This window comes from Mycetohabitans sp. B2, assembly GCF_021733735.1.
Taxonomy (GTDB): Bacteria; Pseudomonadota; Gammaproteobacteria; order Burkholderiales; family Burkholderiaceae; genus Mycetohabitans; species Mycetohabitans rhizoxinica.
The window spans coordinates 1-115,343 of the sequence record NZ_JAHKSP010000082.1 but is presented as its reverse complement, the minus strand read 5'-3'; the positions used below and the strand labels follow the sequence as shown (position 1 = coordinate 115,343).

The following is a 115,343-nucleotide window of genomic DNA, read 5'->3' as shown; positions in this document are numbered from 1 at the left end:
GCACAGAGCCAGGACCGGCGGGTTGCCCAGGCGGCGAGCATTGCGCTGCGCGTCGCGGAGCGACGCCTGCCGATCCTGATTCTCGGGGAAAGCGGCTGCGGCAAAGAAGTCTTCGCACGCGCGATTCATGAGTCGGGCATCCGATGCCAGCAACCCTTCGTGGCGGTCAACTGCGGTGCGCTGCCGGAGTCGCTGATCGAAAGTGAGTTGTTTGGGTATGCGGCCGGCGCGTTCACGGGCGCACGCAGCAAAGGCACGCGCGGCAAGATCGCGCTCGCGCATGGCGGCACGCTGTTCCTAGACGAGATCGGCGACATGCCGCTGTTGCTGCAAACACGGCTGCTGCGTGTACTGGCCGACGGCGAGGTATTACCGTTGGGCGCCGAGACGGCGACCCGCGTCGACGTGAACGTGATTTGCGCGACACACCGCGACCTGGGCGCAATGGTCGCGCAAGGCACGTTCCGCGAGGATCTGTACTACCGCCTCAGCGGTGCGGTACTACGGCTGCCGCCGCTTCGCGAACGTATCGACATTCGGGCGCTGATACAGGCCGTTTTTGACGACGAAGCGCGTGCCGTGCCGCATAGACTGGTGCTTGACGCCGCGGTGCTCGAACGCCTGTGCCATCATCCGTGGCCCGGCAATGTGCGGCAACTGCGCCACGCACTGCGCTACGCATGCGCCGTGGCCGACACAAACCGGGTCGAATGGCGCCATCTGCCGGCCGAAATTGCAGCCGAGCTGGGCTCACCGGCGACGCCACCGGTGGCGCTCGAATCGCTGACCGACGAGCGCGAACGTATCGTCGCTGCGCTGACGCGGAACCAGTGGCGCCCCATTCCGGCGGCGCAGGCACTCGGCATATCGCGCGCGACGCTGTACCGACGCATCGCTAAGCTGGGCATCGTCCCACCCCACCGGCTGCCGGCCGCATAGTGCCACATAGACCGTGCGGTATCCTGTCATTTAGCCGGGCGTCTGCCTCGCGCGCCTCGCCGGGCGACTGGCATGCTTGTGCTGAGTCGCCGCCGCGCGCTGACAGGCTTTGCCAGGTACGGCGTCAACCTAGTGCTATGCGTCGTCGCATTGCGCAGCCTGGGTACGACTTGCGCCGACGCCTATTTCTTGGTGGCACCGCTGTTTGGTTGCACCGCTACTCGGCGCCGTATTGTCGCTCACGCTTTGGCCCGCAATGCCCGCTCTTCGCATGGACATGATTTCGACTGGGACGGACCGGCGTTGCATAGCCATCCTCTCCGCCGCAAGCCGATTACGCACGTCCATCGGCGCTTTCGAACATCCATCATCGGCATCACCATCGATCACGGGGCTCCACACAAGCTTTGTGCGCATAAAGTTTTGCACTGCTGCAGCATGAGCGCTCGCGCGCGAGTGAAAAGGGCCCCCATTGGACTGTGGTATAACACTTTGCGGTTACGGGTACGCCTCACGCCATTAACGCGTCGTCGAGTCGTCGTAGCCATTTTTACCACATGTTGCTCATGAATCAATTATCGTCAAGGGAAGCCGACACGGCACAGCGCACCCGGATTATTTTCCACATCACCGAGTTCAACGACGGCGGCATTGAAAGTGCAATAATCCAGTGGTTACGCGTCTTCGATCGCAAGCATTTCGATGTGACGCTATCAGTCATGTTCACGTCAGCTGCGCTGGAACACCGCTTTCGCGCGTCGATCCCGGCCGACGTGCGCATCGAGACGCTGGTCGATCGCGGATGGCTGGATTTTTTCCAAACACGACGACATCTGCACAAGCGCAGCAAGCTCGAACGCGTCGCGCGCGACATCTTCAATACGGTTGTCGTGCGCCGTTATGTGTCGCAGCGCATCGCCCATCTTGCGCGCGAGCATCATTTGATCGTCGATTTCGATATGTCGCTGCGCCGCATTGCAGGGCGATATGGCGTCGGATGGCTCGGAGTCAATCACTTCAGCTTCAATGCGCGACTTGGTGGCCGGCTCCGCAAGATCCGGCGCTTGCTGAAACAATATCAAGCCTACGACCGGATTGCGGCGCTGAACGAGCAAATGGCCGACGAAGCACGGGCAATGTTCGGCTCGCGGCTACCTCCGCTGCTGCTGCTGCCCAATGCGATCGATATCGCGGCGATCCGCGAACGCGCGTCCCATCAGGCCGGCAGCGCGTCAATACCTGACGAGCCCTATATCGTCTCGGTAGCCCGCCTCGATGAAATTTATAAGGACCATCGTACGCTGTTGCGCGCGTACCAACGTCTGGTGACGGCACACGCCGTACGCGAGCATTTGGTGATCGTGGGCGACGGGGCGTTTCGCGCCGAACTCGAGCAATTGGCGCGCGAGCTGAGCATCAGCGAGCGCGTACACTTCACCGGTCAATTGAACAACCCGCATCCAGTGATCGCTGGCGCGACGCTCCAGGTCCTGAGTTCACGCTCCGAAGGCATGCCGATGGTGCTGCTCGAAGGCCTCGCGCTGGGTAGGCCGATTATCGCGACCGACTGCCCGACCGGGCCCAGCGAGATCCTCGATGGCGGCCGTGCGGGTATCCTCGTTCCGGTCGGGGACGTGGACGCGATGGTGGACGCGATGCGCACGGTGCTAACCGACCCTGCGCTGCGCGCTGGGCTCACCGAACGCGCTCGCCAACGAGCACAGCATTACGGCATCGACGCAAGCAACGCGAGGCTGAAGGCGTACGTCGACACGATCCTCGCATCCAGACGCGCCGTGCCGACTGCCGGAGCAGCCTGACTAGCGTCGAACAGCCGTCTTCGTATCAATCGCGCTATTGATTCGTTCGCGGCCAGTTTTGTCCGGCGTATGCTATAGGTGTCACGCTAGCTTGCAAGATACCCATGGGGATATGCCGCAGTTACAAGGGCTACACGATATTGCCCAGCGCAGAGCCGCTGGGCAATGGTCTGTATGCCGCCAATCTCGACCTCGAAGGCCAGCAGCATGGCGCACAGGCGCACGTGGAGCACTTCGAGGCACTCGACTATTTTTTCGAGGCCGAACAGGCTACCGCGTACGCATTGCGCTGGGGAAAATTGTGGATTGATACACAGCACCGGCTCAAAGCGGCATAAGGTGACGTTCAGCCATAGCGGTGCCACGAGCCGGCTCGCACGACGGCGGATCGAAGGCCGACCTAACGCTACCGGCGATCGAGTGCCACCTTGGCGTCACCGACGAGCGCGAGACACGTAGGCCGGCTGCACTGCGTCGGGCGGGAGCATTGGCGGCAATGCAAACGCGGCCGGCTACAGGATATTCGCCATCGCTGCTGTTGATCGAAACGCACGCCTGTTGGCCGGGCAAACTCACACGATTACTTCGGTGCGTCCCACGGGTTCACGAGGGGCACGCCGGTTTCAGCAAGTGACGATGTTGTCGGCAAGCATGCTAAACGCAGAGCAACCCGTCATCGCACGATCTACGTAAACGACTCCTACAAATAGCGGTCAAGCACAGCCGATCCGCATGCCAGCCGGGATAGGCCATGAGCCGACGCAGGTATCAGATAGCGACTGAATACCTTATAAAAGTCCGATGACGTGACCGGAGTGACCGGCGGCCCAGCGCACCTTCACGCCACCGGCAAGTCGGGCCACTCTCGCGACACGGGCTTGGCTACTGGCGATCCAATACCGGCGGCCGCCAGTTCAAGCGGTGCATCACCGTATTCGGACCATAGATCCGCATGACCATCCTGAAACGGCCAGTCGGCGATACGAGCCAGTTCGCTGTGGCGGGGCGCGCCGGCGCGGTCGGCTGCACGGTGATGTCAATCGAGCCATCTCGGTTGCGCACTAGATGGTCGCGGTTGGTCAGCACGACATGGCGGTTGCGCCACCCCGGCCTACGCGCGTCGCCGCCGGTGCCGTCGTCATCCAACGGCTCCGCGACGAGCGTCCAGCCGCCGGCCGAGACGGGTAATGGGTTGCGCGTGAAATGCATCACGTAGCCGTTCCTTCCCGATAGCGGGCGGTTGTCACGGTCCACATCGGCGACCGGCATCAGCACATCCTCCATCAGGCCCGCGCCGGGCACCACCGTGCCGACGATCGACACCGGCACCGCAATCAACGGAATGATGGACGCCCGCCAGGTCTGCAGGAACACAATCACCACGATCACGACCAGCGCGATCGCCTCGAGCAGCGTGTGTACGACCGCGTTGATGCTGGCGCGCACGAACTGCGTCGGGTCATAGACGATGCGATATTCGACCCCCGGCGGCATATCGGCCTTGAGTTCGGCCATCGTTCTGCGCACCTGCTCGGAGATCGCCAGCGAATTCGCCCCCGGCGACTGGTTGATTGCGATCGCAACCGCGGGCTTGTTGTCAAGCAATGCACGCAGCCCGTACTCGGAGGCACCCAGCTCCACACGCGCCACGTCTCGCAGGTGCGTCACACCGCCATCAGGCGATGGTCTTTAGCACGATGTCGCCGAACTGCTCTTCAGTCTGCAGCCGACCCTGCGCGTTGACCGACAGCTGCAACGGCGCGCCGGGCAACGACGGCGAGGCGCCAACCACGCCGGCGGCGACCTGCACGTTCTGCTCGCGAATCGCGTTGATCACGTCGCTCGCGGCCATGCCGCGCTGCGCGACCTTTTGCGGATCGAGCCACACACGCATCGAATAGTCGCCCGAACCCCACAATTGCACCTGGCCGACGCCCTGGATCCGCTCCAGCCGGTCCTTGACATTGATCAGCGCGTAGTTGCGCAAATACGTCATGTCGTAGCGGTCGTTCGGCGAGATTAGGTGCACGACCATCGTCAACGTCGGCGAACTCTTGACCGTGGTCACCCCGAGCCGCTGCACATCCTCGGGCAATCGTGGCAACGCTTGCGATACTCGATTCTGCACGAGCTGCTGTGCCTTATCCGGATCGGTGCCGAGCTTGAAAGTCACGGTCGTGGCCATGTTGCCGTCACTATTGGCCTGCGACTGCATGTACAGCATGTTCTCGACACCGTTGATCTGCTCCTCCAGCGGCGAGGCCACCGTCTCGGCAATCACCTTCGGGTTCGCGCCCGGATACTGCGCATGCACGATCACCGACGGCGGTACGACCTCCGGATACTCGGAAATGGGCAGCTGGAACAGTGCAATCACGCCGGCCAGCAACACCAACACCGACAGCACCCCGGCGAAGATCGGCCGGTCGATAAAGAACTTTGAAATATTCACGCTGATTTCCTTTTACATCAGCCCATCATCTGCACGGCATTGACCTTCACTGGCTCGCCAGGACGCACCCGCTGCAGTCCGTTCACGACGATGCGCTCGCCGGGCTTGAGCCCCTTGGTAATCACGCGCAAGCCGTCTTGCGGCCGTCCCTGAAGTGCACGGCGACGATCGTGCCGGACACGAGCGGACGGATGTCCACCTTTTCGATGGCCTCGAGACGGCCCGAGTACGACTGCCAGTCGGTGATCGTCCTGGCCACCACCGGTGCAACGTCAACCTCCGGCGCGCTGGGCGCGTTAGCGGCCCTGGCTTGCAAAGCCGGATTGTCACGCAGCGCCATCACGACGCCCAGGTCGCCGATGACGGCCAGCGCTGCGAACGCAAGCAGCAGATGCCGGTGGCGCGGGTTGCGGATCATTATCATTTCGAGCTTCCTCTGTTGACTTTGTGCAATGGGTCGAGTTGCTTGAGGGCATCGTCCGGCACACAGGCCAGCCGATGCCGGAAAAACGCCACGGCCTCGGTCAAGGCCGGCGGGTGCGTCGCCAGCGCCGTGTGCGATACGCTTGCAAAGCGAGTGACCTGGGTCGGCACGCCGACATTGATCAGTTCGCCGGCATATTTCTCGGCTTCCACGTGAAGCACATCATGCTCGGCGCTGGCGATGAGCACCGGTGGCAATCGATGCAGGCGGCGCGATTCGAGTGGAGCCGCATACGGATGCAGTCGCTGTAACGCATGCGGCAGATAAGCGCGGTAGCATTGCGCGCACTCACTAACATCCACATCGGAGATCACGCGCCGCGCATCGGCCACGCGCGTCATGCTTGGATCGAGCAACGGCGCCAGCAATACTTGCGCGGCAATCGATACGCCGCCGCGATCGCGGGCCATCGCACATAGGCACGTCGCGAGGTTGCCGCCCGCATCATGCCCAGCCACGCCGAGGCGGTGCCTGTCCGCACCGAATTCGTGCGCGCGCTCGGCGATCCAGCACGCGGCGTGGTACGCATCCTCCAGCGCAGCCGGGAACGGGTACGCGGGTGCTAACGAATAGTCGACCGACACGACCAGCGCAGGTACGCGCGCGAGCACCACCGCGGTCGCATCGGCGTCATCGAGCGATCCGCGCGTAAACAGGCCACCATGGAAATACAGCACCACCGGCACCAAGCGCGGCGATTGACGCGCCGCGGCCCGCGCTCGCGCTGCGCGCCGTGACGGCTCGACGCTATCGGCCTGATTGCCGGCGTCTATCGACGCCTGCACAGGCCGGTAGATGCGCAACGCGATCTCGCGCGCATGGCCGGTAATTTTGATTTCGTAGGGTGTATCGCCCCAATCGCACTGGCGCATCCTGCGCCTCTCTGGTCAATTGCAGTGATGCGAATTCTCGTGGCGACGCAGTGCCAGATAAATGCCTATAATCCGGCAACACAATTCAGCGCAACCGAACAATCGGTTTGGCTTCGCGCCGACGCTGCAAAGCTAACCACGGTGAGCGAAATGGACCGTCTACAAGCCATGCAAGTGTTTACTCGGGTCGTCGAAAGCAACAGCTTTTCGCGCGCCGCCGACACGCTGGACATGCCCCGCGCGTCGGTCACAACGATCATTCAGAATCTCGAAGCGTTTCTTGGCGTGCGACTGCTGCAACGTACGACACGGCGATTGAATCTGACACCGGACGGCGCCGCGTACTACGAAAGATGTGTGCGCATTCTTGCCGATATCGCCGAGACGGAACAATTGTTTCATGAAGGCGCGCGCAATCCGCGCGGCAAGTTGCGCGTGGACATGCCGAGCTCGATCGGCAGGTTGGTGGTACTGCCACGGCTGTGTGAATTCCATACTCGCTACCCGGGCATTGAATTGATGGTCGGGCTTGGCGACAAGCCAGTGGACTTGATCCAGGAAGGCATCGACGCGGTGATCCGCGTCGGCACACTGCAGGACTCAACGCTCGTCGCGCGCCGGGTCGGTGTGTTCCAGGGCGTGACTTGCGCCAGCCCCGAGTACTTGAAACGACACGGCGAGCCGCGCACGCTGGAAGAGTTAGAGAACCATTACGCGGTCAACTACTTCTCAAGCCGCACCGGCCGGATCATCGGCTGGGATTTTCTCGTCGATGGCAAGCCAGTGACCGTGAAGATGAAGGGCGCGGTCGCGGTTAATGATGCGGATGTCTATCTGAACTGCGGCATCAACGGCTTCGGCATGATCCAGCCGGCTCGGTTCATGGCACTGCCATATCTTCAGTCGGGGCAGTTAAAGGAAGTGCTCCCGCAGTGGAAGACTCAGCCGATGCCGATCTCCGTGGTTTACCCGCATAACCGGCACTTGTCGCCGAAGGTGCGGGTGTTCGTCGATTGGATAGCCGAAATGTTTGAGCGTTGCCCGCTACTATCCGGCCAGGAGGACGCGGAGAAGCGTTGCGCGCCAACGGTGGCCACGGTGGGCGCGCAACCGGCGCATCGGGCCGAGATCGGAGAGAACGAGGGCGAGTTGGTACTATAGCCCTACCATCGCGGCAGCCCGCCGCGATGGCCGTCGCAGCATACAACGACGGCACGTTGCCCGCACTGAACCGAAACAGTTATCCCGACGTCGGGCGGGTCGGGCGCGCGATTGCGATGCGTTGCGCACAGTCGGGTGACACGCGACTCACACGCCATAGCATACCGAACACGCAACCAGCGGAGTAACGGATCAGCACGATGCCCGATACATCATCGAACCCGCTCGATGCGTTCTCATTGCTTGACGATTGGGCCCTGAGCACGCCGCCCTGGGTGCCGTATCGACCGACGGTGGCCCCTTCGATCGCATCGCCGGACCCGGGATGGGCATCGTAGTGGTCGTGCTGTCGTGCATGGCAAATCGCCGTGCCGTGGTGAGTTGCCATGTCGTCGTGGGATGCCGTGCGGTCGTGAGCCTCCGTGGCGTTGCGTCGTCGTGGGACCTTGACCCTCCCATCATGGGAAGGCTAATACTGCATCCATCTTGTATCGTGCCCGACATGATGAAAGCTTCTCCGACCTACACGACATCGCTGGACTACACGACATCGCTGGATATCGAAGGCATGACATGTGCCTCCTGCGTGACGCGTGTCGAGCGCGCACTCGGCAAGGTGCCGGGGGTATCCCATGTGACCGTCAATCTGGCGACCGAGCGGGCATCAGTCACGGCTGGGCCCAATGTGGCGGTTCCAACACTCGTCGCCGCCGTCAAGAAGGCTGGTTATGACGCACACCCAACGCCCGAGACGCCCGTTGCGGCTCCACACGAGAACGCAGCGCAGCCGCTAGCGGCGGTGATCGCTTCCGCGTTGCTGACACTGCCCTTGCTGGCGCCCATGATCAACATGCTGGCGGGCGGTGCGCCGTCCGGCGAGCCGATCTCGGACATGCAGGCAGCCAGTGGCCACGGAGCGCCGAGCGTGCCGATCCTGCTGCAAGCCGTGCTGGCGACCGTGATCCAGTTCGTGCTCGGCGCGCGCTTCTACCGATCCGGTTATAAGGCCGTGCGAGCGCTGTCCGGCAACATGGACCTGCTTGTCGCGCTCGGCACATCGGCCGCTTATGGGTTGTCTCTCTACCAATGGGCGACCCATCCCCATGGCGGAGCCCCCCTCTATTTCGAGGCATCCGCCGTCGTCATCACGCTGGTGCTGTTCGGCAAGTGGCTCGAAACCCGCGCCAAGCGACAGACCACCGCCGCGATCCGCGCGCTGAACGCGCTGCGGCCCGATACGGCCCGCGTGCGCAGCGACGGCACCGAACGTGAGCTACCCCTGTCCGACGTACGCGTCGGCATGCAAGTGATCGTGCGTCCCGGCGAGCGATTCCCGGTCGATGGCCGCATCGTCGGCGGCCGCACGCACGCGAACGAAGCCATGTTGAGCGGTGAGAGCCTTCCCGTGGCGAAAGACGAAGGCGACACGGTGCACGCCGGCTCGCTGAACGGCGAAGGCGCGGTCGTGATTGAGACAACGGGGATCGGCGCGCAAACGATGCTGGCGCAGATTATCCAGTTGGTCGAAACCGCGCAGGCCGCCAAGGCGCCGATCCAGCGACTGGTGGATCGAGTCAGCGCCGTGTTCGTGCCGGCCATCATCGCGATTGCACTGGTCACGCTGTGCGGCTGGTTGCTCGCCGGCGCACCGGTCCAGCACGCGATCCTGAACGCAGTCGCCGTATTGGTGATCGCCTGCCCTTGTTCGCTCGGGCTTGCGACGCCAACCGCCATCCTTGCCGGCACCGGCGTCGCAGCACGACATGGCATGCTGATCAAGGACGCCGAGACGCTGGAGCTTGCCCATCGAGTTAACGTCATCGCGCTCGATAAGACCGGCACGTTGACCGACGGCAAGCCCGTGGTCGTGGCCTTCGATGCATTAGAGGGCACAGACGAGGACGCGCTGTCGATTGCCGCCGGCGTGCAGCAGCACAGCGAACATCCGCTGGCGCGCGCAATCGTTGCCCTGGCGCAGCAGCGGCAGGTGGCTACTGCCGAGGCGCGCGATACCCGCGCCATCGCGGGCCGCGGCATCCAGGCAACGATCGGCGACGCGATCTTTGGTATCGGCAGCACGCGATGGCTGCGCGAGCTTCGCATCACGCCCGACGCGGCGCTGCAGGCGCGTTCGGACGCGTTGCAGCAGGTCGGCAACACCGTATCGTGGCTGGTGCGCGTGGCGCCATCGCCTGCCCCACTGGCATTGATCGCGTTCGGCGACACGGTCAGGCCATCGGCCCAAGCGGCGCTCGCCCGGCTCGCCGCATCGGGCATGCGCACCCTGCTAATGACGGGCGACAACGGTGGCAGCGCAGCGGCGCTCGCCTCGGCGGTTGGCATCGCCGAAGTGCACGCAGACATGTCGCCACAGGACAAGGCCGCGATGATCGCGCGATTGCGCGAACAAGGCAATGTGGTGGCGATGGTCGGCGACGGTGTCAACGATGCGCCGGCACTGGCCACCGCCGACCTGGGCATCGCGATCGGCAGTGGCACGGACGTCGCGATGCACGCCGCCGGCATCACGCTGATGCGTGACGATCCCGCACTGGTGGCCGACGCACTGGACCTGTCGCGACGCACATATCGCAAGATCTGGCAGAATCTATTCTGGGCTTTCGTCTACAACGTCGTCGGCGTGCCATTGGCCGCGCTCGGGTGGCTCAATCCGATGATCGCGGGCGCGGCGATGGCACTGTCCAGCGTAAGCGTGGTGGGCAACGCGTTACTGCTGCGGCGCTGGCGCGGCAGCGCCGCACGGGCGCGCCGGCCCATGTAAAATCATTGGCATGCTCAACACTCCATCCCGCACGCTCGCTGCCCTCGCGGCACAGGCCGGTCCGCCGGTGGCCGATGTCACGCAGGCGTTGCAGCTCGCGCAGGCGTACTGCCAGGAGCGCGGCGAATCGCTGACGCCGCTGCGCCAGAAAGTCCTGTCGTTGCTGCTGCAATCCGGCCGCGCCACCAAGGCCTACACGCTGCTTGACGAAATGCGCAAGATTCATCCGGGCGCCGCGCCGCCGACTGTCTATCGCGCGCTCGATTTCCTGCAGTCCGTGGGGTTGGTGCATCGGATTGAGTCGATCAACGCGTTCGCGGTATGCCATGACCTGACGCACTGTCGACACGGCATCCTGATTGTCTGCCAGTCCTGCGGCGCAGTCGCGGAAATCGATGCGCCGGGCGTTCATCACGCATTGGTGGACAAGATTGAATCCACCGGCTTCACGCTCGCCCGAGGAGAACTCGAACTCAAGGGCTTGTGCGCGGAGTGCACGGAAAAGGCTGTGTAGCGTAAAGCGGCTTTGGGACCAAGGATCGGGCCGTCAACCGGCCGCTCGTTGCCTGATAGAACTTTCCACGGTTCAACAGTGAATCGCAGATGGCGCGCCGGGCTACGCGTGCGTTCCGCGTAGTCGGGCATCGGGCGGGTGCAAAGCGTTAGGCCACACGACTTTGTCAACTCGTGTGGCCACGCGGTGCGTTTGTTGGGGTACCGAATAACGCATCACGCCATCTAACGCGATTCAGTATTCAGTATTACTACGCTTTGACGATCCGGCGTCCTACCTTATCGCAGCATCGCGCAAAAGCCTCGATAAATGACTTCAGGAGGGTGCTCGAATCCGGAAGCGCCGGCCTGAGATGCGAAGCATGACCAACGTCTAACCCCGCTCCCGCCAGCTGGCGGGACTTGCGGTACGACGCCAACGGCCTTAGCCGTAAGATCCGATCAAGCGCCATTGCAATGGCATAACTCCTCGTACGTTACCGCACCAACGCCGGGCTTAACCCTCGTATGACGGGCCCCAAGCTCAACGGGCCGGCACCACCCCGAAGACCGCCGGCCTACGTGGAACGGCACCGCGTCGCGACCACTATTGGTGCCCCCGAGGCTGCGCAAGGAAACGCTGCAATACGCCGGCCGAATACGCGCTCGCCACCTCAGCGAGAAACGTCGAGAACGACACCGCGGCGTGTGCATCAGCGGCGTCCGAGATCGTGCGGACCACCGCACAGCGCACGTCGTACTCGTGGCAAACTTGCGCCAGCGCGGCCCCTTCCATCTCAACCGCCAACGCATCCGGCGCGGCCGCCAGCACGGCTTCGCGTGCGGCATGGTCGGCGATGAACCGGTCGCCACTGACCACGAGCCCCCGGTGCACACGCGGTACGTCGTCGATCACACCACGGTAGCGCTGGACGAGTTCCATGGCGTGGGCGCGCACAAACGAGGCCGCGGCCACTGCGAGCGCGTTCGACAAGCTGTCGTCGGTGCCAAAGCGGGACACGCCAAGCAACGGCACTTCGAATCGCGGAAACAGCGGCGATGCGTCCAGGTCATGCTGCATCAGCGCATCCGCGATGACGATATCGCCCACCCGCACCTGCCGCGCGACACCACCCGCGACCCCGGTAAAAATAATAGCGTCAACACCAAATTGGTGGATCAGCGCGGTTGCGGTGGTCGCCGCGGCCACCTTGCCCACGCGCGCCAGCGTCATCACGCACGGCATGCCGCGCAGCGTGCCGAGCGCGTATTCGCGACGACCAAGCGTCACCGTACGCCAGTCCGGTGCGGCACGCATTTCGTCGATTAGGGGGGCGATTTCCTCCGGCAACGCGGCCATGATGCCGAGCGGACGAACGTTCGATTCTTGTACTGTATTCATAGGTCGGAAGGGACGTTGCTTGCACCGGCCAATCCGGGCACGGCCGCCCGTGGGACGAGTCGGACTCCGGCGATGCCGGGCCCGCTAGCATAGCAGGCTCCCGGCCGGACGCGACAGGTACGCGCTACATCGCCACGCCGACAGCGCAGCGGGGCATCAGTTGCGGTACACTCGCGTCCCAGCCGTTCCCGGAAAAAAGCCTGTTGCATGAACCAGCCAAACTACGCCAGCGCAACCATCGACGAGTTGCAACAGCACCTGGCCAGCGTGATTTTGCCGTTGTGGACCAGCTGGGGCTTCAATGACACTCTAGGCCTGCCCTATGACGTGATTGCGCCGCCGGGACAGCCCGCGTTGCCGCCCACGCGCTACCGGGCAATGGCATGTGCGCGCCAGCTCTACGTGTTCAGCGCAGCTGGCTGGCACGATCACGCAGACCGCCTATTCGAATCGCTGCGCAGCCGGTTCATGGATGCGACACATGGCGGCTGGCACTACAGCATCGATGCACAAGGCGCGCCGCAGGAGACGCAAAAAGATCTGTACACGCATGCGTTCATCGTGTTCGGTTGCGCGGAATATTTCCGGCACCGGGGCAACCGAGAGGCACTGGATCTACTCGAAGCGACGCTGCACGTGATTGAGACGCGCTTCGCGACCGACGCCGGCCTGTACAACGCGGTGCTGTCCGCCGACTTTCGAACAATCGTCACCGGCCCGCGGCAGAACCCGATCATGCACTTAGCCGAAGCCTACTTATCCGCCCGTGACGTGCAGCGCGACGCGTGGTTTTCCGATGCGCTGCAGCGTATCGCGGAACAAATGATCGCGACATTCGTGCATCGCCCGACCGGCTGCATCGCGGAGTTGCCGATCGGCTGCGACGCCGTGCGCATCGAACCCGGACACCAGTTCGAATGGTTCTATCTCGCGTCGAGTGCGCCGGATGTCTTTGGATGCAGCGACCTGCCCAATTGGCTCGGCTCGGCCTATGTGTTCTCGCTTCGGCACGGTGTGTCGCCTGTCACCGGCGGGGTGTGTGCTGCGCTGGACGAGCATGGCCATGTAACCGAGCCAAACGAGCGGTTGTGGGCGCAAACCGAATTCGCCCGCGCGCTGGCCACATCGCAAGCGCTGCGCAGCACCAGCGACGTACAAGATGCGCATGTGCCACTGAAGACGCAGCTCGGCCGTTTCAAGCAGCGCTTCTTGCGCGACTACGGCTGGATAGAATTGATTGCTCAGGACGGCGCCGTGGTGCGCGCGGACATGCCATCAACGACGCCCTACCACATGGCGACGATGTACCATGCGGTTGCCCGCTTGCAAGAGGGGCCGTGACGCCAGTTCATTCGCTATCCTTTGCCGAACGGGGCCCCCAGCGATGGTGTGCTTCCATGCGCACCTTATCGATCGGTCTACCGCCTGCTTGAAGCGACAACATTGTGAACATGACGAGCGAGGTCACTGACAAGCTTGTCAATACACCACTCGATGGCCGTGCCTCGTCGCCGCAGCGGCCATTCGATTATTGCTTCACAAACAAATTTTCGGCAAACGGCCACCTGTCGTCCGTCCAACTCGCCACGCGAGCAAATCCGGTCGTCTCTCCCACCCACCTACAGCCACTGGCCACCAAACAGTACATTCACCGCCGGCACCTGCGTGTTGCGCGTCCGTCTCGCTGTGCCAGTCGATAGGCGCATGGCGAGCCGCCCGCTCAACGATCGCCCGTAGATTTAGTCGCTCGCTCAAGGCTGGCGCCGCTTAATCGAACAGTGTGGCGATCTGCTCGGGTGGCCGTCCGATCACAGCCCGAGAATCGCGAACAACGATCGGGCGTTGCAACAATACCGGATGCTCGGAAACAGCCTTGAGAAGCGCGTCCTCAGAAAGTGAGGTATCGCCCAGTCCAAGTTCAGCGAAGGCCGACTCGTTGTCCCGGATCATTTTGCGCACCGGTACACCCAACAATGCATGCAGCTGTTTCAATTCGTCGAGTGTAGGAGGAGTTTTCAAATATTCGACCGTCCGGACCTCCTCGCGCCCTGCCAACTCGTCGATCAGCAAGGCGTAGGCAGCGCGTGATTTTGAACAACGGGGGTGATGGTAAATCGTAATCATGGGTACCTCGGTCGCAATATGAGGAGAGAATGAAGGGCATCATTGTGCCGCGTGGCACTGTGGCGTGCAGGCACGCTCGTAAAGCATCGTGCTATTGCCAATACTTATCCGCTACGCCAGCAGTAACATACAATTTCGATAAAAAATCTAGATTGTTATAATTAAACAAAAAGAAACAATCACGGAGACTTGTGGCGTTGAACCAATCGATGACGCGTGGGAGGTGGCCGGTCTATAGTAAAGCGATAATACTGTATCAAGTTCCTGCTACATCAAATCCCTGACTAATAGCGACAGCGATGAGCTGCCAACCGTTACGGAGCTATGGAGGCGTCGAATCAACGGAGGAAGCAAACCTTTATGCGCATAAAGTCTGCGCGCGGGAAAGTACTGCGGCAGCCGTCAGCCATTTCGTCTGCTTTTGTGACCAGCACAGACCTTCGGCGTTGCACGCTAGTACACCTCCCACTCAAAGCGCCTCGCCAAAACGTTAACTTAGCTGCGCTGCGCCACAATATACGCCTAAGTTCCGCCGAACATGCCTATGATTCACGCAGGCGACACTGGCCTAACCGTGGCGTGGCCCTCTCTGCGGCACCTCCTGCATACTGGAAATAACGTTCGAACAAGGCTTACGAGGTCTTCGTCGCGGCGAAGAGAGAATTATCAAGCATCGAGTCTGAAATCCTTGCCGCTAGGCTGTCACCTCACATCCTCCAAGCGGCACAACGTTCACTGTCGATGAGAAGCTGTTGATAGAAGACTAGGCTGATTTGCAGACCGCGCGACTCCGGCCCATTGGCTTTCGTATAGCGCAACCATCGGAAACCACGCGACACCGTTCGTAAAACACTCAGACAAACCGTTGCCGATGTCACTGTTACTCGCACCCTGCCGCTAGATGCGGTTACGTCAGCGCCGTACTCTGTATCGACCACCACGGAAGCAGCACACGCTTTCACCCGTGCGCCGCCGAGGCCCCCGTCCTAATTTATGCGCATAAAGTCTCAGCTGAGTGACATACTCCGAATGGGCTATGGATTTTCAATCGTAATTTCCGATATACTTCTTAAAGTTTATCTAAGGGAGTAACGAGTGGCAGCCGAAATCATTGCGGTTACTCAGCAGAAGGGGGGCGTCGGCAAGAGCACGATCGCAATGCATCTTGGCGCAGCGTTCCACGAAAGAAAAAAGAAAGTCTTGGTCGTCGACGCGGACGGACAAAATACATTGGTCCACTGGTCCAGCGCCGCCAGTGAAGAGTCAAGCATTCCGTTCCCAATTGTGAATTTGGCAGAGGCAGGGGGCCAGATTCATAGAGAAATCAAGAAATTCGTCAACGACTACGATCTCATCATTGTGGATTGCCCGCCGTCGATTACAGAGAAGGTCTCCGGCGTCGTACTACTGGCGGCTAGCATTGCGGTTGTGCCAACGTCGTCGTCGCCGGCCGACTATTGGTCGAGCGTTGGTCTGGTTAAGCTAATCCAGCAAGCGCAGACAATGAACGAAGATTTGAAAGCTGTCTTTCTCCTCAACAAGACCGAAGAGAAACGAATGCTGACACGCGAATTGAAGCGCGCGCTTGAGGAGCTAGGTCTCCCACTTCTGAAAACCCAGATCCCTACCCGCGAGTGCTACAAGCAGGCGATGGCGTTGGGACAGACCGTTCTACAAATGTCGGACCGTGGCGCCAAGCTGGCAAGCGCCGAGATCCGAGCCTGCGCCGATGAGATCGCGGCGCTATTGCAGTGACTTTATGCGCATAAAGGAGCCGTATGAAATCCTCTCAACTCGCCCGAGGCTTCCAGGCACGGCCGGATACGACGACCAGCGAAAAACGAACAGCACTGGAGCGTCTCAACGCGATTGACACGTGGGTCAAGCAACCAGGTAGCCCTGATACGTCCGAACCGGTCGCGATCGCTAAAAAGAACGGGGCGCCCGATCCGTCCGGAGCCGTCACCCCAAACACTAACGAATCGGCGGCGTATCGGGCTTGGCGCACCGCAAATGGATACACGCCGGGACAGGTCATTGAGCTTCCGCTAAAAGCCATCAAACCCAGTCCCTTCAATCCGCGCCATTTCTACCTGAAGTCATCGATTGCCGAACTTGCCGTGAATCTTGCCAAGCAAGGGCAGCAGCAAGCTATTCACGTCATTCCGGATCATCAAAACCCCGGCACCTTCTTTGTCAGCGACGGTGGTCGCCGCGTGCGAGCACTGAAAGAAGCCAACAAGGAAAATGTCAGGGCAATCGTCGTAGACTTGCCCATTGGCATCGAGAGTTATAAGCTCGGCTATGATTTGAACGTCCAGCGGGACTCGCAAACAGTCTTCGACAACGCAATCGTATGGCGGCGCTTTCTCGATGAGCAGCACTTCCAAAGTCAACGCGAACTTGCCGAACACCTCGGCATTGATGAGTCGACGGTTGCCGTCGCATTAGGCATCGCAAAACTCCCGGAAGCCGTCATGCAGGAAATGGTGGCTAGACCGGATCGGTTTGGCTCCAACATGGCGTACCAAGTTGCCCGATATCATTCCGCAAAGGGTACGGATGCCACGCTTCGGTTGATTAACAAGATCGTCGCCGACGACCTCAGTACCCGGCAAGTCGCCGATATCGTCAAGGGCAGAGCAGTGTCTAGCGACGCATCTAAGCCGCTGCGCCGGCAGCGCTACGCGCAACGGCTGGAGATCAAAGTCGGCGGGGCGACGCTTGGCGACCTAAAGTCGTATGGTGACGATCGCCTCGAGTTGAAGCTGAAGGGACTGGCACGGGAAAAGCGTGACGAATTGTTAGCGCAAATCGAAGCGCTATTGATGCCGAAAACCTCGGATATCGACGGCCGCGGCGCCAACACCGCTGACGCGTAATATCCCGCACGCGCCATCGGCAACGTCTCGCAAGCCGATCATGCCACGGCGCGTGCATGGTTCAACGTGAACGCGAGCAGGTCACCATCCGTCGGCTCGCCCCACGTTTTCAACGCCAGCCAATCAAAAAAGGCCGTCTCGGCGATCTTCGATGCAATGCCACGCTTACGCCATTCGTCCCGCAGGTGAGCGCCCAGACCCGGCAACGCTTCGTCCTCGAATGATTTCCGGGCGAAATCCCGCCCGGCGTCATCCTGCTCGTCATAAAGCTCACGCGCCTGTTTACGACGATACGCAGCATATTCTGCCATTAGCCGGGCCCTTGGATCCTCCTTCCCAGCAACCTTCTTGTCTTGCAACGCTGGAATTTCCTCGACCGGCGGCGCGTAGCCCTTCTTCAGTGCGTCCTTGAATAGCGCCGCAGCACTGCGCACCGCAGGCAGCGTCGTACTGCGCATCCGTTGCTCGGTCATTTGCAACGCGGCGCGAATGCGGTTCTCTTCACTGTCGGCGTACAACGTCTGCGCCTCTTTCAACGGAATCCCAAGCTTGACCATGCGATCGACCAGCGTGCTGTCAAACACGTTTGGATGTTCATCGAGCGCTAGCATCGGTTGTTTACGCTCCGCTACCCGAAACTGGATTTCCGATACACGCCGCCCTTCACGATGCTCGATCAATTCGACATTGATATTGGTTACCGCATTCACTTCCGCGATGGCGGGCCGCAGATAATCGCGCTTGAAATACTTGTATTCACGCTTGGCTTCATCGCCAGCCTCCGAGTCCGGTGTTCCGGATAGGATGGGACGCCACCACTGCCACGGCTCACGCATCGTAAGATGACTCGGATTGGTCAAATAGCGTACGCAAATCTCATACAGCGCCAGCCCGGCACTGCTACGCAGTTGGCTTTGGAATTGCAGGCTCAAGCGGGCATACTGGACCGGGTCGAGAAGCTTCTTCTTGATCTTCGGCGCGAACGAAAACTCAACCCATACGCGCCGGGTAGTTGCATCCTCGAGAATTTCGGCGTCCGCGATCAACGTTGAGATGCCCCACTTACGCCCCGGTTTCTGGCTCGATGTCCCGGTGCTCCATTCGACCTGCACTGATACCATCCGACGTAAATGTTCCTTGACCAGCGCCGTGTCATTAGAATCGAACGCAGAATTCGCGACGATATCTGAAAGCAACGCCCGATAGGTGTCGCCCGACTCATCGGCCTGTTGCGCGACAGCCAACAGCACATTGAACAGCTTGCGAGTCAGCAAGGTAATCTTGCCGCTCTTGGGCTGAATCGCAATGGCTTCGACGGCCTTACGCAACTCCGAGGAATTCGGGCTGACGACATCGGTCTTCTTCTTTGCAACGCGGGTGGCCATGTGTCAGGTCCGGACAGTGGTTGCTTGAAGAATACCCGCTATGGTGAGAGCCGTCTACATCCATCGTCTCACCCCTGATGGGTGAGGTGTCGCGAAAATACCTACCTCACCGCGATATGCCCCCGAAGATTCTCACCTTTAAAGACCGGACTGACACGGTGGGCACCCCTTGTAGTCGGGGCTGCAGGCGTATGCCTAACCGCCACCCCCGCTACGAACCCTAAAAATTGAGTCCTGAAAAGCCTCACCTTTAACCTGTCGCGAAATTCATACGCTGGCTGAGATGGGTTGCATGTCCTTGTCCTTAAAGCAATTTTTATTACGATCGCAGATAAGCCAGGGTTGATTGCAGGCCTTTCCTGAAAACTCTCACCATTGCGCGGCGATCTCCGCCCGGCTGACGTGGGATGAGCAGAACAACGCACTCTTATTGTGCGTCAGGGGCTCCCGAAAACGCTCACCTTTGTTGAAGGCAAAGCCACCACAGTCCTGCATTGGCCATATAACACGCCAAAAACGCTTGTCACAGCCCTCGAAAAGGGGGTACTGATCCGTTAAAACTGCATGCGACTTCAGGACCACGCACTATGAGTCCCGAAAAATCTCACCCTTCGCACGACGCATTGAGCAGCGTCAAGTCCGGCCGCGACGCCCCTCCTTCTGCCCCGAGGCCCCGAAAAAGCTCACCTTCGTAGCATAACGGCGATAATTCTGCTCTCAGAATTCCTTATAAATCAACAACTTTACGGAAAGTGACTGCTCACACTGCATAATGAAACGGCCAAATGGCATCGTATGCTCACGCCAGCTAATCCCGTAAAATCTCACCTTGTTGCCTGGCAAAACCCAATGAACGGCCTATCTCACCTGCAATCTGGCTCCCGAAAAGGCTCACCTAACGGTGCCACCACGCTCAATTGAGCGAAATATTCACGCTGAAAGTCCCGCTCAATGCGCCTCCATGCCACCCAGAGGCGAGCCATCGTGTGCAAGGGGAAAACCATCGCTCCCGAAAACCCTCACCTTTGCAGCGCCACGATACGCAGCGCGCCGTTCACCTTATGTCTACTCCCGTATTGACTCACCTTAGTAAACGCTCGAGTCCCGAAAAACTTCACCATGCACAATAATTGAGCAATGGAAGACAGCTTCGCGCGCCGAACACCACCTCCCGAAAAAGCTCACCATATTGTCTGCCAGCCCAATATCCCAGCACGTCAACGCTTTACTGGCTGGGGGTCCGCGTGGGTATCCTCCCGAAAAAACTCACCTACAGCCATCAGGGCCGCACGATCCGCCCCCGAATCCGCTCACGATGTTTCCCGTCACTTCTCACCAGACTCCCCGAACCCCATCACCGTGGCATCCCGGGAGGTCTCACCTAAGCTCCCGAAAACTCTCACCTTGGTGTCCGGAAAGCCATGCTGGACAAGGGTTTGAGCCGGCGTTAACGTTTTTAAAGATACTTCTACGTGTTCTTGTTAACTGACTCTAGCAACCCGCGAGACCCTGAAAAAAACAGTCTTGGGTACAACGTGTGGCGATGACTGTTTGCACCGGTACTACCAAGAAAGTAGCAAATGCTACATCTCCTCTCTTTGGCTGGTCAGAACCTCGGGGATACACAACGGGATCAATGAGCTTGACTAATGATACTGGCCGTGCTCGTGAAACATTAAGTAAAGTTCCTCAGGATGCGCCAAGTAGTTGGAAGCTAAAGTTATTTCTGACAGCTTCGATTAATGTTTCACGCCGATCCTAGAACCGTTGACCCAAAATATCGTGATCGAGCCTCATGACAGGAAGGGCAACGCTCAGTGAACAAATTAGTAGCAAAAATTACGTAATTTGTTATGCTTGATACAATTGATCATACTGGGCTGCTCCGATGAATGACGAAGACAAGCAGTTAATACGGGACGAGCTGGAGAACCTGAAAGCGCAAGGCACTCGGCGTCGCGAATTGTCGCTGCATGCGTGCAAACGTCTGTTTTTCGACCACGCGGTCCGTCCAACACTGGCCAACGTCCGAGAATTGACCGGTGTCGGTAGCGCCAGTGATATTCCGAAAGATATCGAGTTTTTCTGGGAACGAGTACGCGACATGTCGAAGGTGCGGATCGACGCCGGTGTACTCCCACCAGCGCTGCACAGCACCGCCGGCGAACTGCTTCGCGGTCTTTACGATGCCGCACTTGCCACAGCACGGGACGAGCTCGCGCAAGAACGGATTGGGATGCAACAAACTATCGCCGCAGCAGAGCAAAAAGTCCGGGATGCGCAACTGTTGTATGAGCATGCCCGTGCCGAATTGCAACGGCACCATGACGCATGGACTGGTGCAGCGCTCAAAGAAGGAGAATCGGCCGAGCGGCTGGCGACCGAACGGGCCATGGCTAAGCGTGCACACGAACAAGTCGTCGTGTTGGAAGGCCGGTTGGCGGATAGCGAGGCAGAGATTTCAACGTTACGCGACAAAGTCGAGTCGCTACAGACTGAGTTGAAGGCTCGCACTGAACACTACGCGGCCGAGATCAAGGACGCCATCGCAAACGCCGAGCGCCGAGTCAAGCCGTTGCTGGTCGAACTGGACGCACTACGTTCAGCCGCGTCTTCGTACCAAGCCGGCTTGCGCGAGCAAAGTCGTAAGGAATTCGAGCATGTCCAGCAACTAGCGGCAATCAAGGCGCGTGCCGACACGCTGCAAAACCAGCTGGATACAAAATCAGACGAAGTTGACCGGTTAAGTCGGCAAATAGAGCAATTCCGCGTGCAAGCCGGCGTACCGTCGGCACTTGGCAAATTGGTTGCCGACCTGGCGCTGGCTGGCCGTCTCACCCCTGAGGAAATTGCGTCGATTGGTACCGCTGTTGACGGTTACGTCGCATTGCCATCGACATGTGCGGCATGCGGCGATGCGGAGCTTGAACTGTATGAGCACGATGGACGCTTCGAATTGCAATGTCCAGCGTGCGAGCGCACCTCCGGCGAAGCCCCTTCTCGGCTGTCCGCCTATAACCGATTTGCGGCTGCAGTCTCGCCATCGCTATCAGGCTAAACGTGGAACAAGCGGCTTGCAACACTGCCAGCCTGACGGCTTGCGACACAGCTAGGCCGGAGCGATGCGTTGCCGCAAGGCGTCACACTGCACTCAAAGGTGAGGTTTTTCGGGAGCTATCCTTCGGTGCGCTGTGGGCGGCCGTGCGCGCACCTGGGCAAGCCGTAAAAGGGCATTGCAGCGCCGGATAACTTATGAGGCGAGCGTTTTCGGAAGATAAGGTGAGATTTTACGGGACATCGATGAGGGAGCTTTAGCTGAAAACGACGGTGAGGATCTTCGGGGGCTAAAAGGTGAGCTTTTACAGGATCAGCTCGAGAGCCGACACGGGGAGCTGTAGCCTGCTGTGCTGCTGCGCCATTCGGTTTGTTCGCCGAACGTGCTCGACAACGTATTCTCGTTCGACTGTGTGTCGGGTCTGAGCACGTCGCCTCTGCATCTGCGCTTGCGGTTGACGATTCCTTGTCATCGCGCTGTTGCCTACATAAACAAAGGTGAAGGTTTTCGGGACCTATAGCAAAGCCCAGGTAATTCGTTTCACGTCGCGGATATCTTCTTCTCTGCGGTAATCAGCAAAACGAGAGGGGATTGGCAAATAGCCGCTAGCTAGAGCCCATCCCTTCAACACGTCGGTGTTCACACATCGACAACCCTTGGAGTGTTGCGTAACAACCGGCTGTTCAGTACCGGAATCTATCTGCATTACTAGAAAATGGCCTCTGCCGTGCGTGGCGAGGTTGGGCAAATCGTGCTTATGCGCACGATTTGCCCGGAGAAAAACAGCAACATGGACGTTAATAGCGGCGCAAATAGCACAATCCCATGCAAAAATCGGAGATATGCCAACGATTACTGGCCTCAAGTTTATATCGAATAGCTAATTTTTGAAGAGATGGAGCAGTCGGCGCGAATGCGGCTTCTACCGCTAAGGTGAGAATTTACGGGAGAAGGGGAGGCTTTATCGGCGAGCCATGATCATGGCTCGCCGACGTAAATGGAGCCCACGTTGCCGTCGTTATGGGTGTATGCTGACTAACAGCGCCGTGGCTTCACCCTTGCCTGCGTTGCGAATGGCGCGCGCTCTGTCCGCCGGGCAGCCTCGGGATGTCGTGGGCCGGTGGCCTGTATCGGGTCCACATCATGGCTTGCCGATGCAAACAGGCAAACCAGGTTGACGCCGAGTGCATTGGTCAAGTGCCGGGCCAACGCGATCGTGAGATTGGCTTTATTGCATTTGATGTCGGACAGCATCGACTTCGATATCCCCCGCGCGGGACAACTCCTCGAGCGTCATTTTGCGTTCGTTGCGCAATCGCTGAATGTGGGCGCTGACACAAGGAGGCGTGACACCATCGTCGCTCCGCGCGCTTGCCGACCGTTTGCGCGGGATGGTATGGCGTACTGGCGAGCGTGGGCCGGAACTTGTCGCGGATGCCTCGGTGGAGTAAATTGTTCCCTATATCGAACACGAATTCGATATTTGAATCAGTTCAGCAAGCCAGAATGCCTGGATACGAGCAGGCTACGCGCTGCGGCTTGCATCGGCATCACGCGTTATCCCACCTCAGGAGTGTTCATGAACGACGCATATCTCTCGCACGTGCGCACTGTGCTGGAGCAGATCCGCGCAGATGGATTTTATAAGTCGGAGCGCGTGATTGCCTCGCCACAATCATCGAGCATTGCGCTGGCGGACGGTGCTCAGGTGTTGAACTTCTGTGCGAACAATTATCTGGGCCTCGCCGATGACCCACGGATCGTGAAGTCGGCGAAAGATGGATTGGACCGGGATGGGTTCGGCATGGCGTCGGTACGTTTCATTTGTGGGACCCAATCGGTTCACAAACAACTCGAAGCGGCCCTGGCTTCGTTCCTGCATACCGACGATGCCATTCTTTACTCCAGTTGCTTCGACGCAAACGGCGGATTGTTCGAGACGCTGTTAACGGAGGACGACGCGGTCATCAGTGACGAACTAAACCATGCGAGCATCATCGACGGCATACGGTTATGCAAGGCCAAGCGCTTTCGGTATCGGAACAACAACATTGACGACCTGCAAGCGCAGTTGCAGGCCGCCGACGCGGCTGGTGCGCGGTTCAAGCTGATTGCGACCGATGGCGTATTCTCCATGGATGGGATCATCGCGGACTTGAAGGCGATCTGCGATATGGCGGACCGTTACGGCGCGCTGGTCATGGTCGATGACTCACACGCTGTGGGCTTCATTGGGGAGCACGGACGGGGCACGCCCGAACACTGTGGTGTGCAGGACCGGGTGGACATCGTCACCGGGACGCTCGGCAAGGCGCTGGGCGGTGCATCCGGCGGATACGTCGCGGCCCGTGCGCCAATCGTCGAGTTGTTGCGACAACGCTCGCGGCCCTACTTGTTCTCCAATACGCTCGCGCCCAGCATCGCCTATGCCTCGCTCACCGTGCTGGAATTGCTGCGCAGCGACGAAGGGGCGGCATTACGCCGGCGCGTTCGCGAGAACGGCGCCCAGTTCCGCCGCGCAATGAGTTCGCTGGACTTTACGTTGATTCCGGGTGAGCACCCCATCATCCCGGTCATGCTGGGCGATGCGCAACTCGCCGGTCGGATGGCCGAGGCATTGCTGGCTCAAGGGGTATATGTAACCGGGTTTTCGTATCCGGTGGTGCCGAAAGGGCGGGCGAGGATTCGTACCCAGATGAGCGCCGCGCACACGCCGGAGCAGATCGAGGCGGCTGTCGATGCGTTCGAGCGCGTTGGCCGAGCACTAAATGTCATTTGAGGAACGCCCATGCGTGCGCTGGCGAAGCTGGAAGCGGGACCAGGCCTGACATTGACCAGAGTGAAAAAACCGGAGATCGGGCATAACGACGTGTTGATCCGCATCGGCAAGACAGCGATCTGCGGCACCGACCTTCATATCTGGAAGTGGGACGAGTGGGCGAGCAAAACCATCCCGGTTCCGATGCACGTCGGTCATGAATACGTCGGCGAAATCGTCGCCATCGGGCAAGAAGTGCGAGGATTTAAGGTGGGCGACCGGGTCTCCGGTGAGGGCCATATCACTTGCGGTTTCTGCCGGAACTGCCGCGCCGGTCGGCGTCACCTGTGTCGTAATACGATCGGGGTCGGCGTAAACCGCGCAGGTGCGTTTGCCGACTATCTGGCGATTCCGGCTTTTAATGCCTTCAAGATACCGGATGACATCGATGACGAGTTAGCCGCGATCTTCGATCCGTTTGGCAATGCGGTGCATACGGCGTTGACTTTTAACCTTGTCGGTGAGGACGTGCTGATTACCGGTGCAGGGCCGATCGGCGCCATGGCCGCAGCAATCGCCCGTCATGTCGGTGCCCGCAATATCGTGATCACGGACGTCAATGAGTACCGGCTTGAGCTTGCCATGAAGATGGGCGCAAGCCGTGCTGTCAACGTGTCGCACGAATCATTGACGCAGGTTATGCGCGAACTTGGCATGACCGAAGGGTTTGACGTCGGACTTGAGATGTCGGGCGCGCCGAGCGCGTTCGTATCGATGCTGGAGCATATGAATCACGGTGGCAAGATCGCCCTGCTTGGCATCCCGCCGGCACGCACCGCGATCGATTGGAACCATGTGATTTTCAAAGGACTGGAGATTAAGGGGATATACGGACGCGAAATGTTCGAGACCTGGTACAAGATGGTCGCGATGCTGCAAAGCGGGCTGGACCTGTCACCGATCATTACGCACCGCTTTCCCGTGGAGGAATACCGCAGTGGTTTTGATGCGATGTTGTCCGGACACAGCGGCAAGGTTATCCTAGATTGGACAGCGTCGTCGATGCTGCGGGGCGTGTGAATCGATGTCTCGCTGGATGCGGTAAAGTGCGCGTTTCCCGGCTCTGGCCTGCCTTTGGAGAAAGCATGCCTATTCGAACGATGCTTCAGCATCGTGACGCGCGCGTGCACGTCAGCCTAATGGTATTGTACATAGCGATATCCGGGTTCGGGGTGCCGCGTGCCCACGCCGGCTGGTGTGACCATGGTGTATGGGTCGATGCGATGCTGGGCTCGTACCATATTGATCCCGATCCGTCGAAGCACTTCGAGCCGTTCAATCCGGGGATCGGCGTTGAGTGTTACTTCTCGCCACAGTGGGGTGCGACGGCAGGGTACTTCCGCAATTCGATTCGGCGTCCGTCGTTCTACGGCGGCGCCATATGGGCGCCGGAGTGTGTCCATTGGGGATGGTTCCGGGTTGCCGCGATGGGTGGCGTGATTTCCGGGTACAACTACGGCCGTTGGGGAATGGGACATAATCGGACCGTCGGGCCGGTTCTCGCCCCCGTGCTCATGACGAATTACAAGCGTGTTGGCACGAATTTCATCCTGATCCCGCCGATACCGTCGGAGAAGCTGCCGTTCACCGTGGGGTTTCAAGTAAAGATCCGTGTCGATTGAACCTTGAATGGACTCGAGTAGGGGCAGCCGCTCGCGAATTTGAAAACTTGCGAGTCCAGGCCGGTAGCAACTGCACGTTCAGGTGAGCTTTTTCGGGAGTGCTACCGGTACGATCGATGCCGCCCGGACGCTTGGGTTGGCGAGAAGGCGACAGCCATCGTCCCGCGTTGTCCCCAACGCCCGCTTTTTGCGTCAACTCGGTGGATAGGGGCGTAGGCACTGATCGACATCATGCGTTGGCGCGACCCGCCTGCTTCGTACGACTGACCGAAATTAAGGTCTTTGGAACGAAGGAATGCACATCGCCACGCCGCTGCAGCGCGACGCGATGAACTCGGTGGCGCTTGAGTAAACAGGGCGGGTCTGCTGCGTTATGGTCGGGTGGCAGCCGGATACTGGTAATGGGGCCTGCGGTGTACAGACTTTCAAACCGCGTGGAAGCGCCACGGCCGGTCGCGCGCCGGCTCGGCCGGCTCGGTTGTGGCACTGGTATTACCGATTCATATAGTCAATCACGAATGTTTGATTTCCGCGCACGCGGTGCCTCTCATAGACTGCTCTTAACCTTTTGAATATGCAGGGGTTGTTGTGAACATCGAATCGGACACCGCGTCGTCCCATCCTCGGTTGTTACGGCACTACATCGATGGTGAGTTCGTGGCGGGCGATGTCACGTTCCAGGACTTGAGCCCGGTCGACGGCTCGCAGGTTGCGTTGGTCTGCGAGGCTGATGCACAAGCCGTGGATCGCGCGGTGCGGGCGGCACGAGCAGCCCAACTGGCCGGTTGGCGCGACACGACGCCGGCGCAGCGGGCGGACTGGCTGTACCGGATTGCCCAAGGCATTGAAGCGCACTTTGACGCATTCGTTGCCACGGAAGTGGCGGACACCGGCCGTCCGGTTGCCCAAGCGCGGACGCTGGACGTGGCGCGAGGCATCGCCAATTTCCGCATATTTGCCGACTTGGTGCGTACCGCAAACAGCGAGTTTTTCGAGACCCATACGTCGGACGGCGGCGAGTTGATCAATTATGTGACGCGCAAGCCGCTCGGCGTGGTGGGCATCATTTCGCCATGGAATCTGCCGCTGCTGCTGCTGACGTGGAAGGTTGCGCCCGCGCTCGCGATGGGCAATTGCGTGGTGGCCAAACCGTCGGAGGAAACGCCCGGCTCGGCGACACTGCTGGCCGAGGTGATCCATGAAGTTGGCTTGCCACGCGGGGTATTCAACCTGATCCATGGTCACGGGCCCAACGCGGCGGGCGAGTTCCTGACCCGTCATTCGGACATCAGCGCGATCACGTTTACCGGCGAGTCGCGCACCGGCAGCACTATCATGAAGACGGTTGCCGATGGCGTGAAGGACATTTCGTTTGAGCTGGGCGGCAAGAATGCGGCGGTCGTGTTCGCCGACGCCGATTTCGACGCCGCGGTTGACGGCGTGGCCAAATCAAGCTTCACGAACGCAGGGCAGGTTTGCTTATGCAGCGAACGGGTGTACGTCGAGCGGCCAATCTTCGAGCGCTTCGTGGCCGCGCTGAAGCAAAAGGCACAGGCGCTGCGCGTGGGCGCACCAGAAGATCCGGCCACCACGATGGGACCGTTGATTTCACAACACCATCGCGACAAGGTGCTGTCGTATTTCCGGTTGGCCGTCGAGGAAGGTGCCAACGTGGTAACCGGCGGCGATGTCCCGCATTTCGGTGATGCCCGGGATCGTGGCGCATTCGTGAACCCGACCATCTGGACGGGCCTGCCGGACACCGCGCGCTGCGTGACCGAGGAGATCTTCGGGCCGGTTTGCCATGTGGCGCCGTTCGACAGCGAGGACGAGGTGATCAGCCGCGTCAACCATAGCGCCTACGGTCTGGCGGCAAGCATCTGGACTACGCACCTGACCCGGGGCCACCGTGTCGCGCGCCAGATCGAGACCGGCATTGTGTGGGTCAACGCGTGGTTCGTGCGTGATCTGCGCACGCCATTTGGCGGCGCCAAGCTGTCGGGCATCGGTCGCGAAGGCGGTCGACATTCGCTCGACTTCTACTCTGAACTTACCAATATTTGCGTGAAGATCGGATAAACGCACGAAATACGGAAAACCTCATGACTGAATCGACTTCCCAGGGCCGCGTTGTGCCAGGCAAGGCCACGCCGCGTGGCCGATTTCCGCACCTGCAGCGTGCCGGTGACTTCTTGTTCGTATCGGGCACCAGCGCCCGCCGTCCCGACAATACGATCGTCGGCGCGTCGGTTGATGCGCTCGGTACGGTGAACTTGGACATCCGGGCACAGACCCGGGCGGTGATCGAGAATATTCGCGACATCCTGTGCGCCGAGGGGGCCAACCTCTCGAATCTGGTCGACATCTCGGCGTTCCTGGTCAACATGAATGACTTTGGTGGATACAACGAGGTTTATGGCGAGTTTTTTGACGAGACCGGGCCGACCCGCACGACCGTAGCCGTCCATCAGCTACCCCACCCGCACCTGCTGATCGAGATCAAGGCTGTCGCGTATGCGCCGCGCCAGCGCTGAGCGCGGGACGCCAAGCATGGGGTGCGGGGCGTCCGGCACGTCGGTTGTGCCGGCGTGAGGCGGCGGTACTGTGCATCGATAGAGGAAACCAACATGCTGGGATATGGGAAGCCGTTCAACTTCCAACGCTGGATCGACGAACACATGCACTTGCTGCAGCCGCCGGTGGGCAACCAGCAAGTCTGGCAGGACAGCGACCTGATTGTGACGGTCGTGGGCGGTCCAAATCATCGGACCGATTACCACGATGATCCGCTCGAGGAGTTCTTTTACCAGTTGCGCGGCAACGCGTACCTGTACCTGTGGATCGACGGTCGCAAGGAGCGTGTGGAACTGAAAGAAGGCGACATATTCCTGTTGCCGCCGCATGTGCGGCATTCACCGCAGCGGCCTGAGGCCGGCAGCGCGTGCTTGGTGATCGAGCGGCAGCGGCCGCCGGGACTACTCGATGGGTTCGAATGGTACTGCGACGCTTGCCACCACCGGGTGCATCGGGTCGAGGTTCAGCTTAAGAGCATCGTGACCGACCTGCCGCCGTTGTTCGACGCATTTTATGGCTCCGAGGACAAGCGGCGATGTCCGCAGTGCGGCCAATTGCATGCGGGTAAAGCTGCTTAATTAACCGGACCTGACTGGATTGCCACACCGACTTGCAATGAAACTTCGAATCGACATGCATTCTCATTTCTTCCCGCGTATCACGCGGGAAGAGGCGGCGCGCTTGGACGCCGCGCATGCCCCCTGGCTGAATATCGACGCAGATGGCCAGCATGGCATGATCATGACGGGAGACCAGTCATTTCGACCGGTGTACCGTGCGCTGTGGGATCCGCGCACGCGTATTGCTGAGATGGACGAACGCGGCATCGACATCCAGATGATGTGTGCGACGCCGGTGATGTTCGGCTATCGCTACGACGCCACGGCGGCCGACGAATGGGCGCGACGGATGAACGATCTCGCGCTGGAAATGTGCGCGTATGCACCGGACAGATTGATGGCGCTGGCGCAGGTGCCGTTGCAGGACGTCGAGCTAGCGTGCCGCGAGGCGACGCGCGCGTTCCATTGCGGACACCGCGGTGTGCAGATCGGCAATCACCTCGGCTCGCGCGACCTGGACGACGAGCAACTGGTCACGTTTCTTACACACTGCGCAAACGATGGGATTCCGGTGCTGGTTCATCCGTGGGACATGATGACCGATGGCCGGATGAAGAAATGGATGCTGCCGTGGCTTGTCGCCATGCCGGCGGAGACGCAGTTGAGCATGGTGTCGTTGATTCTGTCCGGTGCCTTCGAGCGTATCCCGGCCTCGTTGAAGCTTTGCTTCGCGCACGGCGGCGGCAGCTTTGCGTTCTTGCTCGGTCGCGTGCAGAACGCGTGGGAAAACCGGGATATCGTCCGGGAAAATTGCCCACACCCGCCGCTGTCGTACTTGAATCGGTTTCACGTGGACAGCGCGGTCTTCGATCCACGTGCGCTGAAAATGCTGGTCGATACCATGGGGGAGGATCGGGTGTTACTCGGCTCCGACTACCCGTTCCCGCTCGGAGAGCAGTTGATCGGCGAACTGGTCGCGACGCACCCGGAACTAAGCGATGATGCGAAAAGCAAGATCCTTGGTCAAAACGCGTTGCGCTTTTTTGGTTTGTCGGAGCCGGCCACCGTATAGGTGAGATTGTTCGGGATCCCGCTGAGTCGTCGATCTCGGCGAGTCGCATGCGTTAGGCTGCCTGATCGGGACGATTGAGTATTGGCTCGACGCGGCGGGCGGCGGGCGGCGGCGCGGCGACTCGTGTGTCCGACGGGTTCTCGATAAGCGCGGTGGCAGCCTTACTCGCCGGTATTGTTGTTCGGAATCGTGACGCGGCGCTTTCGGGTGACCACCACCGGCCGGGAGGCGGTGTCTGTCGGTGCACCCGCGCGCGGGCGCACCGACATGCGGGACGTTGGCCCCCCGCGAGCGGGTCCGGCGCCGCGGCCCGATGTCGACGACCGGGCGGCACGGCTGTCGGGCGTGTCGTGCTGGACCGTCGAAATCGCTTTCTTATAGATGACCTGCATGCCGCCAGGAGTACGAAGCATCACGACATATTGATCAAACGATTCAACATGGCCGACGACACGGATGCCGTTGACCAAGTAGATCTGGACGCGCTTGCGTTCTTTGCGCGCTGAATTGAGGATGTCGTTTTGCGACCGGCCGGATTCTGACGCCATGCGTTGTGCTGAGCGTGCGTAGTGATCGATGCCGAATGCATGACCACTAGAGGTTGAGGGATACGGAACGCGGCGAAGTGGAACCACGGTTCAAGCTCAAATGGTATCAGACTGGCGGCGTGCCGGGGCGGCACGCCTTTTATTGTGGTCCGGCGCAGCGGTTATCCGGCGCTTGCTTCGCGCCCGTGGCCCGATCCGCAACAACGGGGAGCCGCTGCCTCTCGCATTGTCCAGCAAACGGCCCCGTCATCGAGCCATAGATGCGGCAGCCGGCCACGCTCGATGGCCTCAATCAATCGGCAGCCAGCGTCTTCGAGCGCGCCAGAATTGTCGACCGAAATCAGCGTGGCGTGGTCGGGCAGTGCAAAGACGGGCCGCCGCTCGAGCCGCGTCGCAAACTGTGCCGCCGTCTCGCGATGTGCCGCCGTCTCACGACCGCGTCGCGTGAGCTGCGCGGCCAATCTGTGCGAGGAATTCGTCGCGTGCCCGTGCCGTTGTGTTCATCGCGCGTGCCCGGTGGCAGCCAACGGGATCCCGTCGCAACAGTTCAAGAAGGCGCGCCGGGGCCGGGCTCGATGGGCAAACATCGCTTGTTCGAGCGGCACGTCGCTGAGCAGCACCGTTTGCGACGTCCAGAACGACTGGATGACATCACGCTGGCTAGTGTATTGAACAAGGTCATATGAAAATGGAACGCGCCGAAGACGTAAGGATAATCTCACTGCCTGAGCAGCTCGATCTGGCGGTGCGTCATGCCGGCCGTGATACGGCGCTCGTTGTCGTGCCGCGGCACATGCAAGCGTAACGGCGCGACGATACAGGCTGCGCATCGTCGGCGGTTGTCGTTTTGACGCGACAACCGATGCGAAGTCATGACCGGTCAAGCGAGGTGACGCACCAGGGACAGCCAGCACAGCGTCAATATCTTCAAATGCGGCGTCGCTAACGTTGCCAAGCGGATAAAATGCGGCTCATGTCCATCCAGCACGCCCTCCTTACGTCGCTGCTCGAAAAGCCAACTTCGGGTTACGACCTGGCGCGCCGCTTCGATCGCTCGATCGGCTATTTCTGGCACGCCACGCACCAGCAGATTTATCGCGAACTTGCCCGCATGGCGACCGTCGGGTGGGTGGCGGCCGTTGATGACCCGAACGATCCGGCACGGCGCAAGAAATGCTATCAGGTGTTGCCGACCGGAAGGGCAGAACTCGTGCGGTGGATCCTCGAGCCATTGGACGATGGAGACCGAAACTGCCGGCAAGCGTTTCTGGTCAAGCTTCGCGCGGCCGCTGTTGTCGGTCCGGACGGGCTGGGGGAGGAGCTAGCGCGACTGCTCGAGCAGTGGCAGGCCCGCCTCGATACCTACCGGAACATCGAGCAGCGGGATTTCGCCGCCCCCGTACTCTCGACGAAACAACGTCTGCAGCATGCGGTGCTGCGGTACGGCATCCGTGCCGAAGAAACCTGGATCGAATGGGCGCATGACGTCGTGGCGCTGTTGCGCGAACTCGGCCACTGAGCGCGCCGCACGCGATGTCGCGCGATCGGGCGCGAACGCGCAGCCTTGGCGTCGCGCTTGTCGACTAAATTCGCGAACTAGCCTTTTTGCTGCCTTGTCCCTTTGGCAGCTTTGGCAGCTTTGGCAGCTTTGGCAGCTTTGGCAGCTTTGGCAGCTTTGGCAGCTTGGTAGCTTTGGTAGCCGCGACCGGCTTACCCATGAAAGCATGGTATCCATCGCGACGCAGGCGCTCGAACGTGATCCCGGACGACATCGAGACGTCGACCAGCGGCTTAACGTTGACGTCGGTTTCGAAGCGGTGGTGAACCACCTCGTTCTCGTCGATCCGAGTCGCACCCGCGTTGGCATCCACGAGTAGCAGCGCTGTCGCCGCGCCTCTTACCCACGGGGACAGATCGGGAACAGACTCATGGGCCTCGCTGCGTTCTCTCGTGACCAGAGAAGCCAATCTCCATGAAGCGGGATCGGCCAGGATCTGCTCGCGTTTTGCCTCGAGGACCTGCCTCATTCTCTCGAGATCCTTCGCGGACACGCGTTCTCGCAAGCCGGCCTCCCAAGGACGCAGGTAATGTTGCTCGAAGTGCGCCTGCAACAGGTTGATCTGTTCCGCAGCCGGGTCCGTCAGCGCATAGCGATGGATATGGCTGTCCGTTTGCCTCGTTCCATTGCCGAGCTCCAGCACGTTTTTTACCGCGCTGGCCGCCTGGTCCGCCAGCGGCTTGGCCGATTGGGCCCGTTTCTGTTCGAGATACGTGCGAACCGCCTTGATTCCGGCATCGTCACGGTCGCCATTGTGGTCAAGCAGCTGGCGCGTCGCATATTCATATGCGGTTGCGTCCGGGAAATCGACATCCAGAAAGCAGGCGCGTGGTTCGATTTTTCCCTGGTAGGACTGCAACGTGCGCGAAAGTGACACCTTCGCCTGATAGAGTTGCTTGTCCCATAAGCGTTTGGAGCTTGGGCCGGTGTTGACACCGCTCTTCGGGTTGCTCGAGAGGGTGGCTGAAACGGAAGCGCCGACCTTGACCTCTACCTTGACCTCGATGCTGCGCTCCGCGTGCCGCTTTTCGGTTGGCATGCGGCCGGAGTCGCTGCGGGACGTCGATATGTTGTTCACGTGCTTGCCAGACACCGGGACGGAAACGCTGGTGGACATACCGAACGGGTGCGGAAGCCCAATGGGAACGCCAGCGCTGACGACGGGTCCCGTCGACGAGCCATGACGTTTTTCATCCACGGTGCCGTCGATCCATCCGACGGACACATCGCGCGCGCCGACCAGCGATTTCGCCAGTGCGTTCCAGCATTGCTCGCGGGTGCCGCGTGATTCGGCTGTGGCGCCGGCGGGTGATAGGCTCATCATGGTGTCGATGATGTGGCCCATTCTGGCTTCCATGGCTTCGTCGTCGTAGCCGGAGCCGTCCGCCTTTGGCTGGCGGGCCACTTGAACGAGGATGCCGCGGGGGCGCGCGTGCTCCGAATCGTAGAATTGCACACCGACGGTGCCACCGACAAGGCTGCCTGGGAACGATGCGCCGACCAGCACACCGGCGCCCGCGCCGCGGCCCGTCGCATGGGCCGTGCCGATAAAAAGCCAGGCGTGCTGCTCGGTACATCCCATTTGCACTGTGGCCTTGCGTTTGCGTGAGCGCTTGGCGTTGATGCTTGGGACCACCACGGGTAAGGGTACCGGGCTCGCCTGGGCGGCCTGGCTTACCGCGGCGGTGACCGAAGCTGATACCCGTTCTGTCGTGACGGTGAGCGCTCCCCCGTCACTGAACTCGACCGCCATGCCGGGACGCAGCGACGGCACGATGCGTTTTAGTGCATCCCAGCCGCTATCGGATGCGTCAGCAACAGCAGTCGTGATCGACTGAGTCGCGGTCGATGCCGCACGGGTCGGCTCGGCAGCCCCTGCCGTTGAAGCCGCTGACGCGTAGTCTGGCGCCGAGGCCTGCGCGTCAGCAGCACTCGACTCCTCGGTGGCTTTGCCGGCACCTGATTTAATGCGAGTAGCAGCGACCATCGGGGCTTTCATGGTTCCGAAAACCCGCTGTATTAGGTGGGAGCCGTAATGTTCACGGTCCCTGGTCGCGACCTCCGATACGAACTTGTTCAAACGGTGCGATGCCTTCGCCTTATCGGTTTCGTGCAAGCCTGGTCGCCGATTGAAAAATGCGGCAACCTCGCCAGGTACGAGTTTTCCTATAATCGAGGTTACAACCTTTCTAACATTGTTCAAACGGCCCGATGCCTTCGCCTTGTCGGTTCCCCGGCCGCTTTCGTGGAAGCGCTGTTGCCAGTCGAATAATGCCTCTTTTTCGTTGGGCGTGAGTGTTTCAATGAACGACGCGAAACGACCCTCTGGCGTGGGACCACTCGCGCTGTGCGGAGGTTCGGTTTGGTCGAAGAATTTCTTGGCGATGGCGAAGACCTGGCTGGCCAGCAGCGTGGATTTGGCGTCCTGCCCGTTCATGGCCAAGTGACCTTGCAGCCACTGCTGACGCTTGTCAGTTCCCGAGGGCGATGGGTCATCGAAATCGGGCGCGGCGTGCACCGGCGTCGCGTGACTGTCGTGCGGCTGAGTCAATCGTACGTGGTTATCGATCCGGTCGGCGCTATCCAACAGCACGTGGAGCATGTCCCGGTCCACGCTGCGGGATAGCGGCGCGCACTTCTCTGCGCGCAGCTTGAGCAGCGTCTCGAACCCTTCTTCCGTACGAGCGAGCACGCGAGCTGTTTCCCACGACGCGCGCCACGCTTGCAGTTGCTGATCGGGCAAATGGGCATCGCCCGCTGGGGTGGGCGCATCGTGGAAAGGCTGGTCGAAGTTCAACACGCGCAGTTGCTGCAACACCATCGTGGCCATCGTGCTGTCCATCATGGCCCTCGTGTTGTCGCGTAGGCCTGCTTCGTGCATCGCAAACAAGACTAATTGGACGCGCGCGGCGTTCACTTCGCCTGTGCCGTCATCCAAGCTTGTATGGAGTTGGTACGCCAGCTCAGCTGTCGCCAGGGTCGGGCCTGGATAATTGGCTTCGACAAGATGATTCAGCAACTGCGCACGCGTCCAGTGGCGCGGCTCATCGACACCTAGCACGCCTACCGTGTCGATGCTGTAGCCGGGCGTGTCGCGATCCGCCGGTGTGACTCCGATCGCACGGGCCGGCATCGTGGAGCCGACCGCACGGCCTGGCATCGTGGATCCGACCGACGCCGGAGGCTGCTTACCACGAAGATGGACGCCTAACTTGGACCGCAGCTCGTCTAGCGGCGCCGTGTGTCGCGACGTGGCGGCCGGCTTGCGAGCGGCGGATCCGAGCGCTTTTTTGCTATTGGATTTTGGGCCGGCGTGCTCGACTGCGGGGGAGGCAGTGCACATGACGCCTCGCGAGGGCGAAACGATAACATCGGCGGGCATGGTCGGCGCTGGCTGAGAATGTCAACGGCCCCACTATTGCACTGCGCTGTGTCATATCGTCACGTTTAGCGCTCCGATGTGGCATCAAACGAAGTGTGCCACGGGTTGCCAGGGGTGTTTTCGTTGAGGCACCAGAAAGGCGCATCGGCGTTGGCAGCCAGCCATTCATTGACTTTCAGCATGGCTTGGCCGGCAATACCGATGTCCCGTATCAAGCGTGAGTCGATCAACTTCGACAGCGATGCATCGAGCACCGCGCCGTTCGGCATCGATGCTAACTGTGGTGCTCCCTTTAATCGATACAGCATTGCGTCGTATGTCACGGCGTGCTCGAATGTCGCCAGACTGCGTAATATGACGTGCTCCAACGGGCTCAACTGAGCCATGCATTGCCCGATAAGCGGCAGGAACGCCGCCGCGCCGGGCGCCGCCATGCTTGCGTGGCTGGTACTGATGTCGCTGGCCGCAAGACGCATCGTGTCGGCCAGCGTCGCCAGCGCTGTTTCGAGCGGTTCCCCGGCACGAATCCGCTGTGCGAGCGCAAACGCCGCCAATTCCAATGCGAGCGGCATGCCCTCGGCCAGTGCCGCGACCCGCGCCGCCATCGCGATGGCCTCCGGGCTTGCGTCGGCGTACCACGTCGAACCAGCGGTCGTCGGCGGGCGCCGTTGTTGCATGGCGCCGCGCGGGCTCGTCAAGATGTGCAAACGGGCGAACAGTAATTGAAGCGCGTCGCATTGCGGGATCAACGACGACGTGCCACAAGAAGGGGAGGGCGTCTGTAACGGTGATACGCGCACGACGTGTTCGGCGTATATGCCCGGCGCATCTTTGGCCGTTGCGATCACGCACACTCCTGGCGCTTCGTCGATTAGTCTGTTGATGTACCGGGTCGTTTCGATAGGTAGCCCGTCTACATCATGGATCAACAGCATCATACGGCGCGGCTTGAGCCATTTGTGCAAGTATTGGCCCGGCGCGTCGCCGCGGTACGCTTCGATGTGCCACGCTTGAATACATGCTCGGGCAAACGCATCGACGTGCTGCTGTGGCGCGCAGTGCACAAGGGCGACGCCGTGCGGATACAACGCGCCCAGACGGCGGACCAGCTCCAATGCGACGCGTGTCTTACCTATGCCCGCTGGGCCAGTTAGTGTGACGATGCGGGCCGTTGGAACCACGGCCAACAATTCTGATACTTCGGCATGGCGCCCGATAAACGGTGTTGTACCGCGCGGCAGCATCAAGGTCGCACGGGTTTGCGGCGCGCCGGTCACTTCTTCGGAGAATGTATTGGCCTGTGCCGATTCGACGCGATGATGAGGCGGTGCCTGAGCGGTGCTTGCGCTTCCCATCGCCGTGACGGCGCCGTCGCCAGACGGTGCTTCGAGCGCAAGTGTCACGAGACGCTGCTCGCCGGTGAAGCGGTAACCCTGGCCCCGGACCGTCGCGACCAAATGCTCATCGCCGCCGAGCGCGCGCCGTAGTGCGGCAACCTTCGACTGAATCGAGGTCACGCTGACATCCGCGTTGTGCCACACCTTCTCGCGCAACTCATCGGTGCTGACTGTGCGGCCATTGGCCTCCAGCAGTATTCGAAGAATCGTGAGCGACCGGGAACCAATCGCGACCGGTTTGCCGTCTACATTCAGTTGTGCCGGATCGAGGATCAGTTGGTATCGCCCGAATGCGATAGCCATCATCGCGGGTTGAATTGACATCGATGCAGGCCTTTCCCTATAGGTGTGTCGATGGTCCACGCGACCGCAGTGAAGCGAGTATATGGACGGAAGTTGGACGGCGAGAGTGACGAACTACGTGCAGGCAACAGTATGTTGTAATTGCGTATCGTACTGCTAGATCAAAATAGATCACATGTTCGGACATGCGCAGCTTTACGCACGCAGCCACGTGAAATCGCCCGCCACGATGCCTTCGAACATCTCGTCCGTCGATTCGATGATGTTACGCCGCCAGTAATGACCGTGCTCAGCGTAATGAGACAACAGGTCGGCCAGCGTCTCGCCGTCCAGGTCGGGATCCATCGGTATTCTAATTATAAGAATGATGCCGCCGGTATCGGTGTCAAGGCCCATTTGCGCTTGATCTTGCGCGTAGATTAGCAGGTTGGCTTCGAGCATCAACCGGAATACGTTGAGCGTGCGGCCTGCAGTTACTGTGCCGAAATGGAAGTTTAGGTAGATTGCGTCTAGGTCGTTGTCGAAGTATTCGAGGCGTACGTCGTAGCCTTGAACTTCTATCGTGCGGGTTTCGAGGATGTATTCGGGATCGGGCAGGCCGACCACGTCGCATAGTTCGCGAACCAGTTCTCCGTACCGTTCGCCGTTCATTGCAAGCTATCCATTTACGATCCCTTGAGACCGAGGGGCCGGTGCGCAAAAATGCGCACCGGTTAGCCTATTACATCTGGTGGCTGCAGATTTCTTTAAACAACGTCGCAAGGTTCATCCGAAAGTTTAAAAGCCCGGCATGTTGTTCGGTCTGTTCTATCTCATGAGCCACGCCATCCATGGCGGTATTGCCAGCCGCCGAGGTGCCTGCAATTTGAGTGCCTGTTTTTCCATAGTTGAAAGCACCTGTACCAGTACCCGCTATTTCTGTACCGTGTTTAATTTTATCAGTGAAACCGCCCATATAAAACTCCCAATATTAAGGATTAGAAAAAGAAGCGAAACCGGATTATGCAGCGCTTCGCTTCTCGTGCAAATCCGCGACGATCCGGCTCGCGGCGAAAAGACCACGACACAGCTTGGCCAAGCTATCGCGATCCACTTCGGTTTCACCGATGTCTTCGGAGATCCGTCTCGCGGTGGCTTCGAGTGCCAAGCGGATTGTTCCAACCTTTGACGCATCGGTGATAATTTGCGGCAGATTATTGAAGTCTTCTGCGCATGCTTCCAGTGCTTCGTACATAGGCGTTCTCCTACTCTACTTACCGACTTGGATTGGCGGGGGGGCAGTTACTTGAGCGGTCATACGGGTTGGATCTGCATCCGGCGAAACCGTAGTATTGTCCGGGGGGTTACTTTCCGGCGTTACGGCTTGGCCATATGACTGTTCCGCCACGTATATATGCTTTGTGCCATCGGGGGCCTGTGCATACTGGATCGCATCGGATTCGATCAATTCCGAGTACGTGGAAGGCAGCAAATTTTTATCAATGGCCGTTATGTGAGTACGTAAGGTCTTCACATTTTTATTCAAATCACGCCGTACTCGCTCTAGTGACTGGCGAAACTGTTGCGGGTCATCGACCTTCGCTGTCACGTCGAATACGCCGTTTCCTGCGTAAGCGACCTGTACACCGGGCGTGCCCAATGATTCCGCAATACTGCGCGCATCGACTTCTGCGACATCGTACTGCCGTAAAGCAACGCCGGCTGCGGCACGTTGCAGAAGATCGCGCGCGTTCGAGTCCTCTGCTGCTGTCGGGACCATCCCGGTGACCCGAATAACCGACCCGGAAACCTGCGCGTGTAACTCGGTGAGTTTCTGTTCGACGAGCAGGCGGTTGATGTGCTGAGCAAGATCGTTGATGTCGTGCCTGCGCGCAGCACGACTGTCTTGCGCCGACATCAATAGCGTACCCAGGCCGATGATCATACCGACCGCTGTACAGGCCAGCGTGATGCCCGCGATCTTGCGATGGCGCGCGCGCTTCGCTTCGCGCCTGTCCTGATCTGGCTTGACCAGTAGCGTTGAAAGCAACTCGACATCCGATGGCCATGCAGAGTCGGCGGGACCGATACAGATGACGGTATCGTCGAACTGCATCGGTACAAAGTCCAGCAGCAGTATCGGCTCGTAGCCCTGATTGTCGCTGGATGTCGATGCCTCGACTGTGGCTGGGCCAACCGATTGCACTGGCGTTTGGGCATTTTGATCAATATGTTTGCTAAGGTCCGTGACTTGGGTCGCATTGGCGTCGTGCCCGTTTAGAGGTGCCGTGCAACGTTGCGCGCGTACTGCCCCTTGCGCATCGACGCTCAGCACGAGTTCGGCGCCGCTCCAATCAGAGAGCCGGATGTCAGCGTCATCATCAGCTGCCAACCGATATACACCGGCCGCCAGTTTCAACTGGGCTCCCGCGTGGATACCGGTAAGAACACGTAACAGCTTCATGATCGTCACATTTCGATTTGTCAACGTGTATTCGCTTTGCAGGCGTGATATTAGCTGTCAATTACTCTAACGCGGCGGACCCGGAAAGCCATGTGCGACGCGAAGCGGATGTATGCTGCGCGAAGTCGTGCGACCGCTATCGGTGGGTTCTGGCGCTATGCCATAGTGTCGACACTCCGGGAGATCGTCGACATTAGTTGAAGTTTGCGGTAAGACTTCGCGCGTTCGAGCTGGCTCGGTGTTCTCCGCCGCAATGCATTGAACACGATTAGCGCGGTGGTGACATTTAGCCGCTGCACGCGATCCAAGTTTTCAGTTTTGTCTCGTGCGATGCCTGACGCGCTTTCCTGTGGAACATTGACCAGTATTTCCACGACTTGCTGCAGTGACAAGCCTTCTGTTATTACGCGTGGTTGCAACCGCAGACAATCGATCGACAGTTGGTGAATGCGGGCATCGGCCTTTGAGCCCGGGTTTTTCTGCAACTGGTTTCTTAGATTCAATAGCTGCGTTGCCAATATGCGTATCGCATCTTGACCCGCAATTGTGTCTCCTGACCAGACCAACTCGCGCAAAGGGCCAGACTCATACCGTGATATGTCGACGTGTCGGGCCGCTTTACTTCTTCGAAAGCCTGGAACTTCGCTTTGGGTGTTGGCTTCCGGCTCGTTATCGTGCTGTCCGCGCTCGCGCCCACTGCCGCCGCCTGAGGAGCCGTCGCGCTCGCCGATGCCGGAAATGCGGTCGGGCGCATCTGTTGCGTCGTCGTTCCACTCGACTGTATCGTCTTCTAGCACGCTCTTCGCGTTGCGTGACCGACGGCGTATCAGGCGTGTCTGCAAACGCATCGATGCCAGCATGCGGGCTCGTGCGGCTACCAGTTTCATATGCAGCAAGTTGGCCTGGGCCACCGAGCAATGCGCGAATGCAGTCGATCCTCGATATAAAACCGCCGTCAGGCGTCTCTGTATGCGCGTGCGCCGCTTCGTGGGAAACCCGGTTGCATTAGTCGTTTGGTCTACGTGAGCTGACTTGCCGATGCGGGTCATTGTGGTATGGCGACTTGGAACACTTCATTGGCAAACCTTAGTATCGCGGCCGCGGAGACAGGGGCTGCCACGACGATCGCGATTGTCACTGCAATGAGTTTCACGCCATGGGACAATGCCTGGTCTTGCATAGACGTGATTGCCTGCAGAAAAGACACAGCGAGCCCGACCACTGCTGCGACGATGACAATTGGTAGTGACACGTACATGCACAGCAGCATGCCGTGCATTGTAAACCGAACCAGTGCATTGATGTCCATTGCGGCGCTATCGATATGTCAAGATTAGTCCGTGGATCAGCGTTGACCAGCCGTCCATCACGACGAACAACAGCAACTTGAAAGGTATTGCGACGTTGGTCGGCATAACTTGGTTGAGCCCCATCGCAAGTAGTACGTTGGCGATGATCAGATCGATGACCACAAACGTGATGTAGAGGAGAAACCCGATCTTGAACGCGTCGGTGAGCTCGGACAGCATGAATGCAGGCGCAAGTACGATGAAATCGTCCTCGTGAAGACTGTCGGCCATTTCCTTTGGCCAAATGACCGTCGCCGTACGAATGAAAAAGCGCCTTTCCCGTTCGTTGGCATGCTGCTTTAGGAAAGAGCGGAATGGTTCCTGAGCCGCACCAAACGCCTGCACCACCGACTGAGAAGGTGTGCCGGCGTTTGGCTGGTTTTCAAGTTGCTTCGCAGCGGCCATGCCTATCGGCGCCATGACGTAGAGTGACACGAGAATCGCGATGCCATTGAGCACCATGTTCGGTGGAACCTGCTGGGCGCCCAGAGCGTTACGCAGTAGGCTGAGCACCACGACAATCTTCGTATATGACGTGACGACAATCGCGACGAGGGGGACGATGCTGATTGAAAAACCAATCAGCATCAAGCCAGTCAGCTCATTGGGCTGGAACATTGCCTTGCACCATTCTGAGGATTCGGATGCCGAGGTGATCACCGACGCTGACGAGTTCCGCGTAGCCTATCGTACGTCCATGGGTGACTAGCTTGATCTGGACTGTGTCCACCGGACTGGGCAGTTCAAGCACGTAGCCAGTGCGCAGCGCATAGATGTCGGAGAGCGGCAACGCGATGGTGTCAATCTCCAACTGAACCGGTAGCTCGAGTTCACCGACACTGATGACTTCATCGCGCGTTTCAGCGGTGAGCGTGTCATTGGCGGGCGACAGGTCAACGTCTTCGGTCATGTAAGGTTCCTTGAGGATAGAAAGCGTGTAGCCGTCTATTTCGGCTTGTGCGTGGACGCGGACCAAGCCAGGTGTGCCCCATGCGACGGTCGCGCGTACTGCAGCATGGGCACCGGTTGCGAGGTGCGCAATGTCCGCTGATGCAGCGCGCAATATGACGTCGCCGGGGGCGACTGTGCTCAGCATCGCCACTGTCATGGTTTTGCAACCGACGATCAGCCTCCCAGGAAGACGCACGTCGGCGAACGGATGACAGTAGTCGATCAATAGGCGCCGCTGGGCGGCAGCATAGTAGTTGTCGAAGAAGTTTTGTGCCAGATGTAACAGCGAAACGTCCAGTACGATGGTTGCTGCATGAACTCGGCCGTCATGTACAAATGTTGTACGTGCGGTCGGCCTGTCGATAGGAGGATGATCTGACAAGCCATTGCGCTCGGTTGCGCGGTATATGCCATTCAGATGGAGATCCTTGAAGCCGACGTTCGACAGTGCTGTCAACACCGGTTGAACCAGTATCTGCGCGATTGCTAACCGTAGAGTCGACTTGTCTCGGGATCCGTCGGTGTCTAACGAACCGTCGCTTCTTATAACCGGCTCGAGGAGCGGATAATCGGCTATGTCGAAGCCTATCCGTAGTCGTCCACACGGATGAGCAAGCTCCAGCCATGCTGACTTAGCCCACGCCGCTGTGCCGAACTGGTTCGCCGCTGAAGCCGACATGGGCTCAAGGGTTACTGTCCATTGCTCGCCGCCGAGCAGTTCCTCGAGCGCTTTTGGCAGGCGGTTGTCGCAAAACAACTGTGCCGCACGAGCGGCGGCGGGCTGTAGGGCATGGGGGCGCCAGCGTGCGTTGCGGTCGCCGCCGTGCAGCGAGTCGACGGTCGGATTAATCATCCACTATGGCAGTCATATTATGTGAGGATCCGCAGGTCACGGTCTGAGTGACTAGAGACCAATCACCAGACTGTAATCTGGATCTGACGTGGCGCGTCCCACGCGTGCATCAAGGTGCCGAGTTCGCGTTCAAGCATAGACGCATGAGTCAAGAGTAGCTGCCTGGTCTCATCGTCGCTCGTATCGAAGCGAAGTGACAGTGTCGAATACGAAAGTGTCAAATTGAGTGTCGTGTCCTGTAGCAAATCGGCATCGAGCGGCAATTGAGCGTCCCAGACTCCAGTCTCGTTAATGGAGCGATCGCCGCAAAAAGCCGCGATCTCCTGTGCGAGCTTGCAAACCAGGTCAAGCACTTTGTTCTGTGTGCGAAGCATTTTCGCGACAACCGGCTGAAGTGCGTTGCGCAACCGTTTGCGTACAATCGATGAGGTGGCGTCTGTGCCATCCTCAGAGTTTTCCGATTCGTCGTCGTTGCCGGAATCGTCGTCGTGCCCGGATGAAATGCTGAGTGTGAGCCCTGCGACAAACCTGTCGTTATGCGGAATGTGAAATGTATATTCTTGCGTGCGGGCCAGCTTATCACGACGTGCAAGCGAAACATAGTTTGGCCGTGTACGTCGTGAGTGTACGGGTTCCGGGCGGTCATTTTCATGGGCAATGATTCGTACTGGCCGGTGTCGAATAGATGTCATATTGCAAACCTTATGCAGTTACACGCCCAAGCGGCTTCAATTCGACATGCTCGCCAAGCTCCTGATAGGAATAAACTGGCAGCCAGCCGATACGGCTTTCTATCATGCGGCGCACGTATCGCCGGATGTCCATCGACGTCACCAGTGCCACCGCATCGCGTGACTCGTTTCCTGCGAACGACTGAATCTTGTCGATCAGAAAGGCCACTTCGTCAGGCGGCAATGCCAAATAGTTTCCGGTGGGCGTTTGCTTGATCGCTTGGCGAATGTGCTGCTCAACGGGCAAGTCGAGCAATACGGCCTGCAGCTGGCGCGCACCTGCGGCGGCGCGATGCGCAAGGAAGCGAGCAAGGTCGCCGCGCACATACTCGGTAAGCATCAGCATGTCTTTTTCTTTCGATCCCCAGGCAAGCAGGCTCTCGAGAATCGTTCTCATATTACGGATCGGCACCTGCTCTTCCAGAAGGCGCCGCAATACTTCGGCGATACGTTGTGGCGGCACCGCTTTCTGCACCTCAGCAACCAATCCTGGAAATTCGTTACCCTGCTGTTCCAAAACCCACTGGACTTCCTGTATGCCCAGGAAAAGCGACGCATGACGACGCAGCAGCGCAATCGCGCCATGCGCAATGATCTGCTCGGGGCCCCACACCTGTATCTTTGGGGAGACCGATTTCTCGTCGATCCACCACGTCGGTCCTGCGCCGCCATCTAGCCCTGCTCGTGGCTCGGCGCGGGCGCGCAGCGCAGCCAGTGCCGCATCCCCCTGGGCATTGTCTGGATTCGACTTGCCTGCGGGCAGCATGACCTTGCCTGGCGGAAGTTCGATCGTTACATACGGCACATCATGTATCAAGATTTCAAAGGTTGACGCGCGGGCGTTCTCGCTCACCCACATCGTGATACCCGGAAACGGTAAGCCTAACTCCTCTTGCAACTCATTGCGTTCCGCTGCGAATGATTTGTCCAATGCGGTAGGAGATAGGCGTGGCATCAAGTCGGGTGCAATCCTTACGCCCACTGCCGGTGTGAACTGCGGCGCGCGGGGTAGGATGCCGCCTGCGTCACCTTTGCTACCTGCCCGTTGCATGGCGTTGACCGGCTCACTGGAATGCTCTTCGGAAAAAGGGCGTTTATGGCTTAGCTTGTAGCCAGAAAACACCAGCATTGCCGATAGTAGCAGGAACAGCGCAGCTGGAAAGCCAGGGACGGCCGCGAAGCCGAGCAGCAAAATGGCTGCGAAATAGAGTGCACGCGTGCTGGAGCTGAGCTGCCGGCCCATTTCACTGCCGAGAGACTGCGGATGCGCATCCCGCTCGTCGGCTACTCTCGTGATCATGACGCCGGCAGCAACGGAAAGAAGCAACGATGGAATTTGCGAGACCATCGCATCGCCGACTGATAGGACCGAGAATCGATTAGCGGCTTCCGCCGCGCTCATCCCATGGTATGCGACGCCCACTGCGATGCCGGCGATGATATTGATCCCTGTGATGATCAGCCCAGCGATTGCGTCGCCCTTGACGAACTTCATCGCGCCGTCCATACCGCCATGGAGTTGGCTTTCGACGGCCAGCGTCGCACGTTTGCGACGTGCTTCGTCAGCGGTCAGCAGGTTGGCCCGGAGGTCCGCATCGATGCTCATCTGTTTCCCAGGCAGTGCATCCAGCGTAAACCTTGCACCGACTTCCGCCACCCGTTCGGAACCCTTTGCAATGACGATGAATTGAACGGTGGTAATGATGACAAAGACAACAAGGCCAACCACTAGGTTTCCACCGACGACCAACTGACCAAATGCTTCGATGATATGTCCCGCGTCCGCATGCAATAAAATGGATTTTGTCGATGCGATGTTCAGCGACAAGCGATACAGCGTCGTGAACAGCAGCAATGACGGGAACACTGATAATGCGACGATGTCGGGCACGTACATCGTGATCATCAGCAATGTGACGCTGATTGCGATGTTGCATGCAAGCAGCACGTCAATCAAAAAAGTCGGAAGAGGCAGGATCATCAGCGAGATGATCGCCACGACGACCACGGCGACGCCGATTTCGCCGGCAGCGGGCAACTTCAGTGCTTTCGACATAGCAGTATTGGATATGGAAGTCAGGGCGCCGAGGTGGCAGTGTCAACGGATGCTGCCTGCCTTGGACCGAGAGAGTCGACCCAACGGAGAATTGCCGCAACCGCTTCGAACAGCGCTTCCGGAATGGGTTCGTCAATTTGCACGCGGTGCAGCGCGCGAGCGACCGGCGGATTGCCGATGATCGGTACGCGTGCCTGGGCGGCGTAACGCCGTAGTTCGGCTGCGCTTTCGTCGTGGCCCTTCGCGATAACGACTGGCAGCGGATATTCGTCTGGGGCATATCGGATTGCCACGGCGTAGTGCGTCGGATTGACGATGAGCGCGTTTGCGAGGCCAACGCGCAGACGTGGCGGCGCCTCCTGCGCCCATTCCCGTGCAATGCGCTTGCGTTCGCCTTTGAGGCGTGGGTCGCCTTCCTGCTGCTTGTACTCGCGCTTGATTTCATCCTTGCTCATTCGCATTTGCCGCATGAAGATCATTTTTTGCAGTTTGAAGTCAAGCGCAGCAATAACGACGAATAAGATTGCGGCGATCGAAAATAGCTTGAGCAGGATAGACCAGAACAGGCGGGACAGCGCCGGCAGTGGTTGATACAGCGAGGTAGCGATGAGAGGTATCAGTCCGCAAATCGTGTACCACATCACGCAAGCGACGAGCAATGCCTTGAGCAGCGACTTGATCATGTCGACCAAAGTGCGAAGCGAGAAGATACGTTTGATTCCGCTTGCAGGGCTCACCGCCATCGGATTCGGCGTTACCGGCTTTGTGCTGATCTGAAAGCCAACTTGCGTGAACAGCGCAGCGAACGCGCATAATGTCGCGGCGGCTACGCATGGCACGATCACGGTCAAGGACACTCGGCCCAGCTTAAATGCCGAGGCAATTAACATTGCATTGCTGCGGTCCGTCGCGATGAAGTCCAACATCGTATGGATCAGCGCACGAAAGGCATCGGCAAACATGCCTGCGGCGGCGAGCAGCACGGCGATGGACGCGCACATGACTGCAGCATCGGTCAAGTCGGTGCTTTTTGCCACCTGACCGTCGCGGCGAGCGTCACGTAATCGCTTTTCAGTTGGCTCCTCGGTTTTTTCGTCGCTCATGGGGCGTTCTCCGTCGATCCTGCCCCGAACGGCGGCGCGGGCCAGTTGGCTAGCCCCACACTACCGATGTATCGTTGGATACGGGGTCCATGGCGCGAAGCGAGCGCATAGCGTACGAAGAGACATTCGCACTTCGTGCGAACGGCGTACGCTTCGCAGTCCGGCCCAAGCCATGATTGCCGCCACGCTAAGGTTGTGGCATCAGCATCGTCGCAGACGAGTTGGCAGCGATGTACAACAAATTGGGGGACCTGCCCGTGAGACCCACCAGGAGCCATACATTATGAGCATTTCGTCGCAGCAGTACTTGAAAGTTGATAAACATATCGTCGGCGGTCTGATTGAGGTCGTATCGACTTTTCTGCAAGATAATTTCTCGCCCGGCGCGGGCAATACCGAGGATGCCGAACTGGTAGTCGACGCGCTACGCGTCGTGCGGCCGGGTGTCCGTGAGTTCGGAGCGCTTGAAGGGATGCTCCTGATGTCCCGTGGAAGATGGGACGAAGCGATCGATGTGTTGGAATTGGTGCTGCGAGAAAGGCCAAAATTTTTATACGCGAAAGCGCTGCTTGCGCTCGCGTTATTCTCTCGTGGCGACTCAACATGGCGTCAACTCGCGGACGAGATCGACGATTCGGATGCGGGCGAGGACAGCCGAAGCCTTGTGCGTGCGTTGCGAGCGCGGGCCGATCTGCATGCGGCCATGGAGACGTACCACAAAACAGGTAAGTTTACATTACCTGAATCGTGCGCTACGCAAATGCAAGAACTAGAGCAGCAAAACGCGGCATCGAGTAGTAGCGAGCCAGCCAATGTGAGCACTGAATTTATTCCCAGTGCCAATTTTCTTAGACTGTAGTGTTTCCATACAACATGGAGCAGCGACATGAACCAGCCGCTTCACATGATAGATGTATCGACTACCGTAGATCCGGCTCAGGACGCTGCCAAGACAATGCCTTCGCCGGAGGCGATCGGTAAATTTCAGGCGCTGATGCAGCAGGCCAGCGCCGAAGCGCCCACCGCGGGCCCGAGCGACGATGTCACGGCGCTTAGTAAAATCGTTGGCGCGCGCGATGTGCAGATGGAGGAATTGTTCGACCATGTCGAGGCTATGCAGCACTACGGGGGACAATTGTCATTACACGAGTTGATAACGGAAACGAATTTGATGATGGACAAGATGGCGCGGTTCCAAGCGGATACGACTATTATGACTTCCTTCTTGACTTCGACAAAGGGTTCTGTCGAATCGTTGATGAAGAATCAATGACGCATGTCGACGCGACAACGAATCGCCGTGATACGGGTTGGTCGGTTAGTGTCAGCCCTGCTTGTTTGCGTCTCGTTATGGGGTTGCCATAAGGAGCTGTACAACAATTTGTCCGAACAGGACGTTAACGAGATGATGGTCGCGTTGCTTGAGCGCGGCGTCGATGCGTCCAAGAATACCGAGGATAACGGCAAGACATGGTCATTGAGCGTCGACGAAGCGGAAATTGTGCGTGCAATGGAAGTGCTGCGCGCACGTGGGTTGCCGCACGCTAAGTACGATGACCTTGGGAACCTGTTTAAGAAGGATGGACTGGTTTCCACGCCAACCGAGGAGCGTGTACGGTTCATTTATGGCTTGTCGCAGGAGTTGTCGGACACGTTGTCAAAAATTGACGGTGTCGTCGTCGCTCGAGTCCAAATCGTACTACCGAATAATGACCCGCTCGCGACGCAGGCCAAGCCATCGTCTGCGTCGGTATTTATCAAGTATCGTCCTGATTCTGATGCGGCGGCACTGGTGCCGCAGATCAAGACACTTGTAGTGCATAGCGTCGAAGGGTTGACGTACGAGGCTGTCAGTGTCACGGCAGTACCGGCGGATCCTCTAGACCTGTCGCGTATTCCGAAGAAGCAGTCCTACGTGCTGCCTATCGTCGCGGCAATACTGTTTGCCATAGTGCTGCCCGTGGCTTGGTGGCTGTGCCGCAACGGGGCACGTAACGGTCGCAGACTGTTCGGGGGATTGAGCAAGCGACTGCGTGGACGATCGAATCAAGATAGTGCAGCACCGGCTCCGTAACCGCTATGGCTCCGATGACGCCATTCGACCGCGCTGCTGCGGCAATCGGTGCGTACAACCGTAACCTGCGCGATGCGATCCGCTGGGCGCACCCGTCATGGCTCGCCGAAGCGCTGGGCGTTGATGTCAGCGCCATTGAGCGGTGGTGCGTCGTGTTGTCGAGCGCGCCGCGCACGCGGTTGGATACAATCTCGTTAGCATTATGGCGTGCCAGCGGTGTGTCGATGCCCGATATCACTACATTCATTGCACCAAGCGCCGCGATGCTCGACGTCCTTCCACCCGAAGATGGCTTACGCATGTTGCGGGCGCGTGCACTGTTGTTCCGTGGCGCGCAGGTTCGCCGCTTGATTGACAAAGGGAGCCGGATGCGTCTGGTTGAATGGACCGGGGTCCCGCTCGACTCCATTCTTCAGGCCTCCCCTGGTGCGCCCGATACCGCAGCGTTTGCCCTAAGTGGAGCGATGCCTTCGTTGGGCGAAATGGACGCACAGACATTGGCGCAAGAAGGCTATTTCCTGGTGGCCCGGGACGAACGCGATAGCACTGTTTTGAACGGGCCATGTGCACTGTTGCGACTTGCATTGCCACGCGATGCCGTGCCGCCGCGGTGGCTCGACGCGCGTGCGAGCGGACTGGACAAGCAAGGAACACGCAATCTGTTAACGCACTTGCCCATGTGGTTGCCGGAGTGGAAATGGCTATTTGGCTGAGGTCGCCGTATCGATTGCCAGGTGAGTCTGCGGCGCGCGTTGGAGCCGCGAGCGACGTTATTCCAGCCGAGGAGTTTGGGGCGCTGCTTACTATTGAGCAGGCCTATGCCCGGTTGAAAGCGGACCAGCAGGAGGCGATTGAGCGTGCAAAAGAAGAAGCGAGCGCTCTGATTGATACGGCGCGAGAATCCGCCCAGCAGATACTCGACGAGGCAAGGCGGGAGTATGAGACAGCGGCGGAACGTGGATATCGTGAAGGGGAACAGCGTGCTTTATCAGAGTGGATGGAGCGCCTGGCGGAGTTGGCCGACAGCGAGCGGCGGATGCAGGTGCGTATGCGTGAGCGGTTGGCTCAAATTGTCACCATCGGCATCGAACGTATTGTCCAAGTGCAGCATAGCGACGCCCTGTTCGAACGAGCGTTGGAGGTCGTCGACAGAATCGTGGAAGGAGCAGCCTACGTTCGAGTGGTCGTCAGTGAGGTGGACCACGACAAGGCCTGTATCGCATTTGAACGGTTAGCGGCACGGTGGCGGGAAATGGGACGTCCGTTTCCGCTGACAGTCATTGCGGATCGCAAGCTGCCTCCCGGTAGCTGCATATGCGAATCTGATTTCGGTTCTATAGACGCGAGCCTTGCCACTCAACTACGGGCGATGCGCACGGCAATTACACGAACACTGAAACGCTCGTTGATTGATATTGAAGACGCAGACCATACGGGGGACGGCGTCACACAATCCGCAGGCGAGCCGGATAACGCGTGCGATGACAGTCCCCTGAGCGGCGAGGATGGGCACGATGCTGTCGAACCAAATGCGTCGCTGCACGCCGCGTATGGTGACCCAGAAGACGGCGACACGGAGAGAATCGGCGACACGCAGGAAGTCGATGACACGGAAGACGTCGATGGTACGGAAGAGAATGATGCAGAAGACCCACTCGTGTTGGACGATGGCTTCTTGGCCCAGCCAGATAGCTACGAGGATGAGTACCAACGCGACGAGGATACCGGCGATCCGATAGACGGGGAGGGGCGGACCATGGGTGCAGCGTCGGGGCAAGATCGATGAATCGCGTGCACAACATTGACGCGGCTGTTGGCTTCGGATATGAGAAGGCGCTTGAATATGACGCGCATCGCTTAACCGATGCAATCGAGAAGGCAATACTGTCCACCTCGGCGATCGCTCGCAGTGGCAAAGTGCTGGAGGTCATTGGCACGCTTGTAAAAGTGGGCGGTCTCGACGTGACGCTCGGCGAACTATGTGAGCTGCGCGCGGCCGACGGCAAGCTGCTTCAGCATGCGGAGGTGATCGGCTTTACGCGCGATGTCGCATTGTTGTCGCCGTTTTCCCGGCTTGCAAACATATCGCGCTCGACTCAGGTGATCGGGTTGGGACGCCCGCTGTCGGTGCCGGTTGGGGACGTATTGCTCGGTCGTGTGATAGATAGTCTGGGCCAGCCGATCGATGGACTTGGGCCGATCGAGTCGGACGATGAGCGGCCGATTTTCGCAGATCCGCCTGACCCGATGAGTCGGCGCATGATCGAGCATCCACTGGCCACCGGCGTGCGCGTCGTCGACAGCATGATGACGCTTGCTGAGGGACAGCGTATGGGCATTTTTGCACCTGCGGGCGTGGGTAAGAGTACGCTGCTCGGTATGTTCGCGCGTGGCGCGCAATGCGATGTTACGGTCATCGCGCTGATCGGTGAACGGGGCCGCGAAGTACGTGAGTTTGTCGAGCTGATTCTGGGCGAGGACGGAATGGCACGGTCGGTGGTCGTATGCGCAACGTCGGATCGATCATCGATCGAGCGCGCGAAGGCGGCGTATGTCGCCACGGCAATCGCCGAGTATTTCCGCGATCGCGGTCAACGCGTGTTGTTGATGATGGACTCGCTGACGCGCTTTGCCCGAGCGCAGCGTGAGATCGGACTGGCAGCAGGCGAGCCACCGGCGCGACGAGGTTTTCCACCGTCCATTTTCGCAGAGTTGCCGCGGCTCCTGGAGCGCGCCGGCATGGGTGCGACCGGCTCGATTACGGCGCTATACACGGTATTGGCAGAAGATGAGAGTGGTAGTGACCCGATTGCAGAGGAGGTGCGCGGTATCCTGGACGGGCATATGATCCTGTCGCGCGAGATTGCGGCCAAGAACCAGTACCCGGCCATCGACGTGCTTGGAAGCTTATCTCGCGTGATGTCGCAGGTGATGCCGCGTGAGTATGTGGAGGCCGCCGCGCACGTGCGGCAACTGCTTGCAAAACACCGGGAAGTTGAGATGTTGTTGCAGATCGGCGAGTACCAGCCGGGTGGTAATCCGCTTGCCGACGAGGCGATTGCCAAAATTGACGCGATTCGTGAATTCCTGGGCCAGCGGACCGACGAGTGTGCTGATCCTGGCGATACGCAGGCTCGCTTGTTCGAGCTGGTAACCAATTAACGGGTACGCCATGCCAGTGGCTGATCGTCGAATTACTGCGTTGCGCCGGACAGTGGCTCGTCGCAAGCGCATGGAAGACGAGTTGCGCGAGACGCTCGCCCGGCAACGTGACGAACAGGCGACGATTGCTAGAAGCTGCGACGACAAGCGGGCTCAAATCGAGCGTGAGCAGGACGTGGTGCGTGCCAACGAGGACCGCATTGCACAAATGATGACGGGCAGCAGTTGTTTTTCGATTACAGAAATGCAGGCTTCGATGCGGTACATGGATCTTGTAATGGATCGCATACGGGTAATGCAGCGCGAATTTGCCGGGCTCGAACAGCAATATCGGGATAAAACCGATGAAATCTCCCGTACAGTTCAGGCCATTGCGAGGAACCGCGGACGGATCGAGGTGTGCGACCATCGCATCAGCATGCTGCGCCGCAAACTCGACGAACTGGCCAACGACATGGTTGACGAGGAAGCGGAGGAGGCTGCGCTGGCGCGCAACCGGATCAATACACAATCGGGAACGAATCGGCGATGAATGAGCTATTGAAAGTTTTCGGGGAGCAGCACGAGGCGATCCATGGCTATTTGGCGATGCTTGGCTTATGTTCAGAGCGCGCCTTCATTTTGTTTTTCATGTTTCCCCCAACCGCAGACGGCGTTCTTCAGGGTGTTGCGCGTAATGGCGCTGTTTTGTTATTCAGCTCCTTCATCGCTTACGGCCAGCCCGTATCATTCTTTGAATTGATGTCGGGCTGGATGATGGTTGAAGTCTGCATACGCGAGGCACTGATCGGCCTCGCGCTCGGTTTTTCGGCATCCATTGTATTTTGGGTCGCGGAAAGTGCCGGAACCTATATCGATGACTTGACCGGTTACAACAATATTCAAATTACCAACCCGGTACGTTCCGAGCAAAATACCCCGACCGGGACGCTGTTGATGCAGATCGCAACCGTGGCGTTTTGGACACTCGGTGGCATGCCGATTCTGCTTGGTGTGCTGTACGACTCCTATAACTGGTGGCCCATTACCTCCCGTACGCCGGTAATGGACAATATTCTTGAAAGTTTCGTATTACATCAAACGGATACACTGATGCAAATGACGGCAAAGCTCGCCGCGCCGATCATGTTCATTCTTTTGTTAGTCGACCTTGCGTTCGGCTTCGTGGCCAAATCCGCACAGAAACTGGAAGTAATGCAACTGAGCCAGCCGGTCAAAGGGGCATTGACTGTATTGATGCTGGCATTGTTCGTCGGTATCTTTGTCGAGCAGGTGAGAGGCCAACTCGTGCTTGCAGGATTGAGGGACTACATGCGCGAGCTGGCGCACGGACTGCGGTGAAAAAAGAGAGGGCCATCGACAAACACACCTCTGGCGTCAGTAATATCCAGGCAGAAGCGGCCCGATAGCTGTGCACAGGAATGCATCGACACGTCAACCGTTACCACCGTAGCTGATTATCAATTCAGCGACCAGACTGGCCACCTCTGCATCGCGGTGGATGAAGCCGGCTGAATTCGCCTGCTGGGGGGCGGACGATTCAGCCCATCCCAAAAGGCCTGAAAGCCATATGAAGCTGCTGCTGAAGCTGTTGCATCATGAGATTAACCTGCATATCGACCATCATGACAAACTGCATAGCATTAAGGCTCTCCTGCACTTTGCTTCTGTGGCTGGCGGGTAAAGCGTCTGCTGCCTTGTGGAGATCGTCTATAGCTGTGTTCTGGTCACTTTCGGGCAGAGAAGAAACGGCTCTGCTTGCGAGGCTGCTCAGCACATCGGCTCTGCCCCTGGCAGGAAGCTTGTCGCTTGCGTCGAAAACTTTGCGGAAGGCCGCTGACCGCTTATCTGGCGGCAGCATGCAGATTTGACTGGCAAGTTTGCTTAGTACGCTAGGCTGATCAACGGGCATCAACTCGCCGATCGCTTTGAAAAGCTTATTGAAAGCATTTTCTCGGTCTTCCTCGGGAAGGTGTTCAATTTGAGACGCAAGAGGCAGCAGCGGCTCTTGCCGGCATGATCGGGAGAATTTTTGAATTTCATCCAGCGCAGTTTTAAATTGGTTAAAATTTTTTACCTTGGGAACGTGTTTAACCGCTAACATGCCGCTTCTAACATCCTCGCCAATGACCGGGACAAACCGACGAGTTGTTAAGAGGAGATTCTGACGGTCTTCAGGTGGCACAAGGCGTGCAATTGGCCTTAGTAGCTCATTGGGCATATTGGCAAGCCGGGATGCCGAAGGGGACGCCAGTGTGCGGGCTGCCGATGGCTCTTGCGCACCGTTATGCGTAGTGGTCTCGGAGCGATTTAGGAAGGATCGGATGGATGAGAGTAGCGGATTCATTGCATGCTCTTGTAACGAGAAGACTAGATCTAACCGCCTAAGCTCTTATCTTGTTCTCCCGCTTACGAAGCGGTAGCGAATGAGCCGAACAAGCTCCGCAGAACGCTCTTAGCGGCAGCATCGCAAAACCCGCCGAATAAGCAATGCTATCGAAGAGTTAAGCTGCATTGATCGAGCGTGGGGTTACAAGGGCAAGCCAGCACCGGCATTGACCCGGCCACTGGCGTGCGGCGATCAGCACCGCCATCACCTCGCCATCGCGCACAGCGCGATAGTGACATGAATATGCATACGTACTTGCGCATTCGAACGGCAAAAGCCAGCCGGCGGCCCGTTATGGCGGAAACAAGAGCACGCGCGGCCCGGTGGCAGACTATTTCACCTCACACGCAGACATGTCGAGCTTGCAATTTGCCTCGGTTGCTTGCTGCGCGACATCGTTCGCGGCGCCGCCCGGCGTGACGGGTGGCTGGCCACGCCGATAGAACAAATAAGTCGCCGAGTACGGCACATAGAGCGCTGTGCGCTCGACCGTGCACACCGGATCCGGCGGCAGCCCGCCCGACGTTTGCACGCGTTGTATCGACGTGATGTTGGCGAACCTGCCGGCTTCTCCGGGCTCTGCGGAGGAATGGACGGCGGTCAACCGTTGCCACGGCAGCGTCGATGCGCTGATTATCTCCTGCGCAAGCAACCTTGTCACGACGTAGCTGCCATCGGTTGCTATGAAATATCCGCCCGGTGATATAACTCCCGCGCTGTGGCGCGACGCATCGACCAGTGTCGCCAGCGTTCCGGTGGCATGCCAACTCAATTGATTACCGTTGCGTTGGCATACATACGTTTCATTCCCGTGTACGCGGAAGACTTCCTGCAATACCTCGACTGGCTTGGCTTGAAGCGAGGCGGGCAGCGTGCTGTTCGACGGCGGCACATCGGGCGCCGCACAAGCCGCCAGCCCTAGCGCACAAGCGCCCGACACCAGTATGGTGGCGCGTTGGCCATGCACGGCTGGCCGGCTCGTCAGCTGCCTGTCGTTACCGCTTGACGGGACTCGATGTGCCCGCGCCCATTTTAGAAGACATGTAAGAGGATTCACCGTGCGGTATCCGTCAAGATCGGCTGGAAAGAACTGAAGTACAACGCTATCGGGCCGCGGCCGATAGACGCCACGCGAAACGATGAATGACCAGGCGTAGTAATGGACTGCTGTCTACAGCCCGCCGGCGGAGGTTCCGATATGCTCTGTGCCGTTGTCGCGTGCCTAATTGCGCGGAAGAATTTCAACAGTCCTCAAAATATAGCAGTTTGGTCAGATTTGTTGAAAATGTTGCAGGATGGTTCGACTAGATTCCGATATGTAAGACCCGCAAGGGCGCTTGTAATGACGTCGTGCGTCAGGCCATGAGGCGCGCGCATATTGGAGTCTCACGATGCTCATAACACCGTATTTCCCGTTGGCTGCAGCCCTGTCGTCGAAAAACGTGCCGGCCGAGTTCATGAACAAGTTGATCGAAGCGAATCTCACTGCCGCAGGTGGCCAAGCAAGCCGGTGGGGCGAGGATGAGCGCGAGGATCAACAGGTCGCCGGGCTGCTGCAACTGCATGCTGATATGCAAATGACGCTGGGTATCGATGACGAGGCAGAAACGTCGTATCGGCGCGCGCAGCGCGCGGTGCGGGAGTGTGCTCATGCAGTGCGGGCCGCCTCTTGTCGCAATGCTGGCTGGCAAGCGCTGTTCCGCTGCCGGCTGGCGACGGCGTTGTCCTGCTTTGTCCGCCTGGTCGACGACGCGGAGTTGGATCCGTTGCAGCGTCTGGAGGCTCAGTTCGGCCTGGTGTGCGCATTGCACGAGCTTGGACAGGGCCGCTTCCTGCGCGATGCGATCAAGCAGCTGATCGAGCTGACCGAGGAGGCCCCGCCCGAGGTGGCACAGCGCTGGCAGGAGGTTGTGCTGACGCTGCGTCTGGATATCGCGGTGCAGCGCGAGTTGAGGTTATCGTCCCAGCTTGGTGACCACGCCTACTGGCTGTCTGGCGCTGTTGACGAACGATCGCTTGGCAGCCGTGACTCCGGTGCGCTGATCGAAGCGCTGGAGACCGATGCGCAGCGTGTTCAGATGCCGTTGCTCAAGCAACGAATCATGTACTTGCGCCACTTGCGACTGTTGTCGCACGGCGTGCGCGACGCAATGATGAATATCCAGCAACACTTGGACTGGGCGGCGCGTAACGGATTGTCCGAGTATGGGCGATCAACCCGGATCGAGATTGGATTGGCGGCGTTGCACGCAGGCGCGCCCCAGCTTGCTGAGTCGGTGGTGGAGTCGCTGAACCGTGTTGACTACGTCTCCAGCACCGGACGCCGGCAAATCGATTATCTCTATTGTCTTGCCAAGATCAGGCAAAGCCAGGGTAAGGTCAACGAGTCGATGCAGTACTACACGCGCTATGCGGTTGTCTCAACGCAATGCCTGCGGGACGACTCCCAGGCGTTGGTGTCGTTCTCCAGCCGTGCGACGCCCCAGACGGGCCAGCTGGACGACATCAGTGCGCGGCTGCCGGCCAAGTACCGGCGGGCGTATCGATACATGCAGGAAAACCTGAACCGGCATGACCTATCGGTGCGCGAGATCGCCGCGGAGGTCGGCGTGACCGAGCGGGCGCTGCAAAGTGCTTTCAAGAACTTCCTCGGATTGTCTCCAACCGAATTGATTCGCCGCCAGCGCATGGAGCGCATCCGGGCGGAGCTGTTGAGCGACTCGCTGGAGAGCGAACGCAGCGTGCTGCGCATCGCGAACAAGTGGGGCGTGCAGAACCGGTCGACGCTGGTGAGCGGGTATCGGAAGGAATTTCAGGAAGCGCCGTCGGAGACGCTCGACCGGTAGACGAATACCCGTCGATCGCCGTGCGTGTCCGACCGTGGGTGAAGGATCCATGCAACCTTGACAACGCGTAAATCGATGACAACAATGAACTGGATGCAGACAACCCGGGGTGTGGTTTCAGCAGGCGCGGGCACGATGCGCAAGAAGCTGGTGTGTGTGGCATGCATTGCGTCGCTTGCCCTGTCCGCCACGCCGGCCTTCGCCGATGACATACCGATACGCTGGCACAGCCGGATGGTCCATGTGTCCGTGGAGGGCAAGGATATTAAGGATGTCCTGCGAGACTTTGCGTCTAGCCAGGGTGTGCCCGCAACGATATCCGGCGATGTTCACGGCAAGGTCACGGGCCGTTTCGACATGCCGCCGCAACGATTCCTCGAGACCTTGGCGTCGACCTTCGGATTTGTCTGGTTCTACGACGGAACGGTGTTGTCGATCAGCGACGCGAGCGGCGTGACACGGCAGGTCGTCCAGTTGCAGCACGCGAGCGTCGACGACTTGAAGGCGGCACTCGATCGACTGCGGATCACCAATCCGGCCTTCCCGTTGTCTTACGACGATACCCGCAATACGGTACTCGTCAACGGGCCGCCTCAGTATGTACAGCTGATCGCCGAGGTGGCGCGGCGAGTCGATGCGGCCGTGGCGCGGCAAGCCGGCTCGCAGGTACGTATTTTTTCACTCAAGCATGCGTGGGCCGCCGACCATAATGTCGAGGTCGACGGACAGCGCTATGTCGTTGCCGGTGTGGCCAGTGTCTTATCAGGGCTGTACCACCCTGAGAGCAAAGCGGCGCTGGGCGGATCGGGAGACGGCTCGCAGAGCGGCTTCGCAAAGGCTTACATGCGGCGCGTCGATCCAATGGCTGACGCCGGCGGCAATCTCGGCGGTACGGTAGCCGGCGGCGGACCGAACGGTCCCACGGTGTTGATGCCCCCCTTGCCGGACAACATGCCCACGGGTACGGTGTCGCCAGGTCTGGCTGGGCTGCTGGGCGGGATCGGCTCAGGCAGTCGTACCGCGGGTGGGGGCATAGCCGGGCTGCCAGGGCAAGGCGCGGGCGACTATGGTGGCGGCGCCGCACGCTATACGGCTGGCTTCTCCAGTGACCTGGGGCCGGCTGCCGATACCGCGTCACTACCTGTCATCCAGGCGGACGAACGTACCAATTCGGTGCTGATCCGCGATTTACCAGAGCGCCTGGCCCAATACCAGTCGCTGATTGACGCGCTTGATGTCAAGCCACGGCTGGTGGAAATCGAGGCTCACATCATCGAAGTTGACGATGACGCGCTCAAGCAGATTGGGGTGGACTGGCGGGCACACAACAGTCATGTCGATTTGCAGACCGGCAATGGTTTGCACAGTCCCTCGTCATACGATGGCACCCTCAATCCCACATTTACGTCCAGCGGCAGCGACGGCACGACCGTCATCAGTACCGCGCCGCTTGGCGCGTCCCTGACGGCTGTGCTGGGCAACGCCGGGCGCTACCTGCTGGCGCGGGTAGATGCGCTGCAAAGTGCCAATCTCGCGCGTATCGACGCAAGTCCGAAGGTCGCGACATTGAGCAACGCGGAAGCTGTCATGGATCACAAGACACGCTTTTTCGTGCGTGTGGCCGGCTATACGTCGGCAGACCTGTACAGCGTGTCCACGGGTGTGTCATTGCGTGTTCGGCCCTTGGTCGTGGAGGAGGACGGGCGTACACGGATCAAGCTGGAAGTTCACATCGAGGATGGGCAAGTGACCAATCAGTTGGTAGATCATATACCTGTTATCACGACTAGTACCATCAATACCGAAGCGTTTGTAGGGCAGAACGAAAGCTTGCTGATAGCGGGATACCGAACAGACTCCTCGTCCAACCTCGAAACGGGGATACCGCTGTTGTCTAAGATTCCGCTGATCGGCGGCTTGTTCCGATACCGTAGCGACCAGCGCAGTCATATGGAAAGGATCTTCCTATTGTCACCGCGCATCATTGAGTTCTAGGAGCGGCGCCACGGACGCCGGGCACTGCCATTCGTGCCTGGTGTCGAGCACGCATTCCACCGTCGGATTGACGCCGTCGTGGCGACGTAAAACCTTTTCGTCGTCGAGCGACATATGGGCCGTGGCAAGCGGAGCCTCGAGGGGGCCGCCTATCATCGCCGACGTCGCGGTATCAGCCTCGATGGATTCAATCCGATAGCCATGTGCATACATGGTGCGCAGACGCAGGCCATGCGTGCCGTGCAGTTCCAGCTTCTTGCGCAGCTTGTAAATATGCTGCTCCAAAGTCCGGCCCACGATGTCCTCGGAACTGCTCCATACCGCGCCGGCGATTTGCCGACGGCTGACATATTCCCCGTAGTGTGAAAACAGCAGCCAGGCAATCGCAAACTCTCGTGGTGTCAGCCGTACCGCGTCGCCGTTGACGCGAACAATGCAGGTATTCGGATCGAGACGATAAGGGCCGCACTCGATTACGCCGGCATGGTCTGTACGACGGGCGACATTGAAGCGCCGGATCGCCAGATGCACCCGGAGCAACAATTCGCGTGGATCGATGGGTGTGAGCACAACATCATCCGCGCCGGCGTCCAACACGTGTACGATACTCGCCCGGTCCTCGAGCGCTCCGATGACGATCAAGGGCGCGCGACGGTCCGCATAGCAGGCCCGGCGCGCGAGAAATGGGCGTAAAGGGTTAATTCCGACGGCTGAGTCGACCAGGATGGCGTGAAATTCCTCACGATAGGCTGCACGGGCGAGCGCCACATCGTCGACGAACTGCTGGCATGGCTCGTCGTCGGCCTCGAAGCACGCTTCGATGAATTGGAATAAACCTTTATTCCCGGTAAGAATGGCAATTCCCATTTCTTCTCCAGTAGATTCTTAATTGAACCGCTTTTCGCGACTGGCGCTATGTCAGAGAGCGGGCAGGGATGCGACATTCCGACTGTACGGCAATATGAGTGCCAACTATGTAACGCGTTGTTTCAAACAAGCGAACGTGCATTGCTTTATCCGCATTGTAGGGGAGTTGTCATAAGAGTGCGGTCCACCATTTGTCTCGCTAAGCGGAATTCGAATTTTTGAGATTTGGAGGAGCGGCGCGCCCGTTGGTATTATTGGGTACCGCTATGCAGACCCTCCCCAAGCTCATGCAGCCCGCAAGCCCAGCGTAGCGGTAGTGTGATGGCTGTCACAGCGGACAGTACAGCGGATAATGGTTTACGGGAAGCTTACGCTAAATTGATGTGTATGAATTTTGAAAGGATATTGTGATATTCATACCAGCGATATATTTTGACGCCTTAAACCTACAGCCTACTGCAGGTATGGCATCGGCATGGGTATCGCGCCATTAGAGCAATTACTCTTTATTGCGAGACGTGGAAACTAGTATTGCGGGTACTGAAATTCAAGTTGATTAAGCATTGAGCTCATGCTGCGTGGCACCACACCGCGCCGGCCATATGCGTGCGACTGACGTATCGGCCGTAGCGTGAAAACAGCAGCCAGGCACACGCGAACTCCCGAGGCGTGAGGTTGAGCCGGCGTTCGCTGAGCGTCACCAACCAGGACCGGCGATCCAGCCGATAGGGAGGATACGCGAGAATATCGTTGCCTTGTGGGCGGTGCTGGCGCGTCAGCCCTTGATTGGCAAAACGGATTCGAAGTATCAATACGCGGAATTTCAGCGGCGCGACCATGAATCGTCGGCGCCCGCGTCCAGTAGCTCGTTGACATGCACGCCGCTATCTGTCTGTATACGACGATGATCGGCACGCGTCACACCGACGCACAGGATCGACACATCATGAATGGTTTCAATACTTCGATGCCGGATCGTGGGTCGATGGCGATGGCATTGACGGGTTCGGAGCAAACTGTTTTAGCCAGTAAGGTTGCATCGACAAACATTCGACAAACGACTTTTGCCGGCGTTACGTGTCCTGCGCCAGTATCAAAAAACGTGGATCGAAGGACAGTGTTGCGAGTTTCATTGGTTTTCTAGATCGCCCTGCATTAAAATGCTAGGCAATTGATGCGGCCGCGCGTTGCTGCGCCGTTTGCATGTCAATCCGTCCGACTATCGCCGCCGGTTCTCACCGGGATCGTGACGGCGCGGCGGTACACCGTGTCAGTACGGTAATCGGCATTCAGCGTGCGCACGCCACGGCACGCTCGATCTGGACGCGTATGTGCTCGTGATCGTCGCTGTCCACCTCCGAGGTGTGGCCCCCTGGGCGCATATCGAGCTTAAGAAAAGTGGCGACCACGGACAGGGCGATCGGATTGCCGTCTTCCAACACCAGCTCGACATAGCGTCGCCACTCAGTGTCCCGCAGGTGATAAAGGCAACACGCGATCAGCGCGGCGCAGGCCGCGCCGCCTTGATGTCGTGCCTCAATCGACTTGAGCACGCGCAGCGCGCCGATCCAGTCTGATTGCCGCACACGCAGATTCGCTTCGCTGAAGTCGACTTGTGTTGATGATGGCTTGAGCACGCGCAACGCCAGCAGCAGGTCGTCGAGATCTTCGGATGGTACACTGGCCATGCCCAACGCGAAAAGCCGTAGCAGCGCGCCAACTGTCTTGTCGCTGCAGTTTAAATAGGAGGCGCGGCGAACGGACGATAGCGCATTCATGGCGATGTCACAGTGTGTTATCGGACTTGACGTGTCGCCGATCACGCGCCGACGACCCTGTCGATGGTATGCCGACAGGGACAGTGCACCGGCCATGCGTGCGAACTCGTGTATGAATATCGGAAATGGGTGCTCGCGTCAGGCTGACTTCGCGTCTGGCGGCGTGCGCAACAGATTGCATGGGGTTGGGTTGACCTGATCATCGAGCGTTTCATGCTGATAGGCGCGTGGTTCGATAACCACGGGCCATCCGTTGGCTTTATACCTTTGTCGCTTGGGCTTGTGTCGCATTGACTCCTTAACATTTATAAGTAATGCTAATTACTGTTTTGTTAAGGATGACGACAGATTGAGGTAGGGGTAGAGAGGTAGAGGGTAAGGCTGGGTTATGGCGTGGCTTAAGCGGCGACGCGTCATCCGATGATTGCGCGAGTCACCCTATGACGATACCGATGTATGTCCAGTTTGTGCGCCGATAGAAGTTGGTTCAATGCTATCCGTACCAGCCCTCCCGTATCAAAGCTCGCATTGATCACATGCCATATCGATTTTGTTTGCTACCACTGTGTGGTAGACATCGGTAACGAGCATGGGCCGTCATGTGGTTCGTTGACTGGGTCGACGGCTTCGCATAGCCGCCATGGTGGCCCACGATTGTCGAATAAGCTTCTGCTCCTCGACACTGTCATCGCGGTGCGATTGCATTCTTCACCTGCAGCCGATTTTCAACTGCATTGTCAGCACGAAGCGCGAATGTACCAACGCGTGATCCGGCCGCCGCGACCACGCGGCTTTTGCGTAACTGCGCCTTCCCGCGGGGGCGTGTGCGATGCAACGGGACTCCGGATGTGCATCAGCTGCCGTAAAACACCGGTCGGTCCGTGCCGTAACAGTCGATATCTAATCGCGTTCGTCTGGTGCGACATTGGCGATATGTTGCCGCTTGGATGCGACTTATATGGCCTTTGTAAGCGGAATAATTTAATGAGCGTGCCCAATTTATTGGCGAATTTTGAAATTGCTCAACGAGTTGCATATGGCCCAGCCGACATATCCCTGTTGCATTCCGCACGAATATTCTTGTCCGATTGCATTCGGAAGTGCGCAGACATACATTCCGCTTACATCCCGATCCGAGGTCAAGCGCCTACAAGGGGAGTCGAATGAGCGAAGTCATGAGAGGTTTCGGTTATGCAAGGCCAACGTTGATGCAACAGATCGCGTTCGGGTGTCGCTCGAATTACTTCATATTTAGGGTATCGGGTAATTTGCGCATGGTTGGCATCGCTGCGGGAATAGCGCTTTCACAAGCGGTAGCGGCCGCGGATAATGTTTATGTTAATAATAATGGCATTGGCCCGTTCGACCCTGCCTTTTCAAGTGTTGCGAGAGACGTTGCCGACTATCGCAGCGTTGCCCCATTATCTCCAGCGGTGTCGCCGGTTCCACGACGCTTGCAATCCAGTAGCCAGTGTAGCTTGACCAGTGCTGGCCCTCAGAGCAACAATGAAAATAGGAAGTCACCCGCTACCCTCAAGAGTCCGCAAATTCTGCCTCACGTTAGCTCTGAACTGGATCAGGATTTCGACAGGATGGATCGTAAAATTGCGGAGCTGATTAAGGAAGGTCAGGCTCAGTGGGCAGCCATTGAAATGGCTGCCCCTGAGAGGGCGGAGCCGGACTTCCCGTCGTCCTCGCATGTTCGTCCTGCGCAGCTGTACGACTTGGGGGAGCGTGCATCCATGATGGCGGAGGCGGCTGGACTGGTCAAGGAGGCGTTATCGAATTGGGAAGAGGCCAGCCAACAATCGGAGACGATCCGTCAGCAGTCCGCCGCTGAAACGCACATGAAAAACGTCTACGCGCATTTGTTCGAGAGAGCAAAGGCGCGCATGGCTGCTGCATCGCCGGTTCCCACTGAAGATGGTAGCGTTGTCAATACATCTTCCCACGCAGGTTTGCCCGAGATTGGGCATTCGGACTCGGACCAGCATTCGGAGTTGGTCCGATATCCGGACTCGGACCGGCCCGCACCGAGCGAATCAACATCCGACAGTGAACCCACTCATTATGCCCTACGTCGCGAATTGCTGCATTCGTTGGTCACTGAGCTTTCGACAGCGCCGTTGAGGTTGCCCCCGGGCATTAGCATCGATGACGCCCGCGTGTCCGTCGGGGCGCCAGGTAGCGAACGCAGAATTGTCAACGTCGCGCGTGGCACCCACTCCACCGACGCAGTCAATAAGGCGCAATTGGATGAGGCTGTTGCCCGCGTTGATGGCGATGCGTCCGCTGGCATCGCGTCGGCGATGGCAGTTGCCGGATTGCCGCAACCCACTTCTGCTGGACGAAGCATTGCGACTGCATCCAGTGCGTCGTACCGCGGTAGGCCCGGCATGGCATTTGGCGTATCGCACGTGACCTCGGATGACCGTTGGGTGATAAAACTTGCCGCAAGTGCCAATGGACGAGGCTACTTCGGAGCGGTCGCGGCAGGCGGCTTTCAATGGTAATGGAGTGGTCGATGGCTTGCAACACGACGCTGCGCGTGGTCCGGATCGATGAGGCTTGCCCCATCCGGCCCGTGCTTGGCGCGGCGACGGAGCTGAATCGTAGCACAGGTGGCCGGGCGGGCCTGGGTCTGTGGACATGTCGTGGCAGCCCGCTGTGGCGCCGGCCAAATGCCAGGAGGTGCTCACCGGAAAGATGAAAGCAAACCAGCGGATACCCGCCATTAGTTTTCGCCCATCCGACGCGCAGTGTTCGAAAACCGGCAATGAAGCTTACGATGCATGTTGATGCATTGGCTCTTGCCAAAGATAGTTTTGACAGGCCATATGGGATACTTAAGACATACAGAGTTATTGGAGGAAGTCAGAGGCGAGGTCGGGGCAGCCAAAGCCTCAACTGACCGGGTCGTCGTGATCTTTCTCTACGAGTCATTCTCGCTGGCGGACGTCGCTGCGGTAGCGGATGTGCTGAGCGTCGCAAACCGAGTGCTAGAGCGCAGCAACGAATGGCGCAACCGCTACGTGGTCAGGCTGATGTCCACGCGTGGCGGCGTGATGGCGTCGACCTCGGGCATTCGTGTGTGGACGGACGGGCTCGACGCCCGCTATTTCGGCGCTTCCACGGATACGGTGCTCATTGCCGGCGGCCCAGGCGCCCGCGCGGCTTCCGAAGATTTTGGGCTGGTCGGCTGGTTGCGTAAAATCGGTCCATCCACACGAACTGTGTGTGCGGTGGGCGAGGGCTCGATGGTGCTGGAAGCAGCCGGCGTGCCTGCTTGGCCTGAGCAAAGCCTGCGGCGCATCCGTTCCTCGCCAAAGCCGGGGCCCGCGTCCGGTTGTGTTTCGGACTGCTATCGATCCAACGATGGCTTTTTTACTGCGATGTCACTGGTTTCGCGTGATTACAGTCAAGAGGTTGTCCGGGACGTAGCGGAGTTTCTGATGCCCCGTTGCGCGCGCCGCGTCATCGAGTGGATGGGGCATCCGACCGCGGCAGTCAGCGACACGATTCGTGCCGCGGCGCGCCGGTTACAGTCCGGATGCGAGCGCGCGTTATCGATTTCAGATGCAGCACGGGCGGCGGCCATGAGCGAGCGTAATTTCCTGCGCCGTTTCAAGCTGGAGATGGGTATTACGCCGTCGGAGTTCCTGCTCCGTTGCCGCTTGGAGAAGGCATGCGAACTGCTAGTCCGCTCAGACTTGCCGGTCGACAAAATTGCCCGCCGTACCGGCTTGGGCAGCGGTGTTCGGCTGGCGACATTGTTCCGTAAGCGCATGTTCACGTCGCCGACATCTTACCGAAACGCCGCCCGGCGACGCATGGATCAACCCTGATCGTCTTGCGCGTGGCCGGCCAGACGCGCAGTGCGATGCAACCATCGGATGAGTGTGGCCGCGACGGGCGATGCTGTATTATGGCGGCGGCTTACCCGAGTGACGGGTGAACGAATGATCATGGATATGCAAAACAGCTTGCGCAGGGAGCTGGATATCTACACCCGGCGTTCCAAGGCGTTGGCTGAGGCAGCATGGATCGACGCCAGCCGAGTGATCGATCTCATTGCCCGGGATGGCTTGGATGTGCGCTACATACCCAAGATCGCCGCGTCGGATTTGCAGTGCGTTGGATTTGAGGCCCAGGCCCGTCTCAAAGGCACAACTGGGCGTGCCGGAACGGACAACTTCCTTGGTTGCTTGGAGCGTACCGGCATCGTCAGCCCAGTCGATGTGTGGCTCTGTGAGGAGGTCGAGCAGGCCATTGGCCGATGGGCGCAGCGCGAGATGTATCCGGCTGTCTCGATCAAGCTTCATCCTGACACGATAGCATGCGGTCCGGCATTGGACGAAGTGATCAAGGCGTTGCGCTACTTGAATGTCGAGATAGAACTCGGCGCGGGTGTGCCGCTTGCCAAGGATAGCACACTAAGCTGTGTTGGGCGCTTGCGGGACAGCGGTGCAAAAGTGATTATTGATGACTTCGGCGCCGGCTATACGAACTACCAACGACTTGCCGGCACGCATTTCGACTCGATAAAACTGGATAAGAACCTGGTTTGCGGATCGGATGGTGCCCGAGGTCGCGTCGTTCTCGCCAGCGTGTGCGATCTCTGCCGGAAACTCGGCTTGAAAGTCATCGCCGCAGGCATCGAGACGCGAGATCAGTTGGAAATCGCTAGAACGCTGAATATCGATTTTTTCCAAGGCCCATATTTCGGGCTGGAGTTGTCGTGGGACGAGGCAAGCGAGTATTTTGCCATGCAGCGCGTGCGTCACACGGCTTGAACGGTCAAGCTGAGCGAATATGATGCGCTCGTTGAGATTTGCCAGGTCCGCACTCCTCGTTCTGATGACGGGCAGTGTTAGCTTCGAGGCATTTCGCATTGCTTATTTGTTTTACTACGGCGGTGCCGCACAAGTGTTCGACAACGGCGCTGAGGTGTTGCACGCGCTTTGGATAGGTTGGCGATTTGACTTGAGGGTACTGTCGATCGCGATCCTGGTGGTGCTGCTGCCGGTCTTCGTGGTGACGAAGTGGCGCCCCCTCAAGCGCGCCGCCGGGCTGCTGCAGCGCCTGTCGATCGCAGCGATACTGCTGTGCGTGAACTTCGGCTGCGCTTGCCAATTCTATTACTACGATTTCTATGGCAGCCCATTCAATCCGATGGTGTTTGGATTGCTGGGCGCCGATCTATGGGGGATGCTGGCGGCGGCGCGAAGTCAGTATCCGGTCGTGCGATGTGCGCTACTGATGGCGGTCTTCACCGCTTTACAGATGTGGATCATCCTGCGGCTTTCCGGGAGCGCGCGTGCCGAGCGAAACGAGCAAGCACAGCCTCGCGAACGCATGCGTTGCGTGCTGGACAGTACGGTGCTGGTCGTGTTGCTGCTCGGCTTGGCCCGTGGTGGCCTGGGCGAGTCCGCGCTCGACTCACACGACGCGGAGATTTCCTCGCGCGGATGGGTCAATGACTCGGTGCGCAACGCAGCACAAGCGCTATACGACGCCTATGTCGACCGGCGCAGCCAAGCCAGAATCGACGAAGATCCTGCATGCCAATTGGCGCGCTATGGGTTCCGCTCCACCGATGAACTGGCCCGTGCGGTTGGCGCTCCCTCTGGTGCGCCGCCGGATCTGGAAAGCGTGGTGTTCCGCCGCACCCCGGAGAACCGATTTCTGGCTGCGCATCCACCCCATGTGGTTTTTGCGCTGATGGAGTCATGGGGTGCGCATCCGCTCGAATTTAGCACGGCCTCCACCGACCTGGCGGGTGTGATGGCAGAGCACTTGCAAAGCGATTACCTGTTCCGCAACGTTTTCCCAGCACGGCTTGGCGGCCACGCGGCGCTCGAGGCGCTATTGCTCAACTCGCCGGTTTCGCCGCTGACGCAAGGTGACCAGGGATTTGTCACCTATTCGACATCGGCCGCGCTGCCGTTCAAGACTAAAGGCTATCGAACCGTATTTGTTTATGGCGGCTGCGGTGCGTGGCGGTCCGTGGCGCGTACGATGCGGCGTCAAAACTTTGACGAAGTGTATGACATGGCAGCCATTATCGGCAGGTACCCGGACGCAAAACGCACGATCTGGGGCGTGTACGACGAGTACCTGTTTCGATTCGCGTTCGATTTGCTGGCCACTCGCGATGCGCTAGGCCAGAAGATCTTTCTGTTCGTCATGAGTACAACGAACCGTCCCCCTCACACCGTGCCGAGTCATTATTTACCCCCGCCGCTGGACTTGAGCGACATGCGCCGGCATTTTGCAGCCGATTTCGACAAGGGTAGCCGCATGGTGCAGACGTATCAGTATGCCACTCATCAGCTGGGCATGTTCGTTAGCCGGGTTGAGGCCGCGCCATTTGGTAGCAAGACCATTGTCGCGGCAACTGGCGATCACAACATGCGTGGGCTGTTTCGGTATCAGCGGCCGGAGCAGAGCCGAGAGCTGTATCGTGTACCAGGCTTCTTCCGTGTGCCGCCGCAGTACCGTCCTCGTTTCGTGCCGGATTTGGAACGCTACGCCGGGCACGCAGATTTCTTTCCGACGCTATACCATCTCGCGCTGTCCGACGCGCGCTATCCGGCGTTCGGGCACAGTCTGTTCGCGCCCGCTGCGCCGGCCGAGCAATTTGCCGTGATCGGTTTCAAGACGATCTTTAGCCGCGACGGCGCGATGATGCCGCTGGTGGGCGAGCCAGCCGCATTTCGCTGGCAGCGCCCCACGTACGCGCTCGTGCCGGATGAGGCGCCATCAGCGCTGCTTCGCGAGCAGGCCGTACGGGCGCGGGCGCGGATTGCGCTGGCGGACTGGTATGTGCGCTACCAGGTCATTCGTGCACGCACGGGCGAAGGATACTGACCGATATCGGCCGGCACACAACGGATATCGATCGGGCGGCATCGGGCCCACCCTGGCACTGGCATGATCGCTGCATTTGGCGCATAGCCTGCCGATTCGAGACCTGCTCGCGAGACTTCGATGACCGTCCGCCATCTTGATGCCTTGTTCGGTCCCGCGGTAATCCTGACGCTGCCGGTGTCACCGCGGCTTGCTGGTGACACAGCCTGGCTTGCGGCGGAACGCCTGCGTCGCTTCAGGTTCTCGTCACGTTGCAGCCGCAGCACCTGCGCAACTGCTCGCGTGCTTCGACTTGCACGTAGAGGAGGAGGCGCCCGCAGGCGCCGGTGGCAACCCGTGCCAGCCTCGTCGCGCAGATGCGCGAGGACCCCGTGTTGGGTCCCTTCCTGGTACTCGGCGAGCCGCGCACCAGCATACTGTTGCCGCTCAATGCAGCGCTGGCCGCCGATGCGCTCGCCCCATTGGCCAAGACCAACGGCTGGAGCCGCGAACAGGCTGGCGCGTTAATCGACGCATTGGTTTTGATTTCGTCCATGCTATGCAGTGTGACCTGCGTGTGTGGGTCGAAGGAGCCCCGCCGTGCCGGGCGGCGGCCGTATGCGTCACGCGGTCGCATTCACAGTGCAGGACGCGATTCATGCCGCAGGCACCAGTATAATTTGCGCCATGATCCTCTCTATTGCCGAACACCATGCCGGGCCACATGCCGATGCCAATGCCACGCATCGCGCAAACGCGGCTAGCTGTCACAGCGTGCACCACATCGACGAGCGTGTTGCGCTCGACAGCGGCGAGTCGAAGCGGCGCGATGTGTCGCGCTGCTCGAGCTGCGCATTGCGCAACCTATGCTTGCCGCCGGAATTGTCGAGCGACGACATTGAGCAGTTTCATCAGGTCGTCAGCACGAAGCGTCTGGTGCGCCGTGGCGACGCGCTGCATCGTTGCGATGATCCGTTTCGCCATATCTTTGCTATCAAGACCGGCTCGTTCAAGACGGTTACGGTGCTACGCGATGGTCGCGAGCAGGTTACCGGCTTTTACTTGCCGGGCGACGCGCTGGGCCTCGAGGGCGTGTGCTCGGACCGCCATCGTTGGGATGCCATTGCGCTCGAAGACAGCTTAGTGTGTACGGTGTCATTTGCGCGGCTCGAGGCGTTCTGTCATCGGCAGCCGGTGATGCAGCGGCATCTGCACCGGATGCTCAGTGGAGAGATCGTGCGCGAATCCGGGCTCAGCGTATGGCTGGGCACGATGAACGCCGCCGAACGCGTGGCGGCGTTCTTGCTAAATCTATCAAAGCGCTTCGCCGTGCGGGGTTATTCGCCGAACGAGTTTCAGTTGAGAATGACGCGGGCGGAGATGGGCAGTTATTTGGGCTTGAAGCTTGAAACCGTGAGCCGGATATTGTCCGGCTTCAGCCGGGCAGGGCTGGTCGACACGCAGGGTAGGAACATCCGGATCCTCGATGCGGCTGCGCTCGCCGCCGTCTAGGTGTGCCGGCGCCTGCCCCTGGACGGGGGCGCTATCTGGCGTGCCGTGCATCACCTGCAGGTGTTGCCCGCCGTTGATTGGCGAATTCGCGCTGGTCACGAAGCCTGCTTCTGCTGACCTGAGATAAGCCACCCGTCCCGCCTACTTCTTGCGGTTGTCCAAGCCCACCGACCGGGATTGGCGGGATGAGAGGAGCAATCCATTCGCGCATGTGGGTAAAACTTTGCCGGCCAACCCAAACAGCGTATTGATACCGGATTTTTGCGCGGCGACGAATTATTCCGTGGTCACGATATTCACGGATATGTTTTTGGGACGTTAGAGACGGACGCGGGCCTGGATGACTTCGCCGGCAGAACTACGACGCGGAAAATCGCACGCGCGAGCACGCATCGAGGATCGATTGGCCGACCCGCGTCAGCTGCGGCGAGCGGCCGCCGCAGGCCTGATCGTGTAATACGACGAGTTGGCGCTCGAGCAGCGTGCCAAGTTCGGCGCGACTCAGATCGATCTGGTCTGGCGAGTGCTTGATGAGCATGAGCGTCGCAAATTCGTGTGGACTCAACATTCTCGGCTCCTGACTAACAACCCCGGTTCTGTAGAAATGACTTGGGCTTGCAAAAAATCCGGTTAAATATGCCAATTCCCCCGGCGGCTAGGATAATTCGTCTTCCACCACTGGATGGCATTTTTGACTGTATCCAATGGATTAACCGCGGTGAGTAGGTATTAATTGCAGCCTGGACAGAATAATGCGTCGGCTCGAATTGCGTTGTACCACACACTTTTTTCGATGCCAGGAGCGCATATTAATCTGCTCCAAATCGCGCCGCAATAGCTGGCAAAAAAATTTATACGATTAGTTAAACTACAGGGGGATGAGCGGACAAGCGCAGGAACCTTTTGAATGAGGTGTATTAGTCGCGGCAAACTGCGCACTGGGCTTGTAGGCGGTCACCTCGACATCCATCCAACGTTGAAACAACCGTCCTGCTATCATTCAATTGACACGTAAATACAGCACGGTGGATGTTGCGGGGACGCGGCATATTGAATTTTGAAATAATTCTACGCAGTTAATTAACTTGCTATTAATGAACATAGTAAACACTGATGGGATTAGCTCAACGGTAAACGCCGATTTAGGTGTAAAGCAAAGGGTAGGTAGCGGGTGCCGGCGCGGGGCCGACGTGGCAGCCGCAACGGGCCGCGGCGTCAGGCCGCGGCATGGCAATACATTCGAAAACGTAGCTATTGGGCATGCATCGAGGCGGTCGCCGAACGGGGGGCGGTAGCGGGCGCAGGTCTATGCAAGCCGCTTATGCTGTTAGGTGCGGCGCGCCAGTGCATCAACGTGCGGATGCATAACTCGATGATCGCATCAGCGCCTTGTGTTCCATACACCGAGTGATCGAGTTGCGCGATGGTGTGTACGTCGATCTGCCGTTGCCTGCGAAACGCCCGATGAGCAGGCCCAAAGTGGCGTGACAACTCGTCCAGTCCCGGGTCGAACTCGCCATAGATCAAGAGTGCGTTTACCCCACGTCGCGCCAATGCGTGCATCAACCCACGCTCGGAGTGAGCTGGCGGGTACCAACCCGCCCGTTCGAGCAGTCGCATTGCTGGCACGCGTAGCTTAGCGGCTGTCAGCCGTACGAGCGCCTTGACAATGGGGCGCAGGTCACGCCGGCGTCGCAATAGGCTTTTCCATTTCTGCGGGTCGCGTGCTGACGCGAGGTAGCCGCGTGCCGAATTGGTCTGCTGAGCAATCGCGTCCGCGAGTGTCAAGCCAGCCGGCCAGATGAACCGGGGCAAGTTGATCACGATTATCCCAGTTACGGCCGCCGAACGCGACGCGGCCTGAAGCGACGCATACGCACCCGAGCAGATACCAAGCGCCACGACATCGCGGTATCCTTGCTCCGCGAGCCAGTCCGCGGCCGCGATCACGTCTGCCACGGCTTGACCGGAGTATGGGACGACGGATTGGTCGTCCAGCACGCAGGCGCCACTGTCGCCGACGCCGCTCACATCCACACGCAACGAGGCGATGCCGTGGGCTGCGAGTTGCCGCGCGAGACGCACCGCGAGTCGTGCATCGGCACTGCGGGGATTGGAAGCTGTCGTGGCGAACAGCAACGCCGGCATGCCCGAGCGGCCCGGGGTCGGGGTGGCTGGCCGGCACAGTGTTCCGATCAACGGCGCGGTGCCAATCTGCACGGTGTGCTCGGTGGCGTCCGACAGTACCAGGTGCGCACCCGTCGTACGCAACGAAGCGGCCGGTTCCGGTATGGGCTGCGCCACGGGGGCATCGTGCATCTGCCGCGTGGCAATCCATGCGACGCTCGCTTCGATGGTGGCGAGCGGCAGTCGGGAGCGGATGCCTTCGACCCATGTTGTGGCGAATTCGGGAAACGGCTGCACGGTGGCCTGGACGCCGCGGGCCTGCAACGCCGTTTGCAGCACCGCACTGTCGCCACGATCGGTATCGATGAGCAGCACGGAGTAGGGTAGCGAAGCCGCGCTCCCGACGGCGGCGCACAGGTCAATCGCCCGCAACGCGGCGACGAAGTCAGCGGGATAGCGATGCCCGAGCACGCTCAGGCAGGGCTCTGCGGCATGGGCTTGCTGCACCACGGGTGGTGTCGTGTCCAGCCATTGACGCTCGACCATGGTCACTTCGCGCATATAGGTGCGTCCTCGCACGACGGGCGACAGCGCGACGAGTGCATCGACCTGCACGGCCTCAGGTGTATCCATCGTGCAGGCCAATAGCGCTAGGGCGGCACCGGCGCGCAGGCCGACCAGCGTGACATCGGTCAGCTGTGCATGGGCACGCAGCGCGTGCACGGCTCGGCCGATACTGGCAATGCTTTTATCAAACCGGCCGCTGTCCAGGTCGTCGCCCGCCGAGTCGCCGCAGCAGGGGTAATCGAACCGCAGCGCCCAGATGCCCTCGCGTGCCAGCCGCTCTGCCAGCGCTCGCATCAGTTTGTGGGTCCACAGGCCTTCGTGGCCAACGGCAGCGCACAGCACGACGCCCCGCGGCGAGTGTCCTTTGTGCAGCCATCCGACGCAATCATCGAATGTAATCGGTATCACGATGGTTTTCTCAAGCGAATGATTTTGTTGGAATTGACTGCGCGTATTTCGATCGTCCCCGGGCCGTCGTGCGTGTCCAGATGCGGGGTTCCTGAGTGAAATGACGCAAGAGGATGCAAAAGTGTCGGTTCCGGCAGCAGCGGGACAGACACGTTCGCGCCGGGCGCCAGATGGAACCAGTCGTCCTTCGGCAGCAGGCCCGGCGCGGTGATCTGCACGTAGCGCGCGCTCGCGCGCGTGCCGACGTTGACCCACCATTGGCCGTCACGCTGTTCCAGTGAGGCGCTCAGACCGATATCGCCGCGTTCGAACACGGCCGGCGCGGTACGTTCCGGGAAATAGAACGATTGTGCGAGCAGCCGATTGTCGTGGTCGTACAGCGACGCGATGACCGTGTCGTGTTCGCGCGGACCAAACCGGTACGCGTAGGTGAAGTCGAAGAAGCGCCCCAAGCACTGCGCCGCGTTGACCTGGAGTGCGTCGTGTGGTTCGATATGAAGATCGCAACGCGCCCGTGCGACCGGCACGGTGGCGTCGCGCAATGCGACCAACTCCAGCCGTCCCCGCAACGGAGCGGCGCTGTCGTTGAACACGTGCACGTCCAGTCCATTCAGCCCTTCGTCACACAGGCACACCTGCTGCGGCTGGAGCACGTGCTTGAGCGCATACCAGGCCGACTTAGGACGCCGGAACGCGTCCACGATGCCCCATCCGGCGCCTGGCATGACGTCCTGGAATTGCCAAAGTAATGCGCCCGCGCAGCTGGACGCGGTGCGGCGCCATTCCACCAGTGTCTCGGATACGACGTCGGCGAGCACGGCTCGCGATAGTTCGAGGTAGCGTGATGGATCCTGTCCTCTGAGCCGCGTCGGGTCTTGCCTATATAGTTCGCGCAAGTAATGATCGCGCACGTCGTCGAAATCCCATGGCGCGCCGGGATCGCGCGGCACGGCCATTTTCCACGCGGGTTCGTGCACCGACGGCGAGCCGATTGCGGCAAGCGTCGCATCTGCGGGAACGTGGGCAAACGCCAGGCATTCGCTGGCGAAGCGGACCGCCGCGCGGCGCGCATCGTCCAAGGGCCGCAGATAGGCGCCGACACCATAGTAATGCGAGATGCCCGTGCGGGGATAAAATGGCAGTACCTGCCCGGACGGCGTGTCCGATACGTACGGTACGTCGCGCCGATGTGTCGCGGCAAGCTCGGCGAGCAAGCTGGCGGTCAACGGCATATCGCGTTGCTCGTCACTCAAACCGACCATGGATGCCTGCTGCGCGATTTCGCTGCCTCCGCATAGCACGGCCAACGAAGGCCTACCCGCCGTGCGTGCGAGAAACTGGCTGGCTTCCAGCGTCACCGATGTGACGAAATCAGCCGCGGTGCACGGATAGTCGAAATTGGCGAACATGAAGTCTTGCCAGACCAGCAAGCCCAGTTCGTCGCACGACGCATAAAATGCGTCGTCTTCGTAAATCATGGTGCCACCGACGCGGATCATGTTGAATCCCGCGTCCCGAGCCAGCGTCAACCATGTGTGATAGTCGTGCGCCGACACGCGCAACCCCAGCGGATCGGCGGTGCTCCAGCACGCGCCTCGCACGAAGATCGGCAGCGCGTTGACGGACAACGCGAAGCCCTGCCCATCGTGGCCACGCGTAACCTCGATGGTGCGAAATCCGACGTATCCCAATGCCACGGTCGTGCCGCCCAGGTGCAGCGAGACGGCGTAGCGCGCCGGCTCGCCATGCGTGTGCGGCCACCATCGTCTGGCGTTCGGCACGGTGAGCCGCGCGCGCAGCGTGAACGGGTCGTGGCGTTGTAGACGTACATGATGGCCCTCGCAGTCTAGGATCGCGTCCAGATGGCCGGGAACCGGTGCGGCAAATGTGATGGTCGCGTCCACGATCCCATCGCAGCCTTCGATCGAGGCATTCAGCGTGTGGTGCACGATCTGGGCGGCCGTATCGGCGTCAGTATCGATGACGGCCACGGCGCCCCACGGGCCGATTGGCTCGATGCGCGGGAACCAGCCTGGCATGTGGCCGAACAGCGAGATTCGTACCGCCCGCAGCGCCGGCGCATCGACCAGGCGCGTGCGCCAGCGGGCGCGTCGGGGCGCGGGCATGGTATCGAGGTAGCGGGCCAGTGACCGAAAGCATAGGTACAACGCGCTGTCCTCAGGCAGCGGGTCGATGCGTACCTGTTGCGAGACGAACATGTTCGTCGATTGCAGCAGCAACGTGTCGTTCAGCCAGATCTGCGCGATACCCGCCAACCCGTCAAACCGGATTAAGCGGGCGCCGCCGCGTCGCAGCGGTAGCCGGTACCAGTGGTCGTATTCACCTAGCCGGCTTGCATCCAGCGGCGTGAGCCGGTTCGCGGCTGCGAGTGCCTGGCCGACGGTTCCAGGCACGGGTGCGTCGATCCACTCCGACGCATCTGCAGGTGGCAGATCACGTGGCCGGGTGGCGGCGTTGGCCGCAGTAGTACACAAGCGCCACATGGGCGAAGCCGCTCGCTCATGACCAGGCCCGAGACCGGCGGTGCTGCGTCCGGCCGGGGCAGGCTGCGGGTTCATTGCAGCGGTGATGGGGTGTCGGGGCGGGCCGCGTTCGAGTCGCGTTGCAGCCGTGGCAGTACGTCATTGCCGCCCAACCGCACGCCCAGTTCGTCAATCAACGATTCGTACGCGTGCTCGATGATTTCCAGCGTACTTTCACAGCGGTCCTCGTTGCGTCGCGCGCACGCCCTGGCGAGCCGGAATTCGAGCACCATCGCCTCCGAGGCGATGGTGTCGCAGGCGGCTACGCAAGCAGAAAAGGCTCCGGTGCCGTCGGTACCGTTCGCATTGGGTGCACCGAGCCATCGCAGGCAGCGGCCCAGTAGCTCGAAGTTTGCACCGAGTTGACGCAACGTGTTGAACGAATACGAATGGAAGTATGAGAGCGAGCGCGATGCGATGACTGCAGCGTCTTTGGCCAGCGCAGCCCGGAACGCGGCGATCGGGCTACTGGCGGGACGGCGCTTAAAGTGCCGCGCCAGCAATGAGAGCACGGCTTCATGCAGCGCCGGGCCGCGCAACGGCTCGAAGCGCCGCTTCGCGCATTCGACGTAGGGCACTAGCGACGCACTGGAGCCGATGCTGAACAGCCCACGATAGTCGTCGCCTGCGGCCCGATAATATCCGGCGTTATGGAAATAGCCGATTTCGCCGGCTTGCAAGTCGATCGCGTCGATGCCGATGGTCGTCTTCGTGTGCTCGCGGTGATAACTGAGGCCACGGGTGTCGGGCAAATGCCACGCGTCAACCTCAACCAGCATCACGTTGCCGCGCCGGACCTGCTGATCGATGTGGTACGGCAGTGGCTCGAAGATGGCGTGCTCTTGCACGACAATCCCGTACAGCCGCTCTAAGTCTTCCAACGGCACCTTGAAGAAGGTGAACTGATCTCCCTCAAAGTCCTGTGTGACGGTGAAGGGCAGCATGGCATGGGGCTCAAAGTCCCATTGCGACAACAGCTCGATCCATAGGTCAACGTAGCAATTGGTCTGCTTCCAGACCATGGTCGAGTTATGCAGCGCGTGCGGGCAATAGTTCGCCGGGTCGCGCGGCAACTTCATCGGCGATGCCAGCCGTGTGAGTGCGTCCGACACGGCCATTGGCGAGACGACGTCACTCATTAGCTTCTCCACAGCGCGTTGCGTACCGGTTCCGGCCAAGCCTGCACATCGAATCCGTGATGCTTGAACAGTCCGAGCGCGAGGCGTTCCATGCCGAAACCCACGCAACCGGTATGCGCGACGTCGGCATCGCTCGTCTTGATGCCCCACAGCAGGCCGAAGTGGTCCATGTGGTAATTGAAGCTCAGGCAGGCAGTGAGTCGGGTGTCACTCTCGATCGGCACCAGCATTTCGAATTTCAAGTTCTGCTCACGCTGGCTCGACGCGGCAATGCGGCCGCCGCGGCCAAAGAAGGGGTCGTTGGCCAGGTCGACTTCGTGCGGTAGCGCCAGCAGCGCCATCATCCGCTTGCCGCGCTCGATCCACTCGGTGCGAAATGCCAGGATCTGATTTGGCGTACCCAGGCGCACATACTCGCGCATGCGAAACAGTTGCATCCGGGTGGCGTCCAGCGACGGCTCGTGGCGGAAGCAATACGAAAACAGATCCAGCGTCCTGCCCTGCGGTGGCAGCGCGCCGCGCCGCGCGATGACCGGATAGGCGGGATAGCATGCCGCCGGTGTCATGACCACGTAGGTCGGCTTTTGAAATTCGGTCCAGTCCTCGCCCCGGTCCAGGCATTGCAGCACACGTTGATGCTCGTGCTCCGAGCCGCAAAAACTATGAACCGTCCCGGCGAGCTGCGGAAATCCCTTCAGGTATTCGCTGTGCTCAAAATCGGTCCGATTCATCGCGGGCGGAAAGCGCAGTACCTCGGCATGTTGATCGGCACCCAGGCGCGTAACCAATGCATTAATGGCCTCGATCACGTTCTCGAACACTTCGCTTCTGCCATACAGGCCTTGCACGCCCATCGGGATTAACAGGCCCGCGTTCACAAGTGCATCGCGTAGTGCGTTTACGCTGTGCCAGTCATCGATGTCGGCCGCGTGCGCCGGCGGGTTTTGCAACGTGACATCGACCATTATTCTCTCTCCAACGAAGCGGGCCGTTGCGCGAGCAATAGGCTGGCCGTATTGGCATCGATACGGTCGTTATTAATCATAAGAGGTGCAGAATACAGATCGCGAATGTGCCGGCTCAGCGTAAATGGCGTGCCGTTCTTGTACGCCGCCATGCCGCAGATCATCACCGCATGCATCACGACCTGTAGCGCGGTGATGGACACGTAAGTCTTGAGCGTGTTGATTTGAGCCGCGTCGGCCATTGTTTCGGACCACGAGCGCGTGGCCGAGGTGCCGGCGCGCGCGTGGACGTGCAGCGCGCTGTCGATGCGTCCCTGCATGGCTTGCAGCAGGCCGAGCGCTTCGGCGATTCGGCTACCGGCGGGCGATGTGCCGGTCGGCTTGTCTTGTGCCTGCGTGCGGAAGTAGCGATGCGCGCGGGAAAACGCGTCGCTGGCGATGCCGGTCCACAGCGACGACCACAGGATGTGAGAGGCCGGCACCATCGTGCGCTCAGCGATCTCGCCGAACGGTGCGGGGAAGACCTGTTCCTGGCGGCCGCGCGACTTGAGCACGAAGCCTTCGCTGCACGTGCCCCGCATGCCGAACGTATCCCATCCGCTGCGGCGAGTCAGGGTCGTGTCGTCTTTCAGGATCGTCACGAGCACTTGCTCCGCGGCCGGCGCGTCCGGCGAGCGCCGGGCGGTCGCCAGTATGGCATCGGCATAGGCGCCGTAAGAGATCGTTGGGGTGAGCTTGTGCAATGTGAACGCACCGTCGCCGTCGGGCTCGATCGCGCAGCGGCTGTTGCGCAGATTGCCGCCCACGCCATCTTCGGACGTCGCGGATGCCAGCAGCCACTCATGCTCGGCAACCTGCCGGAGAAATCCGCGATGCCACGGCACCGACATCGCGTGTTCCAATACGCAAATCACTTCGATCTGGTGCATCGCATAGATCATCGCGGCGGATGAACACGCGTGGCCGAGAATGCGGCATGCTGAAGCGACGGCCGCCAGCGACGCGCCCATGCCGCCCAACTCGACGGGCACCATCGCGCCGAGCAACCTATGCTCGCGCATGGCGTCGATGGCTTCGCTCGGGAACCTGGCTTCGCGGTCCACGGCATCGGCGAAACGCGCCGCGATCTGCGCTACCGCGGTCGCGGCTTTGTCTAACGCGTGCTCGTCGGCGTCTGGCGGGCGCGCGTCAAGTTCAGACAATGCAATGGTGTGCACCGGCTCACCACCGTTGGCGGATTGAATTGCGCTCATGCGGATTGCACGTCGCGCTGCAATTGCGAGACGGCCTCAGCCAGTGAATCGATGCTCTGGAACAGATGGCGATTCAGCATGCGGTCGGGAATTTCGATGTTGAAGTGTTTTTCGATCGCAAGCATCAATTGAATCGTGTTCAGCGACGACAAACCTGCTTCGTAGAGATCGTCACTGTCGGAAAGGCGATCAACGGATAATTCCAGATGAGCGACTTCCTGGATGATCTGTCTTAATTCATTTTTCATTGGATGCTCCGGTATCAATCATTTTCCGGCTCGGGTGGTTTAAATCCCGGCGGCGGCACTCCCCGTGCGCGAAGCTAGTAGACCAGTCCGACCCCGCGAGATCTGTGCGGCACCCGACAAAACGCTGGCGTCTCCACCAGCGCGAAGCGAGCGGGATGAATTACCCGGCCTGCCCGCCTGAAGGACCGGCGGCGCGATGCTGGAGCGGCTCGCGCGACAGCCGGCTGCGCAATGCGTTGCGCAGCGGCACGACGATCCGCTCCTGGAACACGACTGCTGCAATCACGGTGCCGATCAGGTAGGCTGGGTAAAGCGCCATCGACGGCACGACGTCGCGTGATGCTTTGACACATGCCGTGAACTGCTGCACGCATTGCAGCGGGTCCATGCCGATCGCGAGCAATTTTCCCAGCTTGGTGAAAATGAGAAACAACGGCAAATGAATGGCGAATAGCGACAGCGCTGCGTTGCCGAGCCGGGTGGCGAGCCGCGCGGCCGCTGCGGGCATTGTGACGTGAGCACACACTAGGATCAGTGCGGCCTGGGACGGCAGCAACGCGCCGTTATGGACGATGTACTGCCAGCCAAATCCGCCATGCTCGAGCGCCTTAACGCCGCCGATGAAGGACAGCGCGACGAAAGCGAGCGTGGCGGCGCGACGGGCGGGTGTCGCGCAGAGCCAGTCGACACTGCGCTCGCGGTACAGGCCGTAGAGCAGGATACCGGCGGCAAACTCGGGCAGGCGCACCAGCGGATTGGTATAGAGGAAGCCGACCGAGGCCGGTGCATACCAGTGCTGCATTGCGAATACCACGGGCAGCGTCAGATAGCCGAGCCACAACATGGCCCAGGCGAGTCCTGGCCGGCGCAGTGAAAGCAACCGGGGCGCAAGCCATGGAAAGCACGCGTAGAAGAACAGCAGCGCGGACAGTGACCAGGACGGCGGGTTGATGGCCTCGTATAGCGGTTGCCATGCTTGGAGCATCCATACCGTCGCGACGATGATTGCCAACGTGGTCATGCTGTCTAGGTACTCAAATCCGCCGGCTTGTCTGTCCAGTGTCATCAACGAAAAGCGGTTGAGCGGGTTGACACCTGCCACCCCGACCGTCAGGAACAGCGCCAGCGATATCCAGTGGACGGGATAGAGATTGGTCAATCGGTTGATGAAGAAGCGCTTGGCGCCGCCGCGCAGCACGCCCGGCTGCTGGCCCAGGTAAACGTGCGCGAGAATGAAGCCCGACAGCAGGAAGAAACTGCTGGTGGCGAATCCGCCCAGTCCCAGCCATGCGCGATAGGGCAACGCTGCGCCGTAACGGGTCACGTAGACGGTATGGTAGAGCGTCAAGTAGACGGCCAATAAGAACCGGAGCAGATCCAGTCCATCGAAGGTTTTTTTCATTCCGTTACCCCCGCGTGTCGCGGTTATGCAGTTACGTCCGACGTAGGCGAGCGACGACGTGATGCGTGGCGTGGCGGGCCGTCGTGGCCAGCATTGGACCGCCCACACCCGGCATGGCCGGGCGCGGGCGCCCATGATCGAGCCGCGTCGACGCAGCACAGCCGTCCGTGGGGGCAGCCGCAGCGGTCGCTGTCGTGTGCTCGCTGCGGCTGGGCCGTCGCTTGCGTCGCGTATGCTGTCTCGCTCGCGGCAACGCGTGCGCCGTGGGTGCGCACCGCCGGCGTCGCGCCGGGTGTAAACTCGAACGCGTACGCAATGCCATGCAATGACATCATCACGGCCAACAGGATGGCCAACGGACGAAACAGGTTACGCATGCTGGCAGCTTACGGGCTGGGCGGACTTCGGCCTGTGCGCCAAGCCACAATGCAGCATGCTACAACGCGCGTTGACCTGGACCCATGGCGAAGAATTCGCGATGCTTTTCCGTTCACAACTAAGGCCGAGGCGATGTAGCTCACGGACCGGGTGCGGGCCACGGCCGCTGCATCGACATTGCACGGGTCCAGTGGTGAAATCGCGTGTACCTTCAGCGTCGGTCTTGACGAGCGGTGCGATGCCGATACGCTGGCTACCCTAAAGGCCCGAGCCGACGCGGCGCTGTACCTGACCCAAGGCGATGGGTCGCAATCGCACGGTGACGGCCGTCTGTGATGAACAAGACGCTGATAGCGCGGGCCAGCTGTAGCGCAGCCTGCGCGTGCCGGCCGCCGGCGCCGCCGTTGGATCCGTGCCGGCCTGCTGTTACGCTTGAACGGGCGACGGCTCCCGTCGGCGCTGCGTATCGTGCGACTGCCGCATGCCGACGTCGCCGCGCAAGTGGGGCGGCGTTGCCGCACACGGGATTTTGTGAACGAATTGGTGGCGCAGTGCGTGGTAGCTGGCACCCGGATCGTCGAATGCGGCTTTCATCCGCTGCAATTCCTCGTCCCGATAGGCCTGCAGCGGCTTGCGCCGCTCGTCCATGCTTCGCACGCGCGCCTTAATGTTCAGATACGTCGAGAACCGTTCGTCTTGCGCGATCGTCTGGCAATGGCGCAACAGCAAAGCGTGATATTCAGTCCAATCCTCTGGTAGCACGTGGTCGACGAGGTTCATGTCCAGCGCTTCGTCTGCCACCACTGGCAAGCAGGCGTCAACCAGGGCCTTCGCCCGTGCGGCGCCGGTGCGACGCGGCAGTAGGTAAGTCCAGTACTCGGAGCCGTACAAGCCCATCGTTTGGTAGTGCGGATTGAGCACGACGCCGCGGCGAGCTAGCACGAAGTCGCATGCCAGCGGCATGATGGCGCCGCCGGCGCCGGCGTTGTTGCGCAGCGCAGCGATCGTGATCTTGCGTTCGGTCAGCAAGATAGTGCGCACCAAATCGTTTATCGCATTGATGTTGCGCCACGACTCGCCGGCTGGATCCGGCGAGGCCTCGATGCAATGCAAATGGATGCCGTTGCTCCAAAAATCGTTGCCTCCCATCAAGACGATCACGCGCACGTCGTGGCGCCGACTGAGCGCGTCAAGCGCATGAGTCAGGCGCGTGCATTGGCTGGTGCTCATCGCGCCGTTGTGGAAGTCGAATTCGACGTATGCTACCCGATGTTCGACGTGGATGCGAATATCTTCGACAGCAGGCGAATCCAGCTCGGGCAACTGCTCGAGCCAGGCTGCGCCATCGAACGCGGCGCGCAGCGCCAGCATCGACGGAAGCTTGATGTCGGAGCCTGGTCCGCGGCCCCCCGCCTTCATCTGCTTGATCCATACGGCACCGTCCCGCGTGGCGCGGCACACCGCGCCGTGCCGCTGACCCAGCCACGCACCCGGCGTAGCCTCATGTGCGATGCCTGTATCTGCCACCGCACCGAACAGATACACCGGCTGGCCATGGATCTCGTCACGCACGCCGGGGAAGCCGTCGGCCGCATGAATGCGGTTGACGATCGTATCAGTGTCATCTGTGCTCCAATCGATGCGGCGTGCATCCTGTCGCATCAGCACGTGGGGACGGCCCTTGACCGACGGGCGAGCGTAGTCTTGCGCACGCGCACGGAACCGAGGATCTGCGAAATCGGCCAATGCCTGCCGAATGAGCTTCACCGCGCCGGGTATGACATCACGTCGATAGATGCTGCCTTTGCTGGCCCTGCGCATCGCAAACTGGTGCGTTCCCCACACATCGCCACCGTCCATTTCGGCGTTGGCTTGCAGCAGGGTAACGCCCCATTCGGATTGCTGGTGGGTAATCGCCCAATCCAACGCGGACGGCCCCCGATCGCCCTCGATTCCCGGATGGACGACCAGGCACGGCCAGGCGCGCCATACCGTGTCGGGAATGCGATGCTTTAGGAATGGGCAGATGATCAAGTCCGGATCGACCTGTTTGGCGCGAGCCAGCATCGTGTCCGGGTCCGGCGACAATTCAATGCAGACGCGATGCTCCAGTGTAACGAGTTCGCGATGAACACGCTGGACCATGCCGTTATAGGCTGAGGCAAACAGCAGAATATCCAAGCGCCCCCCAGATAGTGTTGCGATATCGAGCAATCAGAAAACGCGAATACAGCGTGCAGCGTAGCAATCCCACCTCGCGCGACGACGGGGATGCCGAAAAAAGCAACTGGGATGCGAAGTGATGGGCGTTGAAACAGCGCTATGTGGCGCCTGAGCAAAGAAAATTCGCTTTCGGAACTATCGACCGGCAATGCTGGATGCCAGGAAAAATATGCCGGGCCGCTCCCGACCGAACTGCCTCAGCATTAGAGGCACAGGCTGCGGGATAGGTACACCATGCCGGCTACCGTGATGTCGCGGTAAATTAGTCAGTATTGTCTGATGAGTTAGCAATCCAAAACACACTAATCCATTTTGTACTATACCAATAAAAACGGTGTGCGTGACTTCATTGGTTCATATATTTCGCCCGAATCGTTATATAAGCAACGATTGTTTCTTTATTGATCTTTACTTGGCGCTTCGCGCATGATACGTTTCGCGCCTCATACTTTCAATTGCATTACATGCAGTTCAACCAGCAAATGAGTTGACGTGCACGCCGGTGCCGAGGCAGCGCTATTGCTCCGCGTCTAACATTTAATCGAAGACCATCGGTCTTTTTTAAAGGTTATCCGATTCGTCGGAGGGCTGCTGTTATCCACTTAAAATGGTGACCATCATGAAAATGGAATTAAATAAATGTCTTCGTCGGTTGATTAAGCCGAGCCGAGCTTGCTCCAGCGCAATGGCGATTGCTGTGGCGCTGTCTATGACTGCGTGTGGTGGTGGGGGAGGCGAGTCTGGTGTCGGCGACGCCATAGGTGGCGGTCAGCCCGATACGCGGACCGCGACCGCCCTTCATGCTTCGGTGCTGTCCAAGAAGCCGGTTTCGGTGCCGTCCGAAAGGTCGCTTTCGATGCCCGTCGCGGCGTATCATCAAATGCAGCACGGTGATGAAACATTAGATTTAGCGGCAACCGCCGGCATGGTCCCTATCGAGGGCGCACCCGACGATGCCCAGATCGTCTATGTAGCCTATACCCAACGCGATGTGGAGCCCTCGTCCCGCCCCATCACATTCTTTTTCGGTGACAGCGTTCGAGATGATCCGCTGCGTTCCACCGGCTATCTGTTGCTGGCATCGGTCGGTCCTATCGTCGGAGAGCTTTCGGGCCAAGGAAACTGGGATCGATATGACAACCTCTCTACGTTGCTTGACGTGTCCGATCTGGTTTTTGTCCATCCTACCCAATCGGGCTGTCATGGCGATTTTTGGGGCAACCTTCAGGCGGGGAGGGCGGCCATGCATTTCATCGATACCTATCTGGATACGAATCAGAGGCGTGGCTCGCCCGTGTACCTGGTCACTCACGGTGCACGCGTGGCCGATCATGCGATCGATTTATTGAAGACAAGGCCTCACGGGTTCGCCGGCATGGCGTTTATCTCGCCGACCTTGGGGTCGGATGGGCGTGCCGAACATCGGGAGCCGCCTGTGGAGATATCCTGGGAATTAGGCGTGCAATGGCTTATACACCTGGATGACGATCTTGGTTTTGACGTCGCGCGTCATTTGCCTGCCGAGTTCGATCGTCTGACGCGGTCGCCGTACAGCGGCGCTGACGATGTCCGGCGGTGCGCCAATGAGCCGTTTTGGGTTCAGCGCAGTGAGGCATCGCCATGGTCGGCTAATCGACTGGTCGAAGCGGTGCCGGCAGGCGACGCGCCTCGTCTGTTCATCGCATACGGTTCGGACGTCCAGAAGCAGGCGTTTTCGTCTGAACTCAGTCGCCTGAATGCGCCTCCCGCGCTTGCCAATCGGATCAAGGTGGAAAGCTATCGCGGTTTTCCGGAGGGCGATTCACGGCGCGACTTGTTTTACCTGGACGACGTATCGCGGATGCGACTCCGGATAGGCCTCCGGTGGCTTTATGCGTCGCGCGACGATGCGGCCGTTGACGGTTTGTCACACAACGAGAAGCCAAGTCGGATGACCGAACGATCCGGTGCATGGCTGCAAGAGCGCGATGGCGGCCTGGAGCTGGGCATGATGGAGGACACAACGCGCGACCCTCTGGCGGACAGCGTGTCCGAACAGTACGAGGAGAGCGGGATATCGACGCCGAGCCAGTTGAACCGCGATTGGATCGATCAGCTAAGCAGTCCGTTTGCGGAAGATCTGTCAGAGGACGAGTGCCTAGAACGAGCGTGCAAGTTGTCCTTTGCACTGCTGCAGGAAGCTGAAAATTGTCTGCAGATGGACGCGACGGGCCATCTTACAAGACGCCATTCGATCGACAATGTTTTCGCGCAGGACGACGGCGCGTCCAATTTGCCGCGGGCCAGCGTATCGGAGTCGACGGCATCCAATCACGGCGATGCGCGCAGACGGGGCTCGAGGCTGACGCCGATCCGCGTCGTGCCAGAACTCGCCGCGCAGCGTTGGCATAACCTACCGACGCCGCCGGCCTCGCCCGAGAAATAACCGCCCAACGGTGCGCGTAGGCAGCGTGTGCGAGAACGCACACGCTGCCATACAGCGATGACCTGACGATACAATGTCATCTATTGGCCGGTACTCGAACGGCAGACCCAAGTGTTTCAGCGTGATGGCGATGCGGCGAACGGAAGGTGAATCCAGCACGCCGAGCGGTTACATCTGACGCGCCGGTTATCGGTTTTGTATCGCGCGATGATGGCAGCGGGCCACTCCAATTCGACACTTTGTTGTCGGCTGCCATTGGATTTCGCGGTCACGGCATGAGACAGGCAAGCAGGGCTGCGCTCGCCTGCTTGGTGAGGTGGTTGCGTTGAATAAAGTCCATTGTCTCCATCACGGCATCCTCCCGCTGGCCTTTGCCCAGCATGTTGATCACGCCGTCGCGCCGTGCCGCCTCCAGCACTTTCAGCGCATCGACGCCGTCCGTGCCACCGCCATCGAGCAAACGCAGCGCACGCTGCCAAATCTGCCACGACAGTGTGCCGTGCAGCCGGGGCGTGGTTTCGATCAGCTGGTGGACCGCTTGTATGCGCACCGGGGGTGACGCGCGCAACAGCGTGGACTCCAGCGTCGATAGCTCGTGGGCGTGCCGCGCCGTGGGCAGGGTGGCTAGCCCCAGCAGCAGTGGTTGCAGTGCGATCATCAACTGGTCGGAGGGCAGCCTCAACGCCAACTGCTGCATGTCTGCGTAGCGAAACGGGCGTTGTGCATCGGACAGTTCGCTCACGGCTGCGGCCAATGCGCCGACTGGCGCGCCTTGAAGCGAGGGTGGCAGGCGCCGTGTCCAGTCCTGCAATATTCCGTATTCCGTTGACACGTCGAGGGCCGCGCCGTGGTTGCCGTCTCGCAATGCGGACAGTTGCTTCGCTAACACGGCGATGAGTTCGGCCTGTTGTGTCTGGCCAAGCGAGGGCAGGCGGCCCAATAGCGCTTGATACCGCGCCGCGAATTGCGATGGCCACAATGGCAGGCACGACAGCGTCGAGGCAAGCGACGCCCACAGGCTCTGATGGCCGTTCCGATGTTGCTCGGCAATCGCCTGCGCGAAGTCGAATAATTCCACGCGCTGCTGCGGTGCGTATTGGACAATCGATATGATCATGGCTTGTTGGACGACATGGCCATGTCCAGGGATTCCGTCTGCCGCGCGGAACAGACGCTTGAAGGCCTCCGGCTGTTCGGCGGCCGGCAGCCGTGGCAGCCGGTACCAGAGTGCCACGATGGAGTCCAGGCGCAGGCTGGGCTCGAACTGGATATCTTGCGTTTGGTCGAGCAACTGTTGCAGCGACGCGAGATCCACGACCGTGTCGATTTGTTGGCAGCTGTGCCACGCCAGTCGTCGTTCGCGCAGTATCCGATAGGAGCGTTGGTTCAGCGCGGAAAGCTGCGCGATATCGTCGTATGACAGGTGCGACGCGATTTGCTGGATTACCTCCGGCGGCAGGTCGTCATAGGTGGTTCGGCTTGCTGGCGCGGGCAATGCAGTGCTACAAACGACGTGGTCGGTGCGCGCGGGCCGCGGGGGCGCGGCAGCGGCTTGGACGGAGTATCGGCCGTCGGTTGCATAAACGGCGGACTTGACGGCATTCAAAGCGTCGTTGATGTCGAGATCCATCGGCGGGTCAGTTGGTTGCGATCCACGTTGGGTGAAAGCAATGGGTCAGATTGTATGCCAACAATGTACGGGGACAGGACAGATTTTTTCTTATTGCGTATCAATCTAGCCATGTTACGGTCTACTGATTACATTCTCGGTGTGGGCTGCGCGTGTTCGTGCCCTGGCTTGTGTGCTTACGACCGCGTGTCGTCGCGCACGAACACGCGCAGGCGCTCATGTGTATCGCCTTGGCGTGCGCCTTGCCACACGCGCTTCCAGCCTTCGTAGCCTGCGTCCGGCATCAACATATCATCCTGCACGATCAGCCAGCGGCAGGCGCTCGATGCAGCCGCGTCGGGCGGCACCGGCCGATGCACGATGCCGGTCACGTATTCGAGCATCGGTGCTTGCGATTCGCCAAGGCCGACGCTGACCATGCAGTCGCCGCTGCGCCAGTCGGCATGAAGCGACGTGGCCAGTTGCTCGAATACCGGCGTATAGCTCTTTGCGCGGTCCAGCCACGGCAGCAGCAACGTGAAGACAAGCCCCCAGGCGAGCGTCACGCCGGCGCACCAGACAAATGGCGCTTGGGCGGGTCCGAGCCGTCGTGCATATCGGCACGCGGCGAACCAGGCGACGCACAACGCAATGGCTATCGCCACCGCTGGCGGCTGGAACGGAACCACGTAGTCCAGCGGTAGCCACTTTTGCAACCATCGGGCGGCGCCGTGTGCGGCGATCGGCCGCATCATCACCGCCCAAACGAACCAGGCCAACGCGCCGAACGCGGTAAATAGCACGAGGCTCAGCGTGCTCCATCCGCGTCGCAACGCGGCGGGCAATTGTGCCACGCCATCCGCGCCGAGCACGGCGAGTGGAGCCACGAACGGTAGCAGATACAGTACCCGTGCGGTCGCCGATAGACTCAGCAGTCCGATGCCGAACACGCAGAAAATCAGCGCAATGCTGGTCGCCGGTTCGGTGATCTTGCGCCAGCCGCCACGCGCGAGCGCGTACAGGGCCAGCGGACCGCTCGGAATCGCGCCGATCAGCAGCGCGCGCAGCACCACCGCATGATCGTTATCGGAGCCCAGCCGATCCACCGAGAAACCCAGAAAGCGGCCCACGTTGTTGTCCCAGAACCAAGCGACGAACAGCTCAGGCGAGCGATGGGCGAGCAGTGCTGGCCAGATGAGAAAAAACGGCATGCTTAGCCCCACCGCGGCCACGACCGCCGCGACGTAGCGGCGCGAGCGGCACGCGGGCGTGAGCGCCGGTAATACAGCCGCGGTCAGCGCTAGCACCCCGGGAATGAACAGTCCCTTGGTCATCTGCGCGATGCCAGTGCCGATGCCGAACCATGCCACGTCGGCGAACGCTGCGCCGTGATCGGCTTGCATGCGCAGCGCGATCCGGTACAAGCCGTACAGTGCGCAGACGGTCCCGGTCACCAGTGCGACGTCCGTGAATAAGTCGTGTGCGTGCTTGACCATGATTAGGGTGCCGCTGAACAGCGACAGTGTGATGAGCGTCGCTTGCCATGGATCGCGGCACTCAGGCGCGGCCGCGCCGCCGGTATGACCGTTGTCGCGCGCGCGCAGGCGGCTCCACGCCGCCAACACCAGCAGCGTGACGGCGCCGCACAGTACCGTCGTGAGCCGGGCGCCGTCATGCAGCGGCAGCCATCGCGACAGGCTCCCGGCTACCAGCGCCGCGACCCAGTAGTACAGCGGCGGCTTTTCCATGAACGGCTGCCCGGCGTTGAGGGGGACGATCCAGTCCTTGCCGTGCAGAAACGATTGAATCATGCCGAACGAATAGGTTTCGTCTTGCTTCCACGGCGCGTGGCCAAGTATGCCGGGCAGCAGGTACAGCAGGGCGGCGAGTACGATAAGCACAGTGCGGCGCAGCGCGAGGGCGCGCGCGGCCCATGGGCCGGTGGCCGACAGCGCATCCGGCGTTGGCGCGCCTGGAGGCGTGCCGGGAGCCGCCTGCTGCGGCGGGCGAATTGGCTTGGACTTCATACAGCGTTGTGAGATGGTACTGCCCGTTTCGACGGCCAGGTTGACCGGCGGGAGCGACGAGCATACAGCAAGTCGCCCTGTCGGTTTGTCGAATTGCGAATCGCACGCCTGGTCGTCGCGGCTTGGGCGTTCGGCACCAGGCATCGCCGGTCTTCGTGCTGCGGCACGGGGCAGGCTCGACTATAGTGTCGATCATGAGGATCACAATCATTCAACTCATCCAGGCACTGGCGGCGTTGCTGTTGTATTTTGCACCGTCGATCGTGGCTGACCGGCGCAAGCGGCCGGACACGTTGATGCTGGCTCTGTTCAATGTCTGCCTGGGGTGGACGGTTCTCGGATGGCTGCTTGCGCTGCACTGGGCGCTTGGGCCGGTCGCGCGTGCGCTCGATGCCGGCGAGTTGACGGTGCGGCGGCGCACTTTGACCATGCGCATGTTGTCGAACAGCTTGACGCAGCGCGCTCGGCGCACGGATGCGCGCGACGCGCAACGGGAAGCGGATATTAAGGCGGCGCGGGCACGGGCGCGACGCGGTGAATTCTAAAAAGCCGGCGCGCTGGCCGCATGGTGCGGTTTTACGTTGGCGATGTTCGGTTGGCGGTCAAGCGCTATGGACAGATGCGCGGACCGAGAGCTGGCTTCGGCACCGTCGCCGGCTGCCTGCTGCGTGGGCGGTTGCTGCGACGCGAGCCCCTGCAGGATGCGGCGCATCCACATGGCGTCGTGCACGCTGGTGCAGCGCTTGTGACGTTGGCTGCGGGGCTTAGTCCAGGCCGTCGAGCATTGCGCTGAGCATTTCGTCGAACGCCTGTTGGGCGTCTTCCAGCTCCTGCAGTGCCGCGTCAAAGGTAGTCAGCGCGAAGCCCGATGGGCGGCCGTCGCCCTCGGGCGGGAATTGTTTTTGCAGCGCGGCGAATGCACTTTGCACGCCAAGGGTCGCGGTCACCACGCGCTGCATGGCACGCGTTTCCGCGGCGCGGATCTGTTCTACCGACATGGTGTGCATCCTGAATGGTTGGGACAAAAGGGATACTATCAGGGCTTATGCGTCGTTTCGTCGTTCTATGCTGGATCTATTTGATGACGTTCCGAAACCGGACATAGACTGGTATCCGAATTGCCTCACGCCTGCCGTGGCGGCGCACTCGCTGCGCCAGCTCACGCACGAGGTCGCGTGGCGACAGGACTGGATCAACACGCCGCGCGGCCGCATTCCGCTGCCGCGGTTGACCGCTTGGCAGGGCGATCCCGACGCTGTCTATGTATATTCCGGCATTAGGAACGTGCCGGCACGATGGACGCCCACGGTGCTGGTGCTGCGTCGAATCGTGGAGCGTGTGGCCGCCACGCGATTCAATAGCGTATTGCTCAATCGCTACCGTCACGGCAAGGATGGCATGGGTTGGCACGCCGATGACGAAGCGTCGCTGGGCCAGCAGCCTATCATTGGATCACTCAGTCTCGGAGCGGCGCGCACCTTCGAGTTGCGTCATAACGCTACCGGAGCCGTGCATGCGCTCAGACTCACCAGCGGCAGCTTACTCGTGATGCGAGGCCGCACGCAGGCTGAATGGAAGCACCGCGTGCCGAAAACTGCCGCACTGGTTGCTGAACGGCTCAATTTGACCTTCCGTTGGGTTGAGCCTACGCAGCGCACGGCGGCCGGGCGAGCGTGAACGCGGCGCCGGCGCCCATAATACCTATTTCGGACTGCGTGGCGACGAGGACTGGGGCACTGGCCTGCATGCCATCTTTAAGTTGGAGAGCGGCTTCAACTTGAATAATGGGCAATATAGCGAAAGCGGTTCGATCTTCAATCGGCAAGCTTATGTTGGGCTACGGAATGATCAGTATGGCGCGTTGACCCTGGGACGCCAATACGACTCGGTGGTCGATTATTTGGCGCCGCTGTCCGCGGCGGGCTCCGGATATGGCAACAATCTCGCTGGCCATCCGTTCGACAACGACAACCTCGACAACACGTTCTCGATCAAGAATGCGGTCAAGTACACAAGCCCGAACTACTACGGCGTGTAGTTCGGCGGCCTGTATGGATTCAGCAACGCAGCCGGCCAGTTCTCGAATAACCGCACATGGTGCATATGCCGGGCCGACGCTTGTATCCAGGCCGCAGCGCTTCGCGGACTCAGCGCGCCCGGGCGCGCTACATGCTTCTGCGCAGTCCGCCCAGTCCTTTGGACTGCATTATGAATCGAAAGGAGAATGACAAGTGAATCGAGACACCGTGGATCAGGCGGCAGCCACCGTGCATTCGGGTGCGCGTCGAGCCTGGCTGCAAAAGACGTTGGCGTGCGTCGCGGCAGGTCTGGTCGGATCGCCGCTGCTGCGCGCTGCCGCGCAGGGCAATGACGCATTGCTCGATGCATTCATGACCGTGTCCCGCGCATTGACGGGCAAGGCGACGCTGCCTCGCGACGTAGGCGGGCGCCTGGCTGAAGCGCTACAGAAAAAAACGCCGGACCTGGCGCAGCGCGTGCAGCAGCTCGCCGGTGCGTTGGCCTCGGGTAAGCTGAACGATGCACAGACGGCGCTGGCGCTGCGCATCCTGCAGGCATGGTACGTCGGCGAGGTCGACGGTATGGTCGTCATCTACGAGCAGGCACTGATGTTCGCCGTCGTGTCCGACATGCTCGTAATTCGCACTTACTGTCCGAACAAACCCGGCTTCTGGGCAAGCAAACCGATCGAGAGGCAAAGCTGACCATGGCCGATACCCAACAAGCCGACGTCGTGGTGGTCGGATCTGGCGTCGCGGGTGCAATCGTTGCACACCAACTCGCGCTCGCCGGCAAGTCCGTGATCCTGCTCGAGGCAGGCCCGCGTATGCCGCGCTGGCAGATCGTTGAGCGGTTTCGCAACCAGCCGAACAAGATGAATTTCACGGCGCCGTATCCGTCCAGCCGATGGGCGCCGCACCCGGAATACGACGCGCCGAACAACTACCTGATCTTCAAGGGCGAGCATCAATTCAAATCCCAGTATATCCGCGCGGTGGGGGGGACGACCTGGCACTGGGCGGCATCGACGTGGCGCTTCCTGCCGAACGATTTCAAGTTGCACAGCGTCTATGGCGTCGCGCGTGACTGGCCGATCACCTATGACGATCTCGAACACTACTACTATCGCGCTGAACAGGTGCTAGGCGTTTCGGGGCCGAATCATGAGGATCTTGGCTCCCCGCGCAAGCAGCCGTATCCGATGGCGCCGCTGCCGTTGTCGTATAACGAACAGACGGTCAAGGACGCATTGAATCGGTACGATGCCGCGTTACATGTGGTGACCGAACCGGTGGCACGCAACAGCCGACCCTACGATGGTCGCCCAACGTGTTGCGGCAACAACAATTGCATGCCGATTTGCCCGATTGGCGCGATGTACAACGGCATCGTGCACGTCGAGAAGGCGCAGCGAGCAGGGGCGAAGCTGATCGACTGCGCGGTGGCGTATCGGCTGGATGTCGATGCGCAAAGGCGCATTGCCGCGGTGCGCTACAGGGATCCGCAAGGCGGCGAGCACCGCGTGCAGGCGAAATACTTCGTGCTGGCGGCCAACGGCATCGAGACGCCTAAGCTGATGCTGATGTCTACGAGCCAGGACTTTCCGCATGGTGTGGGCAATAGCTCAGACATGGTGGGGCGCAACCTGATGGACCACCCCGGCACCGGTGTGTCGTTCTACGCGAGCGAGGAACTGTGGCCGGGACGTGGGCCACAAGAGATGACGTCGCTAATCGGTTTTCGTGATGGGGCGTTCCGCGCCCGCCAGGCAGCCAAGAAGATTCACCTGTCGAATTTGTCGCGAATCGACCAGGAAACGACGCGTATTTTTGCTCAAAACAAGTTGCTCAAGCCCGAAGAACTGGATGCGCAGATCCGCGATCGATCGGCGCGCTACGTGCAGTTTGACTGCTTCCATGAGATCTTGCCGCAGCCGGCCAATCGCATCGTGCCTAGCACGACCCAGACCGACGCGCTGGGCATACCACGCCCGGAGATCACTTATAAGATCGATGACTACGTGATACGCGGCGCCGCGCATACGAGGCAGGTCTACGCGAGCCTTGCCAAGGTGCTGGGTGGCACTGACGTAGTGTTTCGGGACGACTTTGCGCCGAACAACCATATCACCGGCTCGACCGTGATGGGCAGCGACCCCCGCGACTCTGTCGTCGATAAGGACTGCCGCACGTTTGATCACCCGAACCTGTTCATTGCAGGCAGCAGCACGATGCCAACGGTGGGTACCGTAAATGTGACGCTGACGATCGCGGCGCTGGCGCTGCGTATCGCAGACCAACTCAAGACGGAGGTTTGACGTGCCAACACGTGTGCATTCGATGTTGCTGGCGGTGCTGCTTGGCCTGGCCGGCGTTGTCTGGGCTCAATCGGCTGCCCCGGATGCTGCGTTGGTGAAGCAGGGCGAATATCTGGCGGTAGCGGGTGATTGCATGGCATGCCATACCGCACCCCAGGGCAAGCCGTTCGCCGGCGGCTTGCCGCTTAAGATGCCGTTGCTTGGCACGATCTACTCAACCAATATCACACCGGATAAGGAGACGGGCATTGGCGCATGGTCGCTGCAAGATTTTGAGCGCGCGGTGCGTCACGGCGTGTCCAAGGACGGGCACAATCTCTATCCGGCGATGCCGTATGTATCGTATGCCAAACTCACCGATGCGGACATTGGCGCGCTTTACGCTTATTTCCAGCATGGGGTCGAGCCGGTCCGACAGCCGCAGCGCGCCGCCGATATCCGTTGGCCGCTGAACATGCGTTGGCCGCTGAAGATCTGGAATGCGATCTTCCTAAAAAACGGTCCGTACCAGCCCAAGGCTGGCCGGGATGCACAATGGAATCGCGGTGCCTATCTGGTGCAAGGATTAGCCCATTGCGGCACATGCCATACGCCGCGTGGCTTTGCGTTGCAGGAACTGGCGCTGGACGAGACCGGCCAGCGTTTTCTGGGCGGCGCAGTGCTCGCCGGTTGGCAGGGTTATAACATTACCTCTGATCCTGACAGTGGCATCGGCAGGTGGTCGACGCAGCAGATCGTGCAGTACTTGCGCACCGGCAGCGTACCCGGGCTCGCGCAGGCTGCCGGACCCATGGCCGAGGCGGTGCAGCACAGCTTCTCGCATATGACCGACGCGGACCTGACTGCAATCGCGACGTACCTGCACACGGTGCCGGCCGTGCGCGGTGATGCGCGGCGGGCCCGCCACGGATGGGGCAGTCCTGCGCGTGACGTGACCGCACTGCGCGGCGTTGCGCCCGATGCCGTGCGCGATCCCGCGCGCCTCTATCTTGGCAATTGCGCGACGTGTCATCACGCAAGCGGGCAGGGCACGCCGGATGGCTACTATCCGCCACTGCTGCATAACTCGACCGTGGGCGCGACGAATCCGACCAATCTGATCCAGGTAATCTTGCATGGCGTGCAACGCAACGCGGCCGGCAACGAGGTGAGCATGCCGGGATTTGCACAAGACCTGACGAATGCGCAGATCGCTGCGTTGGTGAACTACGTCACGCGACAGTTTGGCAATCCGGCCGTATCGGTCACCGAATGCGACGTCGCGAAGCTGCGCTAGCGGGTCGCATAGAACACCGCGATCACGAAAAACACGGCGAGCGTCTTGATGACGGTGACCGCGAAGATGTCGCGGTAAGATTCGCGGTGAGTCAGCCCGGTGATGGTTAGCAGCGTGATCACCGCGCCGTTGTGCGGCAGCGTGTCCATGCCGCCGCTGGCCATCGACACGACCCGGTGCAGCACGTCTAGCGGAATCTGGGCAGCCTGTGCGGCCTCCACGAACGTGTCGGACATCGCCGCCAGCGCGATGCTCATGCCGCCGGAGGCCGTGCCGGTGATGCCGGCGAGCGAGGACACCGAGATTGCGGCGTTGATCAGTGGATCAGGAATGCGTCCGAGCATGTCACTGACGACCACGAAACCGGGGAGGATTGCAATCACGGCGCCAAACCCGTATTCCGATGCGGTATTGAGCGAAGCCAACAACGCGCCGCTGACCGCGGCCTTGCTGCCGGCGATGAATCGCCGTGACACGCGCCCGAACGCGGTGGTGACGACCAGCAAGATGCCGAGCAGTATCGCCCCCTCGACGGCCCAGACCGCGACCACGCTCTTGAGCGGTGTATTCAGTGGTGCGGCGATGCCCGGGAAGACCTCGGCGCTGACGGTGTGCTCGGCGCCGTACCATTGTGGAAGCAGTTCGGTTAGCGCGAAGTTGGCCACCCCCACGAGCACCAGCGGCGCGATGGCCAGCGCCGGGTGGGGCAGATTCGCCAACTCGACGTGCTCCGGTTCGTTGACCAGCGACGTGCCGTAGCCTTCGCCACGTTTAAGGGCGGCGCGCCGGCGCCATTCGAGATAGGCCAGCCCCACGACCAGGATGAACGCTGCGCCAACCATACTCAGCGCCGGCGCAGCCCAGGCGGTGGTTTTGAAGAAGGTGGTCGGGATGATGTTTGGGAGCTGCGGCGTACCGGGCAATGCATCCATCGTAAACGAAAACGCGCCTAGCGCGATCGCGCCGGGTATCAGCCGCTTTGGGATGTTGCTTTGCCGGTATAGCTCGGCGGCGAATGGATACACGGCGAACACCACCACGAACAGCGACACGCCGCCGTAGGTGAGCAGCGCGCAGACGGCGACGATGACGGCGTTGGCACGCGAGCGGCCGATATACTGGATAGCTACGGCTACGATCGACTCGGAGAAGCCAGATAGCTCGATGACTTTGCCGAACACGGCACCGAGCAGGAACACGGGGAAGTAGAGTTTGATGAAGCCGACCAGTTTCTCCATGAAGATGCCGGAGAATACCGGGGCGACGGCGCTCGGATCGGTGAGCAGTACCGCGCCCAAAGCGGCCACGGGGGCGAACAGGATCACGCTGTAGCCGCGGTAGGCGGCAAACATCAGAAACGTTAATGCGGCGATTACGATCAAAAACGACATATCGACTCCAATCGGCACCATGCAGCGCAGTCGCCTGCAATGGTGTGTACCGATGTCCTGGCTAATTGAGCGGGATGCAGCCACGCCAGATGATGCCGGGTAACAGGATGCACCGGGCACGGCAAGACGGATGCGATACGGGTTTCGTCGGGCGCCGCTCTTCTTGCACGCGCGCTGCTAGAACAGATGAACATCGATATCGATTACGCCTTGCTCCGGCGGTAATCGTCACAGGCATTGACGCACCAGATCGTCGCGGACGATTTGCTCGGGCAGGCAGCCTCTCTCGTAGCCGGAAAAGGACAGTCGGCAAACTTTATCCAGATTAGATGACGATGCAACCATTCGGGTCAGCCAGATTTTTCTGGTCGCGGAACACTGTGAGCGACGATAGGCTGCCGCCAATCTGGTCACGGGTAAAAGGCACGAAGTTTTTCCCGAGCAGATTTTGCGTTGTCAAGGGCGACTGTTTGAACAGTCGATGATGGGGGCACAGAACACTGCGTAAGGTTGGCCCGCCATTCCAGGTTGCGGTGACGGTCGGCAGTTTCGGTCGCCTCGGCACAGCGCTTGGGCGGGCAGCGTTGCCTACCTTGATCGGGCAAGATCGGTATCGGCCGGCGGAAGCCGTGCCGATTGCTGGTAAAGTTTCGAGTCTTTGTTTGACGAAGTAGCGAGGTGGATGTGGCAGTTTTGCAGATTTCCCGGCATAGGCGGCCAATCGTGGCCGCAACGATCGCCGTTGCGGCATTGGCATGGCTTGGCGCGTGCGCGCCGGTCGCCGGCCCGAGTGACGCGGGTCCCACCGACGCGGCGTCGCTGAGGGCCGGGTTTAGGCACGGCGGGCAGCCATCCTCCGCTGCCTCAGCGACGGCGCCGACTCTCGCGGCGGCATCCGGCACCGAAGCCGCGTCGTCGAATGCCGCAAAAGGACAGCATGGCCTGGCACGGGATATTGTGGTAGGTGGCGATTTGGGCTATCACGTCACGTTGAAAATGACTCCCCCGGCGCAGGTGTGCGATGCCGATGCGTTCGTCGATGGTGTGAGAACAGGGTATATCACCACGTGGAACGGCCTGGTTGCCGCCTCTGGCGGCGCGCCCGGCAACGGCGCAATGCACCGGCCGGTGTTCGATCCGGCGCCCGTCGCGCCGTCCGAGGAGCGTTACCGATTACAGTGGAAAGGCGGCCCTGAGCCGGCCAATGCATGTGCGGCGTACGGCTACCAGATTGGCAAGGTCATGGGCACCCGCCAAGCGTATATCGACGCGCGTGGCGCTTCCTGATCGCGGCGCGCGCGGCGATTGCCTAGCGTGCATAAGACTAGCGTCGCAGGGGCTGCTTTAGCGCGCCGCCGCTGAACTCTCATCGTCAACGATGGCCAACGATGCGGTTCCAGCCGTGCCGGATCGACGCCTTCAGCCGGTGCCATCCGTCGCTCGCAAGGGCAACCCGTGATGCACCGCGCGTGGCGCCTGCGTTGCCGGCCTGTGCGGATGGGCGATTCAATGGCCGGCGACAGTGGCCCGCCAGCGGGTCGGTGAGCCCCAGTTCATCGGTCAAAGAGCGGGCGACGTTGTGGTCGTCGTCCTTGTCCGGATCGTGTGGCGGCGTGGGTTCGGCACAGGAGGCATCCGGGCGCGCGGTGCGGCCTGTGCGTACATCATCATTTTGTGGTGGGGTGATGTGGCTATCGACGCACCGTGCGCCGGCGGACAGCAACGTGTCTCGCGCCACCGGCACCTGCAGGTGCGCGTAGACGTCGACACTGACTAGCGCTGATCCGTCACGCGATGCTTGCCGATACCGGGCAGCCTGGGATGGAAAGCGTCGGTGGCGAAACACAGCAGCAAGCCAGTGCTCGATCGACTCCCACGAGAGATGGCCTGGCAACTCTTTAGCGCCTGCCGGTGTCTCGGCATCATGCGCCATCGGCGCCGACAGTTTGGTGCCGAGAGGCGATGGCGTATCGTGCGCAGTGTGCGCGGCAGCGGTCCCATTGCGTGGCGCAGTGGGGGCCGGCTCGGCGTGCGTCGCCATTTCGGCCTGCTCCTGATTCTCGCTGAGGGGGCGCGCGCTGCGGCTCGCGTCATGGATTTTGATGTCCGGATGGGGGAAGCCGGCTTCGGCTAATGCGTGTTCGGCCCGCATGGCATCGTTGCGGTTGTCGAACACGCCGATCAATGTGTATTTCATTTCACTACTCCATTGGGCGGATGTTCGCTTACGCAAGGAGGGCGCAATTTTTAGGCCCAGGAAACGCTATTGCGCATAATGAAATATTGAGTTGTTTTACCGGCAATTTGTTGATGCATCGTGCAATCCTACGCTCCGCAGCGAGCCGTCGATCATCGACTGCGGTCAATCGAATGGCGTGCTGAATGGAAGATCTGAATGGTGCTCGCGGCACGTGCCGCTGTTGTAGCGGCCGTCTGCGCCGCTCCCACCGGCGCGCAGTCGGGCGCGGATGCGCGGCCCCGTCGGCGATTCCATGTATCGCTGAATTCCCAGTGCGGCTCGACCCGCACGGCATCATGAGTCCGCGCAAGGTGCTGCCGGGATAGGGCAATCCGGGGCGGGGCGACACCGTCACGCTTTCAGCGCATCGCCCGCATCGGACACGTCGGTGTCGCCATGTCGCACGCGGCCTGGCGAGATTGCGCTGCCCGGTGGCACGCTGTGCGTGAGCCACACGTTGCCGCCAATCACTGAGCCGCGACCGATCGTGATGCGACCCAGAATCGTGGCCCCCGCGTAGATCACCACATCATCCTCGACGATGGGATGCCGTGCATTGCCCTTGACTAGCGCCCCATCGCCGCAGGCCTCGAAGCGCTTTGCGCCGAGCGTGACCGCCTGGTACAGCCGCACGCGATCACCAATGATCGCCGTCTCGCCGATCACCACGCCGGTGCCATGGTCAATGAAGAAGCTGCTGCCGATTTGCGCGCCAGGATGGATGTCGATGCCAGTCGCTGAATGGCCGATCTCCGAGATGAAGCGCGGTAGCAGCGGCACGCCGGCGTGGTACAGCGTATGGGCGAGCCGGTGGTTGATGATGGCTTCGACACCGGGGTAGGACAGCATCACTTCACTGGTGTTCTGGGCTGCCGGATCGCCAGTATAGGCGGCATGGATGTCGCTGACCAGCAGCGCGCGCGTGGCCGGCAGTGAAGCGGCGAAGTCCCGTGCGATCGTCTCGGCGAGCGTGCGCAACACGTCCTCGGGCAGGTCTTCCTTGTCCGGGGCAAAACGCAGTGCGCGACGCAACTGCTCGTATAGCACGCGCAGCGCCTCGTTCAGTGTGTTGCCGACGAAAAAATCAATGCTCTCGTCGGTCAGATCGGGCGTGCCGAAGTGCGTCGGGAACAGCACTGCGCGCAGGTTCGTGAGCACTTGCGCCATTGCCGTGCGCGACGGCAACTCGCGCAGCCCTTTCGGGTGCCGGGTGCGGTGCTTGCCTTCACGCGACGCGCGAAGCTTGGCGACGACGCTATCAAGGTTCCAGTGCGGGTGCGTCGAGTCGTAGTGAGGTTTAATGTCGGCCATGTTGTTCGGGCGGTCAGGGCGCAGGGCCGGCCAGGCCGCTACACCGCCGGTCCGCAGCGATTGATTCAATCCCTCGCTCATTGTCGCGCATGTTCGATCGCGGCGTCTCGGGTGGGCAAGCGTAGGGTAGGCGGAAAAAACGGGTTGACCAGCCATTCCCCGTCGCTGCAGCGGGCGATCACGATATACGGCTGGTAGGTTCCATCCGGTTGCGCGCGGGCGAGCAGTTGGCAAGATAACCTCGATGGGAAAACGCACCGTTCATTGCGCATCGTTCATTGTCATGCCCCTTGTCGAGCGGCCATGCAGCACGTGCCGATGATCAGCACGGTGCGACCTCATCCTGCATGAGCGAGGCGAGCACGGTCAATTGAATGCATTTTCCGCTCACGAATTGATCGGGACGTTAGCGTGCTGGCAGGCGTCCCAGCGCCTGCTCGACGTCGTCACGGAATTGCACCAATGCAGCCCATTCCGTGTGGCTCGGCTGCAGCGCGCTCCACAACATGTCGATCAGTTGTTCGGCGGTCGCCTCGATATCCGTAGCCCGCTTGGTCAGCGTCGCATCCCACAACACGTGCTCCATCGGGCCGAAGATCATCGAGCGCAACAGGCGCAGTGGCACGTCACGCCGGATTTGCCCCAGTCGCTGGCCGTGGGCCAGCACATCCATCAGTGGCTTCGTATAGCGGCGTTGCAACTGCATGAATGTTTCGCTTAATTCGTGGTGCTTGGTGCGGCCCTCGGACAGCACCAGCGAACATAGCCCGGTGCCGTTGAGCAGCATTAACCGCAAGTGCGTGCGCACGATGAACGCGAATTGCTGCCGCACCGAGCCGTCGCGCGGCAGGCCGCGCTCGGTCGCTTCGATGATCTCGTCGTACCAATCGCTGATCACGCGTGCGCACAACTCACGCTTGCTAGAGAAGTAGCTGAACACTGTCGCCTCCGCAATCCCCACGCGCTGGGCGATCTCGGCGGTCGTCGCATGCTCGTAGCCGCGTTCGGAAAACACGTCGCGGCCTACGCTCAGGATCTGTCTGACGCGCTGCTGCGATTTGGCGCCTGCCGGCACCCGGCGTGTGGCGGTGTCCCGGGGCAACGGGGGCCTGCCAGAAGTGGGGGCCGTGGGCCCGGTGATCGGATCGTTCATGACAGTGGGGGAATCGATCATGATATGAGCGTCATTCAAAAAATCTTTGCGTCAAGCGCCGGAGTGGACAAGAATTACTTTATGTACTCGCTCAATGCTGGTTTTCCCGGTAGGTGAGTGTTACTCAATTCTATGCCAGGGTGCCGTCGACGGTGCACAGGCAGACGCTACTGTCGCGTCGTGTGCCGTTCGGAGGAAAAAATGCGTCACATTCCCGGATTGCAATTTCCGCTCGGCGAGGACATCGAGATGCTTCGCAAGAGCGTCGCCCATTTCGCCGCGAAGGAAATAGCGCCGCGCGCGGCCGACGTCGATCGCACCGACCAGTTCCCCATGGACTTGTGGAAAAAATTCGGCGACCTTGGCGTGCTCGGCATGACGGTGTCCGCCGAATATGGCGGCATCAACATGGGGTACCTCGCTCATATAGTGGCGATGGAGGAGATTTCGCGCGCGTGCGCCTCGATCGGGCTGTCGTATGGCGCGCACTCGAACTTATGCGTGAATCAAATCCACCGCAATGGTAATGAAGCGCAGAAGCGCAAGTACTTGCCCAAGCTGGTGTCCGGCGAGCACGTGGGCGCGCTGGCGATGAGCGAGCCGAATGCTGGCTCAGACGTGGTCAGCATGCGTCTGCGTGCCGACAAGAAGCGTGACCGATACGTACTCAACGGTACCAAGATGTGGATTACGAACGGACCGGACTGCGACACGCTGGTGGTGTACGGCAAGACGGACCTGGAGGCCGGCGCACGCGGGATGACGGCGTTCATCGTCGAAAAAGGCATGAAGGGCTTTTCGGTCGCGCAAAAGCTGGACAAGCTCGGCATGCGTGGCTCGCACACCGGGGAACTCGTGTTCGAGGACGTCGAGGTGCCGCACGAGAACGTACTGGGCCAGGTTGGTGGCGGCGTGAAGGTGCTGATGAGCGGGCTCGACTACGAGCGAGCGGTGCTCGCCGGCGGCCCGACCGGCATCATGCGCGCCTGCATGGACGCGGTCGTGCCGTATATCCACGATCGCAAGCAGTTCAGCCAATCGATCGGCGAGTTTCAACTGATTCAGGGCAAGGTCGCGGACATGTACACGACGTTGCAGGCTTGTCGCGCGTACCTGTACGCGATGGGTAGCCAGTTGGATAAGCTCGGGAGTGAGCACGTGCGCCAGATGCGCAAGGATTGCGCCGGCGTAATTTTGTACACGGCGGAGAAGGCGACATGGATGGCTGGCGAAGCGATCCAGATTCTGGGTGGCAACGGCTACCTCAACGCGTTTCCGGTTGGCCGTCTGTGGCGCGATGCGAAGCTGTATGAGATCGGCGCCGGCACCAGCGAGATCCGCCGGATACTGATCGGTCGGGAGCTATTTGCTGAGACGATGTGAGGGACGTCAACGATGCCCGTACTCGAAACCAAGCTGAATCCGCGTTCCGACGCATTCCGTGCGAACGAGGCGGCGCAGCAGGCCCGGGTCGCCGACCTGCGCGAGAAGATCGCCGCGCTCGCGCAGGGCGGCGGTCAAGCGGCCCGGGATAAGCACCTGGCCCGCGGCAAGCTGTTGCCGCGCGAGCGGATCGCGCAATTGCTCGATCCCGGCACGCCGTTCCTCGAGCTGTCGCAACTGGCCGCATACGGCATGTACGGTGGCGATGCGCCGGGCGCGGGCATCATCACCGGCATCGGCCGCATTGCCGCGCAGGAGTGCGTGATCGTGTGTAACGACCCGACGGTCAAGGGTGGCACCTACTACCCGATGACCGTGAAGAAGCACGTGCGCGCGCAGGAGATCGCGCAGGAAAACCGGTTGCCGTGTCTTTACCTGGTCGACTCAGGCGGGGCCAACCTGCCGAACCAAGACGAGGTATTTCCGGATCGGGATCATTTCGGTCGCATCTTCTACAACCAGGCGAACCTGTCCGCGCAAGGCATCGCGCAGATTGCCGTGGTGATGGGTTCGTGTACCGCCGGCGGTGCCTATGTTCCCGCTATGAGCGACGAGTCGATCATCGTCAAGGACCAGGGCACGATTTTCCTCGGCGGCCCGCCGCTGGTGAAGGCCGCGACCGGCGAGGTCGTCACGGCCGAGGACCTGGGCGGCGGTGACGTGCACACCCGGCTGTCCGGTGTCGCCGATCATCTTGCACAAAATGATGCGCATGCGCTCGCGATTGCACGTCGCATCGTGGGCAACTTGAACCGGGTCAAGCCGCAGTCGCTTGCACTGCGTGAGCCGAAGCCGCCGCGCTACGACGCGCGGGAGTTGTACGGTGTAATCCCGACCGACACACGCAAGCCGTTCGACGTGCACGAGGTGATCGCGCGCCTTGTGGATGATTCGGTGTTCGACGAGTTCAAGGCGCGCTACGGCACGACACTGGTGACCGGATTCGCGCACCTGTGGGGACATCCTGTCGGCATCGTTGCCAACAACGGTATTTTGTTTTCTGAATCGGCGCTCAAGGGCGCGCACTTCATCGAGTTGTGCTGCCAGCGCAGAATTCCACTGATTTTCCTGCAGAACATCACCGGCTTCATGGTCGGACGCAAGTACGAGAATGAAGGGATTGCCCGTCACGGCGCGAAGATGGTCACTGCGGTCGCGACCGCGCAGATGCCCAAGTTTACGGTAATCATCGGCGGCTCGTTCGGCGCCGGTAACTACGGAATGTGTGGCCGCGCGTACTCGCCGCGGATGCTATGGATGTGGCCGAATGCGCGGATCTCCGTCATGGGCGGCGAACAGGCAGCCTGCGTGCTGGCCACGGTGCGTCGCGACGGTATCGAGGCGAAGGGCGGGACCTGGTCCGCCGAGGACGAAGAGGCTTTCAAAGTGCCAATCCGGGCGCAGTACGAGCATCAGGGCCACCCGTACTACGCGAGCGCCCGCCTATGGGATGATGGTGTCATCGATCCGGCACAGACCCGCGATGTGCTCGGCTTGAGCTTGTCGGCCGCGATGAATGCGCCGATCGGCGAGGCGCGCTTCGGCGTGTTCCGCATGTAGGCGCTGGTGGCTCTCCTGTTCTGCGGATGCGAGGAGGCGAAGCGATGCAATACGACACCTTGACGCTCGATTGCGAGGATACGCTGGCGACCGTGACATTGAACCGGCCGCAGGTGCGCAATGCATTCAACGAGACGATGATCGCCGAGTTGACGTCGGTGTTCGGCATGCTGGGCCAACGCGGCGAAATCCGTGCGATCGTGCTTGCTGCCAATGGGGTGGCGTTCTGTGCGGGCGCCGACCTGAACTGGATGCGCAAGATGGCAGGCTACTCGGACGACGAGAACCGTGCTGACGCGTGCATGCTCGCGCGAATGCTAGCAACGATTTACCGCTGTCCTAAGCCCGTGGTGGCACGCGTCAACGGCGATGTCTACGCCGGCGGGATGGGATTGATATCGGCCTCGGACATCGTGGTCGCGCAGGAAAATGCACGTTTCTGCCTGTCCGAAGCGCGGCTCGGCCTGATCCCAGCGACGATTGCGCCCTATGTAATTCGCGTGATGGGCGAGCGTGCGGCCCGGCGCTATTTCACGACCGCCGAGCCGTTCGATGGCACGACCGCGTTGCGGCTCGGGCTGGTCAGCGAACTGGTGCCGCAAGTCGCGCTGGACGAGACGGTGCGCCGGCTGGCCGATGCGCTTGTGGCCAACGGCCCCGCTGCGGTCGCCGAATCCAAGCGACTGGTGCAGGACATCGCCGGCAGGCCATTGACCGACGAATGGATGGACGAGACCGCCGAGCGGATCGCACGGGTGCGGGCCTCGGCGGAGGGCCGTGAAGGGGTGGCGTCGTTTCTCGAGAAGCGCGCGCCGAGGTGGCGCATGTGAAGCGGGTCGCGCGTTGGCTTGGCTGTGGGCATTGTGGCGTGCCGCCGGCGCGGTTCAACGGGATAGGAGCCCATGTTCAAGAAGATACTGATCGCCAACCGCGGCGAAATTGCCTGCCGTGTGGCTGCGACGTGCCGTCGCCTGGGTATTCACAGCGTGGCGGTCTATTCGGATGCCGATGCGAAGGCCAAGCACGTCAGTGCTTGTGACGAGGCAGTCCATATCGGCGCAGCGCCAACGACCGAAAGCTATTTGCGCATCGAGCGGATCATCGATGCCGCTCAACGCACCGGCGCGCAGGCGGTCCACCCAGGCTATGGCTTTCTGTCGGAAAACGAAGCATTTGCGCAAGCTTGCGCGGCGGCCGGCATCGAATTTATTGGGCCGCCGGTCAGCGCGATCGCCGCGATGGGCTCGAAGGCGGCTGCCAAGGCGCTGATGCAGGCCGCTGCTGTGCCACTGGTGCCGGGCTATCACGGCGAAGATCAGGACCCGGCACGATTGCAGCGTGAAGCGGATGCAATCGGCTATCCGGTATTGCTCAAGGCCAGCGCGGGCGGTGGTGGCAAGGGAATGCGGGTTGTCGAGCGGCGCGAGGAATTTGCCGCCGCGCTGGCCTCGTGTCAACGTGAGGCGGCAAGCAGTTTCGGCGACGATCGCGTGCTGGTCGAAAAGTACCTGGTGCGCTCGCGCCATGTCGAAGTGCAGGTCTTCGCGGATAAGCATCACAACGCCGTGTACTTGTTTGATCGCGACTGCTCGGTGCAGCGGCGTCACCAGAAGGTGCTCGAAGAGGCGCCGGCGCCCGGCTTGTCGGACGACACACGCCGCGCCATGGGGGAGGTGGCGGTTGCCGCGGCCCGCGCGGTCGATTATGTCGGTGCCGGTACCGTCGAGTTCATCATGGCGCCGGGCGGCGAGTTCTATTTCATCGAGATGAACACGCGGCTGCAGGTCGAGCATCCCGTCACCGAGAGGGTAACGGGACTGGACCTGGTCGAGTGGCAACTGCGTGTCGCCGCCGGCGAAAAGCTGCCGTTGCAACAACATGCGCTGCACGTGAGTGGCCATGCGATCGAGGCGCGGATCTACGCGGAGAACCCGGCGCGCGGCTTCTTGCCGTCGACCGGTACCCTGCTGCACCTGCGGATGCCAGATGCCGTCGAGTTCAGTGTCGGTGCACAGGGCGGACCGGCATCGCGTGCACCGGTGCGCATCGACAGCGGGGTGCGGCAGGGCGATACGATCACGCCGTACTATGATCCGATGATCGCCAAGCTGATCGTGCACGGCGTGGACCGTGGTGACGCGTTGGCGCGGTTGTCACACGCGCTGCGCGAGATCGAGATCGTCGGTCCGCATACGAATATCGAATTCCTGCATCGAATCTCGACCAGCGAGCCGTTCACGCATGCCAAGCTCGACACGGGCCTGATCGAGCGCCATCATGCGGCCTTGTTTGCGCGCCGCGAAAAGCCGGTGGGCGAAGCACTCGCGCTGGCCACTGCCGCGTTGCTGGCGCGTGAGCGGGATACGTCGCCTTGGAGCGCACTGTCGCATTGGCGCTTGAATGGCCCCTATACGCAGGTTATCGAATGGCGCGATCTCGAGCGCGCAGGCGATGCAAGGCTCGCGGTGCGCTTCCAGTGCGATGCGAATGGCGCGGTGCTGGAGCTGAACGGCAAAGCGTTGCCGTTCGCATGGTGGGGCGGCGACGGCGCGCATGAATTGAATATGGTCCTCGGCGTGCGGCGCATCACCGGACGCGTATTCATCGACCGCGATACCTTCCATGTTTTCTTGCGCGGCGACGCGTTTGCGTTCGAATGGCAAAATTTACTGGCCCACACGGCGCACGCCGAGCACGGCGAAGGGCGGCTGACCGCGCCGATGCCTGGCAAGGTGATCGCGGTGTTGGTCGAACCCGGTGCACTGGTCAACAAAGGCACGCCACTGATCATGATGGAGGCGATGAAGATGGAACACACGATCGAGGCGCCGGCGGCCGGCAAGGTCGAGCAGATCTTGTACGCGGTCGGTGACCAGGTGGACGACGGCGCACAGCTATTGACGCTGGAGGTGACTTCATGACGGAGGACAGGAGCGACCCGGCGGCTGAGCCCCGCAGCAACGTGCCCGGGTTGCCCGGCTGGGTGAAGATTGTCGAGGTGGGGCCCCGCGATGGCCTGCAAGCGGAAAAAGTGCAGGTGCCGACCGACGTTAAGGTGGGATTGCTCGACCGGCTGAGCGCGGCCGGCTTCGCAAACATCGAGGCGGCGTCATTCGTGTCACCGAAATGGGTGCCCCAAATGGCCGACGGCGCCGACGTGATGGCCCGCATCCAACGGCGGGCAGGCACGTTGTATTCGGCGTTGACCCCCAACATGCAAGGTCTCGAAGCGGCGCTGGCCGCGCGCGTGGACGAGGTGGTGATTTTTGGTGCGGCAAGCGAAGCGTTTTCGCAACGCAATATCAATTGCTCGATTGCTGAATCTCTCGCGCGTTTCGCCCCTGTCGCGAAGGCCGCCAAAGAGGCCGGACTGCGGTTGCGCGGCAGCATCTCGTGCTCGCTTGGCTGCCCGTACCAAGGGGACGTCGCGGTCGATGCCGTGGTCGATGTGGTGACCCGGATGCGCGATCTCGGATGCGATGAGATCGACATTGCTGACACCATCGGCGTAGGTACCGCGAACCGTGTGCTGGAGGTGGCCGAAGCCGTGTCATCTGTCTTTCCGCTCGAATGTATCGCCGGGCACTTCCACGATACCTATGGACAAGCACTAACGAACATCTATGCGGGGCTGCAGGCCGGTATCACCATTTTTCATTCATCGGTCGCGGGCCTCGGCGGCTGCCCCTACGCGAAAGGCGCGACGGGCAACGTGGCCACGGAAGACGTGTTGTACCTGCTCCACGGACTTGGGATCGAGACAGGTGTCGATCTAAACGCAGTGGTCGCGGCGGGCGACTTCATCAGCCGCGCGATTGACAAGCCCAACGGCGCACGCGCCGGCAGGGCGCTGCTCGCCAACGCAGTGTAGATCAGCTTCAGGGCGGCGTAGACGACGCAGTCCGCCTCCGCGCGCCGGGGAACGCGCGGGCTCACGCCAGCACCCGACGCATCGCGACACCCAACGCCGCCCACACGGAAACGCTGGGTAGGTTCACCGCACCGAATTCGGTTCAGGGTTCAGTGTAGCACTTACGATTGCGTTCTACATTGACGTAGTGCGCTAGATGCCGCTGCCGGCTGGCTTGACCAAGCGGTGGCGCCTCGCAGACTGACGACTACGAATAGCGAAGACTTTGGCTGGAAACGTTTGCTGAATGCGTCCACGCATCGACCAGATGCAGGCCACCAAACGGGCAGCGGAGCATGGCCGATTCGGAATCCGTACAAGATATCGTCGCGAGCGTTTCACCAGACCGGCTTCGATTCGCGGCCGGGCCGGCTGCATCGCTTACAATTGGGGCATAAGCGAAAAGTGCCCGTCGCAGCGCTGCGACGGGCCGTGACTTTCTCTCCCGCACACAAGCGATGACCGAGGACGCGACACACATTACGATGACAACCCTGCTGCGCCCCGGCGGACGCTGGCCCGATGACGTGATGCTGTGGCACGTGCGGGTCCCGCTCGCTCCCACTGCGTGGAACCGGCTACAGGCGTGGTTATCCGACGATGAACAGCAGCAGGCATTGCGCTATCGACGTGACGAGGATCGGCTGCGCTTTGCTGCGACGCGTGCCGTGCTGCGAACGTTGCTCGCTAGGCATACCGGTGGCGTGCCGCTGTCGCTGCGCTTTTCGTCGGGGCCGTTCGGGCGGCCGGAACTTGACGGCTACGGCGACACGTTGTCGTTCAACGTCACGCATGCAGGCCAGCATGCGTTCATTGCGCTATCGGACAGGCGCTGCGTGGGTGTGGACATCGAGTGTATCGAGCGTGTGCTCGACTGGCAGGCATTGCTCGGCACGGTATGCACGGACGCCGAGCAGCGTGCGCTGCGCATGAGCGGCCACGTGCACGGCGCTCACGGGTTTTTCCGCTGCTGGACGGCCAAGGAGGCCGTGCTCAAGGCGCTAGGCGTCGGTATTGGGTATGGTTTGCAGCAGGTGTCGGTGGATCCATTTGCCCAAGGCGTGCAGCGCGTTGATGCACCGGCGAGAGGTGCATGGGGGGATATCACGGCGCTGCAACTGCACTGGATCGACGATGTTGCCGGCTATGCCGGCTGTATCGCGTTCGGGCCACCCGGCAGCGTTAGCGCACATCCGCGCCAAGCCCCCACTTCTGGCTGAGGCCGCGATACCCGTCGTCATCGAGCATCGCGTCGAGCACGGCGTTGATTGCCTCCGCAGCTTCGGGTCGTCCCCGCACACCGCAAACTCCATTCTTGTCGGGTACAGCAGCGCACCGACGATCTTACCGTTGAGTTGCGCGTATTTAAGGTCGGATGAACCGGCCGTTATGGGTCGGCAGCGCCGCGCCGGCATGGGAATGGTTGTTGCGCACCATTGTTTTCCCGCTGCTCGACTTTCCGGAGCGTGTTGCCATGACCCAGCGACGCATCATCGATGTTTTCCGTTACGATCCCGACCGGGACGAGCGCCCCCGCATGCAACGCTACGAGATCGAGCCGCAGCCCGAGGACCGGATGCTGCTCGACGTGCTGGGACGGCTCAAGGCGCTCGATGAGACGCTCGCCTACCGTCGCTCGTGCCGCGAGGGGATCTGTGGCTCGGATGCGATGAACATCAATGGCGTGAACGGATTGGCCTGCCTGACGAACATGCAATCGCTACCGGTGCACATTCAACTCAGGCCATTGCCCGGTCTGCCAGTGGTGCGTGACCTAATCGTGGACATGACCAGCTTTTTCAACCAGTACCACTCGGTTAAGCCATATCTGATCAACGAGACGCCGCCGCCGGAGCGCGAGCGGTTGCAGACGCCGCAGGAGCGTGATCAACTCGACGGATTGTATGAATGCATCCTTTGTGCGTGCTGCTCGAGCGCTTGCCCGTCGTACTGGTGGAATCCGGACAAATTCGTTGGCCCGGCTGGCCTCTTGCAGGCGTACCGGTTCATCGTGGACTCGCGCGACGAGGCCACTGGCGAGCGCCTAGACAATTTAGAGGATCCGTATCGACTGTTCCGCTGCCGGACGATCATGAACTGTGCGGATGTCTGTCCGAAGGGCTTGAATCCCGCGGCCGCTATAGGGCATATTCGCTCCATGCTGGCGCGCCGTGCGCTCTAGCGAGCCCATGCCTATGCTATCGCGGCAGCGAACGAATGTCCCCGGTCGGATCCTCACCGGTGCGTGTCGCGCTGTCTTGCAGGCCCGTTGGGGCAGCGACGCCGGCCACCTCGAGAGGGCGAGTGCCGTTGCCGGTTGCGCGGATGCGCGCAATCAACGGCAGATGATCAGACGCGACGCGCGCAAGCGCACTACGATGCACTTGGACATCGATCAGCCATTCCCCGGGATGGACCCAGATGCGATCCAGCGAGAGGATTGGCCAGCGTGCCGGAAACGTGCGTGGCGCCGGCGCCCGACGAAAATGCCCGACCAGCGCGCGCAATGCACGGCCGTGCACGAACCATTCGTTGATGTCGCCCAGCAGGATCACCGGCAGTGCGCTGCTGTCGAATGCGGCAAGCAGCGTGCGCACCTGTGCGCTGCGCTCGATCGCCGACAGCCCCAGGTGCGTTGCCACTACGCGCAGTACGCCGTCCGCATATTCGATGTCCGCATCGAGCGCGCCGCGCGGTTCACGCCGCGTGAACGACAAGTCCAGCGTGCGTGCCGCGCGAATCGGCAGCCGTGACAGCACCGCATTGCCGTAGTCTCCACGCTCGGTCTGCAACGTTGGCCCGGCAACCGCCTCCATGCCGGTGGCATGCTGCAAATCGTCCAGCACGCCGGGCGCGTTGGAGGCGCCGTTCAGCGGGACCTCTTGAAGGGCGATGATATCGGCATCCAGTTCGGCAACAACGCCAGCGATGCGTTGCGTTGAGCGTTGCCGCCATCGACCACCAGCGCCATGGATGTTGTAGGTCGCAATACGCAGTTCTGAGTAGGCCATAGTGGTCAATGTTTTTTCAGCAACTTGTGCAATAGAATCGACAGCGCCACCAGCGCGGCGCCGATGCCTATGAGCAGCGCGAGTGAGCCTGCGTCGGGACGCCGGATCGATGCGATCAGTTGGTGTGCGAACGTCACGGTTAGCACCGCCCCCGGGGCCATGCCAAGCAGCGTGCCGAGCAGGAAGTCGCATATCCCGATATGGGACGCACCGGCCACCAGGTTGACGATTGAGAACGGCGCGACTGGCACCAGTCGTAGCACCAAGATGGTTAGCAAACCACGCTTGCCGAGGCGCTCGCTCAGGCGATTCGCGCGGGAGCCGGCGAGCCGGCGCACCGCGTCGCGACCCAGCCCGACGCCGACGTAGTAGGTGGCCGCCGCAGCCAGCATCGAGCCAACCAGCGCGTATACCGCGCCCGGCCATGTACCAAAAACCAGTCCAGTGGCGGCGATGAGCAGTGTGATGGGCACGGCCGCCAGTGAAGCGACGACGTAGCCCAGCAGCACGATCGCTGGCGCTAGCGGCAATGCGGCCAATCGTTCGCCCCAATGCACGACATTGGCCACGCTCAATACCTGACCGGCGGGGGTGAAGCGCCACAGCGCGGCCAGCGTGGCTAATGCGAGTGCGAGGGCCCCGAGGAGGAGCAGCCGGGCCGCCGAGCGCGCGCCCTGATCATCGTCGAGGAACTGCCGGACCAGCGCGTCCGCCTCTACTGGAACTTCTGGGTCCGCCCACGCGCTGACCGGCACCAACGCTTCGAGTTCGGGCGCGATGGTGGGATCCAGTGGCATGAGCGTGCGTGCGTGGTGCCGCAATGCGTCGATCGCACTGTTCAAGCGACCATGATGCTGCAGTGCGGCAGCCACCGCTTCGGGCGAGACATCCAGGTGTTCGGCCAGTAGCCGGTTTCGAATCGACGCGATCACCGCACGCACGCGGTCGCTGCCATTGGCGTCCAATACGACGTTACATTCTGTGTCGAGCACCATTGAGCGGTTGTTCAGGTTCGCGCTGCCGACGCAAAGCCGCTCGTTGTCGCTGATCATCAGCTTGCTGTGTACGTTCAGGCACCCCGTGCGCAGCCCGTCGATGTGCGGGCACCAGAGCCGGTAGTGTCCGTGGCGATCGGCCCGTGTGAGCGCGCGGTGTAGCCGCGCACGCAGCGCGCCCATCGTCGCTTCCTGCAGCCAGCCGCTGTGGTTGCGCGGCACGACCGCCGCGACGTCGGGCGCGTGTGGGTCCCCGAGCCGTCGGCTCAGCGCATCGCGCACGACAGCGGCGGTCAAGTACTGGTTCTCGATGTAGAGATTGTGCTGCGTGGCCTCGATGATGTCGACGGTGAGCGCACGGATGTGCTGCACGCCACGCTCGTTGCGGTAAGGTGGCGCGGTCAATGCAATGCCGAGCACGACGTTGTGCACGTCCACCGGCACGCTCGACGGCCATGGGTCGGTGCCGCCCAGGTTGCGGTCGGCGCGGATCGCCAGCGCCTTGCCGCACGCGCGGCGCCAGCGGCCTCGTGCCAATTGGCCGATTGCGCGCGCGGCTTCGCCATCGAAGACCGTGTGGACATCGTGGAACGGGTTGTACGGCGAGCCGTCGGGGTTGCGGCGCCAAGGATCGTTTGCAGCGTGAGCCGGTGTGTCCCAGCGCGCGCGGGTCAGGTCCAGCCCTCCGACGAACGCGAGCCGGTCATCGACAACTACGAACTTTTGGTGGTGCGAAGCGCCGCGTGGATGTGTATTATCCATCCGGAATAGGATCCGTCGATGCGAACGCCAGCCGGTTGAATAGACGGGCACCCATTCTCGTTCGAACGCGTAGATCATGGCGAAATCCCATGCCAACACGTAAATCCGCAGCCGCCGGTTGGCGCTGGCCACGGCTTGCAGGAAAGCGCCAAGCGGCTCCGGGAAGCCGTCTGCTGCGCCCTGCGGTACCAGCTTCATTCGACTGTTGATATCCCAGCCGACGATGAAAACGGTATGCTGCGCGCCGCGGATGGCTTCGCGCAACGCCGAGAAATACACGGCGGCGTCGATCAGCACGCTGAAGCGATCGGCGTGGCACAGTGAGTCGCAGTTGCGGCCGACTTCCAGCAGCCCATGGGTTGAGCGGGTGTGCAACGTTGCTCCTTTGAACGCGGGATATGACGCGGGTCGGCATCCCTGTCGACGCGTGCAGCAAGCCGCGTGCCGGTGAGTTGGGCGCGACGAACGGTTGGCTCGGCGCGTGGACGCCGACACGGCGCCGGCGCGGCGGTGCGACGCCCTTCGCTGGCGAGCGCGCCAGGTTATCTCGTTTCGCATGGCTGTCGCGCCACGGGCATTCGCGTCGTCAATCGGATTGAAGCTATCGACCATGCCGTATCGCTTGCCGCGCGAGTTCCGACGCAGGGCCGATTCATCAACCTTAGTGTAAGACCGTGTCTGGAAGTACGAGGCCAATCCCATTATGGCTGGGTCAGTAAGCGCGGCGGCTCCTTGATTGTTTCTGTGCCCGGCAGCGTTCGAGCAGGCGCGAATCGCTGGGATGGGCGATCGCCTTTTCCATCACCGTCGTATCGACGATCACCCGCTTCAGACTCGAGGTCTTGATGACGTGGGCCCGCTTTGCTGCTTCGATCGTCTCGACCAACAGTTCTTCAACGCCGGCTTCGTCCAGTCGCTTGCGCCAGCGCGTTAGGCTCGATGGGTCGAACGGCAGCCGGTTCTGCAAATACGTCTGGCCGATGAACACTTGCCAGTACGGGTTCTCCAGCCACTGCCAGACCGCGTCCTTATCCGACAGCCCGAAGGCGTGCTGCAAGTACAGCAGCCCCGCGATCAAACGCGGCGACGTTGCCGGCCGGTCCCGCTGCGATACGAAGTTCGCGCCCATCGCCGTGCTCAATCGGTCCCAGTCGATCAGTTCGGCCAATTGCACCAACGGATGCTTCAAGTCGATCTGCTCGCGCAGCGGTTGGCGGAATAAATCCCCCTCTGGCACCGGCGTCTTCGGATCCATTCAACCCTCGTCGAAATTTGCAGGAAACTCACGCCAATATGCCGACGAATCCACGTTTCAGCCCCTTCCAACATTGCTAGGCGAAGAAGCGCACCTTCATTCCGTATGGTGGCGCAAGGTAGCTGGCGATGGCGGGAAAGGGTGGCCGGATCGGGCCGAAACACGACAGAAACGCTGGGATGCGCGGCGGATTGCGACCCCCACGCATGCATCATTCACGTGCCCGTGTGGGCGGGTGGTGATACTCGGTTTGGTGTCATCCGGGATGCTGCTTTCACAAACACGGGCTTTACCTTGACAAGCGCTGCTATCTCGGCCTTTGCTGCCCGATAGCGGTGCAGCTGGCCAGTGACCATTGGCCACGCCGCAGCACTCAAGCGCAGCACGCGCTTGGCGTTGTCAGCACGTGAAGTATGGGCCTAAACCCTGAATTGCCCTGATGATTAGTGGCAGATCTGCTTCATCTCGGCTTCGGACAAGCCCGTCATACGCTTGACCGTCTCGCGCTCCAAGCCGTTTGCTAGCAACGTGCGCGCGATCTTCAGCGCAGCTTCCTTTTGCCCTTCTTCACGTCCTTCTTCACGCCCCAGCATCCGGCCACGCTCCAGGCCTTTTTGCTCGAGCTTCTGTGCAATCGTCATCAAAACCTCCTCGTGTTGCGGGGAACGGAGCGCCAATTCTCGGATAAATCGCTCCGGATCCGTCGTGTCGCCCCACTGCAGCATATAATGCATCAGCGACACCA

The 115,343-nt window shown here is 60.5% G+C and carries 91 protein-coding genes and 7 pseudogenes (1 of these 98 running past the window's edge); 48 read left to right on the top strand and 50 right to left on the bottom strand.

The window, feature by feature from the left end; translation table 11 throughout:
- From KPG66_RS16585 to KPG66_RS16575, 3 genes are all read left to right on the top strand, one after another.
- Positions 1-939 carry the end of a sigma-54-dependent Fis family transcriptional regulator gene (locus KPG66_RS16585; RefSeq protein ID WP_237071561.1) on the top strand. 1,107 nt of this gene lie to the left of the window's left edge, so the window shows 939 of its 2,046 coding nt (coding positions 1,108-2,046); its start codon lies off the left edge, out of view; it ends in the stop codon at positions 937-939.
- 566 nt (positions 940-1,505) lie between these two features.
- Complete coding sequence (locus tag KPG66_RS16580; protein ID WP_336886368.1) at positions 1,506-2,759, top strand: glycosyltransferase; 1,254 nt, start codon at positions 1,506-1,508, stop codon at positions 2,757-2,759.
- Between the two features lie 104 nt (positions 2,760-2,863).
- Complete coding sequence (locus tag KPG66_RS16575; protein ID WP_013429014.1) at positions 2,864-3,097, top strand: hypothetical protein; 234 nt, start codon at positions 2,864-2,866, stop codon at positions 3,095-3,097.
- Positions 3,098-3,641: 544 nt separating this feature from the next.
- Here KPG66_RS16575 and KPG66_RS16565 read toward each other — a convergent pair.
- The 3 genes and pseudogenes from KPG66_RS16565 to KPG66_RS16555 all read right to left on the bottom strand — a co-directional run bounded on the left by KPG66_RS16565 (position 3,642) and on the right by KPG66_RS16555 (position 6,567).
- Positions 3,642-5,211, bottom strand: a pseudogene (locus tag KPG66_RS16565) (efflux RND transporter permease subunit).
- Positions 5,212-5,353: 142 nt separating this feature from the next.
- A pseudogene (locus tag KPG66_RS16560) lies at positions 5,354-5,635 on the bottom strand (acriflavin resistance protein); the annotation flags it as partial.
- Entirely contained in the window at positions 5,632-6,567 is a 936-nt protein-coding gene (locus KPG66_RS16555; protein WP_237071559.1) for an alpha/beta hydrolase, read from the bottom strand. The pseudogene KPG66_RS16560 and the gene KPG66_RS16555, both read right to left, overlap by 4 nt.
- Positions 6,568-6,717: 150 nt before the next feature.
- On the opposite strand from KPG66_RS16555, the pseudogene KPG66_RS16550 reads away from it, so the two are divergent.
- A pseudogene (locus tag KPG66_RS16550) lies at positions 6,718-7,650 on the top strand (LysR family transcriptional regulator); the annotation flags it as partial.
- Between the two features lie 157 nt (positions 7,651-7,807).
- Here the strand turns inward: KPG66_RS16550 and KPG66_RS16545 are convergent.
- On the bottom strand, positions 7,808-8,116 hold the full coding sequence (locus KPG66_RS16545) for a hypothetical protein (protein WP_237071557.1): 309 nt from the start codon (positions 8,114-8,116) through the stop codon (positions 7,808-7,810).
- On the opposite strand from KPG66_RS16545, the gene KPG66_RS16540 reads away from it, so the two are divergent.
- Positions 8,054-10,510 (top strand): heavy metal translocating P-type ATPase, encoded by a 2,457-nt coding sequence (locus KPG66_RS16540; protein WP_442929464.1) that lies wholly within the window; start codon positions 8,054-8,056, stop codon positions 10,508-10,510. The two genes, KPG66_RS16545 and KPG66_RS16540, sit on opposite strands and share 63 nt — an antisense overlap.
- 10 nt (positions 10,511-10,520) lie before the next feature.
- Complete coding sequence (locus KPG66_RS16535; RefSeq protein WP_013429005.1) at positions 10,521-11,024, top strand: Fur family transcriptional regulator; 504 nt, start codon at positions 10,521-10,523, stop codon at positions 11,022-11,024.
- 585 nt (positions 11,025-11,609) lie between these two features.
- Here KPG66_RS16535 and KPG66_RS16530 read toward each other — a convergent pair.
- On the bottom strand, positions 11,610-12,404 hold the full coding sequence (locus KPG66_RS16530; RefSeq protein WP_237071556.1) for a 5'-methylthioadenosine/adenosylhomocysteine nucleosidase: 795 nt from the start codon (positions 12,402-12,404) through the stop codon (positions 11,610-11,612).
- 207 nt (positions 12,405-12,611) lie between these two features.
- Between KPG66_RS16530 and KPG66_RS16525 the strand changes: the two genes are divergently transcribed.
- Positions 12,612-13,745: an AGE family epimerase/isomerase gene (locus tag KPG66_RS16525; RefSeq protein ID WP_013429003.1), complete on the top strand. Its 1,134-nt coding sequence runs from the start codon at positions 12,612-12,614 to the stop codon at positions 13,743-13,745.
- A gap of 426 nt (positions 13,746-14,171) precedes the next feature.
- On the opposite strand, the gene arsC is transcribed toward KPG66_RS16525, so the two are convergent.
- Entirely contained in the window at positions 14,172-14,528 is a 357-nt protein-coding gene (arsC, locus tag KPG66_RS16520; protein ID WP_013429002.1) for an arsenate reductase (glutaredoxin), read from the bottom strand.
- Positions 14,529-15,623: 1,095 nt separating this feature from the next.
- Here arsC and parA point away from each other — a divergent pair.
- Together parA and KPG66_RS16510 are read left to right on the top strand one after the other, a co-directional pair.
- Complete coding sequence (parA, locus tag KPG66_RS16515; RefSeq protein WP_013429001.1) at positions 15,624-16,283, top strand: ParA family partition ATPase; 660 nt, start codon at positions 15,624-15,626, stop codon at positions 16,281-16,283.
- 23 nt (positions 16,284-16,306) lie between these two features.
- A complete protein-coding gene (locus KPG66_RS16510; protein ID WP_237071555.1) occupies positions 16,307-17,410 on the top strand; it encodes a ParB/RepB/Spo0J family partition protein in 1,104 nt (367 codons plus the stop codon).
- Between the two features lie 38 nt (positions 17,411-17,448).
- Here KPG66_RS16510 and KPG66_RS16505 read toward each other — a convergent pair whose 3' ends face one another.
- Positions 17,449-18,795 carry a replication initiation protein gene (locus KPG66_RS16505; RefSeq protein WP_237071554.1) on the bottom strand — a complete coding sequence of 449 codons (1,347 nt, stop codon included), beginning with the start codon at positions 18,793-18,795 and terminating at the stop codon, positions 17,449-17,451.
- A gap of 1,888 nt (positions 18,796-20,683) precedes the next feature.
- Between KPG66_RS16505 and KPG66_RS16500 the strand changes: the two genes are divergently transcribed.
- The 8 genes from KPG66_RS16500 (at position 20,684) to KPG66_RS16465 (ending at position 30,496) form a co-directional block, all read left to right on the top strand.
- Complete coding sequence (locus tag KPG66_RS16500) at positions 20,684-21,853, top strand: DNA-binding protein (RefSeq protein ID WP_237071553.1); 1,170 nt, start codon at positions 20,684-20,686, stop codon at positions 21,851-21,853.
- A gap of 1,576 nt (positions 21,854-23,429) precedes the next feature.
- Entirely contained in the window at positions 23,430-24,629 is a 1,200-nt protein-coding gene (locus tag KPG66_RS16495; protein ID WP_237071552.1) for a glycine C-acetyltransferase, read from the top strand.
- Between the two features lie 9 nt (positions 24,630-24,638).
- On the top strand, positions 24,639-25,688 hold the full coding sequence (gene tdh / locus KPG66_RS16490) for an L-threonine 3-dehydrogenase (RefSeq protein WP_237071551.1): 1,050 nt from the start codon (positions 24,639-24,641) through the stop codon (positions 25,686-25,688).
- A 119-nt stretch (positions 25,689-25,807) separates the two neighbouring features.
- The gene (locus tag KPG66_RS16485; protein ID WP_232509417.1) at positions 25,808-26,290 is read left to right on the top strand and encodes a hypothetical protein; all 483 of its coding nucleotides are present in this window, start codon (positions 25,808-25,810) and stop codon (positions 26,288-26,290) included.
- A 588-nt stretch (positions 26,291-26,878) separates the two neighbouring features.
- Positions 26,879-28,369 (top strand): 2-hydroxymuconic semialdehyde dehydrogenase, encoded by a 1,491-nt coding sequence (locus KPG66_RS16480; protein WP_237071550.1) that lies wholly within the window; start codon positions 26,879-26,881, stop codon positions 28,367-28,369.
- A gap of 23 nt (positions 28,370-28,392) precedes the next feature.
- Positions 28,393-28,824 carry a RidA family protein gene (locus KPG66_RS16475; RefSeq protein ID WP_041754912.1) on the top strand — a complete coding sequence of 144 codons (432 nt, stop codon included), beginning with the start codon at positions 28,393-28,395 and terminating at the stop codon, positions 28,822-28,824.
- 93 nt (positions 28,825-28,917) lie between these two features.
- Positions 28,918-29,442 carry a 3-hydroxyanthranilate 3,4-dioxygenase gene (locus KPG66_RS16470; RefSeq protein WP_041754911.1) on the top strand — a complete coding sequence of 175 codons (525 nt, stop codon included), beginning with the start codon at positions 28,918-28,920 and terminating at the stop codon, positions 29,440-29,442.
- A gap of 37 nt (positions 29,443-29,479) precedes the next feature.
- Positions 29,480-30,496, top strand: coding sequence for an amidohydrolase family protein (locus KPG66_RS16465; protein ID WP_041754910.1), 1,017 nt, complete (start codon positions 29,480-29,482; stop codon positions 30,494-30,496).
- Positions 30,497-30,657: 161 nt separating this feature from the next.
- Here the strand turns inward: KPG66_RS16465 and hfq are convergent, their stop codons facing one another.
- Both hfq and KPG66_RS18135 read right to left on the bottom strand, forming a co-directional pair.
- The gene (gene hfq, locus KPG66_RS16460; protein WP_041754909.1) at positions 30,658-31,044 is read right to left on the bottom strand and encodes an RNA chaperone Hfq; all 387 of its coding nucleotides are present in this window, start codon (positions 31,042-31,044) and stop codon (positions 30,658-30,660) included.
- 547 nt (positions 31,045-31,591) lie between these two features.
- Positions 31,592-31,726 (bottom strand): hypothetical protein, encoded by a 135-nt coding sequence (locus KPG66_RS18135; RefSeq protein ID WP_442929461.1) that lies wholly within the window; start codon positions 31,724-31,726, stop codon positions 31,592-31,594.
- A 291-nt stretch (positions 31,727-32,017) separates the two neighbouring features.
- Here KPG66_RS18135 and KPG66_RS16450 point away from each other — a divergent pair, with 291 nt between their 5' ends.
- A complete protein-coding gene (locus tag KPG66_RS16450) occupies positions 32,018-32,563 on the top strand; it encodes a PadR family transcriptional regulator (RefSeq protein ID WP_041755079.1) in 546 nt (181 codons plus the stop codon).
- 64 nt (positions 32,564-32,627) lie between these two features.
- Here KPG66_RS16450 and KPG66_RS16445 read toward each other — a convergent pair whose 3' ends face one another.
- From KPG66_RS16445 to sctU, 13 genes are all read right to left on the bottom strand, one after another.
- Positions 32,628-35,762 (bottom strand): hypothetical protein, encoded by a 3,135-nt coding sequence (locus KPG66_RS16445; RefSeq protein ID WP_237071546.1) that lies wholly within the window; start codon positions 35,760-35,762, stop codon positions 32,628-32,630.
- Positions 35,763-36,049: 287 nt separating this feature from the next.
- Positions 36,050-37,705 (bottom strand): winged helix-turn-helix domain-containing protein, encoded by a 1,656-nt coding sequence (locus KPG66_RS16440; RefSeq protein ID WP_237071544.1) that lies wholly within the window; start codon positions 37,703-37,705, stop codon positions 36,050-36,052.
- Positions 37,706-37,879: 174 nt separating this feature from the next.
- A complete protein-coding gene (locus KPG66_RS16435) occupies positions 37,880-38,335 on the bottom strand; it encodes a CesT family type III secretion system chaperone (protein WP_237071542.1) in 456 nt (151 codons plus the stop codon).
- 70 nt (positions 38,336-38,405) lie between these two features.
- Positions 38,406-38,639, bottom strand: a complete 234-nt coding sequence (locus KPG66_RS16430) for a hypothetical protein (protein ID WP_237071541.1) — start codon at positions 38,637-38,639, stop codon at positions 38,406-38,408.
- A 45-nt stretch (positions 38,640-38,684) separates the two neighbouring features.
- On the bottom strand, positions 38,685-38,918 hold the full coding sequence (locus tag KPG66_RS16425; protein ID WP_237071539.1) for a type III secretion protein: 234 nt from the start codon (positions 38,916-38,918) through the stop codon (positions 38,685-38,687).
- Between the two features lie 15 nt (positions 38,919-38,933).
- Positions 38,934-40,127 (bottom strand): type III secretion protein SctD, encoded by a 1,194-nt coding sequence (locus KPG66_RS16420; protein WP_237071538.1) that lies wholly within the window; start codon positions 40,125-40,127, stop codon positions 38,934-38,936.
- Between the two features lie 155 nt (positions 40,128-40,282).
- On the bottom strand, positions 40,283-40,987 hold the full coding sequence (locus KPG66_RS16415; protein ID WP_237071536.1) for a hypothetical protein: 705 nt from the start codon (positions 40,985-40,987) through the stop codon (positions 40,283-40,285).
- A 185-nt stretch (positions 40,988-41,172) separates the two neighbouring features.
- Positions 41,173-41,436 (bottom strand): type III secretion system export apparatus subunit SctS, encoded by a 264-nt coding sequence (sctS, locus tag KPG66_RS16410; protein ID WP_237071534.1) that lies wholly within the window; start codon positions 41,434-41,436, stop codon positions 41,173-41,175.
- 7 nt (positions 41,437-41,443) lie between these two features.
- Entirely contained in the window at positions 41,444-42,094 is a 651-nt protein-coding gene (gene sctR, locus KPG66_RS16405) for a type III secretion system export apparatus subunit SctR (protein ID WP_237071533.1), read from the bottom strand.
- Positions 42,078-43,280 (bottom strand): type III secretion system cytoplasmic ring protein SctQ, encoded by a 1,203-nt coding sequence (gene sctQ, locus KPG66_RS16400; RefSeq protein ID WP_237071531.1) that lies wholly within the window; start codon positions 43,278-43,280, stop codon positions 42,078-42,080. Before sctQ ends, sctR begins: the two co-directional genes overlap by 17 nt.
- Before the next feature lie 62 nt (positions 43,281-43,342).
- Complete coding sequence (gene sctP, locus KPG66_RS16395; protein ID WP_237071529.1) at positions 43,343-43,972, bottom strand: type III secretion system protein SctP; 630 nt, start codon at positions 43,970-43,972, stop codon at positions 43,343-43,345.
- Between the two features lie 10 nt (positions 43,973-43,982).
- Positions 43,983-46,067 (bottom strand): type III secretion system export apparatus subunit SctV, encoded by a 2,085-nt coding sequence (gene sctV, locus KPG66_RS16390; RefSeq protein ID WP_237071527.1) that lies wholly within the window; start codon positions 46,065-46,067, stop codon positions 43,983-43,985.
- Between the two features lie 20 nt (positions 46,068-46,087).
- Positions 46,088-47,170 carry a type III secretion system export apparatus subunit SctU gene (gene sctU / locus KPG66_RS16385; RefSeq protein ID WP_237071526.1) on the bottom strand — a complete coding sequence of 361 codons (1,083 nt, stop codon included), beginning with the start codon at positions 47,168-47,170 and terminating at the stop codon, positions 46,088-46,090.
- 283 nt (positions 47,171-47,453) lie between these two features.
- Here sctU and KPG66_RS16380 point away from each other — a divergent pair, with 283 nt between their 5' ends.
- Genes KPG66_RS16380 through sctT form a run of 8 tightly spaced genes read left to right on the top strand, consistent with a single transcriptional unit; the run spans position 47,454 to position 53,747 of the window.
- Positions 47,454-48,029, top strand: coding sequence for an HrpB1 family type III secretion system apparatus protein (locus tag KPG66_RS16380; RefSeq protein WP_237071524.1), 576 nt, complete (start codon positions 47,454-47,456; stop codon positions 48,027-48,029).
- 27 nt (positions 48,030-48,056) lie between these two features.
- Complete coding sequence (locus tag KPG66_RS16375; protein ID WP_237071523.1) at positions 48,057-48,443, top strand: type III secretion protein SctI; 387 nt, start codon at positions 48,057-48,059, stop codon at positions 48,441-48,443.
- A gap of 3 nt (positions 48,444-48,446) precedes the next feature.
- Entirely contained in the window at positions 48,447-49,244 is a 798-nt protein-coding gene (gene sctJ / locus KPG66_RS16370) for a type III secretion system inner membrane ring lipoprotein SctJ (protein ID WP_237071521.1), read from the top strand.
- A gap of 14 nt (positions 49,245-49,258) precedes the next feature.
- Entirely contained in the window at positions 49,259-49,957 is a 699-nt protein-coding gene (locus KPG66_RS16365; RefSeq protein ID WP_237071520.1) for a type III secretion protein HrpB4, read from the top strand.
- Positions 49,942-51,030, top strand: coding sequence for a type III secretion system stator protein SctL (gene sctL, locus KPG66_RS16360; protein WP_237071518.1), 1,089 nt, complete (start codon positions 49,942-49,944; stop codon positions 51,028-51,030). Before KPG66_RS16365 ends, sctL begins: the two co-directional genes overlap by 16 nt.
- Positions 51,027-52,406 carry a type III secretion system ATPase SctN gene (sctN, locus tag KPG66_RS16355; protein ID WP_237071516.1) on the top strand — a complete coding sequence of 460 codons (1,380 nt, stop codon included), beginning with the start codon at positions 51,027-51,029 and terminating at the stop codon, positions 52,404-52,406. Before sctL ends, sctN begins: the two co-directional genes overlap by 4 nt.
- 10 nt (positions 52,407-52,416) lie before the next feature.
- Positions 52,417-52,938, top strand: a complete 522-nt coding sequence (locus KPG66_RS16350; protein ID WP_237071515.1) for a type III secretion protein SctO — start codon at positions 52,417-52,419, stop codon at positions 52,936-52,938.
- Positions 52,935-53,747, top strand: coding sequence for a type III secretion system export apparatus subunit SctT (sctT, locus tag KPG66_RS16345; protein WP_237071513.1), 813 nt, complete (start codon positions 52,935-52,937; stop codon positions 53,745-53,747). Before KPG66_RS16350 ends, sctT begins: the two co-directional genes overlap by 4 nt.
- A gap of 199 nt (positions 53,748-53,946) precedes the next feature.
- Here sctT and KPG66_RS16340 read toward each other — a convergent pair whose 3' ends face one another.
- Together KPG66_RS16340 and KPG66_RS16335 are read right to left on the bottom strand one after the other, a co-directional pair.
- Positions 53,947-54,753, bottom strand: a complete 807-nt coding sequence (locus KPG66_RS16340; RefSeq protein WP_237071511.1) for a hypothetical protein — start codon at positions 54,751-54,753, stop codon at positions 53,947-53,949.
- Positions 54,754-55,126: 373 nt separating this feature from the next.
- Positions 55,127-55,762: a DUF3455 domain-containing protein gene (locus tag KPG66_RS16335; RefSeq protein ID WP_237071510.1), complete on the bottom strand. Its 636-nt coding sequence runs from the start codon at positions 55,760-55,762 to the stop codon at positions 55,127-55,129.
- A 424-nt stretch (positions 55,763-56,186) separates the two neighbouring features.
- Between KPG66_RS16335 and KPG66_RS16330 the strand changes: the two genes are divergently transcribed.
- Positions 56,187-57,641, top strand: coding sequence for a helix-turn-helix transcriptional regulator (locus KPG66_RS16330; protein WP_237071508.1), 1,455 nt, complete (start codon positions 56,187-56,189; stop codon positions 57,639-57,641).
- A gap of 135 nt (positions 57,642-57,776) precedes the next feature.
- A complete protein-coding gene (gene sctC, locus KPG66_RS16325) occupies positions 57,777-59,636 on the top strand; it encodes a type III secretion system outer membrane ring subunit SctC (protein ID WP_442929463.1) in 1,860 nt (619 codons plus the stop codon).
- Here sctC and KPG66_RS16320 read toward each other — a convergent pair.
- The 3 genes from KPG66_RS16320 to KPG66_RS16310 form a co-directional block, all read right to left on the bottom strand.
- Positions 59,613-60,404 carry a response regulator transcription factor gene (locus tag KPG66_RS16320; RefSeq protein ID WP_237071507.1) on the bottom strand — a complete coding sequence of 264 codons (792 nt, stop codon included), beginning with the start codon at positions 60,402-60,404 and terminating at the stop codon, positions 59,613-59,615. The two genes, sctC and KPG66_RS16320, sit on opposite strands and share 24 nt — an antisense overlap.
- Positions 60,405-61,072: 668 nt before the next feature.
- The gene (locus KPG66_RS16315; protein WP_237071506.1) at positions 61,073-61,342 is read right to left on the bottom strand and encodes a hypothetical protein; all 270 of its coding nucleotides are present in this window, start codon (positions 61,340-61,342) and stop codon (positions 61,073-61,075) included.
- Between the two features lie 450 nt (positions 61,343-61,792).
- Positions 61,793-62,377, bottom strand: a complete 585-nt coding sequence (locus tag KPG66_RS16310) for an HrpB1 family type III secretion system apparatus protein (protein ID WP_013428953.1) — start codon at positions 62,375-62,377, stop codon at positions 61,793-61,795.
- A 1,112-nt stretch (positions 62,378-63,489) separates the two neighbouring features.
- Here KPG66_RS16310 and KPG66_RS16305 point away from each other — a divergent pair.
- From KPG66_RS16305 to KPG66_RS16285, 5 genes are all read left to right on the top strand, one after another.
- Positions 63,490-64,794, top strand: a complete 1,305-nt coding sequence (locus KPG66_RS16305; RefSeq protein ID WP_237071504.1) for a YadA family autotransporter adhesin — start codon at positions 63,490-63,492, stop codon at positions 64,792-64,794.
- Positions 64,795-65,202: 408 nt separating this feature from the next.
- Positions 65,203-66,126, top strand: coding sequence for a GlxA family transcriptional regulator (locus KPG66_RS16300; RefSeq protein WP_049786559.1), 924 nt, complete (start codon positions 65,203-65,205; stop codon positions 66,124-66,126).
- A 48-nt stretch (positions 66,127-66,174) separates the two neighbouring features.
- Entirely contained in the window at positions 66,175-67,074 is a 900-nt protein-coding gene (locus tag KPG66_RS16295) for an EAL domain-containing protein (protein WP_237071503.1), read from the top strand.
- A 64-nt stretch (positions 67,075-67,138) separates the two neighbouring features.
- Complete coding sequence (locus KPG66_RS16290) at positions 67,139-69,151, top strand: LTA synthase family protein (RefSeq protein ID WP_237071502.1); 2,013 nt, start codon at positions 67,139-67,141, stop codon at positions 69,149-69,151.
- 666 nt (positions 69,152-69,817) lie between these two features.
- A complete protein-coding gene (locus KPG66_RS16285) occupies positions 69,818-70,642 on the top strand; it encodes a helix-turn-helix domain-containing protein (protein WP_237071500.1) in 825 nt (274 codons plus the stop codon).
- A 358-nt stretch (positions 70,643-71,000) separates the two neighbouring features.
- On the opposite strand, the gene KPG66_RS16275 is transcribed toward KPG66_RS16285, so the two are convergent.
- The 9 genes from KPG66_RS16275 to KPG66_RS16235 form a co-directional block, all read right to left on the bottom strand.
- Positions 71,001-71,210, bottom strand: coding sequence for a hypothetical protein (locus KPG66_RS16275; RefSeq protein ID WP_041754899.1), 210 nt, complete (start codon positions 71,208-71,210; stop codon positions 71,001-71,003).
- A 683-nt stretch (positions 71,211-71,893) separates the two neighbouring features.
- The gene (locus tag KPG66_RS16270) at positions 71,894-73,744 is read right to left on the bottom strand and encodes a serine aminopeptidase domain-containing protein (RefSeq protein ID WP_237071499.1); all 1,851 of its coding nucleotides are present in this window, start codon (positions 73,742-73,744) and stop codon (positions 71,894-71,896) included.
- Positions 73,741-76,248 carry a glycosyl hydrolase 2 galactose-binding domain-containing protein gene (locus KPG66_RS16265; RefSeq protein WP_237071497.1) on the bottom strand — a complete coding sequence of 836 codons (2,508 nt, stop codon included), beginning with the start codon at positions 76,246-76,248 and terminating at the stop codon, positions 73,741-73,743. The genes KPG66_RS16270 and KPG66_RS16265 overlap by 4 nt, the downstream gene beginning before the upstream one ends.
- 71 nt (positions 76,249-76,319) lie before the next feature.
- A complete protein-coding gene (locus tag KPG66_RS16260) occupies positions 76,320-77,366 on the bottom strand; it encodes a DUF1839 family protein (RefSeq protein ID WP_237071583.1) in 1,047 nt (348 codons plus the stop codon).
- Between the two features lie 59 nt (positions 77,367-77,425).
- Positions 77,426-78,391 carry an amino acid--[acyl-carrier-protein] ligase gene (locus KPG66_RS16255; protein ID WP_237071495.1) on the bottom strand — a complete coding sequence of 322 codons (966 nt, stop codon included), beginning with the start codon at positions 78,389-78,391 and terminating at the stop codon, positions 77,426-77,428.
- Entirely contained in the window at positions 78,391-79,644 is a 1,254-nt protein-coding gene (locus tag KPG66_RS16250) for an acyl-CoA dehydrogenase family protein (RefSeq protein ID WP_237071494.1), read from the bottom strand. Before KPG66_RS16250 ends, KPG66_RS16255 begins: the two co-directional genes overlap by 1 nt.
- On the bottom strand, positions 79,641-79,892 hold the full coding sequence (locus tag KPG66_RS16245) for an acyl carrier protein (protein ID WP_041754897.1): 252 nt from the start codon (positions 79,890-79,892) through the stop codon (positions 79,641-79,643). Before KPG66_RS16245 ends, KPG66_RS16250 begins: the two co-directional genes overlap by 4 nt.
- 160 nt (positions 79,893-80,052) lie before the next feature.
- On the bottom strand, positions 80,053-81,294 hold the full coding sequence (locus KPG66_RS16240; RefSeq protein ID WP_041754896.1) for an acyltransferase family protein: 1,242 nt from the start codon (positions 81,292-81,294) through the stop codon (positions 80,053-80,055).
- A gap of 804 nt (positions 81,295-82,098) precedes the next feature.
- Positions 82,099-83,853, bottom strand: a complete 1,755-nt coding sequence (locus tag KPG66_RS16235) for a hydrogenase maturation protein (protein WP_049786558.1) — start codon at positions 83,851-83,853, stop codon at positions 82,099-82,101.
- 727 nt (positions 83,854-84,580) lie between these two features.
- Between KPG66_RS16235 and KPG66_RS16230 the strand changes: the two genes are divergently transcribed.
- Positions 84,581-86,320: an acetoin dehydrogenase E1 component beta-subunit gene (locus KPG66_RS16230; protein ID WP_237071493.1), complete on the top strand. Its 1,740-nt coding sequence runs from the start codon at positions 84,581-84,583 to the stop codon at positions 86,318-86,320.
- On the opposite strand, the gene KPG66_RS18130 is transcribed toward KPG66_RS16230, so the two are convergent.
- The 3 genes from KPG66_RS18130 to KPG66_RS16215 form a co-directional block, all read right to left on the bottom strand.
- Positions 86,288-86,479: a glutathione S-transferase N-terminal domain-containing protein gene (locus KPG66_RS18130; protein WP_232509387.1), complete on the bottom strand. Its 192-nt coding sequence runs from the start codon at positions 86,477-86,479 to the stop codon at positions 86,288-86,290. The genes KPG66_RS16230 and KPG66_RS18130 overlap by 33 nt on opposite strands.
- A gap of 109 nt (positions 86,480-86,588) precedes the next feature.
- Positions 86,589-87,950 (bottom strand): F-box protein, encoded by a 1,362-nt coding sequence (locus KPG66_RS16220; protein WP_237071491.1) that lies wholly within the window; start codon positions 87,948-87,950, stop codon positions 86,589-86,591.
- A 176-nt stretch (positions 87,951-88,126) separates the two neighbouring features.
- A complete protein-coding gene (locus KPG66_RS16215) occupies positions 88,127-89,956 on the bottom strand; it encodes an ArnT family glycosyltransferase (protein ID WP_237071490.1) in 1,830 nt (609 codons plus the stop codon).
- Positions 89,957-90,150: 194 nt separating this feature from the next.
- Between KPG66_RS16215 and KPG66_RS16210 the strand changes: the two genes are divergently transcribed.
- Positions 90,151-90,501, top strand: a complete 351-nt coding sequence (locus tag KPG66_RS16210) for a superinfection immunity protein (protein ID WP_049786584.1) — start codon at positions 90,151-90,153, stop codon at positions 90,499-90,501.
- Between the two features lie 219 nt (positions 90,502-90,720).
- Here the strand turns inward: KPG66_RS16210 and KPG66_RS16205 are convergent, their stop codons facing one another.
- A complete protein-coding gene (locus KPG66_RS16205) occupies positions 90,721-90,954 on the bottom strand; it encodes a hypothetical protein (protein WP_041755063.1) in 234 nt (77 codons plus the stop codon).
- A 67-nt stretch (positions 90,955-91,021) separates the two neighbouring features.
- Between KPG66_RS16205 and KPG66_RS16200 the strand changes: the two genes are divergently transcribed.
- The 5 genes and pseudogenes from KPG66_RS16200 (at position 91,022) to KPG66_RS16180 (ending at position 95,568) form a co-directional block, all read left to right on the top strand.
- Positions 91,022-91,633 carry an alpha-ketoglutarate-dependent dioxygenase AlkB family protein gene (locus KPG66_RS16200; RefSeq protein ID WP_041754893.1) on the top strand — a complete coding sequence of 204 codons (612 nt, stop codon included), beginning with the start codon at positions 91,022-91,024 and terminating at the stop codon, positions 91,631-91,633.
- A gap of 10 nt (positions 91,634-91,643) precedes the next feature.
- Positions 91,644-92,054, top strand: a pseudogene (locus tag KPG66_RS16195) (porin); the annotation flags it as partial.
- 133 nt (positions 92,055-92,187) lie between these two features.
- Entirely contained in the window at positions 92,188-92,679 is a 492-nt protein-coding gene (locus KPG66_RS16190) for a sorbitol dehydrogenase family protein (RefSeq protein WP_237071488.1), read from the top strand.
- A 2-nt stretch (positions 92,680-92,681) separates the two neighbouring features.
- On the top strand, positions 92,682-94,292 hold the full coding sequence (locus tag KPG66_RS16185; RefSeq protein WP_237071487.1) for a GMC family oxidoreductase: 1,611 nt from the start codon (positions 92,682-92,684) through the stop codon (positions 94,290-94,292).
- A gap of 22 nt (positions 94,293-94,314) precedes the next feature.
- Positions 94,315-95,568 carry a cytochrome c gene (locus tag KPG66_RS16180; protein WP_237071582.1) on the top strand — a complete coding sequence of 418 codons (1,254 nt, stop codon included), beginning with the start codon at positions 94,315-94,317 and terminating at the stop codon, positions 95,566-95,568.
- Here KPG66_RS16180 and KPG66_RS16175 read toward each other — a convergent pair.
- Together KPG66_RS16175 and KPG66_RS16170 are read right to left on the bottom strand one after the other, a co-directional pair.
- Positions 95,565-96,959: a GntP family permease gene (locus KPG66_RS16175; RefSeq protein WP_237071486.1), complete on the bottom strand. Its 1,395-nt coding sequence runs from the start codon at positions 96,957-96,959 to the stop codon at positions 95,565-95,567. The genes KPG66_RS16180 and KPG66_RS16175 overlap by 4 nt on opposite strands.
- A 231-nt stretch (positions 96,960-97,190) precedes the next feature.
- A pseudogene (locus KPG66_RS16170) lies at positions 97,191-97,472 on the bottom strand (LysR family transcriptional regulator); the annotation flags it as partial.
- A gap of 210 nt (positions 97,473-97,682) precedes the next feature.
- Between KPG66_RS16170 and KPG66_RS16165 the strand changes: the two are divergent.
- Complete coding sequence (locus KPG66_RS16165) at positions 97,683-98,246, top strand: hypothetical protein (protein WP_237071484.1); 564 nt, start codon at positions 97,683-97,685, stop codon at positions 98,244-98,246.
- Positions 98,247-98,331: 85 nt separating this feature from the next.
- Here KPG66_RS16165 and KPG66_RS16160 read toward each other — a convergent pair whose 3' ends face one another.
- The 4 genes and pseudogenes from KPG66_RS16160 to KPG66_RS16145 all read right to left on the bottom strand — a co-directional run bounded on the left by KPG66_RS16160 (position 98,332) and on the right by KPG66_RS16145 (position 101,662).
- A complete protein-coding gene (locus KPG66_RS16160) occupies positions 98,332-99,156 on the bottom strand; it encodes a hypothetical protein (RefSeq protein ID WP_237071483.1) in 825 nt (274 codons plus the stop codon).
- Positions 99,157-99,549: 393 nt separating this feature from the next.
- Complete coding sequence (epsC, locus tag KPG66_RS16155; protein ID WP_237071481.1) at positions 99,550-100,509, bottom strand: serine O-acetyltransferase EpsC; 960 nt, start codon at positions 100,507-100,509, stop codon at positions 99,550-99,552.
- 77 nt (positions 100,510-100,586) lie between these two features.
- Positions 100,587-100,774: pseudogene (locus tag KPG66_RS16150) on the bottom strand (hypothetical protein).
- 141 nt (positions 100,775-100,915) lie between these two features.
- Positions 100,916-101,662 carry a TetR/AcrR family transcriptional regulator gene (locus KPG66_RS16145; protein WP_237071479.1) on the bottom strand — a complete coding sequence of 249 codons (747 nt, stop codon included), beginning with the start codon at positions 101,660-101,662 and terminating at the stop codon, positions 100,916-100,918.
- Positions 101,663-101,863: 201 nt separating this feature from the next.
- Here KPG66_RS16145 and KPG66_RS16140 point away from each other — a divergent pair, with 201 nt between their 5' ends.
- The 7 genes from KPG66_RS16140 to KPG66_RS16110 all read left to right on the top strand — a co-directional run bounded on the left by KPG66_RS16140 (position 101,864) and on the right by KPG66_RS16110 (position 110,757).
- Positions 101,864-103,045, top strand: a complete 1,182-nt coding sequence (locus tag KPG66_RS16140) for an isovaleryl-CoA dehydrogenase (RefSeq protein WP_237071477.1) — start codon at positions 101,864-101,866, stop codon at positions 103,043-103,045.
- A 12-nt stretch (positions 103,046-103,057) separates the two neighbouring features.
- Positions 103,058-104,665 carry a carboxyl transferase domain-containing protein gene (locus tag KPG66_RS16135; protein ID WP_237071475.1) on the top strand — a complete coding sequence of 536 codons (1,608 nt, stop codon included), beginning with the start codon at positions 103,058-103,060 and terminating at the stop codon, positions 104,663-104,665.
- A gap of 44 nt (positions 104,666-104,709) precedes the next feature.
- The gene (locus KPG66_RS16130) at positions 104,710-105,495 is read left to right on the top strand and encodes an enoyl-CoA hydratase/isomerase family protein (RefSeq protein WP_237071474.1); all 786 of its coding nucleotides are present in this window, start codon (positions 104,710-104,712) and stop codon (positions 105,493-105,495) included.
- A 72-nt stretch (positions 105,496-105,567) separates the two neighbouring features.
- Positions 105,568-107,586, top strand: coding sequence for an acetyl/propionyl/methylcrotonyl-CoA carboxylase subunit alpha (locus KPG66_RS16125; protein ID WP_237071472.1), 2,019 nt, complete (start codon positions 105,568-105,570; stop codon positions 107,584-107,586).
- Complete coding sequence (locus KPG66_RS16120; protein ID WP_237071471.1) at positions 107,583-108,536, top strand: hydroxymethylglutaryl-CoA lyase; 954 nt, start codon at positions 107,583-107,585, stop codon at positions 108,534-108,536. The genes KPG66_RS16125 and KPG66_RS16120 overlap by 4 nt, the downstream gene beginning before the upstream one ends.
- A gap of 524 nt (positions 108,537-109,060) precedes the next feature.
- The gene (locus KPG66_RS16115) at positions 109,061-109,795 is read left to right on the top strand and encodes a 4'-phosphopantetheinyl transferase family protein (protein WP_157864573.1); all 735 of its coding nucleotides are present in this window, start codon (positions 109,061-109,063) and stop codon (positions 109,793-109,795) included.
- A gap of 254 nt (positions 109,796-110,049) precedes the next feature.
- The gene (locus KPG66_RS16110; protein ID WP_041755057.1) at positions 110,050-110,757 is read left to right on the top strand and encodes a succinate dehydrogenase/fumarate reductase iron-sulfur subunit; all 708 of its coding nucleotides are present in this window, start codon (positions 110,050-110,052) and stop codon (positions 110,755-110,757) included.
- 16 nt (positions 110,758-110,773) lie between these two features.
- Here the strand turns inward: KPG66_RS16110 and KPG66_RS16105 are convergent, their stop codons facing one another.
- From KPG66_RS16105 to KPG66_RS16090, 4 genes and pseudogenes are all read right to left on the bottom strand, one after another.
- Positions 110,774-111,586: an endonuclease/exonuclease/phosphatase family protein gene (locus tag KPG66_RS16105; protein ID WP_237071469.1), complete on the bottom strand. Its 813-nt coding sequence runs from the start codon at positions 111,584-111,586 to the stop codon at positions 110,774-110,776.
- A gap of 5 nt (positions 111,587-111,591) precedes the next feature.
- Positions 111,592-113,718 carry a VTT domain-containing protein gene (locus KPG66_RS16100; protein WP_013428910.1) on the bottom strand — a complete coding sequence of 709 codons (2,127 nt, stop codon included), beginning with the start codon at positions 113,716-113,718 and terminating at the stop codon, positions 111,592-111,594.
- A 373-nt stretch (positions 113,719-114,091) separates the two neighbouring features.
- Positions 114,092-114,598: pseudogene (locus KPG66_RS16095) on the bottom strand (transposase); the annotation flags it as partial.
- Between the two features lie 443 nt (positions 114,599-115,041).
- Positions 115,042-115,343 (bottom strand): Rpn family recombination-promoting nuclease/putative transposase (locus KPG66_RS16090; protein ID WP_237071468.1); only part of this gene is annotated, 302 nt, incomplete at its 5' end.

Excerpts from the sequence above, each read along its gene's own strand:
- sctC (WP_442929463.1), top strand. The coding sequence starts at position 57,777 with ATGCGCAAGAAGCTGGTGTGTGTGGCATGCATTGCGTCGCTTGCCCTG.
- KPG66_RS16305 (WP_237071504.1), top strand. The coding sequence starts at position 63,490 with ATGCAACAGATCGCGTTCGGGTGTCGCTCGAATTACTTCATATTTAGG.
- KPG66_RS16475 (WP_041754912.1), top strand. The coding sequence starts at position 28,393 with ATGACTGAATCGACTTCCCAGGGCCGCGTTGTGCCAGGCAAGGCCACG.
- KPG66_RS16125 (WP_237071472.1), top strand. The coding sequence starts at position 105,568 with ATGTTCAAGAAGATACTGATCGCCAACCGCGGCGAAATTGCCTGCCGT.
- KPG66_RS16510 (WP_237071555.1), top strand. The coding sequence starts at position 16,307 with ATGAAATCCTCTCAACTCGCCCGAGGCTTCCAGGCACGGCCGGATACG.
- KPG66_RS16415 (WP_237071536.1), bottom strand. The coding sequence starts at position 40,987 with ATGCTGGCATCGATGCGTTTGCAGACACGCCTGATACGCCGTCGGTCA.
- KPG66_RS16310 (WP_013428953.1), bottom strand. The coding sequence starts at position 62,377 with ATGGCCGGTGCACTGTCCCTGTCGGCATACCATCGACAGGGTCGTCGG.
- KPG66_RS16380 (WP_237071524.1), top strand. The coding sequence starts at position 47,454 with ATGAGCATTTCGTCGCAGCAGTACTTGAAAGTTGATAAACATATCGTC.
- KPG66_RS16350 (WP_237071515.1), top strand. The coding sequence starts at position 52,417 with ATGCCAGTGGCTGATCGTCGAATTACTGCGTTGCGCCGGACAGTGGCT.
- KPG66_RS16315 (WP_237071506.1), bottom strand. The coding sequence starts at position 61,342 with ATGGTCGCGCCGCTGAAATTCCGCGTATTGATACTTCGAATCCGTTTT.
- KPG66_RS16430 (WP_237071541.1), bottom strand. The coding sequence starts at position 38,639 with ATGGGCGGTTTCACTGATAAAATTAAACACGGTACAGAAATAGCGGGT.
- KPG66_RS16470 (WP_041754911.1), top strand. The coding sequence starts at position 28,918 with ATGCTGGGATATGGGAAGCCGTTCAACTTCCAACGCTGGATCGACGAA.
- KPG66_RS16495 (WP_237071552.1), top strand. The coding sequence starts at position 23,430 with ATGAACGACGCATATCTCTCGCACGTGCGCACTGTGCTGGAGCAGATC.
- KPG66_RS16130 (WP_237071474.1), top strand. The coding sequence starts at position 104,710 with ATGCAATACGACACCTTGACGCTCGATTGCGAGGATACGCTGGCGACC.
- KPG66_RS16485 (WP_232509417.1), top strand. The coding sequence starts at position 25,808 with ATGGTATTGTACATAGCGATATCCGGGTTCGGGGTGCCGCGTGCCCAC.
- sctN (WP_237071516.1), top strand. The coding sequence starts at position 51,027 with ATGAATCGCGTGCACAACATTGACGCGGCTGTTGGCTTCGGATATGAG.
- KPG66_RS16290 (WP_237071502.1), top strand. The coding sequence starts at position 67,139 with ATGACGGGCAGTGTTAGCTTCGAGGCATTTCGCATTGCTTATTTGTTT.
- KPG66_RS16375 (WP_237071523.1), top strand. The coding sequence starts at position 48,057 with ATGAACCAGCCGCTTCACATGATAGATGTATCGACTACCGTAGATCCG.
- KPG66_RS18135 (WP_442929461.1), bottom strand. The coding sequence starts at position 31,726 with ATGACCTTGTTCAATACACTAGCCAGCGTGATGTCATCCAGTCGTTCT.
- KPG66_RS16200 (WP_041754893.1), top strand. The coding sequence starts at position 91,022 with ATGCTGGATCTATTTGATGACGTTCCGAAACCGGACATAGACTGGTAT.
- KPG66_RS16535 (WP_013429005.1), top strand. The coding sequence starts at position 10,521 with ATGCTCAACACTCCATCCCGCACGCTCGCTGCCCTCGCGGCACAGGCC.
- KPG66_RS16435 (WP_237071542.1), bottom strand. The coding sequence starts at position 38,335 with ATGAACGGCGAACGGTACGGAGAACTGGTTCGCGAACTATGCGACGTG.
- sctU (WP_237071526.1), bottom strand. The coding sequence starts at position 47,170 with ATGAGCGACGAAAAAACCGAGGAGCCAACTGAAAAGCGATTACGTGAC.
- sctS (WP_237071534.1), bottom strand. The coding sequence starts at position 41,436 with ATGGACATCAATGCACTGGTTCGGTTTACAATGCACGGCATGCTGCTG.
- KPG66_RS16575 (WP_013429014.1), top strand. The coding sequence starts at position 2,864 with ATGGGGATATGCCGCAGTTACAAGGGCTACACGATATTGCCCAGCGCA.
- KPG66_RS16215 (WP_237071490.1), bottom strand. The coding sequence starts at position 89,956 with ATGAAGTCCAAGCCAATTCGCCCGCCGCAGCAGGCGGCTCCCGGCACG.
- KPG66_RS16450 (WP_041755079.1), top strand. The coding sequence starts at position 32,018 with ATGTCCATCCAGCACGCCCTCCTTACGTCGCTGCTCGAAAAGCCAACT.
- KPG66_RS16230 (WP_237071493.1), top strand. The coding sequence starts at position 84,581 with ATGGCGATTGCTGTGGCGCTGTCTATGACTGCGTGTGGTGGTGGGGGA.
- KPG66_RS16260 (WP_237071583.1), bottom strand. The coding sequence starts at position 77,366 with ATGAAGTTGCCGCGCGACCCGGCGAACTATTGCCCGCACGCGCTGCAT.
- KPG66_RS16255 (WP_237071495.1), bottom strand. The coding sequence starts at position 78,391 with ATGGTCGATGTCACGTTGCAAAACCCGCCGGCGCACGCGGCCGACATC.
- sctL (WP_237071518.1), top strand. The coding sequence starts at position 49,942 with ATGGCTATTTGGCTGAGGTCGCCGTATCGATTGCCAGGTGAGTCTGCG.
- KPG66_RS16555 (WP_237071559.1), bottom strand. The coding sequence starts at position 6,567 with ATGCGCCAGTGCGATTGGGGCGATACACCCTACGAAATCAAAATTACC.
- KPG66_RS16120 (WP_237071471.1), top strand. The coding sequence starts at position 107,583 with ATGACGGAGGACAGGAGCGACCCGGCGGCTGAGCCCCGCAGCAACGTG.
- KPG66_RS16265 (WP_237071497.1), bottom strand. The coding sequence starts at position 76,248 with ATGTGGCGCTTGTGTACTACTGCGGCCAACGCCGCCACCCGGCCACGT.
- KPG66_RS16580 (WP_336886368.1), top strand. The coding sequence starts at position 1,506 with ATGAATCAATTATCGTCAAGGGAAGCCGACACGGCACAGCGCACCCGG.
- KPG66_RS16160 (WP_237071483.1), bottom strand. The coding sequence starts at position 99,156 with ATGAAATACACATTGATCGGCGTGTTCGACAACCGCAACGATGCCATG.
- KPG66_RS16115 (WP_157864573.1), top strand. The coding sequence starts at position 109,061 with ATGACAACCCTGCTGCGCCCCGGCGGACGCTGGCCCGATGACGTGATG.
- KPG66_RS16465 (WP_041754910.1), top strand. The coding sequence starts at position 29,480 with ATGAAACTTCGAATCGACATGCATTCTCATTTCTTCCCGCGTATCACG.
- KPG66_RS16420 (WP_237071538.1), bottom strand. The coding sequence starts at position 40,127 with ATGAAGCTGTTACGTGTTCTTACCGGTATCCACGCGGGAGCCCAGTTG.
- KPG66_RS16525 (WP_013429003.1), top strand. The coding sequence starts at position 12,612 with ATGAACCAGCCAAACTACGCCAGCGCAACCATCGACGAGTTGCAACAG.
- KPG66_RS16105 (WP_237071469.1), bottom strand. The coding sequence starts at position 111,586 with ATGGCCTACTCAGAACTGCGTATTGCGACCTACAACATCCATGGCGCT.
- epsC (WP_237071481.1), bottom strand. The coding sequence starts at position 100,509 with ATGGCCGACATTAAACCTCACTACGACTCGACGCACCCGCACTGGAAC.
- arsC (WP_013429002.1), bottom strand. The coding sequence starts at position 14,528 with ATGATTACGATTTACCATCACCCCCGTTGTTCAAAATCACGCGCTGCC.
- KPG66_RS16205 (WP_041755063.1), bottom strand. The coding sequence starts at position 90,954 with ATGTCGGTAGAACAGATCCGCGCCGCGGAAACGCGTGCCATGCAGCGC.
- KPG66_RS16330 (WP_237071508.1), top strand. The coding sequence starts at position 56,187 with ATGCTCATAACACCGTATTTCCCGTTGGCTGCAGCCCTGTCGTCGAAA.
- sctJ (WP_237071521.1), top strand. The coding sequence starts at position 48,447 with ATGTCGACGCGACAACGAATCGCCGTGATACGGGTTGGTCGGTTAGTG.
- KPG66_RS16110 (WP_041755057.1), top strand. The coding sequence starts at position 110,050 with ATGACCCAGCGACGCATCATCGATGTTTTCCGTTACGATCCCGACCGG.
- KPG66_RS16175 (WP_237071486.1), bottom strand. The coding sequence starts at position 96,959 with ATGTCGTTTTTGATCGTAATCGCCGCATTAACGTTTCTGATGTTTGCC.
- KPG66_RS16250 (WP_237071494.1), bottom strand. The coding sequence starts at position 79,644 with ATGAGCGCAATTCAATCCGCCAACGGTGGTGAGCCGGTGCACACCATT.
- hfq (WP_041754909.1), bottom strand. The coding sequence starts at position 31,044 with ATGGCGTCAGAATCCGGCCGGTCGCAAAACGACATCCTCAATTCAGCG.
- KPG66_RS16135 (WP_237071475.1), top strand. The coding sequence starts at position 103,058 with ATGCCCGTACTCGAAACCAAGCTGAATCCGCGTTCCGACGCATTCCGT.
- KPG66_RS16185 (WP_237071487.1), top strand. The coding sequence starts at position 92,682 with ATGGCCGATACCCAACAAGCCGACGTCGTGGTGGTCGGATCTGGCGTC.
- KPG66_RS16180 (WP_237071582.1), top strand. The coding sequence starts at position 94,315 with ATGTTGCTGGCGGTGCTGCTTGGCCTGGCCGGCGTTGTCTGGGCTCAA.
- tdh (WP_237071551.1), top strand. The coding sequence starts at position 24,639 with ATGCGTGCGCTGGCGAAGCTGGAAGCGGGACCAGGCCTGACATTGACC.
- KPG66_RS16285 (WP_237071500.1), top strand. The coding sequence starts at position 69,818 with ATGATCCTCTCTATTGCCGAACACCATGCCGGGCCACATGCCGATGCC.
- sctQ (WP_237071531.1), bottom strand. The coding sequence starts at position 43,280 with ATGATTAATCCGACCGTCGACTCGCTGCACGGCGGCGACCGCAACGCA.
- KPG66_RS16365 (WP_237071520.1), top strand. The coding sequence starts at position 49,259 with ATGACGCCATTCGACCGCGCTGCTGCGGCAATCGGTGCGTACAACCGT.
- KPG66_RS16505 (WP_237071554.1), bottom strand. The coding sequence starts at position 18,795 with ATGGCCACCCGCGTTGCAAAGAAGAAGACCGATGTCGTCAGCCCGAAT.
- KPG66_RS16245 (WP_041754897.1), bottom strand. The coding sequence starts at position 79,892 with ATGAAAAATGAATTAAGACAGATCATCCAGGAAGTCGCTCATCTGGAA.
- KPG66_RS16445 (WP_237071546.1), bottom strand. The coding sequence starts at position 35,762 with ATGCCAGGCCGTGCGGTCGGCTCCACGATGCCGGCCCGTGCGATCGGA.
- KPG66_RS16545 (WP_237071557.1), bottom strand. The coding sequence starts at position 8,116 with ATGGCAACTCACCACGGCACGGCGATTTGCCATGCACGACAGCACGAC.
- sctV (WP_237071527.1), bottom strand. The coding sequence starts at position 46,067 with ATGTCGAAAGCACTGAAGTTGCCCGCTGCCGGCGAAATCGGCGTCGCC.
- KPG66_RS16340 (WP_237071511.1), bottom strand. The coding sequence starts at position 54,753 with ATGAATCCGCTACTCTCATCCATCCGATCCTTCCTAAATCGCTCCGAG.
- KPG66_RS16140 (WP_237071477.1), top strand. The coding sequence starts at position 101,864 with ATGCGTCACATTCCCGGATTGCAATTTCCGCTCGGCGAGGACATCGAG.
- sctT (WP_237071513.1), top strand. The coding sequence starts at position 52,935 with ATGAATGAGCTATTGAAAGTTTTCGGGGAGCAGCACGAGGCGATCCAT.
- sctP (WP_237071529.1), bottom strand. The coding sequence starts at position 43,972 with ATGACATCTATTCGACACCGGCCAGTACGAATCATTGCCCATGAAAAT.
- sctR (WP_237071533.1), bottom strand. The coding sequence starts at position 42,094 with ATGTTCCAGCCCAATGAGCTGACTGGCTTGATGCTGATTGGTTTTTCA.
- KPG66_RS16540 (WP_442929464.1), top strand. The coding sequence starts at position 8,054 with ATGGGCATCGTAGTGGTCGTGCTGTCGTGCATGGCAAATCGCCGTGCC.
- KPG66_RS16425 (WP_237071539.1), bottom strand. The coding sequence starts at position 38,918 with ATGTACGAAGCACTGGAAGCATGCGCAGAAGACTTCAATAATCTGCCG.
- KPG66_RS16500 (WP_237071553.1), top strand. The coding sequence starts at position 20,684 with ATGAATGACGAAGACAAGCAGTTAATACGGGACGAGCTGGAGAACCTG.
- KPG66_RS16295 (WP_237071503.1), top strand. The coding sequence starts at position 66,175 with ATGAGTGTGGCCGCGACGGGCGATGCTGTATTATGGCGGCGGCTTACC.
- KPG66_RS16210 (WP_049786584.1), top strand. The coding sequence starts at position 90,151 with ATGAGGATCACAATCATTCAACTCATCCAGGCACTGGCGGCGTTGCTG.
- KPG66_RS16440 (WP_237071544.1), bottom strand. The coding sequence starts at position 37,705 with ATGTCAATTCAACCCGCGATGATGGCTATCGCATTCGGGCGATACCAA.
- KPG66_RS16240 (WP_041754896.1), bottom strand. The coding sequence starts at position 81,294 with ATGAAAAAAACCTTCGATGGACTGGATCTGCTCCGGTTCTTATTGGCC.
- KPG66_RS16145 (WP_237071479.1), bottom strand. The coding sequence starts at position 101,662 with ATGAACGATCCGATCACCGGGCCCACGGCCCCCACTTCTGGCAGGCCC.
- KPG66_RS16220 (WP_237071491.1), bottom strand. The coding sequence starts at position 87,950 with ATGGATCTCGACATCAACGACGCTTTGAATGCCGTCAAGTCCGCCGTT.
- KPG66_RS16530 (WP_237071556.1), bottom strand. The coding sequence starts at position 12,404 with ATGAATACAGTACAAGAATCGAACGTTCGTCCGCTCGGCATCATGGCC.
- KPG66_RS16275 (WP_041754899.1), bottom strand. The coding sequence starts at position 71,210 with ATGTTGAGTCCACACGAATTTGCGACGCTCATGCTCATCAAGCACTCG.